This window comes from Bosea vaviloviae (assembly GCF_001741865.1).
Lineage (GTDB): Bacteria > Pseudomonadota > Alphaproteobacteria > Rhizobiales > Beijerinckiaceae > Allobosea > Allobosea vaviloviae.
In genome coordinates this window covers 339,430-451,222 of the sequence record NZ_CP017147.1, presented here as the reverse complement: position 1 = coordinate 451,222, position 111,793 = coordinate 339,430, and the positions used below count along the sequence as shown (strand labels likewise).

108 protein-coding genes and 1 pseudogene (2 of these 109 running past the window's edge) are annotated in these 111,793 nt (G+C 65.7%); 56 read left to right on the top strand and 53 right to left on the bottom strand.

All coding sequences use genetic code 11. The annotated features are described in order from the left end of the window. A protein-coding gene (locus BHK69_RS02135) for an Lrp/AsnC family transcriptional regulator (RefSeq protein WP_199579168.1) crosses the window boundary here: on the bottom strand, window positions 1–159 show its start. Its footprint begins 312 nt before the window's first position; 159 of the gene's 471 nt are visible here — the first part of the coding sequence; it begins with the start codon at window positions 157–159; its stop codon lies off the left edge, out of view. Between the two features lie 193 nt (window positions 160–352). Here BHK69_RS02135 and BHK69_RS02130 point away from each other — a divergent pair, with 193 nt between their 5' ends. Then, complete coding sequence (locus BHK69_RS02130; RefSeq protein WP_069688672.1) at window positions 353–874, top strand: cysteine dioxygenase; 522 nt, start codon at window positions 353–355, stop codon at window positions 872–874. A gap of 35 nt (window positions 875–909) precedes the next feature. On the opposite strand, the gene BHK69_RS02125 is transcribed toward BHK69_RS02130, so the two are convergent. The 5 genes from BHK69_RS02125 to BHK69_RS02105 all read right to left on the bottom strand — a co-directional run bounded on the left by BHK69_RS02125 (window position 910) and on the right by BHK69_RS02105 (window position 5,812). Continuing rightward, a complete protein-coding gene (locus BHK69_RS02125; protein ID WP_069688671.1) occupies window positions 910–2,214 on the bottom strand; it encodes an aminotransferase class V-fold PLP-dependent enzyme in 1,305 nt (434 codons plus the stop codon). Window positions 2,215–2,592: 378 nt separating this feature from the next. Next, window positions 2,593–3,747 carry a trans-sulfuration enzyme family protein gene (locus BHK69_RS02120; RefSeq protein WP_069688670.1) on the bottom strand — a complete coding sequence of 385 codons (1,155 nt, stop codon included), beginning with the start codon at window positions 3,745–3,747 and terminating at the stop codon, window positions 2,593–2,595. A gap of 85 nt (window positions 3,748–3,832) precedes the next feature. Then, complete coding sequence (locus BHK69_RS02115) at window positions 3,833–4,207, bottom strand: response regulator (protein ID WP_069688669.1); 375 nt, start codon at window positions 4,205–4,207, stop codon at window positions 3,833–3,835. A 3-nt stretch (window positions 4,208–4,210) separates the two neighbouring features. After that, complete coding sequence (gene hpt / locus BHK69_RS02110; protein ID WP_069688668.1) at window positions 4,211–4,771, bottom strand: hypoxanthine phosphoribosyltransferase; 561 nt, start codon at window positions 4,769–4,771, stop codon at window positions 4,211–4,213. 186 nt (window positions 4,772–4,957) lie between these two features. Beyond that, the gene (locus BHK69_RS02105) at window positions 4,958–5,812 is read right to left on the bottom strand and encodes a zinc-ribbon domain-containing protein (RefSeq protein WP_069688667.1); all 855 of its coding nucleotides are present in this window, start codon (window positions 5,810–5,812) and stop codon (window positions 4,958–4,960) included. Between the two features lie 219 nt (window positions 5,813–6,031). Between BHK69_RS02105 and BHK69_RS02100 the strand changes: the two genes are divergently transcribed. From BHK69_RS02100 to BHK69_RS02080, 5 genes are all read left to right on the top strand, one after another. Beyond that, on the top strand, window positions 6,032–6,655 hold the full coding sequence (locus BHK69_RS02100) for a cell division ATP-binding protein FtsE (RefSeq protein WP_244546561.1): 624 nt from the start codon (window positions 6,032–6,034) through the stop codon (window positions 6,653–6,655). Continuing rightward, entirely contained in the window at window positions 6,642–7,604 is a 963-nt protein-coding gene (locus BHK69_RS02095) for a cell division protein FtsX (RefSeq protein WP_244548377.1), read from the top strand. Before BHK69_RS02100 ends, BHK69_RS02095 begins: the two co-directional genes overlap by 14 nt. 211 nt (window positions 7,605–7,815) lie before the next feature. After that, a complete protein-coding gene (locus BHK69_RS02090; RefSeq protein WP_244548376.1) occupies window positions 7,816–8,496 on the top strand; it encodes a YdcF family protein in 681 nt (226 codons plus the stop codon). A gap of 50 nt (window positions 8,497–8,546) precedes the next feature. Next, window positions 8,547–9,311 carry a lysophospholipid acyltransferase family protein gene (locus BHK69_RS02085; RefSeq protein WP_069688665.1) on the top strand — a complete coding sequence of 255 codons (765 nt, stop codon included), beginning with the start codon at window positions 8,547–8,549 and terminating at the stop codon, window positions 9,309–9,311. A gap of 209 nt (window positions 9,312–9,520) precedes the next feature. After that, window positions 9,521–9,910 (top strand): hypothetical protein, encoded by a 390-nt coding sequence (locus BHK69_RS02080; RefSeq protein WP_083269070.1) that lies wholly within the window; start codon window positions 9,521–9,523, stop codon window positions 9,908–9,910. 7 nt (window positions 9,911–9,917) lie between these two features. Here BHK69_RS02080 and BHK69_RS02075 read toward each other — a convergent pair whose 3' ends face one another. Further along, complete coding sequence (locus BHK69_RS02075) at window positions 9,918–10,481, bottom strand: gamma-glutamylcyclotransferase (RefSeq protein ID WP_069693295.1); 564 nt, start codon at window positions 10,479–10,481, stop codon at window positions 9,918–9,920. A 107-nt stretch (window positions 10,482–10,588) separates the two neighbouring features. Between BHK69_RS02075 and BHK69_RS02070 the strand changes: the two genes are divergently transcribed. Beyond that, on the top strand, window positions 10,589–11,641 hold the full coding sequence (locus BHK69_RS02070; protein WP_158516145.1) for a DUF2125 domain-containing protein: 1,053 nt from the start codon (window positions 10,589–10,591) through the stop codon (window positions 11,639–11,641). A 58-nt stretch (window positions 11,642–11,699) separates the two neighbouring features. On the opposite strand, the gene rpoH is transcribed toward BHK69_RS02070, so the two are convergent. The 4 genes from rpoH to BHK69_RS02050 form a co-directional block, all read right to left on the bottom strand. Then, entirely contained in the window at window positions 11,700–12,596 is an 897-nt protein-coding gene (gene rpoH, locus BHK69_RS02065) for an RNA polymerase sigma factor RpoH (protein WP_069688663.1), read from the bottom strand. A 214-nt stretch (window positions 12,597–12,810) separates the two neighbouring features. Continuing rightward, complete coding sequence (locus BHK69_RS02060; RefSeq protein WP_069688662.1) at window positions 12,811–13,854, bottom strand: RluA family pseudouridine synthase; 1,044 nt, start codon at window positions 13,852–13,854, stop codon at window positions 12,811–12,813. Window positions 13,855–14,034: 180 nt separating this feature from the next. Then, window positions 14,035–15,714 (bottom strand): heme biosynthesis protein HemY, encoded by a 1,680-nt coding sequence (locus tag BHK69_RS02055; protein ID WP_069688661.1) that lies wholly within the window; start codon window positions 15,712–15,714, stop codon window positions 14,035–14,037. Window positions 15,715–15,729: 15 nt separating this feature from the next. Further along, window positions 15,730–17,790: a uroporphyrinogen-III synthase gene (locus BHK69_RS02050; RefSeq protein WP_069688660.1), complete on the bottom strand. Its 2,061-nt coding sequence runs from the start codon at window positions 17,788–17,790 to the stop codon at window positions 15,730–15,732. A 410-nt stretch (window positions 17,791–18,200) separates the two neighbouring features. On the opposite strand from BHK69_RS02050, the gene tsaD reads away from it, so the two are divergent. From tsaD to acs, 6 genes are all read left to right on the top strand, one after another. Beyond that, a complete protein-coding gene (gene tsaD, locus BHK69_RS02045) occupies window positions 18,201–19,289 on the top strand; it encodes a tRNA (adenosine(37)-N6)-threonylcarbamoyltransferase complex transferase subunit TsaD (RefSeq protein WP_069688659.1) in 1,089 nt (362 codons plus the stop codon). After that, on the top strand, window positions 19,286–20,284 hold the full coding sequence (locus BHK69_RS02040; protein WP_069688658.1) for an NAD(P)H-dependent glycerol-3-phosphate dehydrogenase: 999 nt from the start codon (window positions 19,286–19,288) through the stop codon (window positions 20,282–20,284). The genes tsaD and BHK69_RS02040 overlap by 4 nt, the downstream gene beginning before the upstream one ends. Before the next feature lie 13 nt (window positions 20,285–20,297). Then, window positions 20,298–20,828, top strand: a complete 531-nt coding sequence (locus tag BHK69_RS02035) for a L,D-transpeptidase family protein (RefSeq protein WP_069688657.1) — start codon at window positions 20,298–20,300, stop codon at window positions 20,826–20,828. Window positions 20,829–20,852: 24 nt separating this feature from the next. Next, a complete protein-coding gene (locus BHK69_RS02030; RefSeq protein ID WP_069688656.1) occupies window positions 20,853–21,185 on the top strand; it encodes a hypothetical protein in 333 nt (110 codons plus the stop codon). Between the two features lie 75 nt (window positions 21,186–21,260). After that, window positions 21,261–21,668 carry an EVE domain-containing protein gene (locus BHK69_RS02025; protein WP_069688655.1) on the top strand — a complete coding sequence of 136 codons (408 nt, stop codon included), beginning with the start codon at window positions 21,261–21,263 and terminating at the stop codon, window positions 21,666–21,668. 190 nt (window positions 21,669–21,858) lie between these two features. Beyond that, window positions 21,859–23,805, top strand: a complete 1,947-nt coding sequence (acs, locus tag BHK69_RS02020; RefSeq protein ID WP_069688654.1) for an acetate--CoA ligase — start codon at window positions 21,859–21,861, stop codon at window positions 23,803–23,805. A gap of 96 nt (window positions 23,806–23,901) precedes the next feature. Here the strand turns inward: acs and BHK69_RS02015 are convergent, their stop codons facing one another. Then, on the bottom strand, window positions 23,902–24,360 hold the full coding sequence (locus BHK69_RS02015) for a Fur family transcriptional regulator (protein WP_069688653.1): 459 nt from the start codon (window positions 24,358–24,360) through the stop codon (window positions 23,902–23,904). A gap of 129 nt (window positions 24,361–24,489) precedes the next feature. Between BHK69_RS02015 and BHK69_RS02010 the strand changes: the two genes are divergently transcribed. From BHK69_RS02010 to BHK69_RS01995, 4 genes are read left to right on the top strand one after another with little or no spacing between them, the layout of a single operon-like run. Then, the gene (locus BHK69_RS02010; protein WP_083269069.1) at window positions 24,490–25,425 is read left to right on the top strand and encodes a metal ABC transporter substrate-binding protein; all 936 of its coding nucleotides are present in this window, start codon (window positions 24,490–24,492) and stop codon (window positions 25,423–25,425) included. 23 nt (window positions 25,426–25,448) lie between these two features. After that, the gene (locus BHK69_RS02005) at window positions 25,449–26,375 is read left to right on the top strand and encodes a manganese/iron ABC transporter ATP-binding protein (protein ID WP_069693293.1); all 927 of its coding nucleotides are present in this window, start codon (window positions 25,449–25,451) and stop codon (window positions 26,373–26,375) included. After that, entirely contained in the window at window positions 26,372–27,232 is an 861-nt protein-coding gene (locus BHK69_RS02000; RefSeq protein WP_069688652.1) for a metal ABC transporter permease, read from the top strand. The genes BHK69_RS02005 and BHK69_RS02000 overlap by 4 nt, the downstream gene beginning before the upstream one ends. Then, on the top strand, window positions 27,229–28,125 hold the full coding sequence (locus BHK69_RS01995; protein WP_069688651.1) for a metal ABC transporter permease: 897 nt from the start codon (window positions 27,229–27,231) through the stop codon (window positions 28,123–28,125). The genes BHK69_RS02000 and BHK69_RS01995 overlap by 4 nt, the downstream gene beginning before the upstream one ends. A gap of 69 nt (window positions 28,126–28,194) precedes the next feature. Here the strand turns inward: BHK69_RS01995 and BHK69_RS01990 are convergent, their stop codons facing one another. From BHK69_RS01990 to BHK69_RS32525, 4 genes are all read right to left on the bottom strand, one after another. After that, a complete protein-coding gene (locus BHK69_RS01990; RefSeq protein WP_069688650.1) occupies window positions 28,195–29,001 on the bottom strand; it encodes a transglutaminase-like domain-containing protein in 807 nt (268 codons plus the stop codon). 74 nt (window positions 29,002–29,075) lie between these two features. After that, the gene (locus BHK69_RS01985; protein WP_069688649.1) at window positions 29,076–30,083 is read right to left on the bottom strand and encodes an LLM class flavin-dependent oxidoreductase; all 1,008 of its coding nucleotides are present in this window, start codon (window positions 30,081–30,083) and stop codon (window positions 29,076–29,078) included. 195 nt (window positions 30,084–30,278) lie between these two features. Beyond that, complete coding sequence (locus BHK69_RS01980) at window positions 30,279–31,049, bottom strand: SGNH/GDSL hydrolase family protein (protein ID WP_069688648.1); 771 nt, start codon at window positions 31,047–31,049, stop codon at window positions 30,279–30,281. Continuing rightward, window positions 31,046–31,357 carry a hypothetical protein gene (locus BHK69_RS32525; protein ID WP_158516144.1) on the bottom strand — a complete coding sequence of 104 codons (312 nt, stop codon included), beginning with the start codon at window positions 31,355–31,357 and terminating at the stop codon, window positions 31,046–31,048. Before BHK69_RS32525 ends, BHK69_RS01980 begins: the two co-directional genes overlap by 4 nt. Before the next feature lie 149 nt (window positions 31,358–31,506). Here BHK69_RS32525 and BHK69_RS01970 point away from each other — a divergent pair, with 149 nt between their 5' ends. The 3 genes from BHK69_RS01970 to BHK69_RS01960 all read left to right on the top strand — a co-directional run bounded on the left by BHK69_RS01970 (window position 31,507) and on the right by BHK69_RS01960 (window position 33,814). Further along, entirely contained in the window at window positions 31,507–32,223 is a 717-nt protein-coding gene (locus BHK69_RS01970) for a response regulator (protein WP_069688646.1), read from the top strand. Next, window positions 32,220–33,569: a sensor histidine kinase gene (locus tag BHK69_RS01965; protein WP_069688645.1), complete on the top strand. Its 1,350-nt coding sequence runs from the start codon at window positions 32,220–32,222 to the stop codon at window positions 33,567–33,569. The genes BHK69_RS01970 and BHK69_RS01965 overlap by 4 nt, the downstream gene beginning before the upstream one ends. A gap of 62 nt (window positions 33,570–33,631) precedes the next feature. Continuing rightward, complete coding sequence (locus tag BHK69_RS01960) at window positions 33,632–33,814, top strand: hypothetical protein (protein WP_069688644.1); 183 nt, start codon at window positions 33,632–33,634, stop codon at window positions 33,812–33,814. Window positions 33,815–33,821: 7 nt separating this feature from the next. Here the strand turns inward: BHK69_RS01960 and BHK69_RS01955 are convergent, their stop codons facing one another. Then, a complete protein-coding gene (locus BHK69_RS01955) occupies window positions 33,822–34,442 on the bottom strand; it encodes a HutD/Ves family protein (RefSeq protein ID WP_069688643.1) in 621 nt (206 codons plus the stop codon). A gap of 496 nt (window positions 34,443–34,938) precedes the next feature. Between BHK69_RS01955 and BHK69_RS01950 the strand changes: the two genes are divergently transcribed. Both BHK69_RS01950 and BHK69_RS01940 read left to right on the top strand, forming a co-directional pair. Then, on the top strand, window positions 34,939–36,513 hold the full coding sequence (locus BHK69_RS01950) for an ABC transporter substrate-binding protein (RefSeq protein ID WP_069688642.1): 1,575 nt from the start codon (window positions 34,939–34,941) through the stop codon (window positions 36,511–36,513). 25 nt (window positions 36,514–36,538) lie between these two features. Next, window positions 36,539–38,868, top strand: a pseudogene (locus tag BHK69_RS01940) (penicillin acylase family protein). Window positions 38,869–38,877: 9 nt separating this feature from the next. Here BHK69_RS01940 and BHK69_RS01935 read toward each other — a convergent pair. From BHK69_RS01935 to otnK, 3 genes are all read right to left on the bottom strand, one after another. Then, window positions 38,878–39,627: an SDR family NAD(P)-dependent oxidoreductase gene (locus BHK69_RS01935; protein ID WP_069693292.1), complete on the bottom strand. Its 750-nt coding sequence runs from the start codon at window positions 39,625–39,627 to the stop codon at window positions 38,878–38,880. 133 nt (window positions 39,628–39,760) lie between these two features. Beyond that, complete coding sequence (locus tag BHK69_RS01930) at window positions 39,761–40,420, bottom strand: class II aldolase/adducin family protein (protein WP_244548375.1); 660 nt, start codon at window positions 40,418–40,420, stop codon at window positions 39,761–39,763. Beyond that, window positions 40,417–41,688 (bottom strand): 3-oxo-tetronate kinase, encoded by a 1,272-nt coding sequence (gene otnK, locus BHK69_RS01925; RefSeq protein ID WP_069688639.1) that lies wholly within the window; start codon window positions 41,686–41,688, stop codon window positions 40,417–40,419. Before otnK ends, BHK69_RS01930 begins: the two co-directional genes overlap by 4 nt. A gap of 107 nt (window positions 41,689–41,795) precedes the next feature. On the opposite strand from otnK, the gene BHK69_RS01920 reads away from it, so the two are divergent. Beyond that, on the top strand, window positions 41,796–42,674 hold the full coding sequence (locus BHK69_RS01920) for a transketolase (RefSeq protein ID WP_069688638.1): 879 nt from the start codon (window positions 41,796–41,798) through the stop codon (window positions 42,672–42,674). Further along, entirely contained in the window at window positions 42,671–43,669 is a 999-nt protein-coding gene (locus BHK69_RS01915) for a transketolase family protein (protein ID WP_083269066.1), read from the top strand. Before BHK69_RS01920 ends, BHK69_RS01915 begins: the two co-directional genes overlap by 4 nt. Here the strand turns inward: BHK69_RS01915 and BHK69_RS01910 are convergent. Next, window positions 43,636–44,394 carry a GntR family transcriptional regulator gene (locus BHK69_RS01910; RefSeq protein WP_244548374.1) on the bottom strand — a complete coding sequence of 253 codons (759 nt, stop codon included), beginning with the start codon at window positions 44,392–44,394 and terminating at the stop codon, window positions 43,636–43,638. The two genes, BHK69_RS01915 and BHK69_RS01910, sit on opposite strands and share 34 nt — an antisense overlap. Window positions 44,395–44,574: 180 nt before the next feature. On the opposite strand from BHK69_RS01910, the gene BHK69_RS01905 reads away from it, so the two are divergent. From BHK69_RS01905 to BHK69_RS01880, 6 genes are all read left to right on the top strand, one after another. Continuing rightward, window positions 44,575–45,681: an ABC transporter ATP-binding protein gene (locus BHK69_RS01905; RefSeq protein WP_069688637.1), complete on the top strand. Its 1,107-nt coding sequence runs from the start codon at window positions 44,575–44,577 to the stop codon at window positions 45,679–45,681. Further along, the gene (locus BHK69_RS01900) at window positions 45,678–46,547 is read left to right on the top strand and encodes an ABC transporter permease (protein ID WP_083269065.1); all 870 of its coding nucleotides are present in this window, start codon (window positions 45,678–45,680) and stop codon (window positions 46,545–46,547) included. The genes BHK69_RS01905 and BHK69_RS01900 overlap by 4 nt, the downstream gene beginning before the upstream one ends. Beyond that, a complete protein-coding gene (locus tag BHK69_RS01895; RefSeq protein WP_069688636.1) occupies window positions 46,544–47,374 on the top strand; it encodes an ABC transporter permease in 831 nt (276 codons plus the stop codon). The genes BHK69_RS01900 and BHK69_RS01895 overlap by 4 nt, the downstream gene beginning before the upstream one ends. 51 nt (window positions 47,375–47,425) lie before the next feature. Beyond that, on the top strand, window positions 47,426–48,532 hold the full coding sequence (locus BHK69_RS01890) for an extracellular solute-binding protein (protein ID WP_158516143.1): 1,107 nt from the start codon (window positions 47,426–47,428) through the stop codon (window positions 48,530–48,532). Window positions 48,533–48,628: 96 nt separating this feature from the next. Next, window positions 48,629–48,955 carry a N,N-dimethylformamidase alpha subunit family protein gene (locus BHK69_RS01885; protein WP_069693286.1) on the top strand — a complete coding sequence of 109 codons (327 nt, stop codon included), beginning with the start codon at window positions 48,629–48,631 and terminating at the stop codon, window positions 48,953–48,955. A gap of 15 nt (window positions 48,956–48,970) precedes the next feature. After that, window positions 48,971–51,223, top strand: a complete 2,253-nt coding sequence (locus BHK69_RS01880) for a N,N-dimethylformamidase beta subunit family domain-containing protein (RefSeq protein WP_069688635.1) — start codon at window positions 48,971–48,973, stop codon at window positions 51,221–51,223. Between the two features lie 35 nt (window positions 51,224–51,258). Here BHK69_RS01880 and BHK69_RS01875 read toward each other — a convergent pair whose 3' ends face one another. Next, entirely contained in the window at window positions 51,259–52,053 is a 795-nt protein-coding gene (locus BHK69_RS01875; RefSeq protein WP_069688634.1) for a shikimate dehydrogenase family protein, read from the bottom strand. A 27-nt stretch (window positions 52,054–52,080) separates the two neighbouring features. Further along, window positions 52,081–53,322: an aminotransferase class III-fold pyridoxal phosphate-dependent enzyme gene (locus tag BHK69_RS01870; RefSeq protein ID WP_069688633.1), complete on the bottom strand. Its 1,242-nt coding sequence runs from the start codon at window positions 53,320–53,322 to the stop codon at window positions 52,081–52,083. 287 nt (window positions 53,323–53,609) lie between these two features. On the opposite strand from BHK69_RS01870, the gene BHK69_RS01865 reads away from it, so the two are divergent. The 9 genes from BHK69_RS01865 (at window position 53,610) to soxA (ending at window position 62,579) form a co-directional block, all read left to right on the top strand. Then, window positions 53,610–55,187 carry an ABC transporter substrate-binding protein gene (locus BHK69_RS01865; RefSeq protein WP_069688632.1) on the top strand — a complete coding sequence of 526 codons (1,578 nt, stop codon included), beginning with the start codon at window positions 53,610–53,612 and terminating at the stop codon, window positions 55,185–55,187. A 21-nt stretch (window positions 55,188–55,208) separates the two neighbouring features. Continuing rightward, on the top strand, window positions 55,209–56,225 hold the full coding sequence (locus tag BHK69_RS01860; RefSeq protein ID WP_069688631.1) for an ABC transporter permease: 1,017 nt from the start codon (window positions 55,209–55,211) through the stop codon (window positions 56,223–56,225). After that, window positions 56,222–57,106 carry an ABC transporter permease gene (locus BHK69_RS01855; protein WP_083269062.1) on the top strand — a complete coding sequence of 295 codons (885 nt, stop codon included), beginning with the start codon at window positions 56,222–56,224 and terminating at the stop codon, window positions 57,104–57,106. The genes BHK69_RS01860 and BHK69_RS01855 overlap by 4 nt, the downstream gene beginning before the upstream one ends. Before the next feature lie 681 nt (window positions 57,107–57,787). Beyond that, the gene (locus BHK69_RS01850; protein ID WP_069693284.1) at window positions 57,788–58,255 is read left to right on the top strand and encodes a (2Fe-2S)-binding protein; all 468 of its coding nucleotides are present in this window, start codon (window positions 57,788–57,790) and stop codon (window positions 58,253–58,255) included. Window positions 58,256–58,352: 97 nt separating this feature from the next. After that, entirely contained in the window at window positions 58,353–60,563 is a 2,211-nt protein-coding gene (locus tag BHK69_RS01845) for a xanthine dehydrogenase family protein molybdopterin-binding subunit (RefSeq protein ID WP_069688630.1), read from the top strand. A gap of 17 nt (window positions 60,564–60,580) precedes the next feature. Further along, window positions 60,581–61,015 carry a sulfur oxidation c-type cytochrome SoxX gene (gene soxX / locus BHK69_RS01840; RefSeq protein ID WP_069688629.1) on the top strand — a complete coding sequence of 145 codons (435 nt, stop codon included), beginning with the start codon at window positions 60,581–60,583 and terminating at the stop codon, window positions 61,013–61,015. Then, window positions 60,978–61,472, top strand: a complete 495-nt coding sequence (locus BHK69_RS01835; protein ID WP_069688628.1) for a thiosulfate oxidation carrier protein SoxY — start codon at window positions 60,978–60,980, stop codon at window positions 61,470–61,472. Before soxX ends, BHK69_RS01835 begins: the two co-directional genes overlap by 38 nt. A gap of 10 nt (window positions 61,473–61,482) precedes the next feature. Beyond that, complete coding sequence (locus BHK69_RS01830) at window positions 61,483–61,806, top strand: thiosulfate oxidation carrier complex protein SoxZ (protein ID WP_069688627.1); 324 nt, start codon at window positions 61,483–61,485, stop codon at window positions 61,804–61,806. A gap of 14 nt (window positions 61,807–61,820) precedes the next feature. After that, entirely contained in the window at window positions 61,821–62,579 is a 759-nt protein-coding gene (soxA, locus tag BHK69_RS01825) for a sulfur oxidation c-type cytochrome SoxA (RefSeq protein ID WP_199579023.1), read from the top strand. Between the two features lie 128 nt (window positions 62,580–62,707). Here the strand turns inward: soxA and BHK69_RS01820 are convergent, their stop codons facing one another. The 9 genes from BHK69_RS01820 to BHK69_RS01780 form a co-directional block, all read right to left on the bottom strand. Then, a complete protein-coding gene (locus BHK69_RS01820; protein WP_069693283.1) occupies window positions 62,708–63,100 on the bottom strand; it encodes a c-type cytochrome in 393 nt (130 codons plus the stop codon). A 101-nt stretch (window positions 63,101–63,201) separates the two neighbouring features. Continuing rightward, window positions 63,202–64,479, bottom strand: coding sequence for an NAD(P)/FAD-dependent oxidoreductase (locus BHK69_RS01815; protein ID WP_069688625.1), 1,278 nt, complete (start codon window positions 64,477–64,479; stop codon window positions 63,202–63,204). A 19-nt stretch (window positions 64,480–64,498) separates the two neighbouring features. Beyond that, window positions 64,499–64,849: a c-type cytochrome gene (locus tag BHK69_RS01810; protein WP_244548372.1), complete on the bottom strand. Its 351-nt coding sequence runs from the start codon at window positions 64,847–64,849 to the stop codon at window positions 64,499–64,501. Between the two features lie 468 nt (window positions 64,850–65,317). Continuing rightward, entirely contained in the window at window positions 65,318–66,124 is an 807-nt protein-coding gene (locus BHK69_RS01805; RefSeq protein ID WP_083269060.1) for an ABC transporter permease, read from the bottom strand. A 125-nt stretch (window positions 66,125–66,249) separates the two neighbouring features. Continuing rightward, window positions 66,250–67,182 (bottom strand): ABC transporter substrate-binding protein, encoded by a 933-nt coding sequence (locus tag BHK69_RS01800; RefSeq protein WP_244548574.1) that lies wholly within the window; start codon window positions 67,180–67,182, stop codon window positions 66,250–66,252. 147 nt (window positions 67,183–67,329) lie between these two features. After that, window positions 67,330–68,355 carry an ABC transporter substrate-binding protein gene (locus tag BHK69_RS01795; RefSeq protein ID WP_199579021.1) on the bottom strand — a complete coding sequence of 342 codons (1,026 nt, stop codon included), beginning with the start codon at window positions 68,353–68,355 and terminating at the stop codon, window positions 67,330–67,332. 89 nt (window positions 68,356–68,444) lie between these two features. Further along, window positions 68,445–69,437: a LysR family transcriptional regulator gene (locus BHK69_RS01790; protein WP_083269059.1), complete on the bottom strand. Its 993-nt coding sequence runs from the start codon at window positions 69,435–69,437 to the stop codon at window positions 68,445–68,447. A 46-nt stretch (window positions 69,438–69,483) separates the two neighbouring features. After that, entirely contained in the window at window positions 69,484–70,239 is a 756-nt protein-coding gene (locus BHK69_RS01785) for an ABC transporter permease (protein WP_069688623.1), read from the bottom strand. A gap of 3 nt (window positions 70,240–70,242) precedes the next feature. Beyond that, window positions 70,243–71,127, bottom strand: a complete 885-nt coding sequence (locus tag BHK69_RS01780; RefSeq protein ID WP_244548371.1) for an ABC transporter ATP-binding protein — start codon at window positions 71,125–71,127, stop codon at window positions 70,243–70,245. Window positions 71,128–71,428: 301 nt separating this feature from the next. Here BHK69_RS01780 and BHK69_RS01775 point away from each other — a divergent pair, with 301 nt between their 5' ends. After that, window positions 71,429–71,995 carry a MarR family winged helix-turn-helix transcriptional regulator gene (locus BHK69_RS01775; RefSeq protein ID WP_083269058.1) on the top strand — a complete coding sequence of 189 codons (567 nt, stop codon included), beginning with the start codon at window positions 71,429–71,431 and terminating at the stop codon, window positions 71,993–71,995. Here BHK69_RS01775 and BHK69_RS01770 read toward each other — a convergent pair whose 3' ends face one another. From BHK69_RS01770 to BHK69_RS01760, 3 genes are all read right to left on the bottom strand, one after another. Beyond that, a complete protein-coding gene (locus tag BHK69_RS01770) occupies window positions 71,996–73,783 on the bottom strand; it encodes a thiamine pyrophosphate-binding protein (RefSeq protein WP_069688620.1) in 1,788 nt (595 codons plus the stop codon). It abuts the gene before it with no gap. A gap of 172 nt (window positions 73,784–73,955) precedes the next feature. Then, window positions 73,956–75,428, bottom strand: a complete 1,473-nt coding sequence (locus BHK69_RS01765) for an aldehyde dehydrogenase family protein (RefSeq protein ID WP_069688619.1) — start codon at window positions 75,426–75,428, stop codon at window positions 73,956–73,958. 115 nt (window positions 75,429–75,543) lie between these two features. Beyond that, window positions 75,544–76,881 carry a Rieske 2Fe-2S domain-containing protein gene (locus BHK69_RS01760; RefSeq protein ID WP_069688618.1) on the bottom strand — a complete coding sequence of 446 codons (1,338 nt, stop codon included), beginning with the start codon at window positions 76,879–76,881 and terminating at the stop codon, window positions 75,544–75,546. A 114-nt stretch (window positions 76,882–76,995) separates the two neighbouring features. On the opposite strand from BHK69_RS01760, the gene BHK69_RS01755 reads away from it, so the two are divergent. Next, window positions 76,996–77,955 (top strand): PDR/VanB family oxidoreductase, encoded by a 960-nt coding sequence (locus tag BHK69_RS01755; protein ID WP_069688617.1) that lies wholly within the window; start codon window positions 76,996–76,998, stop codon window positions 77,953–77,955. Window positions 77,956–77,964: 9 nt separating this feature from the next. Continuing rightward, window positions 77,965–79,161, top strand: coding sequence for a Gfo/Idh/MocA family protein (locus BHK69_RS01750; RefSeq protein ID WP_069688616.1), 1,197 nt, complete (start codon window positions 77,965–77,967; stop codon window positions 79,159–79,161). 87 nt (window positions 79,162–79,248) lie between these two features. Here the strand turns inward: BHK69_RS01750 and BHK69_RS01745 are convergent, their stop codons facing one another. From BHK69_RS01745 to BHK69_RS01730, 4 genes are all read right to left on the bottom strand, one after another. Beyond that, window positions 79,249–79,455, bottom strand: coding sequence for a hypothetical protein (locus BHK69_RS01745; protein ID WP_069688615.1), 207 nt, complete (start codon window positions 79,453–79,455; stop codon window positions 79,249–79,251). 301 nt (window positions 79,456–79,756) lie between these two features. Further along, entirely contained in the window at window positions 79,757–80,863 is a 1,107-nt protein-coding gene (locus BHK69_RS31240; protein WP_083269057.1) for a TAXI family TRAP transporter solute-binding subunit, read from the bottom strand. 869 nt (window positions 80,864–81,732) lie between these two features. Next, window positions 81,733–82,680, bottom strand: a complete 948-nt coding sequence (locus BHK69_RS01735) for a site-specific tyrosine recombinase XerD (protein WP_069688613.1) — start codon at window positions 82,678–82,680, stop codon at window positions 81,733–81,735. Beyond that, a complete protein-coding gene (locus BHK69_RS01730) occupies window positions 82,677–82,823 on the bottom strand; it encodes a histidine kinase (protein ID WP_069688612.1) in 147 nt (48 codons plus the stop codon). Before BHK69_RS01730 ends, BHK69_RS01735 begins: the two co-directional genes overlap by 4 nt. 274 nt (window positions 82,824–83,097) lie before the next feature. On the opposite strand from BHK69_RS01730, the gene BHK69_RS01725 reads away from it, so the two are divergent. Beyond that, a complete protein-coding gene (locus tag BHK69_RS01725; RefSeq protein WP_244548573.1) occupies window positions 83,098–83,652 on the top strand; it encodes a shikimate kinase in 555 nt (184 codons plus the stop codon). Further along, window positions 83,649–84,803, top strand: a complete 1,155-nt coding sequence (aroB, locus tag BHK69_RS01720) for a 3-dehydroquinate synthase (RefSeq protein WP_069688611.1) — start codon at window positions 83,649–83,651, stop codon at window positions 84,801–84,803. The genes BHK69_RS01725 and aroB overlap by 4 nt, the downstream gene beginning before the upstream one ends. Before the next feature lie 105 nt (window positions 84,804–84,908). On the opposite strand, the gene BHK69_RS01715 is transcribed toward aroB, so the two are convergent. After that, on the bottom strand, window positions 84,909–85,565 hold the full coding sequence (locus BHK69_RS01715) for a winged helix-turn-helix transcriptional regulator (protein ID WP_069693277.1): 657 nt from the start codon (window positions 85,563–85,565) through the stop codon (window positions 84,909–84,911). A 268-nt stretch (window positions 85,566–85,833) separates the two neighbouring features. Between BHK69_RS01715 and BHK69_RS01710 the strand changes: the two genes are divergently transcribed. After that, window positions 85,834–86,991, top strand: coding sequence for an acyl-CoA dehydrogenase family protein (locus tag BHK69_RS01710; protein WP_069688610.1), 1,158 nt, complete (start codon window positions 85,834–85,836; stop codon window positions 86,989–86,991). Window positions 86,992–87,048: 57 nt separating this feature from the next. Here the strand turns inward: BHK69_RS01710 and BHK69_RS01705 are convergent, their stop codons facing one another. The 3 genes from BHK69_RS01705 to BHK69_RS01695 all read right to left on the bottom strand — a co-directional run bounded on the left by BHK69_RS01705 (window position 87,049) and on the right by BHK69_RS01695 (window position 90,576). Next, window positions 87,049–87,378 (bottom strand): DUF1330 domain-containing protein, encoded by a 330-nt coding sequence (locus BHK69_RS01705; protein ID WP_069688609.1) that lies wholly within the window; start codon window positions 87,376–87,378, stop codon window positions 87,049–87,051. 100 nt (window positions 87,379–87,478) lie between these two features. Continuing rightward, window positions 87,479–88,606: a calcium:cation antiporter gene (locus tag BHK69_RS01700; protein WP_069688608.1), complete on the bottom strand. Its 1,128-nt coding sequence runs from the start codon at window positions 88,604–88,606 to the stop codon at window positions 87,479–87,481. Window positions 88,607–88,761: 155 nt separating this feature from the next. Beyond that, on the bottom strand, window positions 88,762–90,576 hold the full coding sequence (locus BHK69_RS01695) for a glucan ABC transporter ATP-binding protein/ permease (protein WP_069688607.1): 1,815 nt from the start codon (window positions 90,574–90,576) through the stop codon (window positions 88,762–88,764). Window positions 90,577–90,717: 141 nt separating this feature from the next. Between BHK69_RS01695 and BHK69_RS01690 the strand changes: the two genes are divergently transcribed. The 3 genes from BHK69_RS01690 to BHK69_RS01680 all read left to right on the top strand — a co-directional run bounded on the left by BHK69_RS01690 (window position 90,718) and on the right by BHK69_RS01680 (window position 93,144). Next, on the top strand, window positions 90,718–91,488 hold the full coding sequence (locus BHK69_RS01690; protein ID WP_069688606.1) for a motility protein A: 771 nt from the start codon (window positions 90,718–90,720) through the stop codon (window positions 91,486–91,488). A 14-nt stretch (window positions 91,489–91,502) separates the two neighbouring features. Beyond that, window positions 91,503–92,327 carry an OmpA/MotB family protein gene (locus tag BHK69_RS01685; RefSeq protein WP_069688605.1) on the top strand — a complete coding sequence of 275 codons (825 nt, stop codon included), beginning with the start codon at window positions 91,503–91,505 and terminating at the stop codon, window positions 92,325–92,327. Between the two features lie 67 nt (window positions 92,328–92,394). Then, entirely contained in the window at window positions 92,395–93,144 is a 750-nt protein-coding gene (locus BHK69_RS01680; RefSeq protein WP_069688604.1) for a M15 family metallopeptidase, read from the top strand. 67 nt (window positions 93,145–93,211) lie between these two features. Here the strand turns inward: BHK69_RS01680 and BHK69_RS01675 are convergent, their stop codons facing one another. The 4 genes from BHK69_RS01675 to BHK69_RS01660 all read right to left on the bottom strand — a co-directional run bounded on the left by BHK69_RS01675 (window position 93,212) and on the right by BHK69_RS01660 (window position 98,352). Then, complete coding sequence (locus tag BHK69_RS01675) at window positions 93,212–93,736, bottom strand: CAP domain-containing protein (RefSeq protein ID WP_069688603.1); 525 nt, start codon at window positions 93,734–93,736, stop codon at window positions 93,212–93,214. Window positions 93,737–93,740: 4 nt separating this feature from the next. Beyond that, complete coding sequence (locus BHK69_RS01670; protein WP_083269055.1) at window positions 93,741–96,365, bottom strand: DUF3772 domain-containing protein; 2,625 nt, start codon at window positions 96,363–96,365, stop codon at window positions 93,741–93,743. A 529-nt stretch (window positions 96,366–96,894) separates the two neighbouring features. Continuing rightward, on the bottom strand, window positions 96,895–97,155 hold the full coding sequence (locus BHK69_RS01665) for a DUF6719 family protein (protein ID WP_244548369.1): 261 nt from the start codon (window positions 97,153–97,155) through the stop codon (window positions 96,895–96,897). A 117-nt stretch (window positions 97,156–97,272) separates the two neighbouring features. Then, window positions 97,273–98,352 carry an ROK family protein gene (locus tag BHK69_RS01660; protein ID WP_069688600.1) on the bottom strand — a complete coding sequence of 360 codons (1,080 nt, stop codon included), beginning with the start codon at window positions 98,350–98,352 and terminating at the stop codon, window positions 97,273–97,275. A 217-nt stretch (window positions 98,353–98,569) separates the two neighbouring features. On the opposite strand from BHK69_RS01660, the gene BHK69_RS01655 reads away from it, so the two are divergent. Beyond that, window positions 98,570–99,046 (top strand): DUF2938 domain-containing protein, encoded by a 477-nt coding sequence (locus tag BHK69_RS01655; RefSeq protein WP_069688599.1) that lies wholly within the window; start codon window positions 98,570–98,572, stop codon window positions 99,044–99,046. 53 nt (window positions 99,047–99,099) lie between these two features. On the opposite strand, the gene BHK69_RS01650 is transcribed toward BHK69_RS01655, so the two are convergent. From BHK69_RS01650 to gloB, 3 genes are read right to left on the bottom strand one after another with little or no spacing between them, the layout of a single operon-like run. Continuing rightward, on the bottom strand, window positions 99,100–99,861 hold the full coding sequence (locus BHK69_RS01650; protein ID WP_069688598.1) for a GNAT family N-acetyltransferase: 762 nt from the start codon (window positions 99,859–99,861) through the stop codon (window positions 99,100–99,102). After that, window positions 99,861–100,340 (bottom strand): cupin domain-containing protein, encoded by a 480-nt coding sequence (locus BHK69_RS01645; protein ID WP_069688597.1) that lies wholly within the window; start codon window positions 100,338–100,340, stop codon window positions 99,861–99,863. The genes BHK69_RS01650 and BHK69_RS01645 overlap by 1 nt, the downstream gene beginning before the upstream one ends. 11 nt (window positions 100,341–100,351) lie before the next feature. Further along, window positions 100,352–101,116: a hydroxyacylglutathione hydrolase gene (gene gloB / locus BHK69_RS01640; RefSeq protein ID WP_069688596.1), complete on the bottom strand. Its 765-nt coding sequence runs from the start codon at window positions 101,114–101,116 to the stop codon at window positions 100,352–100,354. 261 nt (window positions 101,117–101,377) lie between these two features. Between gloB and BHK69_RS01635 the strand changes: the two genes are divergently transcribed. From BHK69_RS01635 to BHK69_RS01620, 4 genes are all read left to right on the top strand, one after another. Then, window positions 101,378–102,145, top strand: coding sequence for a class I SAM-dependent methyltransferase (locus tag BHK69_RS01635; RefSeq protein WP_069693276.1), 768 nt, complete (start codon window positions 101,378–101,380; stop codon window positions 102,143–102,145). 103 nt (window positions 102,146–102,248) lie between these two features. Beyond that, on the top strand, window positions 102,249–103,202 hold the full coding sequence (locus tag BHK69_RS01630) for an acetyl-CoA carboxylase carboxyltransferase subunit alpha (RefSeq protein WP_069688595.1): 954 nt from the start codon (window positions 102,249–102,251) through the stop codon (window positions 103,200–103,202). Between the two features lie 196 nt (window positions 103,203–103,398). Beyond that, window positions 103,399–104,859, top strand: coding sequence for a L,D-transpeptidase family protein (locus tag BHK69_RS01625; RefSeq protein WP_069688594.1), 1,461 nt, complete (start codon window positions 103,399–103,401; stop codon window positions 104,857–104,859). Between the two features lie 234 nt (window positions 104,860–105,093). Then, window positions 105,094–106,017, top strand: a complete 924-nt coding sequence (locus BHK69_RS01620) for a TorF family putative porin (protein ID WP_158516142.1) — start codon at window positions 105,094–105,096, stop codon at window positions 106,015–106,017. Window positions 106,018–106,259: 242 nt separating this feature from the next. Here the strand turns inward: BHK69_RS01620 and BHK69_RS01615 are convergent, their stop codons facing one another. Beyond that, window positions 106,260–106,742 (bottom strand): MarR family winged helix-turn-helix transcriptional regulator, encoded by a 483-nt coding sequence (locus BHK69_RS01615; RefSeq protein WP_069688593.1) that lies wholly within the window; start codon window positions 106,740–106,742, stop codon window positions 106,260–106,262. A 45-nt stretch (window positions 106,743–106,787) separates the two neighbouring features. Between BHK69_RS01615 and BHK69_RS01610 the strand changes: the two genes are divergently transcribed. Beyond that, window positions 106,788–107,681 carry an alpha/beta fold hydrolase gene (locus BHK69_RS01610; RefSeq protein ID WP_069688592.1) on the top strand — a complete coding sequence of 298 codons (894 nt, stop codon included), beginning with the start codon at window positions 106,788–106,790 and terminating at the stop codon, window positions 107,679–107,681. Window positions 107,682–107,696: 15 nt separating this feature from the next. On the opposite strand, the gene hemH is transcribed toward BHK69_RS01610, so the two are convergent. Then, window positions 107,697–108,761, bottom strand: coding sequence for a ferrochelatase (hemH, locus tag BHK69_RS01605; RefSeq protein WP_069688591.1), 1,065 nt, complete (start codon window positions 108,759–108,761; stop codon window positions 107,697–107,699). A gap of 282 nt (window positions 108,762–109,043) precedes the next feature. Here hemH and BHK69_RS01600 point away from each other — a divergent pair, with 282 nt between their 5' ends. Then, window positions 109,044–110,558: a bifunctional metallophosphatase/5'-nucleotidase gene (locus tag BHK69_RS01600; protein WP_069688590.1), complete on the top strand. Its 1,515-nt coding sequence runs from the start codon at window positions 109,044–109,046 to the stop codon at window positions 110,556–110,558. Next, window positions 110,555–111,253: a uracil-DNA glycosylase gene (gene ung / locus BHK69_RS01595; RefSeq protein ID WP_069688589.1), complete on the top strand. Its 699-nt coding sequence runs from the start codon at window positions 110,555–110,557 to the stop codon at window positions 111,251–111,253. The genes BHK69_RS01600 and ung overlap by 4 nt, the downstream gene beginning before the upstream one ends. Window positions 111,254–111,489: 236 nt before the next feature. On the opposite strand, the gene BHK69_RS01590 is transcribed toward ung, so the two are convergent. Further along, window positions 111,490–111,793: the final stretch of a phenylacetate--CoA ligase family protein gene (locus BHK69_RS01590; protein WP_069688588.1), read on the bottom strand. It continues 929 nt past the right edge of the window; the window shows 304 of its 1,233 coding nt (coding positions 930–1,233); its start codon lies off the right edge, out of view; its stop codon occupies window positions 111,490–111,492.

Below are 111,793 nucleotides of genomic sequence, written 5' to 3'. Positions count from 1 at the left end.
CAACGCCACCCGCTTGCGGATATAGCCCGCCGCTTCCAGCTTCTGCACGCGCCGCCAGCACGGCGTCGACGACAACCCGACTGCTTCGGCGAGTTCCGCCAGCGGCAGGCTCGCATCCTCCTGCAGCCGCGCCAGGATGCGAAGGTCGAAGGCGTCCAACTTGGCCATGGAACTCCCAATGCGATACGGAACATAACGATCGCCTGCAATCATACGAGCACGATAATTTTCTAACTTTATCGCTAGACTTGGCAACGACTTTCACGAATCACCGGTCTCGCCGCAAGTTTGCAAACCCGTTTCACGCCGCTCCGCTATCCTTGTCTGGAGATTGGTCGAGGGGAGTCGCGGCATGCAGGGGTATCTGAACGAGGAGCGGCGCGGCGCCGTCTTGCGCAGCCTGCGGACGGACGAAGGCACGCTCTCGCGCGACTATCTCGCTGCCGCCCGCACTGTTCTGCGCGAACTCGTCGCGATGCCCGATCTTGTCCAGCGCCTGCCGCTCGAACGCAAAGCCGGCGGCTACACCCGAAACCTGCTCGCCGGCAACGAAGCGGTCAGCGTCTGGGCGATCGTCTGGGCGCAAGGCGCGACCACCTGCATCCACGACCATCACTGCTCCTGCTGCTTTGGCGTCGTCGCCGGTACGATCACCGAGACCTGGTATCGCGCCATCGACGTGGCCCGTGCCGTGCCGACCGAGGAGCAGGAGCGCCAGGCTGGCTATGTCGGCTGCATGCTACCCTCGGGTCCCAATATCCACCGCATGCGCAATCTCGGCGCTGGCGACGTCATCACGATCCACATCTACGGCTTCGATCACGAGGCGCACGCCTCCTCAATCGAGACCGAATACACCGCCGTCGGCGGCTGAACGCGCCCGACGGCGAGCCTGGCAGTCGCGGCGTCTCACCCCGCGCGATTGCCCGAGACCACCGCCAGCGCCGCGACGAAGCGGTCGAGATCGGCTTCCATGATGTAGGGCGCCGGCGAGATCCGGATCGTGTTGCCCTTGGCGACGCCGCCGCGCCGCACCGTCATCACCTTGTGCTGGTCGCGCAGCGCCGCGACGATCGCGTTCGTCTCGGCCGGCGAGCGCTTGTCGGTCAGCGCGAAGGAGGTGATGCCGGCGACCATGGTGGCATCGTCGGGCGTCTGGATCTCGACGCCCTTCAATTCGCGCGCCTTGTTGACCCAGTAGTTGCGCAGGTGGCGATAGCGCGCCTCCTTGGCCTGTGGACCGATCTCACGATGCAAGGCCAGCGCGGTCGGGACCGTGAGCTGGGCGGCGAAGTTCGGCGTGCCGGTATGGACGCGGGAACGGACATCGTCGGCCTTGAAATCCTCATCGGCCATATAGGGGTCGATGTCGGCCAGCCGCTCACGGGCGATGTAGAGCATGCCGACGCCGAGCGGCGCGCCGATCCATTTGTGCAGGTTGAAGCCGATGAAATCGATGCCGAGGTCCTTGGCCTGGAAGTCGATCTGGCCCCAGCTATGGGCGGCGTCGAGGATGACGTCGACGCCACGCGCCTTGGCCATGGCGGCGAGTTCCTTGACCGGCATCATCAGCCCGGTGCGATGGCTGATATGGGTCAGCAGGAGCAGCTTGGTCTTCGGATTGGCTTTCAGCGCGGCGTCATAAGCGTCGAGCACGGCCTGACGGGTGGCGGGCTCCGGGATGTCGAATTTGGCGACCGCGACCCCGCGCCGGTCCTTCAGCCAGTTCATGGCGTATTGCATCGAATCATAGTCGAGATCGGCATAGAGCACGGTGTCGCCGGGTTTCAGCTTATTGTAGCCCGAGATCAGCGCCTGGAGCGCCTCGGTTGCGCCGCGCGTCAACGCGATCTCTTCCCTGGCCACACCCAGGAAGGCGGAGAGCGGCGCGCGGACATCGTCGAGATCCTGCCCGATCTTGGTGCGGGCATAGACCGTGTTCTCGAAATTCACGAAGTCGGTCAGGCGCTTGTATTCGGCCTTCACCGGCTCGGCCATGATGCCCCAATAGCCGTTCTCGAGGTTCACCATGTCGGGGGTGACGCTGTAGAGGTCGCGCACCGCGCTCCAGTAGCCGGCGTCGCTGCCGAGATTGCTTGTGGGAAGCGTGGGCAGGTTGCGGGCGGCGGCCGGCAGGGCCTGCACTGCGAGTGCTGCGGCGCCGAGCCCGAGAAGGAGCGTCCGGCGGTTGGTCTCGAGCGTCTGGCCTTGCATGATCGTCGTCTCCTCGCTGGCGTTGCGGTGAGCTAGCGCTGCCCTGTTTCAGGGCTGTGACGGTCGCAGTGGAGAGGGGTAGGGGTGAGGTGTCGGCCCCTGGACCAGTGGCGTGAAAACCATTGTCGTCATTGCGAGCGCAGCGAAGCAATCCAGGAAGCCTCGCTCTACGTCCTCTGGATTGCTTCGCTGCGCTCGCAATGACGACGGGGCAGCGTGAGGTCACAGCCAAAGCATCAAGCGGCGGGCGCTCATCCCTGCCCTTCTCTCACCAATCTCAGGCTTGTCCGAGATTGGTGGCTAGTGACTCAAGTCGGAAACATCCGACTTGAGTTGGAGAGGGTTCCCCGCGCTATGTCCTGCAGCTTTCGGGGGCCGTCAGCTGTGCCCGGCCTTCAGGGCCTGGTCGAGATCGGCGTAGAGGTCCTCGACATCCTCGATGCCGGTCGAGAGTCTGAGCAGGTCGGTGGGGCAGGGCGAGCCCGCGCCCTCGATCGAGGCGCGATGCTCGATCAGGCTCTCGACGCCGCCGAGCGAGGTGGCGCGCTTATAGAGCTCGACATGAGCCGCCGCCTTGATCGCCGCAGCCTCGCCGCCCGTCACCTGCACCGAGAGCATGAAGCCGAAGCCGCCTTCCATCTGGCGGGCGGCGATGTCGTGGCCGGGGTGCTGCGGCAGGCCGGGATAGAGCACGCGCGCCACCAGCGGATGGGCCGAGAGCCTTTGCGCCAGCGCCATGGCGGAGGCGCTCTGGCGCTCCTGCCGGAGATGGAGCGTGCGCAGGCCGCGCATCAGCAAAAAGGCCTCGAAGGGGCCCAGAATCCCGCCTTGCCCCTTGCGTACGGTCTTGATGCGATTCCAGAACTCGTCGTCCTGCCGGGCGCAGAGCGCGCCGGCCACGACGTCGGAATGGCCGTTCAGCACCTTGGTGGCGGCATGCATGACGATGTCGGCGCCGAGCGTCAGCGGCCGCGTATGCACCGGCGAGGCGCAAGTCGAATCGACCGCGAGCTTGGCGCCGGCCTTGCGCGCGATCTCGGCCACGCCGGCGATGTCGGTGATGGTCCAGAGCGGGTTCGAGGGCGTCTCGGCCCAGATCAATTTGGTGACGCCAGGCTTCACGGCCGCCTTCAGGGCGGCGAGATCGTCCGTCTCGACAAAGTCGATGACCAGCCCCCAGCGCGTCGCCTCGGTCTGCAGCCAGGCGCGCAGCGCCCAGTACATCACCTTGGACGCGACGACATGGTCGCCCGGCGAGAGGGCCTGGAAGACGGCGGTCGCCGCTGCCATGCCGGAGCTGAAAAGCAGTGCGCCGGCCTTGGCTTCCTCCAGCATGGCGAGCACGCTCTCAGCCTCGCGGATCGTCTCGTTGTCGGGCCGGCCATAGATGAAGCCCGAGGAATAGGCATTGTCCTCGTCGCGGATATAGGTCGTGGCGATATGGATCGGGGTAACCACACCCTTGGTCTGCGGGTCGATCTTGCCCATGGCCTGCGCGGCGAGAGAGCGAGGGTGAAGCGGGCGCTGCGGCATGGGAGATCCGAACAAGTTCCGTGAGGGACTGGGAATGGCCATCTGGCGCAGGCCGGGTGGTTGGTGCAAGGGCCGGCGCTCGCGCTCAGCCGATCGAGCGCTCGATGACCTTCATCACGGTCGCGCGCAGATCGGCGATGGTGAACGGCTTTACCATGACCTCGGAGATGATCGCCTCCAGGCTCTTCGCCCGTTCGCGCTGCTCGGCATAACCCGTCATCAGCATGATGGTCAGTTCGGGGAATTCCTGCTTCGCGGCAAGGGCAAGCGCAATCCCGTCCATCAGCGGCATGCGGATATCGGTGAGCAGCAGGTCGAAGCGGCCCTTCTCGGCGATCAGGATATCGAGCGCCTCGGCACCGTCGGCCGCCATCAGGCAGGTATGCCCATCCATGGTGAGGCCGCGTGCCACGAGCGTGCGGAGGGGTTCCTCGTCATCGACGACCAGAATTCGCGACATCGTTCAGATCCCGGGCAGGCCAGCCTGATCGGCCGTCTCGATGACGCCGACATAGGGCAATTGCCGATAGGCGTGAGCAACGTCCATGCCATAGCCGACGACGAAATAGTCCGGGCATTCAAAGCCGATATAATCCGCCTTGATGTTGACCGCGCGCTTCCCCGGTTTTTCCAGCAACACGGCGCTCGAGACCTTGGCGGCTCCGCGCGCCGACAGCAGATCCTTGGCGAAGGCGAGCGTGCGCCCGGATTCAAGAATATCGTCGACCAGCAGCACCTCGCGGCCGCGAACGTCGCTTTGGACGTCGCGCAGGATCTCGACCTGGCCGGACGAGATCGCGGCGTTGCGATAGCTGGAGAGATGCACGAATTCGACCTGCGGGGTCATGCCGGCGCGATGCATGGCACGGATCAGGTCGGCGACGAACATGAAGCTGCCCTTCAGCACCGCCACCACGAGCAGATCCGGCGGCGAGTTTGCCGCGATCATCCGCGCCATTTCCTCGTTGCGATGCGCGATCTCGCCTTCGTCGTAGAGCACCCTGATGCGCCGGGCTTCAGCCATCGTCTCGTCGTCCTTTCGTGGCTGGCCGGGAACTGGCCAGCTTTTCGGCGCAGAATGTCGCGCGCTTCGTCTTTCAGGCAGGCTTATAGCATCCACCTGGATCGGCCAGAGGCTCTATTCGCCTAGAGCATGTAAGAAAAGTGGGCGCCGGTTTTTCGCAAGAGCCGTGCTTTCAAGAGCAGTGCTTTAATGCGCGTTGGCGAGGCCTGTCGCCTTGGCCGAGGTGAAGCGCACCAGCACGGATTTCCCGGCTTCGGGCGGGGAGGCGAGCCTGGCGCGGAAGCGGACGAGCTCGGCTGGTTCCAGGTTCGGTCGCGGCGGCTCGGTCGTCCATGTGTAAAGCGTCTGGCCGGCGGCATCCTTGACCGCGACCTCGATCGGCGGCATCGGCGCCCTGCCTTTGCTGATATTGGTCACGTCGCCCTCGACGACGAGGAAGCGATTCTGCCCGTCTTCGACCAGCCCGCTTTCGACAGCGCTCAAGCTGAGGCCGCGGACATTGATGGGAAGGCCGAGCTTCTCGAAGACGATGGCGAGCTGCGGCGCGCCGCGCACGGCGAGATTGCGCTGCCAGACGAGGAGGCCGAGCAGCGCTGCGCCGCCTAGGCCGAGCGCGACGAAGGCCGCAGCGTGGCGCGGGCGGGGTTGACCGATCCTGGCGTCCTTCGCCGGGGAGCGCTTGCCTTTGCCGCGCTTGCGCGGCTGCGGTGGGATGGCCTCGAGAGTGTCGGTGTGTTCGGAGGCGACGGCGCTGATCTGCGCGTCGATCTCGTTTGCGCGCTCGAGTTCCTCGTTCAGGAGGGCCTGCGTCTCCACCGCGCTGGGGGGCTCCGGAAAATCCTGCGCCGGGTCGACATGCCACAAGGTCTGGCAGGAGGCGCAGCGGACCTTGCGTCCCGTCGGGCCGAGCTTGGCCGCGTCGAGCTCATACCGGCTGGAGCAGGATGGACAGACGATCAGCATGGGCTTGCCAGGCTCGGCTCCTTGCCTCGGTTGAACAATCGTGGCCGGCGTCGCCAGGGAGCCTTCACCCTGCGTCATCGCGGTTCAAGCTCCGTTGCCCGCGATTGCGGGCCACCCTCTCCATTGGGCTGATTTATGGTTAACGCCTCGTGAAGAACCTGTGCGCCAAGGTGCCTGTCGCTCCGGTCGCATTCCGGGGCGGCGCGCTTGAGGTGTAGGATCGCAGCTGAGATTCGCAATGCGGCTCGAAGGGATGGCGGTTTGGTTCGGTTCGAGAATGTCGGTCTGCGATATGGCATGGGCCCGGAGGTGCTGAAGGACATCAACTTCAGCATCGCGCCGCGTTCGTTCCAGTATCTCACCGGCCCTTCGGGCGCCGGCAAGACCACGCTGATCCGTCTCGTCCTGATGGCGCTGAAGCCGACGCGGGGGCTGGTCAACCTGTTCGGGCAGGATGTTTCGCGCCTGGACGCGACGACGCTGACCGGCTTTCGCCGGCGCATGGGCGTGGTGTTCCAGGATTTCCGCCTGCTCGATCATCTCACGCTCTATGAGAATGTGGCGTTGCCCCTGCGCGTGCTTGGCAAGGAAGAGACGAGTTACCGTGCCGAGGTCGTCGAGCTTCTCCGCTGGGTTGGGCTGGGCGAGCGCATGCATGCGGTGCCGCCGGTCCTGTCGGGCGGCGAGAAGCAGCGCGCGGCGATCGCGCGTGCGCTGATCAGCCGGCCTGAATTGCTGCTGGCCGACGAGCCTACGGGCAATGTCGATCCAGGCCTGGGCCGGCGCCTGCTCCGGTTGTTCATGGAATTGCAGTCGCTGGGCACGGCGGTGGTGATCGCGACGCATGATCTTGCGCTGATGGAGCTCTACGACGCGCCGCGTCTTGTTCTCGTCGACGGGCATCTGCATGTCGATGCATGAAGCCGACAGCGATGAAGCCGAGCATGAGGGGCTGGCCTTGCCGCCGAACCTGCGGCGTGACCAGCCTCTGGTGCCGCTCGATTCGGTGGCGGGGCGGGCGCTGATGGCGGTCATCGCTATCCTGACCTTCCTGGCGGCGTTGAGCGCCGGTGCGGCCGTACTGGCGGCGCGCGCCTCGGAGCAGTGGCGTGGCGCGGTCGCCAATGAGATGACGATCCAGATCAGGCCGGATTCGCGCCGCGACATGGAGGCCGATCTTTCGCGCGCGGTGGCGATGGCGGCGGGCGTCGCCAGCATCGAGACGGTTCGCGTGGTGCCGAAGGCGGAATCGGACAAGCTGCTCGAGCCTTGGCTCGGCACGGGGCTCGATCTCGTCGAATTGCCGGTGCCCCGATTGATCGTGATCAAGCTGAGATCGAATGTCGGGCCGGATCTCTCGACTTTCAGCGCTGCGCTGCGCCACGAGGTTCCGAGCGCGATCCTCGACGATCATCGCCTCTGGGTGCGCCGGCTCTCGACCATGGCGAACACCATCATCCTGTCCGGCGCTGCCGTCGTGCTGCTGGTGCTGACGGCGGCTGCGCTCGCCGTCGCCTTCGCCACGCGTGGCGCCATGGCCGGCAGCCGCGACAGCGTCGAGGTGCTGCATCTCGTGGGAGCCGACGACGCCTTCATCGCGCGTGAATTCCAGAGCCGCTTCGTCAGGCTGGGCCTGAGGGGCGGCGCGATCGGTGGAGCGGGCGCGATTGTCGTGATCGCCCTGCTCGGTTTCGTGGCATCACGCCTGGGCGCGGCGCCCGAGGCAGAACAATTGCAGGCTTTATTCGGGGCTTTCGAGATCGGCTGGTCGGGCTATGTCGCGGTGATCATGGTGGCCGCGGTGGTGGCGGCGATCGCGGGGCTCGTCTCACGATTCACGGTGCGACATTATCTACGCGCGTTGGCTTAAAAACCCTTAACCCTTGTGGCGGCAGGAATGCCGAGCCCGCCGCCGTTATGCCCGATTGGCGGTTTAACCTAACCAAGACATGGTGATGATCGGAAGCAGTCACGAGCATCTGCTGGCAGGACGAAACGAGCGATCCATGACGCCCGGGCAGTCTCGCATGCATGCGGCCCGCTGGAGCTGGCCAAGGCGCCTGGGATGGCTCCTGGGCTGCATGCTGGTTGCAGCCTCAGTGGCGCTCGGGCTGGGCTATGCCGAATTCGCCTCCGGAATCGAGCCGCGGGAGCCTGTCGCCGTGCCGCGTACGGACGCGATCGTCGTCGTCACCGGTGGCTCGCAGCGTATCGGCGACGCTATCGGCCTGCTCGGCGCCGAGCGCGGCTCGCGTCTGCTGATCAGCGGCGTCAACGAGAAGACGAGTCGCGAGGAACTCGCCAAGCTCAACCCCTCGGCGCGCGAGCTTCTCGCCTGCTGCGTCGATCTCGACTACCGCGCCCGCAACACCATCGGCAACGCCATCGAGACCCGCCGCTGGGTGCGCCAGCATGAATTCCACTCACTTTTGGTCGTGACCTCAAACTACCACATGCCACGCGTGCTGGCCGAGTTCGCCCATGCGATGCCGGGCGTGCGCCTCGTGCCGCATCCGGTCGTGACCGACCAGATCGACACGACCGGCTGGTGGCGGAGTTGGAATGCAGTCCGGCTGCTTGGGCCCGAATACGGCAAATACCTCGTGGCGCGCCTGCGTAGCGCTTTCGAGGGGGATCCCGAGACGTCGCGGCTCTCGGTCATCATCGGCGGCCGCAAGCCGGTTTCGCCGAAACCCGCAGGGTTTCTCGGGCCAGACTATGAGAAGCGCACGCGCCTGCATGACCATCGCAACAACGCCTGATCCGCGTTCACGCGCTTGACGGCGGCGAGCTGACGGGCTCTTTGCGCGCCATGCTGATCCTGCGCTCCCTGCTCGCCAATGTCGTGTTCTACGTCAACCTGTCGCTCTGGCTGGTGTTCGCGGCATTTCCCGCCTTGCTGCTGCCCCGACGCTACCTGATGAAGGTCGCTGGCGGCTGGTCCCGCAGCGCGCTTTTCCTGTTGCGGGTGACGTCGGGCACGGGCTTTGAGATCAAGGGGCTCGAGAACGTCCCCAGCGGCGGGCTGATCGTTGCGTCCAAGCACCAGTCCCTCTGGGAGACCTTTGTCCTGATCGGGTTGTTTCCCGATCCGGTCTTCATCCTGAAGCGCGAACTGACCTGGATTCCGTTCTTCGGCTGGTGCCTGCTCAAGCTCAGGATGATTCCGGTCGATCGTGGCGGGCGGGCGCGGGCCCTGGCCCAGGTCACGCGGCGCTCGCGGATCGAGATGCGCGAGAACGGGCGCCAGCTCCTGATCTTCCCGGAAGGCACGCGCCGGCCGGCCGGGGCTCCGCCGGACTACAAATACGGCGTCGCGCATCTCTATGCCGATCTCAAGGTGCCTTGCGTGCCGGTCGCGCTGAATTCAGGTCTGTACTGGCCGCGCCGCAAGTTTCTGCGCCTGCCGGGTACGATCCGCCTGACATTCCTGCCGGCGATCCCGCCGGGGCTGAGCAAGACGGAGTTCCAGGCGCTGCTGCAGGACAGTATCGAGACGGAAAGCGACCGACTGCTGGCGCTGGGGCGTAGCGAACTGGCCAAGCTCGGTCTCGACCCGCTGGCGAAACACTCCTGACAGCAACTGTCAGCAAGGCCGGCTGCCTAGAGCATTGCGCGAAAAAGTGGATGCCGGTTTTTTCGCGTGAGCAATGCTCTAAACTCTAGGAATCGATCACGTTTTTCGCATTCGGACGTTCCCGTCCGAATGCGACGTGATCTAGGCCTGCTCCCCTTGACAGATAGCTTGTTCGTTCTCATTTTGTTCTGGAACAAAAGGAGGAACGGATGGCCGCTCTCGCCTATTCCCACGCCGATCTTTTCGCTGACGAGCCCGTGGTCTCGGCGCGCGAAATGCCGCTGCGCAGCACGGCGGGCCTGACAGAGCGTCGCTTCACCGCCTGGCGCGGACGTTCGGGCCGGCGCTACGTCGCCTCGGTCTTCACGGTCTCGGACGATCATGCGCTCGGCTTCACCGATGCGGTGCTGCTGGCGGTCTCGCCGGATCGCGAGATCCTCGCCGCGCGCGACAGCGGGCCGTTCGGGGTCGAGGCAGCGCTGACGCGCTGGCGGCAGGCGGTGACGCAAGCCGGCGCGCGCGAAATCCATGTCCATCTGCTGGCAGAGGACGGCATGAGCCGCCGCGCGGCGCTGCTCGACCTGATGCCGGAGGTCTGAGCCGATATTAGAGCGGCGGGCGCGGCTCGCCGAGGCCGGGGGCGAGTTTTTGCGCGAGCTCGGCGAGGACAGGGTCGAAGACGCCCATCTTGCGCAGATGTTCATGGGTCTGCAGCACATAGTCCGGGTTCTCGCCCGAGCCGCCGCGCCCGTTGCGTACCAGCTCCAGCACCTTGTCCGGCGGCAGCCGCCCGGCATATTGCAGGTGCTTGCGGTCGGCGACATAGACCAGCGCCTTGACGTTGCGCCCATCATCGAGCCGCACCGGCATATGGCGCTCGAGATAGACCGAAGTCGCCTGTTCGCGGGCGCGCAGATAGGTCACGGTCTCGGCCGCCTCGCCGGCTGCGACCCGGAAGGCAAGGCCGCGGCAGATGCCGCCGCGATCGAGGCCCAGTACGAGGCCGGGACGTTCGGGCGTGCCGCGATGGACATGCGAGAAGATGCAAAGTGAGCGGTGGTAGCCGTGCAGCCGCGCGACGACGCTTTCCTCAAAAGGAAAGCCAGGCCGCCAGATCAGCGAGCCATAGCCGAAGACCCAGAGATCGCTCGCACCGAGATCAGCTGTCATCGTCACCCCATAATTTTGCCGTGGCCGCCTGCTTGATGGGCGCACTGGCGTCCTTGCTCGGCGGCAGCTAACAATCCGCTCGCTTTTTCGCAATGGACTGCCGCCGTATGACCGATCTTCCTCCCACGCGTCGCCGCAGCCGGTTCTGGCTCTATGCGCCCTTCGTACTGCTCGCGTTGCTGGCCGCCGCCTGGAGCGGCTTCTGGTTCGTGGTGCGCGGGCGTGTCGCGGAGGCGGTCGACACGGCGCTGGTGCGCGAGGCCGGCCTCGGTCGCAGCTGGAGCTGCCTGGACCGTTCGATCAGCGGTTTTCCGTTTCGTGTCGAACTGCGTTGCGCGTCGCTGGAATTGACCTCTGTGCGCTGGGGCGATGCGGTGAAGCTGCAGACCGGGCCAAGCCTCGCGCTCGGGCAGATCTATTCGCCCGGGCTCGTCATTATGCAGATCACCGGCCCGCTGCAGGCCAGCCTGCCCGAAGGCCGCAAGCTCGATCTGGCCTGGGCTCGGCTCGAGGCAAGCCTGACGCATAACGGCACGGCGCCCCAGCAGGTCTCCCTGGTCATGACCGAGCCGAATGCGACCCTCGCCGCGCCCGGCCAGGCCAATGAAGGCTGGCGCGCGGCCAGCCTGGAGGTCCATCTGCGCCGCAATCCGACGCGCCCGGCAAGCGATCAGGCCACCGATCTCGCCATCAGCACCAAGGGCTCCGTCCTACCTGCGCTCGATGCGCTGCTCGGCACGAGCGAGGCCGGCGATGTCGACATCCAGGCGACCCTGACGCAGGCCGAGGCCTTCAAGCTCGGTTTCAATCCCGATGCGCTGGAGCGCTGGCGCAGCGCTGGCGGGCAGATCGAGTTGACGAAGCTGGTCTCAGTCAAGGGCCCGGCCCGCATCGAGGCGAGCGGCCTGTTGCTGCTCGACCAGACGCATCGTGTTTCCGGACAGATCCAGGCCTCGCTCGCGGGCATCAAGCAGATCGCCGGCGTTCCGGTCGGGGGGGGGCTCGGTGGCCTTGGGGGCCTGCTCGGGGGCCGGGCCAGCGCGCAGGCACCGGGTGCGGCGCCCGGCCTGACGGCGTTGCCGCCGGTGGTGCTGCGCGAGGGCCGCGTCTATCTCGGGCCGATCCGCCTGCCGGTCCAGCCGCTCCTGCCCTTGTACTGACCGCACATGAAAAAGGGGCGCATCGCGCCCCTTTTCTTTGCTGATGAACGGCCGCGGGTTAAGCCGCCGGCAGCGCCGCGCGCGGCGCCTCGATGCGGGTCAGGGCCTTCTTGACCGCATCCTGCACCTTCTCGAAGGCGCGCACCTCGATCTGGCGGACGCGTTCGCGCGAAACGTTGAACTCCTCGGAGAGCTCTTCCAGCGTGATCGGGTCCTCGGCCAGCCGGCGTGCCTCGAAGATGCGGCGCTCGCGCGGGTTCAGGACATCGAGCGCCTCGCGCAGGGCCGAGTGGCGGTTGTCGCTTTCCTGCGAGTCCGCATAGCGGCGTTCCTGGCTCTCGCTGTCGTCGACCAGCCAGTCCTGCCATTCACCGTCGCCATCCTCGCGCAGCGGCGTGTTCAGCGACGCATCGCCGCCGAGGCGGCGGTTCATGTCGATGACGTCCTGCTCGTTGACGCCGAGCTTGGTAGCGATGGTCTTGACCTGCTCGGGACGCAGATCGCCCTCGCCAAGCGCCGAGATCTTGCTCTTGGCTTTGCGCAGATTGAAGAACAGCTTCTTCTGGTTGGCCGTGGTGCCCATCTTCACCAGCGACCAGGAACGCAGGATGTATTCCTGGATCGAGGCCTTGATCCACCACATTGCATAGGTCGCGAGCCGGAAGCCCTTATCGGGCTCGAAGCGCTTGACCGCCTGCATCAGGCCGACATTGCCCTCGGACACGACCTCGCCGATCGGCAGGCCATAGCCGCGATAACCCATGGCGATCTTGGCCACGAGCCGCAGATGGGATGTGACGAGCCGGTGCGCCGCATCGCGGTCGCCGTGCTCGCGCCAGCGTTTCGCCAGCATGAATTCCTCGTTCGGTTCCAGCATCGGGAACTTACGAATCTCGTCGAGGTAACGTGACAGTCCGCCTTCCGCGGACATGACGGGCAGCGACGCAATCGCCATGCTCGTTCTCCTTCTTGGCCCCCGCTTCGCGGCAAACCAACCGCGCGATCAACCTTCGCGCAGGCTTTGGATGTCGTGAAAGATACAACGCCGGAACCGGCTAACGGTTCGGCGCTGTTTCAAGCCACGTGCGGCGCCCCTTAGCCATCCGCATCCAACGCGCACTCTATGCCATGACAGCTTGGCGGAAAATGGGCAGGATAGCGAGATTGCCTCACAGCCTCGCGAGTTCTGCTTGCAAATTTGCAAACTCAGACGGCGGGTCGGATTCGAAAAGCATCTCTTCGCCCGTGGCGGGATGGGCGAAACCCAGCAGCGCCGCATGCAGCGCCTGCCGCCCCAATTGCGTCAGCGCCAGACGGGCGGGCTCGGGCAGGCGGCTCGCCTTGGTCGCGAAACCGGAGCCGTAGAGCTGGTCGCCGAGCAGGGGGTGGCCGAGATGGCTCATATGGACGCGGATCTGATGCGTGCGCCCGGTCTCGAGCCGGCACTCCACCATGCTGGCGAGCGCCTCGGTCTCCTCCCTGCCCTTGAGCAAAGCGGGGTAGCGTTCCATCACGGTGAAATGGGTGATCGCCTCGCGCCCGCGCTCCTCGCCCACGACCATCATCTTTTCGCGGTTCTTGTTCGAGCGCTCGATATTGGCTTCGATCGTGCCGTGCGCCCGGCGTGGAAAGCCCCAGACAATGGCGAGATAGGCGCGCTGGAGGGGGCCGGTGCGACCATGGTCGGCGAACTGCTTCGCCAGGCCCTGATGGGCCTTGTCGTTCTTGGCGACGACGAGCAGCCCGCTGGTGTCCTTGTCGAGCCGGTGCACGATGCCCGGTCGCCTGACGCCGCCGATGCCCGAGAGGCTTTCGCCGCAATGAGCGATCAGGGCGTTGACCAGCGTGCCGTCCTCATGGCCGCCGGCAGGATGCACGACGAGGCCGGCGGGCTTGTCGATGACGATCAGGTGCTCGTCCTCGAACACCACGGTGAGCGGGATGTCCTGCCCCGCCGGTGCCGGGGGCTTGGCCTCGGGCATGATCAGCGTCAAGGCGTCGCCCTCGACGACCTTGCGGCTGCCATCGGTCGTGACCGCGCCGTTCAGGCTGACGCCACCATCCTTGACGATCTGCTGCAGGCGGGCGCGCGAGATCTCGCCGGCCAGCAAGGCGAGCGCCTTGTCGAGGCGCGCGCCGGCCTGTTCGGCCGTCACATGCAAGGTCACGCCCGCAGGCGGTGCGGTCTCAAATTGGCTTGGCTGTGATGTCATGACCGACGCTATAAGCGCCCGGGCCGAAAGCCGCACTTCTTTTCGCACGCGCCTGCGTCGTGCGATGAAGCTTGCCCCAGCCGGAGATCCCCAGCCGGAGATCCTGCCTCAGCCCAAAATCTTGCCTCAGCCCAAAATCTTGCCTCAGCCCAAAATCTTGCCTCAGCCCAAAATCTTGCCTCAGCCGAAGATGCGGAACTTCGCCTTCTTCTCCTCGAGGATCTGGGCGTCTTCCGGCCCGGGATCGTCGGGTGCATGCGAGACGGGAAAGATCACGGGCGTGGCGCGCGCTTCGCCCTTCGCTGATGCGGCCTCGGGCTTGGCCGCGGCCGGTTTTGGTTCCACGACAGGCTTCGGCTCCACGACAGGCTTCGGCTCCGCGGCAGATTTGGCCTCCTCGGGCGGCTTGGGTGCAGGCTCGACGATGGCTGCCGGCGGCGGCTCGCTCGGCTTCGGCGGTGGCATGGCGGGGATGCTTGCGGGGGCGGTCGTCACGGTTTCGGCGCGGGCCTCGATCAGAGGCGCGGAATCGTCGAGATCGGCCAGGACGTCGTCGAGCGCCGGAGCATGGCTGCCGAGTGTGGCGGGCGGGACCGTCCAGACGAAGGCGTCGAGCCGACCCGAGATCGGCGAGACCGGCAGCCATTGATCAGAGACCAGCCCGTCGGCGACCCAGGCGGCGTCGCGCGGCGCACGCGTTGCCCGTGCGAGCCATTCGCGCACCCGGCCGGCCGCGCCGTGCTCGGCTTCCTCGAGCTCCGCCATCAGCAGGCAGGCGCGCACCGAGGCGCCGCCGGCGAGCAGCGGCTTCAAGGTCGTGCGGGCCTTGGCGAAATCGCGGGCGTGGATGGCGGCGCCAGCGAGCGCCAGCACGCCTTCAGGGTCGGCCGGGCGCAATTTCGCCAGCGTGGTTGCGCGGTTGAGCCGGTCCTGGGCGCTGTCGCCGGAGCGGACATCGAGATAGGCGGCGGCGATGTCGGGATGGGAGACCTCCTTCCAGGCGGCCTCCAGGATCTTGGAAGCTTTGCGGATGTCGCCGCGCTCGGCCAGCATGCGGCCGGCCAGCACCGCGGCCGGCGTCAGGCTGGGCGCGAGCTTGGTCGCCTCCAGCGCGGCGGCGAGCGCCTTTTCCGGCTCTCCGTCACGAGCCTGCAGGGCCTCGGCTGCGAGTAGCACGGCGCGCTGGCGCTTGGCCTCGGCCTTCTCGGCCAGCCTCAGGGCGGCGCGGCGCTCGACGGCGGTGCGCGCCGCCTGCCAGTCGCCGGCGCTGGTATGGAAGTCGAGCAAGGCGTCATTGGCCCAGGCGAGGGAGGGCGAACGGCGCACGGCGTCGTCGGCGAAGGCGCGTGCGGCGGTCATGTCGCCGCGACGCCTGGCCTCGACGAAGAGGCCGCGCAGGCCGAGCACGCGGGTCTCGGGCTTGTCGAGCATGGTCTTGAAGGCGGCCTCGGCCCGGCCGCGATCGCCGGAGAGCTGGGCGGCTTGCGCCTCCAGCAGCAGGGTCAGGGGCTCGTTGCCGGAGAAGCGGCGGGCATCGACGGCGTGGCGGCCGGCGGCGATGGGATCTCCCGCACCGATCGCGACCATGCCGCGCGAGACGGCCTCAAAGCCGCGGGCGCGGCGGCGTGCCCGCGAGGCGAAGCTGAAGGCCGAGGGCAGGCCGAGCACGAAGCGCGCAAGCGCCCAGGCCAGCATCGCCAGCATCGCCAGCACGACGACGCCGATGGCGGCGATCGCGACGCTGGTTTCGATGCGGTAGCCCTGCCACAGAATCGAAACATCGCCGGGACGATCGGCGAGCCAGACGGCGCCGACCGCGAGGCAGGCGAAGACGAGGAGATAGAGCAGAACCCGAACCATGAACTCTATCCTCCGTCAGCCCGCCGCGCCGAGCGCGGCGACGGCATCCTGTGCGATTTTTGCAATCGCGGCATCTGCCTGGGCCCGTTTTTGCAAAGCTGCGCCGAAATCGACGCTGCCGAGCCGCGCCGGCTCGGGCAGCTGGTTCCAGAGGCCGGCCGCCACGACGATATTCCCGCTCGCCAGCGCGTTTTCCAGCCGGATCAGCAAGGTGGCGGGATCGTTGGAGCCGGTGTCGCCCACGGGGCGGATCGTGACGATGCGGCTGGCGAGCCCGAGCACGCGGTCCTGCCAACTGGCGGTTGCCGGCGTCATTTCCCTGGCGAACATCGCTCGATGCGTGCGGAACTGCGTAAGCAGCGTGTCACGGGTCGGGGCGCCGGTCGTCGCGACCGCGCTCAGCGCCGCGATCTGCTCGGGCGCGCCGCCGCCCTTGGCGAGCGCTGCGACATCGCCGGCGAAGGGCTGGCCTGAGGCGATGGCGCTCTGGATGCGCTCGGCCAGGACGATGCGTGCCGCGGCAAGGGCCTGCGGGCTGGGTGCGGAGGCTGTCTTGGCGAGGGTCTCGACCGTGCCGAGCCGCTGGCCGAGCGCGTTGGCGGCGGCTTCGGCGCGCTGGGCCTGGGCACTCAAACTTGCGATGGCACCGGCATCGGCACTCTGGGTGCCTTGCGCCTTCGCCTGTTCGCCAAACCGGGTCGCGGCGGCCTGCGCCTCCGTTCCGGCCTTGACGGCGGCATCCGCCTTGCGGTCGAGCGCGGCGGTGGCGCCTTGCAGGCTGTCGAGCCGGGCGCGGAGTTCGGCGATCTGCGTAACGTCGACGGCAGGCGTCGCGCGGCTCCAGGCCAGCATGGTAAGCCCGGCGCCAACCACGCCGCCGACGATGCCGGCAAGCGCCAGGGCCGGCCAGGGCAGGCGCGATTTCGTCTCCGGAAGAGAGGGTGTTTGGGCAGCGCCCGCGCGGTGCGATCCTTCATCGTCCGGGCCGGCACGCCCGGTCGAAGGCTTGGTCTCGGGCGCGGTGAAATCGGGCGCGACGAATTCCTGGGGCAGCGCCTCGGTCGGCAGCACGGCCTCGGACGCGGCTGCGCTTGCGGACGCCGTGTCCGTTCCGGCTGGCTGGGCGTCTTGCGCCCTCGACGTGTCTTGCGCCCTCGACGTGTCTTGCGCCCTCGACGTGTCTTGCGCCTTTGACGTGTCCTGTGCCTTCAAATCGATGGTCGGCGGCGTGCGCCGGGCGCGGCCACGCTTCATCATTTCAGCATGGGGCTCGGCTTCAGCATCGGGCTCGGTCATCGGGCCTGTCTCCGTCTCGACGCCTGTCGTCGCAGCCGGTTCGTCTCTAACATCGTCGCGCAGGCGATTGCGAGCGGACACTTGATCGAGGGCGGCGAGCAGACCGGCCTCTTCCGGATGTTCGGCGACCAGCACCGTGCTGGCTCCGGCCGTGATCAATGGCGCCGCGACATCTGCCGAGAGCGTGACATGGGTCAGCGCCAAAGCAGGCTCGGCGAGGCCGGCCTCCCGCGCCAGCGCCAGGAAGGTTCGGGCGCCGCGCGGGGAATAATGCAGGGCGGCATCGACCTTGCCGTCGCGCAGGGCTTCAGTCGCATTCGCCGGGAGCGCGGTCACGGCCTCGGCTGCATACGCCGTCCATATCGTCACGTCGTAACCGGCGTCCCGCAGGCGCTGCGGGACATCCTCATGGTTGTCCCGGCCGGCGATCAGGAGCAGCCGCGACGGCGGCGGCAGATTGCGGCTGATCAGATCGATCAGGTCATGGCGATTGCCGTCGGCGCTGCGGGCATCGGCATAACCGGCCTCGCGGGCCTTGCCGGCGGTGCGCGCGCCGACGCTGAAGACGGGCAGGTCGCGCCAGCCCAGGGGAGCCTCAGTGAGCGCGCTCACCGCATTGCCGCTGGTCAGGACGAGCGCGGAGAAATCTCCGGCCGGCGCCGGCTCGGGCAGGCGCACGACCGTGAACAGCGGCGCGATCAACGGCTCGCAGCCGCGCGCGGCGACCGCGCGGGCGCTACGCTCGGCATCGGCCTGCGGCCTCAGGACGAGTATGCGCATGCGGTCTCCTTTCGCGCCGGGTATCATCAGACAGAGCTCCCATCTGAAGCATGAACACGCAATCCGCGCCCGCCTTCACCGTCGAATTGGTTAGCGATCGCGGCTGAGCCGTCATTGGGACCAGCGGCGACGCAGTCCGGGGTTTTGTCGCGGAGCGGGGTTGCGATTCCGGCCATGCCTTAGGTCCCCCTCAAATGGCCGCTCTGCCGGCGGCTCCGGATGCGTCGTCCCAGACCGGCATCCCAGACTTGGTATTCCAAGCTCGGCGCCCGGGCCGCATAACGGCCTCTTGGCCTTATGCTCGCTCGCGCACTATACGGGGGAATTCCCGGCGCGAAACTGCCGGTTCTTCACGACCGAATTCCTGCGCCCGTCTATTCCATCACAGCTGCGAGACCAATCGGCCGATCATGCGAGTTTTGGGCATAGAGACGACTTGTGACGAGACCGCGGCTGCGATCGTCGAGGTCACGCGCTCCGGCGAAGCGAAAATCCTGTCGAACGAGGTGCTGAGTCAGATCGCCGCACATGCGGCCTTTGGCGGCGTCGTGCCGGAGATCGCGGCGCGTGCCCATGTCGAGGCGATCGACCGTATCGTCGGCAGTGCCTTCGAGAGAGCGGGGCTCAAGCCTGCCGATATCGATGCGGTTGCTGCCGCTGCCGGTCCAGGGCTGGTCGGGGGCGTCATGGTTGGGCTGACCACGGGAAAAGCCATTGCGCTGGTGACGGGCAAGCCCTTCATCGCGATCAACCATCTTGAGGCCCATGCGCTGACGGCGCGACTGACCGACGATCTCGCCTTTCCCTATCTGCTGCTGCTCGTTTCGGGCGGGCACACGCAATTGCTCGCCGTGCGCGGCGTCGGCGACTATCTCAAGCTCGGCGGCACGATCGACGACGCCGTCGGCGAGGCCTTCGACAAGATCGCCAAGATGCTGGGCCTGGCCTATCCGGGCGGCCCTTCGGTGGAGCGCGAGGCGGAGAAGGGCGATCCCGAGCGCTTCGACTTTCCCCGTCCGATGAGCGGCCGGCCGAATCCGGATTTCTCGCTGTCTGGCCTCAAGACGGCGGTGCGTCTCGTCGCCGAGCGGATCGCGCCCTTGTCGGATCGCGATGTCGCCGATCTCTGCGCCTCCTTCCAGGCGGCGGTCGTCGATGTGATGGTCGACCGGACACGGGCTGGCCTGCGCGCCTGCCGCGCCGCCGGCATCACGCCATCGGCGCTGGTCGTGGCGGGCGGCGTCGCCGCCAATCAACCGATCCGGCGCGGGCTGACGCGGCTTGCGACCGAGGCCGGCCTGCCGATGGTGGCACCGCCGGTCGCGCTCTGCGGCGACAATGGCGCGATGATCGCCTGGGCCGGGTTGGAGCGGCTGCGCCTGGGGCTGATCGACGATATGAGCGCGGTTGCGCGCCCGCGCTGGCCGCTGGACGAGCTCAGGCCGCAAGATCTCGTACCGCAAGATCTTGCGCCACGCGATGCCAAGGCCGGGGAATGAGCGGGCTCACCGCCTCTTCCGTCATTGGCATTGTCGGTGGTGGCGCCTATGGCACGGCCTTGGCGCTGGCCGCTGCGCGGGCGGGGCGCGAGGTTCTGTTCTGGGCTCGCGACGCGGCGATAGTCACGGCGATCCGGGAGACCCGCCAAACGCCGCATCTGCCGGGCGTGATCTTGCCGGAGGCGATCTCCGCGACATCCTCACTCGCGGCGTTGAGCGCTGTTGGCGCCTTCGTGGTCGCGGTGCCGACGCAGAGCCTGAGGCAGGTCTGCGAGGGGCTGGCGCAGGCGCTGTCGGCCGGCCGGCCGGTGATCTCGGCCGCCAAGGGTATCGAGCAGGCGACCGGCCTGTTCACCACGCAAGTGATCGCGCAGGCCTGGCCCGGCTCACCGGCTGCGATCCTGTCGGGACCGAGCTTCGCCGCCGATATCGGACGCGGCCTGCCCACGGCGGTGACGCTGGCCGCGCAGGACGCAAATCTGGCGCGGGCCCTGGCGGAGGCGCTGAGCTCATCGGCCTTTCGCATCTATCACAGCGCCGATCCGCGCGGCGTCGAGGTCGGCGGGGCGGCCAAGAACGTGCTCGCCATCGCAGCAGGGATCGCGATTGGCCTCGGCTATGGCGAGAGCGCTCGGGCGGCGCTGGTGGCGCGCGGTTTCTCCGAATTACGCCGCTTCGGCGAGGTTTTTGGCGCGCAAGGCGAAACGCTGATGGGGCTGTCGGGGCTGGGCGATGTCGTGCTGAGTTGCGCCTCGCCGCAATCGCGCAACTTCGCCTTCGGCCTGGCGCTGGGGCAGGGGCGACCGATTGCGGACGCTTCGGGCGGCAAGCTGGCGGAGGGAGCGTTCACCGCTTCGGTGCTGGCGCGGATCGCGCGTGAGCACAAAGTCGAGATGCCGATCGCGGACGCGGTCGCGGCGATCATCGCAGGCGAGATCGGCGTGCGCGAGGCGGTGGCCGGGCTTCTGGCACGACCGATCCGCGCCGAGAATTGAGGCGGGCCGGAGCATGCTGAAGCGAGCTGCGATCTTGCTCTCCGTCGGGCTCGCCCTTGCCTTGGGCTTGGAGTTTTCGCAGTTCTTGCGGGTAACGCCGGCGCTTGCAGCTCAAAACGAGCAGGCGACGCGCATCCTGATCGAGAAGGGCGCGCGGCAGCTAACCTTGGAGCGGGATGGTCAAGTGCTGGCGCGCTATGCGGTGGCCCTCGGCTCCGATCCCATTGGCCAAAAGCAGGGGGAAGGTGACGGCCGGACTCCGGAAGGTGTCTATGCCGTCGACTTCAAGCATCCGCGCAGCCGCTATCACCTGGCCTTGCGCATCTCCTATCCGGATCGGCAGGCGCGCGAGACAGCGCTGCGGGCCGGCGTTTCGCCCGGCGGCGACATCATGATCCATGGTATCCGCAATGGCCTCGGCTGGCTCGCTGGGCTGCATCGCAACCGCGACTGGACGGATGGCTGCATTGCGGTCACCAATGCCGAGATTCGCGAGATTTGGTCGCGTGTTCCGTACGGGACGCGCGTGGAGATCCGGCCATGAGGCGTCGGGGCGAGGGAGGTGGCAATGGCCAATGACTGGTCCGACCTGACGAAGCGCGTGGCGCGCGGCATCGCTGAAGTCCGCAAGACGACGGGCTCCGAGCTCGTCGCCGAGAGCCTGCCGGTGGCGCTGGCGGGCCGTGTGCCGGCTGGCCCGGTGATCCAGCATCGCCGCCGCCGCGCCGAGGATACGCATCGCTTCGTGCTGATCCTGCCCTTCGGCGAGGGTGAGGTCCGGGTCGAGCTTGATCCGCAGGATTATGCCGCCCTGACGCGCGAGATGGTGCGGTTCTGGAACGAGCAGGGGCAGGCGGCCTCGAAACCGCCGAGCCCGGACACCGAAGCGAGTGGCGAATAGCGAGTGGAGTGCGTCTTGCTTTTCCATTCGCCATTCGCCACTCGCTATTAGCTTCTCCATCCTTGCGAGCATCTCATGGCACATTGGCTGATCAAATCCGAACCGGTGAAGTGGTCCTGGGACCAGCAGGTCGCGGCCGGCGCCAAGGGCACGCATTGGGACGGCGTCAAGAACCACACCGCCAAGCTCAACCTGATGGCGATGAAGCAGGGCGATCAAGTCTTCTTCTATCACTCCAATGAGGGGCTCGAGGTCGTCGGCATCGTCGAGGTGATCAAGGAGGCCTATATCTGGATTCCGGGCGAGCCCTGGGTGCTGGTCGATTTCAAGGCGGTGAAGCCGTTACCGAAGCCTGTGACGCTGGCGCAGGTCAAGGCGGAACCGAAGCTCGCCAAGATGGCGCTCGTCACCTCGTTTCGCCTCTCGGTGCAGCCGGTGACCGACGAGGAATGGGCGCTGGTCTGCAAGATGGGTGGGCTCTGAACTCCGGCGCGGCAGCCGAAAGTCTTTGAAACGAAAGTGCGAGGTCGCCCAGCTTGCCGCCTTGGCTGCCGGGACTATGATGCAGCGCATTCAAACCAAGCGGACGAGGCGAATCCCGCGATGCGCCCCCGAAGCCGCAATTCAGACGGCCCAAGTATTCAGACGGCCCAGGTCTGGGGAGACGCCTATAATGTCCGAGACGATCTATGATGTGCCCGCCGCCTGGGCCAAGAAAGCGCATCTGAACGACGCCAAATACAAGAAGATGTATGCGGCCTCGATCAAGGATCCGGACAAGTTCTGGGGCGAGCAGGGCAAGCGGATCGACTGGTTCAAGCCCTACACCAAGGTCCGCAACGCCAGCTACAAGCCCGGTAAGGTCTCGATCAAATGGTATGAGGACGGCACCACCAACGTCGCCTATAACTGCGTCGATCGGCATCTGGCGACGCGGGCCAAGCAGACCGCGATCATCTGGGAGGGCGACGACCCCTCAGAGTCGAAGAAGATCACCTACGGTCAGCTCTATACCGAGGTCTGCAAGTTCGCGAACGTGCTGAAGGCCAACGGCGTCAAGAAGGGCGACCGGGTCACCATCTACATGCCGATGATCCCGGAAGCGGCCTATGCGATGCTGGCCTGCGCCCGCATCGGGGCGGTGCATTCGATCGTGTTCGGCGGATTCTCGCCGGATTCGCTGTCGGGCCGTATCGAGGGCGCGACCTCCGATGTCGTTATCACTGCCGATGAGGGCCTTCGCGGCGGCCGCAAGGTGCCGCTCAAGGTCAATGTCGATGCAGCGGCCGAGAAGGTGCCGGTCAAGACCGTGATCGTGGTCAAGCGCACCGGCGGCGACGTGGCGATGAAAGAGGGTCGCGACGTCTGGTATCACGAGGAAGCGGCGAAGGTCTCAGGGCATTGCCCGCCAGCCGAGATGAAGGCGGAGGACCCCCTCTTCATCCTTTACACCTCCGGCTCCACGGGTAAGCCCAAGGGTGTGCTGCATACGACTGGCGGCTATCTCGTCTATGCCGCGATCACGCATCAATACGTCTTCGATTATCATGATGGCGACATCTACTGGTGCACGGCCGATGTCGGCTGGGTGACCGGCCACAGCTATATCGTCTACGGTCCGCTGGCGAACGGCGCGACGACGCTGATGTTCGAGGGTATCCCGACTTACCCTTCGATCTCGCGCTTCTGGGATGTCGTCGACAAGCATAAGGTCAACACCTTCTACACCGCGCCGACCGCGATCCGCTCATTGATGGGCGCGGGCGAGGAGCCGGTGAAGCGGACCAAGCGCAAGTCGCTGCGCCTGCTCGGCTCGGTCGGCGAGCCGATCAATCCGGAGGCCTGGGAGTGGTATCACCGCGTCGTCGGCGACCGCCGCTGCCCGATCGTCGACACCTGGTGGCAGACCGAGACCGGCGGCATCCTGATCACGCCCTTGCCCGGCGCAACCAAGCTCAAGCCCGGCTCGGCGACGCGGCCTTTCTTCGGGGTCAAGCCGGAGATCGTCGACGCCGAGGGCAAGGTGCTGGAGGGCGCGACCGAGGGCAATCTCGTGCTGGCCGAGAGCTGGCCCGGCCAGATGCGCACGGTCTATGGCGACCATAAGCGCTTCGAGGAAACCTATTTCGCCACCTATCCGAACAAGTATTTCACCGGCGATGGCTGCCGGCGCGATGCCGACGGCTATTACTGGATCACCGGCCGCGTCGACGATGTCATCAATGTCTCGGGCCACCGCATGGGCACGGCCGAGGTCGAATCGGCGCTGGTGGCGCACCCCAAGGTCTCGGAGGCCGCTGTCGTCGGTTATCCCCACGACATCAAGGGGCAGGGCATCTACGCCTATGTCACGCTGATGTCGGGCGAGATGCCGAGCGAGGCCTTGCGCAAGGAACTCGTCGGCCATGTCCGCAAGGAAATCGGCCCGATCGCCTCGCCGGACCTGATCCAGTTCTCGCCCGGCCTGCCCAAGACCCGCTCGGGCAAGATCATGCGCCGCATCCTGCGCAAGATCGCCGAGGACGAGTTCGGCGCGCTCGGCGACACCTCGACCCTGGCCGATCCGGCGGTGGTCGAGGACCTGATCGCCAACCGGCAGAACAAGCGCAAGGCGGGGTAAGCGAATCGTCGCACGTCATGGCCGGGCTTGTCCCGGCCATCTCGGGGGGCTCTGGTCATGAGATGCTCGGGGCAGGCCCGAGCATGACGGCGCGTGTCAAACGTCTTTTTTGACGCGCTTCCGCCCGGCCTTGGGCAGCTTGCGCGCATAGAGCTCGAGCCGGTGGCGGACGATCTCGTAGCCCAGCTCGGCTGCGATCTTCGCCTGCAGCGCCTCGATCTCCGGCGATGAGAACTCCACCACCTGGCCGGTCTCGACATCGATCAGATGGTCGTGATGCTGCTGGTCGGCATGCTCGTAGCGCGAGACGCCGTCCTCGAAGGCGTGGCGCTCGATCGCGCCCTGCGATTCCAGCAGCTTCATGGTCCGGTAGACCGTCGAGAGCGACAAGGTCGGGTCGTGCTCGAAGGCGCGGGTGAAGATGCCCTTGGCGTCGGGGTGGTCATGCGCCTCGGCGAGAATGCGCAGGATCAGCCGGCGCTGCTGCGTCATCCGCAAGCCCGCCTGCTTCAACTGGCCCTCGAAAATGGCCACGCGCTGCTCGGTTCCGATCATTATCCGCAGATAGCAAGGCTGCGACGCATTTGCAAAACAGAGATAATGCAAATCATTTGCAATTGCATTGACAGATGCAATTCGTTTGCAATAGCTATTGAAGGGATTTGATAGCCAGCAGGAGAGAGCATGCATTCGCGTCGTCATTTCATGGGTCTGTATTTCTTGGGCCTCTGGTCGGCCCTCGCTGTCGTGGGTGGTCTTTGCGCTGCGGCAGTTCCGGCGCTGGCGCAGCCGGCGCCGGGCAAGCCGCTGCGGGTGGTCACGACCTTCACCATCATTCAGGACATGGCGCAGAACGTCGCCGGCAATGTCGCGATCGTCGAGTCGATCACCAAGCCCGGCGCCGAGATCCATGATTACCAGCCGACGCCGCTCGACGTGGTGAAGGCGCAATCGGCCGATCTGGTGCTGTGGAACGGGCTCAACCTGGAGCGCTGGTTCGAAAAATTCTTCGAGAACGTCAAGAATGTGCCGAGCGCGGTGCTGACCGACGGCATCGAGCCGATGGGCATCAAGGAAGGTCCTTATCAGGACAAGCCGAATCCGCATGCCTGGATGTCGACCAAAAACGCGCTGATCTATATCGAGAACATCAGGAAGGCGCTGGCCAAGGCCGATCCCGCCAACGCTGCGACCTACGCCAAGAATGCCGCCGCCTATGCCGACGAGATCAAGGCGATGGACGTGCCGCTGCGCGCCCGGCTCGACAAGGTGCCGGCCGACAGGCGCTGGCTCGTCTCCAGCGAGGGTGCCTTCAGCTATCTCACTCGCGATTATGGCTGGCGCGAAGCCTATCTCTGGCCGATCAACGCCGACGAGCAAGGCACGCCGCAGCAGGTCCGCAAGCTGATCGACCTCGTGCGCAAGAGCAAGATTCCGGCCGTGTTCAGCGAAAGCACGATCTCGGACAAGCCGGCCAAGCAGGTCGCGCGCGAGACCGGCGCGAAATATGGCGGGGTGCTCTATGTCGACTCGCTCTCTGCCGCAAACGGGCCGGTGCCGACCTTCGCCAAATTGCTGGAGGTGACCGTGGAGACGATCGCCAAGGGGTTCGGCCAGTGAAGACGTCTGAGCTGAGCTCGAGCATGGCCGCCGGCCCGACCCCCTCGATCGTCGTCGCCGGGGTCACGGTTCGCTACGGCAACGGCGTCACGGCGGTGCACGACGCCTCGTTCGCGCTCGGGCCGGGCACGATCTGCGCGCTCGTCGGCATCAACGGCTCCGGCAAATCGACCCTCTTCAAGACCTTGATGGGGTTTCTGAAGCCGGCAAAGGGTATGGTCTCGATCGCCGGAATGGAGGTTCGCCAGGCGCTGAAGCGCGGTCTCGTCGCCTATGTGCCGCAGGCGGAAGAGGTCGATTGGAGCTTCCCGGTACTGGTCGACGATGTCGTGATGATGGGCCGCTACGGGCATATGGGTTTCCTGCGCATCGCCGGCAAAGCCGATCGTGATGCCGTCGACGACGCCCTGGCGCGGGTCAACATGCTGGAGTTTCGCCGCCGGCAGATCGGCGAGCTCAGCGGCGGCCAGCGCAAGCGCGTCTTCCTGGCTCGCGCCCTGGCGCAGGGCGGGCGGATCATCCTGCTCGACGAGCCCTTCACCGGCGTCGACGTCAAAACCGAGGACCAGATCGTCGACCTGATGCGGGAGTTGCGCGCTGAGGGCCGGCTGATGCTGGTCTCGACGCATAATCTCGGCTCCATCCCCGATTTCTGCGATCAGGTCGTGCTGGTCAACAAGACGGTGCTGGCCGCCGGGCCGACCGACACAACCTTCACGCATGCCAATCTGCAGCGCGCCTTCGGTGGTGCGCTCAGGCATTTCCGGTTGGAAGGGCACGCCTTGCATGAGGATGCGGATGCGCGCCGCGTTACCGTCATCAGCGACGATGAGCGGCCGTTGGTGCTCTATGGCGAGCGCGACCATGAGAAGCTGGCCGATGGCGGCAAGGCCAATCGCGGCAAGGCGAATGGCGAGAGGGCGACCGGCGAGGAGGGGAGTTCGTCGTGATCGAGCTGCTTCTGGAGCCCTTCGGCTACCAATACATGGTCAAGGCCATCTGGGTCTCGGCTCTCGTGGGCGGCGTCTGCGCCTTCCTGTCCTGTTATCTGATGCTGAAGGGCTGGTCGCTGATGGGGGATGCGCTGGCGCATGCGATCGTGCCGGGCGTCGCCTTCGCCTATCTGCTGAAAGTTCCCTACGCCGCCGGCGCCTTCTTCTCGGGCCTCCTGGCCGCGCTCGCCATGGCGCTGGTCAGGGTGCGCACGCAATTGCGCGAGGATGCGGTCATCGGCATCGTCTTCACCACCTTCTTCGCGGTGGGCCTGCTGATCGTCTCGATCAATCCGACCTCGGTCAATGTCCAGTCGATCGTGCTCGGCAACATCCTTGGCATCTCGGATGAGGACGTTCTCCAGGTCGCAATCATCGCCGCGATCTCGCTCGCCATCCTGATCGCGCGCTGGAAGGATCTGATGCTGGTCTTCTTCGACGAGAATCAGGCGCGCGCCGTCGGCCTTTCGCCGACGCGGTTGAAGATCCTGTTCTTCGTCCTGCTCAGCGCCTGCACGGTCGCGGCGCTGCAGACGGTCGGCGCCTGTCTCGTCATCGCCATGGTGGTGACCCCGGGCGCGACCGCCTATCTTCTGACCGATCGTTTCGGGCGGCTCATCATCATCGCGGTCGCGATGGGGGTGACGACGAGCGCGGTCGGAGCCTATGCGAGCTATTTCCTCGACGGCTCGACCGGCGGCCTGATCGTCGTCTTCCAGACCATCCTGTTCCTGGCTGCCTTCCTGTTCGCGCCCAAGCATGGCCGGCTCGCGGCGCGCCGGGCCGCGCGCAGTGTCGTGGAGCCCATGACATGAGTTTGATCGACATCTGGCTGATCACGCCCCTGTCGCATGAATTCATGCTGCGCGGGCTCATCGTGGCGGCGCTCGTCGGCGTGGTCTGCGCCGTCCTGTCCTGCTTCCTGGTGCTGAAGGGCTGGTCGCTGATGGGTGACGCCGTCTCGCATGCGGTGCTGCCCGGCATCGTGCTCGCCGCCATGACGGGGCTGCCATTGGCGCTGGGAGCTTTCGCCGCCGGCCTCAGCTGCGCGCTCGGCATCGGCTATCTCAAGGAGAACAGCCGGGTGAAGGAGGACACGGTGATGGGCATCGTGTTTTCCGGCATGTTCGCGCTCGGTCTCGTGCTCTTCGTCAAGGTCGATAGCGACCAGCACCTGATGCATATCCTGTTCGGCAACATGCTCGGCGTACGCTGGGCCGATATCGCAGAGACCGCCATCATCGCGGTTCCGACCATCGCGATCATGCTGGCCAAGCGCCGGGATTTCCTGCTGCACGCCTTCGATCCGGCTCACGCCCGCGCTATCGGCCTGAATGTCCGGATGCTGCATTTCGGCCTGCTGATGCTGCTGGCGCTGACCATCGTCGCGGCGTTGAAGGCGGTCGGTATCATCCTGGTGGTGGCGATGTTGGTCGCGCCCGGCGCCATCGGCTATCTGACGACACGGCAGTTCGATCGGATGCTGCTGGTCGCTGTCGGCGTTGCGACGCTGTCGAGCGTATTCGGCACCATCCTGAGCTTCCATCTCGATGCCGCCACCGGCCCCTGCATCGTGGTGGTACAGGCCGCGTTCTTCCTGATGGCGCTGGCCGGCAATCTGATGCGCGCCTCGCGGCGGACGAGAGCGTTTTCGAGCGAAGTGGACACCGGTTCGCGTGGAGAAAACGCGTTAAAACAAAGAGCATAGCTAGAGCTGTTGAACGATCCAATGGGATCGGAAACGGCTCGAGCGCGGTTCAGCCGCCGGGCTGATCTGTCAGGCGGCCTGCTGGTCGGCCTCGTCGTATAGGCGCACCACCGTGATGCTCTGGTTCAGGCATTGGCAGTTGTACTCGCTGGTCAGGAAAGCGATGTCGGCGGCGTCGCGCCCACTTGCGATCCTGACCAGCCCTTCGACGGGAGCGAGCCGGGTCGGGTCGACAAGCCACCAGCGCCCGTCGAGAAACACCTCGTAGACGGCGTGGAAATCCGGTGGGTCGAGGTCGAGCGCATAGGCGCTGACCGCGCGCGCCGGGATGTTCAGGGCCCGGGTCAAAGCGATGCCGAGATGGGTGAAGTCGCGGCAGACGCCGGCCCGGTCGATGAAGGTCTGCTCGGCGGTGGTCAGTGCGTGGCTGACGCCATGGACATAGTCGAGATGGGTATGGAGCCAGTCGAGGACGCTGAGAACGCGCGCGCCACCGCCCTGGACCATGCGGAATTCTCGCTGGGCGAAGCGCATGAATTCGTCTGAGGGGCAGAAACGGCTGGGCAGCAGGTAAGGCAACACGTCGCGGGGCAGTTCCGACCAGTCGTGCTGGCGGGCGCTGGATGAGAGCGGCGCCCGCATGCCGTTATCGACGATGGCATTGTAGCGGATCTCGACCTGGCCGGAGAGCGCCGCGCGAAAGCGCCTCTCGCCGGTAGCGGGGTCCTCGTCGTGGATCAGCGCGGCTCCCGGCGCGATGCTGAGCTCTTCCGAGAGGATCGCCTGGTCGGGCGAGCGCGCGGCTTCGATCGCGGCGATGATTTGTGTCGCGCCGCCAAAACCATAGGTCAGCGTCGCCGCGATCGAGAGCTTCATGAAATTCCCCGGGGGCATGCGTGTGAGAACGTGACGGTCAAATGCCGTCCCGGGATTGAAGTTCCGTCGCGGCGTCAGGCTGCCGAGCGTGCCAGACCGATCTCCGGGGCGATCTGCGCCAGGATCTCGTAGGACCGCTTGCGCGCCGCTTGGTCGTGAATCGGCGCGGTGACCATGATCTCATCGGCGGATGTCGCTGCGATGAAGGCGCTAAGCTCCCGCTTGATCGTCTCGGGAGAGCCGATGAAGGCGTAGCGCAGCATCTGCGAGACATGCGCCTTCTCGGCCGGCGACCAGTATTGCTCGATATCGGCGATCGGCGGCTGGAGCTTGCCGCGCGCACCGCGGACCATGCCGACGAAGCGCTGCTGCAGGGAGGTCGCGAGATAGCGCGCTTCAGTGTCGGTCTCGGCGGCGACGACGTTGATGCCGGGCATGGCGTAGGGCTTTGCCGCCTGCTCCGACGGCTTGAAGCGTTCGCGATAGATCGCCAGGGCCTGGATCAGTGCATCCGGAGCGAAATGCGAGGCGAAGGCGTAGGGCAGGCCGAGTTCGGCTGCGAGCTGCGCGCCGAACAGGCTCGATCCGAGGATCCAGAGCGGCACGCGCAGGCCCGCGCCCGGCACCGCCTGGACCGCCTGGTTCGGCCCGGCCGGCTCGAAAAAGGCCTGCACCTCGAGCACGTCTTGCGGAAACTGGTCCGAGGCCATCGGGTCGCGCCGCAGCGCCCGCAATGTACGCTGATCAGTCCCCGGCGCGCGGCCGAGGCCGAGATCGATGCGGCCGGGAAAAAGCGCTTCCAGCGTACCGAACTGTTCGGCGATGACCAGCGGGGCGTGGTTGGGCAGCATCACGCCGCCGGCGCCGACGCGGATCGTGCTGGTCGCTCCGGCGAGCGCGCCGATCACCACGGCGGTCGCAGCGCTGGCGATGCCGGTCATGTTGTGGTGCTCGGCGACCCAGTAGCGCCGATAGCCCAGGGTTTCGGCATGGCGGATGAGCTCGATCGAGTTCCGGAGCGCGTCACCCGGCTCCTGGCCTTCGATGACGGGAACGAGGTCGAGAACGGAAATGGCGACCATGGCGGCCTCTGTTCTGGCGCGTCGGCGGGAAACCACGGCTGTGCCGCAGGCCGAGGCGCGAATCCTGAAAGGACCATGCAGATGGGTGTGGCGGCCAGGCAATCCAATGCGTGGCCGTGCGTGTCATGGCGCGTCTGCGTCAGCTTCATGGCGCGGCGGCCGACCGCACCGTCTTTATGATCCTGCTGCCTCGGTTCATCTCGAGCGGGCTGTGACGGCGTGCTCCCGTTCGAGCGCGGTGCAGAGCGCAGGGCCGATCCGGCGATAGACAGCGGCGTAATCCCTGTAGTGGACGCCGTCGACCATGGGCAGGCCGGGTGTGAAGGGGTTGGCGACCAGGCAGCCATTTGTTGCCTTGCAGGTGCTTTCCGCCAGCGCCCCGATACGTTCGGCCGCTTCCGCAGAGAAGCCCTCGGCCCTGGCTGTGTCGATGGGCGGGACGCCGGTGACGAGCACGATGTGGGATGCGCGTTGCAAGGTTCCGAGCAGCGGCTCGAAGCTCGCCTCGAAACGCATCGCCGCCTCGTATGCGTCGCTGAAACGCTTGGCGTTGGCGTCATTGGTGCCGATGGTCAAGATCACGGCGCGCGGTGGATGCGGCAGCGGTAGTTCCGCGAGAAAATCGGCATAGGCGCCGGCGGTCGCTCCGGAAACCCCGGCATTGACGAGCGGCAGGCCGCAGAGCTTGCGCGTGGGCCAGCGCTCGATATGGGAATCGCCGGCGGCCAGCAGGTAATCGCCCTCGATCCGGCCGAGATCGGCAGTGACGGCCTGAAGCCGGGTGGCGCGATAGGGCGGCGCCGAGCCGGCACGACCGAACCCGTAGCCCGCGAGCGAGCCGAGCAGCAAGGCGAGGGGCAGGACGATGAGCGCCAAAGTGAGGGGATGGCGCAGCACGATCTTGCCGAGACCTTCGAGCACGGGTGGCAAACGCAAGGCGCCGTCCAACAGGCGGCGAGGGATCATCGGGCGCGTCCCCGTGGCGAGAGGGGGCAGCCATCGGCATCGGCCGGCCCCGCTGGTGCGGCGGAGAGCTGCACCGGTCGGCCGGTCACTGGATCGCGAAAGCCACGCCGACCGCAACCGTTCTCGCCCGCGGACAAGCCGTCGGAGGCCATGAGGGCTGGCAGCATCATCAGCCAGAGCGAGGCGCCGGCGAACAGCAGCAGCTGGATGGCGGCGCGCCGAAGCCATCGATGCGGCTTGACGGGCAGGATCTTGCCGGAAAGGCTGCCGGTGCAGACAGGATTCGATATGATCTGGATCGAGGTCATCATTCGAGCCGGATTGTCGGCGCTGTATTTTGCGAAATGACGTCCGGGATTCGGGTATCTGGTATCGGTGCTTTTCCAGGAGCTCGTATAGAAACAACTGGAAACAATTCCGTCGCGACCGTGCTGCGTGCTGGGTTTAAGGCCGCCCGATGAACCGAACCGCACATATCCTGATCGTCGAGGACGACCGCGAAATCGCGACGCTCGTCTCGCGCTTCCTTCGTAACAATGACTTCCGCGTCAAGACCGTGGCGAACGGGCGCGAGATGGATGTCGCGCTACGCGACGGCCGTTTCGACCTGATCGTGCTCGACCTGATGCTCCCGGGCGAAGACGGGCTGAGCCTGTGCCGGCGGCTGCGGTCGGACGGTGCGATGCCGATCATCATGCTCACGGCCAAGGCCGAGGAGATCGACCGCATCCTCGGCCTCGAAATGGGGGCCGACGACTATCTTGTGAAGCCCTTCAACCCGCGCGAATTGCTCGCCCGCATCCGCGCCGTGCTCAGGCGGGCCTCCGCCCAGGGGCAACCCGAGATCGGCGAGAGCGTTTTCCTCAGCTTTGCCGGCTGGAAGCTCGACAAGGCGGTCCGGCGGCTGTTCAACCCCGCAGGGGAGCGCGTGGCGCTGACCGGAGCAGAGCTCGATCTGCTGCTCGCCTTCTGCGAGCGGCCGCGCCGGGTGCTTTCGCGCGACCAGCTGCTCGACCTCACGCAAGGCCGCGCGGCTGCGCCGTTCGAGCGCTCGATCGACGTGCTCGTCAGCCGCCTCAGGCAGAAGATGGAGAGCAATCCGCGCGAACCGGAGATGATCCAGACCATCCGGTCGGGCGGCTACATGTTCTCGCCGGAGATCGAGGCGGGATGAAGCGTTTCCTGCTGCGCCTGCTGCCGGCCCGGGCTGCCGCGCAGATCGCGGTCATCGTCGTTGGTTCGCTGATCCTCGCCAATCTCGTCACGGTGGCCGTGCTGCTGACGCTTCTGCCCGCGGAGCTGCGCCGGGTTCCGCGCTTCTCCTATGTGACCGAGCTGGTCTCGCTGGCCCAGTTGCACAACGCAGCGGCGACGCCGGAATTGAAGGCCGCCATCATCGAGGCCGCCACCAGGGCAAATCCGCGACTGTCGCGGCTGCAGCCGGGGCAGGGCACGCCCCTGCGCAACCCGAACAGGCATGACGAGGCCTTGCTGGAGCTGCTCGAACAGGACCTTTCCGGCCTCGGGCAGGCGCAACTGCTTGAGACCGGTGCGCAGTCCAGGCGGGAGCTGCCGCCCGCCGCGGCCTTGCGCTTTACCGACGGAACCGGGTTGATGGTCGAGCCGCCCGCCATGACGCCGCCGCCGCGCGGCACGGCCTTCATTTTCTACCTGATCACGACGCTGGCTTCGCTTGCCATGCTGATCGGGCTTTTGTCGCTCTGGGCGACGCGAGCGGTGGTCTCGCCGCTGTCGCAACTGGCGACGGCCGCCGACCGCTTTGATCCCGATCGCGATGAGGCGGTCTCGCTCGAGCATGGCCCTGTCGAGGTCAAGCGGCTCGCCGCCGCCTTCGGGGCGATGGCGGCGCGCATCCGGCGGCTCGTCGATGAGCGGACGCGGATGCTGGCAGCCGTCAGCCATGATCTGCGCACGCCAATCACGCGGCTGCGCTTACGCGCCGAGGAGATCGGCGATGACGGCAAGCGCCGCGCCATCCTTGCGGATCTGGCGTTGATGGAGCGTATGGTCAGCGGCGCCTTGTCCTATCTGCGCGAGGGGCGTGCCTCGGGCAGCATGGTCGCGACCGATGTTCCGGCTTTGCTTCAGACAGTTTGCGATGATTTCGCTGATCTCGGCCATATCGTCGTCTATGAAGGGCCGATCCGCGCCTCGGCCTTGTGCGATGCCGACCAGATGACGCGCGCCGTCACCAACCTCGTCGACAATGCGATCAAGTTCGGCGGCAAGGCCGTGGTGCGGCTCGAGGATGGCGAGGCCGAGACTATCGCCATCGTGGTCGAGGATGATGGACCGGGCATTGCGCCTGAGCATCGCGAGAAGGTGTTCGAGCCGTTCTACCGGGCCGATCTCGCCCGCACCCTGCGCGAGAGCAGCGGTTTCGGTCTGGGGCTCGCCATCGTGCGCGCTATTGCCGAGGCGCATCGCGGTGGTTTGACGCTGTCCGAGCGGCCGGGCGGTGGGCTCGTGGCGCGGATCGCCTGGCCACGGCACTGGTGAGCCTGCTGCCGTGGAACGCGCATAGGTTTTGCGCGTTCACCCCTCAGAAGAGGAGATTTCACATGGCGACCGTCAATCGGGCCAAGGAAAGCCTACGCAAGGAACAGCAGGAGCAGCGGCAGGCCAGTCGCGGCAAGGGCCGGGATGCCGAGCTGGATGAGGCGCTGAAGGGGACATTCCCCGCGAGCGATCCCGTCGCGTCGCAGACCGCGACCAAGCCTGGCGCGAAGAAGCGCGCGCATTGAGGCGGCGTCAGGCCGCGGGAGACCGTTGGGCGATGGTCGCAACGAGGGCGAGCCCTGTCGCGGCCTGGAGCGATACGGCAATCCTGGCTTCGATCAGGAGTGCGTGCCCTGGCTCGATCCGGACAGGCTTTCCATCGCAGGAGCCCGTGAAGGCATTCTCCGGCGCGTAGATGACGTGGTTTCCCGCGCTCAGCACGGCGTTCTGACCCGTCGTTGCGACGATGAGGTCGATCTCGCAGAGCGCTCTGTCGGCGATCAGGTTCACCACTTCGACCGGGCCGTTCTCGAGGCGGCTGACGATCGGTGTGCCGCCATCATAGCGGACGGGTTTGAAGGGTTTGCGCAGGTCGATCTCGCTTGCCGGTATTTCGAGGCTTGCCGGCGTTTCGAGGACGAGGCCGCTCCCGGCGATGACGAGTTGCAGGCGCTCATAGCCGGTCAGATCGGAGAACGGCCCGGGCGCGACGATGCTGGTGCGGCCGAAGCGCCAGATCATGCCCTCCCAGCTGCCCGGCGCCGCACCCTCGCGATAGGCGTCGGCGATGTCGATGGTGACACCGCCGCCATTCTTCCAGGGCGTGCGCCGGAAGCTCTCGGGCGGAAGCGGGGTGAAGTTCGCATCGCTCATCGTGCAACCCTGGCCTTTGTTTTAACGCGTTTTCTTCACCAACTGCCGGACGTCGCTGCGCCGTATGCGCGCCAGACCTGACGTGTGGCGGAATGTTCGGGCAACGGCAGGTAGAAGGGCAGATTAATGGGCGCCGAATTCCTGAGGGCTCGCATGCTCCCTCTCTCCACCGGGTTGCTCACCACACAAGTGAGGCAGACCCAGTTAACTTGAGAATGATGATCGCGCCATTATCGGACTAGATGTCTATTCCTCATGCCTGCCCGCCATTCTCATCATTAAACATATGCCGAAAGCCTGACCGTCCCGGCCTGGCCGGTGAGCTTGGTGGGTAACAATAGCGACACCACCAGCAGAGCCACGACCCGACCTGGCCACAACTTCGGCTTTCTTGGTCGCCCTGATCGACGCTGCGCATAGGCTTGACACTGTGAGTTCGATATATCGTATATTTATCGCGCGCCTTTCACGCGATCTCGCAGCCAAAGGGTAAGCCATGTTGCGACGGGACCTGAGCAAACGCGGTGTTCTCCTGGGCGGCGCGGCGGCGCTGGTGAGCGTCGCTGTTCCCACAGCCTCCCGGGCGGCGCCGAAGTCGATGATCGCCGTGCTCGAATCCGAGGTGGTGATCCTCGATCCGCATGCCACGACGGCCGCGATCACGCGCACCTTCGCCTATCACGTCTTCGATACGCTGTTTTCGATGGACATGGCGGGAACGATCCACCCCCAGATGGTGGACACGTTCTCGACCGCGTCCGATGGCCTGAGTTGGCAGTTCAAGCTGCGCGACGGTCTCGCCTGGCATGATGGCGCGCCGGTCAAGGCCTCGGACTGCGTGGCCTCGCTCAAGCGCTGGGCCCGCGGCGATGCGCTCGGCAAGATGCTCATGGCCGCTGTGACCGGGATCGAGGCGGTGGACGAGCGCAGCTTCAGGATCGTGTTGCGCGAACCCTTTCCACTGATGCTCGACGTGCTGGGCAAGCCCAATGCGCCGGTGCCGGCGATGATGCCCGAGCGCATCCTCCCGCCTGGTGACGAGCGCATCAAGGAGATCATCGGATCGGGGCCGTTCAAGTTCAAGGCCAGCGCCTGGCGCCCGGGCGACCGCGCCGTTCTGGAGCGCTTCGAGCAGTACAAGCCGCGCTCCGAGAAGCCCGACTTCCTGGCCGGTGCGAAGGTGGTCAAAGTCGACGAGGTGGTCTTGCGCGTCATGCCCGACGACGCGACAGCGGCGACCGCGCTGATCGCCGGCGAGATCGATTACATGCAGTATCTGCCCTTCGACTGGCTCGACAAGCTTGAGAAGGCGTCGAACGTGAACGTCATGGCCCTGACCGGCCTCGACATGTTCCAGGGCAATTTCCGTCTCAATCACGCGACCGGTCCCTTCGCCGACAGGGCGGTCCGCGAAGTGCTCTGGAAACTGGTCGACCAAGGCGAGGTCCTGCAGGCGATCGGCATCCCCGATCGCTATCTGGTCAAGAACTGCCCGTCCTTCTTCATGTGCGATGCACCTCTCAGCAGCTCGGAGGGCGCGGGTACCGCAAGGCTCGCTATCGACGAGGCACGCGCCGCCCTCAAGAAGACCTCCTACAAGGGTGAGCCCATCGTCTTCTTGACGGTCGCGGGCTCGATCTCGCAGACGGCTGGCGCCGTGCTGGCGGACAACATGCGCAAGGCCGGTTTCACCGTCGATGAGCAGGTGATGGACTGGGGTACGGTTCTCGCGCGCCGGGCCAAGAAGGACGGCTGGGGCATCTTCCCGGTCTATGCCAACGACATCGACATGATGTCGCCGCTGACACATTTCTACATTGGCAACAACTGCGCCAACTATGCCGGCTGGAGCTGCGACGCGGCCATCAGCGAGAAGCTCACAGCCTATGCCAAGGCGCCCGACCCCGTCATGCGCAAGCGCATCGCGGCCGAGATCCAGGTCGAGGCTTACAAGGACACGCCCTCGGTTATGTGGGGCCAGTTCAGCCGACCGGCGGGCTATCGCTCGCGCGTCAAGTCGATCGTGCAGTCCAGCTTCCCGATGTTCTGGCAGCTCACCCTCGACGCCTGAACCGCCAAAACGCGCCTGACGAGAGATGCCTATGACGACCGATGCCGATCGCGACGCCCTCGAGGCGGCCCTGCCGCCGCTGTCAGGCTCCTTGTCCCTGCCTGGTCTGGAGGCTTCCGTTTCCGTCCGGCGCGATGCCTGGGGCATCCCGCATATCAAGGCGGTGGGCGAGGCGGATGCCTACAGGGCGCTCGGTTTCGTGCATGCGCAAGACCGCCTCTTCCAGATGGAGCTGACGCGCCGCAAGGCGCTGGGCCGCGCTGCCGAATGGCTCGGGGCCGAGGCGGCCGAGGCCGACATCCTGGTGCGGCGGCTGGGCCTGGAGCAGGCCTGCCGGCGCGACTACGAGGCACTTGCCGGTGAGGCGAAGGATATGCTGAAGGCATACGCCTCCGGCGTGAATGCGTTCCTGGAGTCCGGTGCGGCGCACCCTTGCGAATACGCGCTCCTTGGCGCAACGCCGGAACCCTGGGAGCCCTGGCACAGCATTGCGGTGATGCGGCGGCTTGGCCTGCTGATGGGCTCGATCTGGTTCAAGCTCTGGCGGATGCTGGCGCTGCCGGTCGTGGGCGCGCAGAACGCGCTGAAGCTGCGCTACGATGATGGCGGACGCGACCTGCTCTGCATTCCCCCTGGTGCCCAGGCCGACCGCTTCGAAGCCGATCTGGCGGCGCTGGCCCCATTCGTCGACCACCTGCTCAAGGCCATGGGCGGCGATGCCTCGGATGCGGCCGGAGGCGGCAGCAACAACTGGGCGGTCGGTCCGGGTCGGACGGCGACGGGGCGGCCCATTCTCGCGGGCGATCCCCATGCCTCTTCGAGATCCCCGGCATGTATGCGCAGCACCATCTCGCCTGCGATCGCTTCGACATGATCGGCCTCACCGTGCCGGGCGTGCCGGGCTTCCCGCATTTCGCCCATAACGGCAGCGTCGCCTATTGCGTCACCCATGCCTTCATGGACATCCACGACCTTTATCTCGAACAGTTCATTGACGAGGGCATGGCGGTGCGCTTCGGCGAGGGCTTCGAGCCCGTCATCCATCGGCGCGACCGGATCGCCGTCAGGGGCGGGGTCGACCGGGAGTTCGATATCTTCGAGACGCGCCATGGTCCTGTGATAGCGGGCGATCCGCGCGAGGGGGTCGGCCTGTCCCTGCGCTCCGTCCAGTTCGCCGAGACCGACCTCTCCTTCGATTGCCTGACGCGGATGCCTGCGGCCTCGACCGTCTTGGAACTCTATGAGGCGACGCGGGGCTGGGGCCTGATCGACCATAATCTCGTGGCCGGCGACACGGCCGGCGCGATCGGCCATCTGGTGCGCGCCCGCGTGCCGGTGCGCTCGCGCGACAATGGCTGGCTACCCGTGCCTGGCTGGACCGGCGAACATGAATGGCAGGGCTGGTTCGCGCATGAGGCGATGCCCTGCGTCATCGACCCGCCCGGCGGCCTGATCGTCACCGCCAATAACCGGGTCGTGGCGGATGATCATCCCGATTATCTCTCCACCGATTGCCACCCGCCCTATCGCGCCGAACGCATCCTGCAGCGACTGGAGTCGGGTGCGCCCTTCGCTGTTGCCGATGCGGCGGCTATCCATGCCGATACGCAATCCCCGCATCTCGAGCTGTTCCGCACTCGTCTCGCGGCGCTGGGCCAGCGCGAGCAGGCCGGTGCGGAGCGGCTGCGGCAGGATCTGATGGCCTGGAACGGTCGCATGGACGCGGATTCGACCGCGGCTGCCGCCTATAATGCCTTCCGGCGAGCCCTGACGCGGATCGTCACCCTGCGCAGCAGGCTGGAGCGGGCCACAATGCATCGCTTCGCCGCGGTGGCGCCCGGCGTCTCGCCGCAGGGCCAGGTCTGGTGGGCGGTGCCGACATTGCTGCGCGACGACGATGCCGGGATGCTCAACGGCTCGACCTGGGACGACGTGCTGTCGGAGGCGCTGTCGGAAGCGGCGGCGACCCTGACCGGCCGGAGTTGGGGCGAGGAGCATCGGCCGCGCTTTGCCCATCCGCTCTCGCCGCAGTTCCCTGACTGGGCGCAGCGGCTCGATCCGCCTTCCCTGCCGGTCGGCGGAGACGGCGACACCGTGCTCGCGAATGGGATCGTGCCCTCAGTCGGCCCAGTGGCGACCTATGGCGCGCTGTCGCGCTATGTCTTCGATGTCGGCAACTGGGACAACAGCCGCTGGGTCGTCTTCCACGGCACTTCCGGACATCCGGCAAGCCCACATTACGCCGACCAGAATACGCCCTGGAGTGCCTGCGAGATGGTGCCGATGCTCTATGACTGGGGGCGTATCGCGGCGGAGGCCAGGACGGTGCAGGAGCTTGTGCCGGACCGCGATTGACGCGGCGGCTCAGCCCGCGACAAATCCTTCCGGCAGGCGCGGCGTCCGCAACCCGGCCGTCTCGCCGCCATCGACGGTCAATACGGCGCCGTTGACATAGCTCGCCTTGTCCGAGAGTAGCCATTCGACGACGTCGGCGACCTCGCCGGGGTCGCCGAGGCGGCCGGCGGGAATGCGCAGTTCGAGCTGCCGCAGCCGCAGCGGATCGGCCAGCACCTTCGACATCATGCGGGTCGCGATCTGTCCGGGGCAGATCGCGTTGAAGCGCACCTCCTCGCCGAATTCGAGCGCCAGCGCCTGCGTCATCGCGATCACGGCGGCCTTGGAGGCGCAATAGACCGCCAGCCCCTCCTCGCCGAACTTGCCCGCGACGGAGGCGACATTGACGACCGCACCCTTGCCCGCGCGCAGGCCCGCCAGCGCATGACGCGTGAACAGGAAGGCGCTGCGGGCATTGGCGTTCATCACGGCGTCCCAATCCTCGAGGGTCGCCTCGGCGAAGACCATGCGCCGTCCCAGCCCGGCATTGTTGACCAGGCCCGCAAGGCGGCCGCCGCCACGGTCGAGGGCGGCCTCGACGACGCGCCGACAATCCTGCTCGCTCGTCACATCGCCGGCGACGAAATGCGCGCCCGGCACCTGCGCTGCCAGCTCTTCGCCAGCCGCGACGTCGCGGCCGATGAAGACGACGCCGCGTGGCCCCAGGCGCTCCACGCAGGCCCGGCCGATGCCATGGGTGCCGCCCGTGACGATGATCATCTCATCCCTCCAGATATCGGTGAAACCGCGCATTTTCGAGTGAAGTGGATACCGGTTCACGTGAAGAAAATGCGATAAATCAAAGGCCTAGAGCCCTTCTGCGGTTCGGAGGAACGCGGAAGGGCTCCAGCGTTCAGCCGCTCGACAGGCGGCCGCGACCGTATTCGGCATAGCGTCCGAGTACCGTATTCATCTCGTCTTGGGTGAGATGGACGATCTCGCCGGCCTGGCGCGCGAGCAGCAGCTGCCGCGCCAGCATTTCGAGCTTGACCGTGCGCGCAAAGGCTTGCGCCAGTGTGGAGCCGATGCAGACCATGCCGTGATTGGCCATCAGGCAGGCGCTGTGACCCGCCAGCGCCGCCACGACGCCTTCGGCGAGCGCCGTCGTGCCGAAGGGCGCATAGGGTGCGCAGGGGATCTCGTGCCCGCCGAAGGCCGCTACCATATAGTGGAACGGCGGCATCGGGCGGCGCAGGCAGGACAGCGCGACGCAACAATCGGGATGGGCATGGATCACAGCCTGAGCGAGCCCCGCCGCGTAGACTCCACCATGGATCGCCCATTCGCTGGACGGTGTGCCGGGTGATAGCGCCGTGCCGTCAAAGCGCGTCAGCACGAAATCTTCCGGCGCCACGGTCGCCCCGTCGGCGCCGGTCGGGCTGATCAGCATGGCCTCATTCAGGCGCAGGCTGATATTGCCGGCATTGCCGAGGCTCAGGCCCGAACCCTCGATCTTCCGGTAGATATTGCACAGCTCAGCGCGGGCATCGGCTTCCGATATCGCGGCGGTCACGGCTGCTCTCCTTGTTCCATACTTGCGAGCATCGGCAGCAACATGTCCTCGGGGCCAAGCTTGCCCGATTTGAGGCAGAAGGCCAGCGGCGTCGCCCCCTCCGACAGGGCCTGCGAGACGCCCGGCGCGCGGTAAGCGCCGGCCCGCAGCGAGTGGATCGCAAGGCGATCCAGCACGGCGCCCGAGGTCTCGCCGCCGGCGATCAGGAAACGCCGCACGCCGCTTATCCGCAGCGCCTGCGCCAGCTTCGACAGGATCTCCTCGGCGAGCGTGGCGGCGCGACGCTGGCCGAGCTTGACTTGCACGGCCGCGACCGCGTCGGGATCGGCCGAGGTGGCGATCGCGACGGGGCCGTCGGCAAGGCGGGGCAGGGCCCAGTCGAGCGCCGCCGTGACGGCCGCATCGGCGTCGCTGACGGCGGCGAGGTCGAGCATCAGCACCGGGCGATCGCGGGCGAAGACTTCGAGCTGCCGCATGGTCTTCTCCGCGCAACTGCCGGCGAGCACGACGCCCGGACCTCGGACCGGGGGCAGGCGGGTCACGCTATCATTGGCATCGACGAGCCCGCGCTCGCGCCACAGCGCCGGATAATAGGCGGCGATCGAGGAGTTGCCGGTCATCAGCGGCCAGGAGACGGTCAGCGCCGCCAGTGCAGCGAGATCGTCGGGCACCGCGGCGTCAGTGAGCGCAAAGCCGATGCCGTCGGCGATCAGGCGCTCGCAATGCTGCGTCATGGCCCCCAGTCCGGCGCGCACGATCTGCTGCGGAATCAATCCGACCGGCGTCGCCGTCTGCTGCTGCAGCACGCGCACGAGGTCGGGATCGGTCATCGGCGTCAGTGGATCGTATCGCTTCGGCGACTCCGAGATCAGCCTGTCGTCGGCGAAGAGGTGGCCCTGGAAGACACGCCGTCCGGCCTCGGGGAATGACGGGCAGAACGCCGCGAGCCGGCTGCCGGTCAGTTGGCGCAGCACGTCGGCGCAGTTGCCGATATTGCCATGCGGCGTCGAATCGAAGGTCGCGCAGTATTTGAAGAAGAGCTGGCGCGCTCCGCGTTCGATCAGCCAGGCGCCGACGCGGCCGATATCCGCCACAGCCAGAGCGGGCTCGGCGACGCGCGTGCGCCGTGCCACCACGATCGCCGGATCGCTCACGGAATCCGGCAGTTCGGTGACGAAAGCACATGGCACGCCGCCGGCCCGGATCATCGCGGCCAATTCGAGACCGCCGGTCAAGTCGTCGGCGACCGCACCAAATACGAGACTCATCGCCTTCTCTCCCTAGACGGGGTTTGAATATATCATATACTCGCAACGGTCCATGGGCTGGCACAAGCCCTGACCGGGAGAGACGCGATGCGCCAGGCGAAGACACCATGAGCGGCGGCGCCGAGCGGCAGCCGGCGCTGCGCGTCCGCGATCCCCAGGAACTCACCGAGATCGCCTTGCAGCTGCGGCGCAAGGTGATCGAATTGGTGGCACCGACCGGGCAGGGCTATGTCCAGCAGGGCCTGGGCGCGGCCGATCTTTTCGCGGTGCTCTATTTTGCCGAATTGCGGCTCGACCCGGCCGATCCCGACTGGCCGGCGCGCGACCGGCTCCTGCTTTCGACCGCGCACAACACGGCGATCTTCTATGCGACGTTGGCGCAGCGCGGGCTCGTGCCGGCGGCCGAAATCAGCGATTATTGCAAGGACGGCTCGCCTTTCGAGGTGAATGCGTCGGAGCGGGTCGGGACCGTCGTCGAGGCGACCTGCGGCTCGCTGGGGCAGGGCCTGTCGGTGGCTATCGGCATGGCGCTGGCGGCCCGTCGGCGCGCGGATGCCAGCCGTGTCTATGTCATCCTGGGCGATGGCGAGCTTCAGGAAGGGCAGGTCTGGGAGGCGGCGCTGCTTGCCGGCAGCCTCGGCCTCGACAATCTCTGCCTGCTCATCGACGACAACCGCATGCAGGTCGAAGGCCATGTCGACGGCGTGGTGAAGCTCGAGCCCATCGCCGGCAAGTTCGCGAGCTTCGGCTGGGCGCAGGAGGTGGTGGACGGTCACGACATCCCTGGCCTGCTCGGCGCGCTCGACCGGGCCCGCGCGACACCCGCCCGCCCGACGCCTGCCCGTCCGACTTGCCTCGTCGTGCGCACCCTGGCCGGCAAGGGCGTGCCGATGCTCGAAGGCATTCTGGCGCATAATCTGAAGCTGCCCGCCGATGTCGCCGCGGCTGCGATGGCGGCCTTGTCCAACGCGGAGGACGCGCCATGACGTCCGTGACGCCCGATACGCTGACGGTTCAGGATTTCAACCAGCGCGGTGCGGCCGTCGCACCCAGCCGCAAGTTCTATGGCGAGACGCTGCTCGAACTGGCGCGGCAGGACCCGCGCATCGTCTGCCTGACCGCCGACCTCACACTGCCGACCGAGACGGATCTATTCCGCGACGCCCTGCCGGAACGCTTCCTGCAGGTCGGCATCGCCGAGGCCAACATGATCGGCATCGCCGGGGGCATGGCCCGAAGCGGCGAGATCCCCTTCGTCCATTCCTTCTGCGTCTTTGCCACGCGCCGCTGCTACGATCAGATCGCCATGCAGGTCGCCTATCCCCGCCTCAACGTAAAGATCGTCGGCGTCATCCCGGGGCTGACGACGCTGCTGGGCGTCTCGCACCAGGCGATCGACGACATCGCGCTGATGCGGGCGCTGCCCAACATGACCGTGATCGAGCCCAGCGGCCCCGCCGCGGTTCCCGCCGCCGTCCGGGCCGCCGCCGCCCATGACGGCCCGGTCTATCTCCGGTTGAAGCGCGCGGACGGCACCGAGACCGCGTTGGGCCCCGACGAATGGTCGCTCCCGATCGGCGTGGCCCGCATGCTGCGCCCGCCGGGGGAGGGGCTGCTCCTCGCCTGTGGGATGATGGTCGAGCAGGCGCTGCGGGCGGCCGATCTCCTGGCCGCGGAGGGCATCGCGGTCGGCGTCGTCGACGTGCCGACGCTGAAGCCGCTCGACCCGCGCATCGCGACGATGGCGCAGGGCATGCGGGCGGTCGTGACCTGCGAGAACCATTCGATCATCGGTGGTCTGGGCAGCGCGGTTGCCGAGCAGCTTATGGAGGCGGGCGTCCGCACGGGCTTTGGCCGCATCGGCGTGCGCGACGTCTTCGCCGAGGGCGGCACGACGCCTTATCTGTTCGCGCGCTATGGGCTGGACGCCGAGGCGATCGCGCAGGCCTACCGCGAGGCGCGCGGGCGCGGCTCGGTCTGAGGGCCGGCCTCGCGGGCGAGATTGCGCGTATCGCCGCCCGATTCCAGCAGCTTGACCAGTTTCTCGCCGCCCTGGATCATGTCGGTCTGCACGGCCTCGCGCACGCCTTCGCCGTTGCGGGCGCGCAGGCGCTCGAGGATGCGTAAGTGCTCATGCGGCCCCGGATAGGTCGGCCGCGCATGGGGATAATGGTAGTTCAGCAGCGGGCCGTTGCGCATCCAGATGTCGTCGAGGAGCGCGAGCAGCTCCGGCATGTCGGCGGCTTCATAGAGCCGATGATGGAAGCGCCAATTCGCGCGCACGGCGTCCGACCAGCGGCCCTCGTCCTCGGCCGCGGCAAGTTCGGCGTGCAGGGCGGTCATCTGGGCGATGCCCTCGTCGTCGATCCTGGCGGTCGCGCGCTCGGCTGCCAACCCTTCGAGGAACAGCCTGATCGTCCTCAGCTCGAGATACTGGGCGAGCGACATATGGGCGACGATGATCGAGCGGCCGTCGATCAGTTCGAGCGCGCGCGCCCGCACCAGCTGCATCAACGCCTCGCGAATCGGCGTCTCGGAGACGTGCATCGAAGCTGCGAGTTCGCGGATCTTGAAGCGGTGGCCCGGCCAGAACCGGCCCTCCATCAAAGCGAGGCGCAGATTGTTGTAGACGATGCGCGTCAGGCTATCGCGCGCGACCGGCCCTATCGCGCCACCCTGCAGGAAGTTGTCGTCGGCGCTCGCCACTTTTATCACGTCTCCCGAGGGCTTTCGCCGATCGCTGCAGCCTTAAAGCAAATCGGCGCGGTTCGAAACGCGCAAAACGTGCCGGGGCAGGGTGCGGTCGCCGACCGGTGCCATCACGGTCCTAAACCTGCTTGCCAAGACGGATATATCAAATATTCTATGCGGCAATAAGGGGAACGCATGGTGCAGCCGGTCGAGCTATCCAGCCGATCCGTGGGGATCGGGATCCGCGGAATCGTCAAGCGATTCGGAGCGGTGACGGCTGTCGACGGGGTCTCGCTTGCGGTCGAGCCGGGCGAATTCCTGGCGTTGCTGGGCCCGTCCGGCTCCGGCAAGACGACCATCCTGATGGCGATCGCCGGCTTCGAATATCCCGATGAGGGTCAGATTCTGGTCGGTGGCGAGGACGTGACGTGGACGCCGCCCTACCAGCGCAATCTCGGCATGGTCTTCCAGAAATACACTTTGTTTCCGCATATGAGCGTGCTGGAGAACATCGCCTTCCCGCTCAAAATGCGCGGCGTCGGCCGGGCCGAGCGCGAGGAGCGGGCGCGGACCGCGCTCGCCACCGTCCGGCTCGACGGCTTTGGCGATCGCAAGCCGTCCCAGCTTTCGGGCGGCCAGCAGCAGCGCGTCGCGATCGCCCGCGCCATCGTCTACAAGCCGCGCGTGCTGCTGATGGACGAGCCGCTCTCGGCGCTCGACAAGAACCTCCGCGAGGAGATGCAGATCGAGACCAAGCAATTGCAGCGCGAGATCGGCGTCACCGTCGTCTTCGTGACGCATGACCAGACCGAGGCCCTGACCATGGCCGATCGCGTCGCGGTGCTCGACCATGGCCGACTGCAGCAGATCGGCACGCCCCACGATCTCTATGAGGCGCCGAAGAGCGCCTTCGTCGCCGGTTTTATAGGCGAGACCAATTTCTGGCAGGGCGTGGCGCGCGGCGCGGCAGCGGCGGGCGGCTCCGTGTCGGTCGAACTCGCTGAGGGCACCGTGGTCGAGGCGACAGCCGTCGATGCCGTGACTGAGCGGGCAAAACTCCGCGTCGCGATCAGGCCGGAGCGCCTGACCCTGACGGCACCCGAGCAGGGGCTGCTCACGGCGCGCGTGCAGCAGGAGATCTACGCTGGCAACGCGACGACGCTGCTCCTGGGCACGGCGAGCGGGCAGGGCCTGAAGCTGCGCCTGCCGGCCGGCAGCGTATCGCGGGGGCCAGCGATCGGCGACCTCGTCGGCTTGCGCTGGGCGCCGCAGGACGCGCGCGCTTTTGGGTCCGCCGCATGAGCGCGCGGCCGCATCGCTGGCTGCTCGGCGGGCGCCATTACAGCAGCGCCGCCAGCCTGGCGCTGGCGGCGCCGTTCCTCGTTCTCGCCTTCGTGACCTTCCTGCTGCCGCTGGGCTCGCTGCTGCATGAGAGCCTGTTCCTGCCGACGCCGACGCTGGCGCATTACGAGCGCGCGGTCACGGCGCCGGTTTATCTGCGCGTCATGCTGCGCACCCTGCGCATCGCGGCGATCGTGACCGTGCTGGCGTTGCTGCTGGCCTGGCCGCTGGCCCTGGTGATGGCGCGCAGCACAGGGCTCAAGCTCGCGATCCTCGTCGCCTCGGTTCTGCTGCCGCTCTGGACCTCGGTCTTGGTGCGGACCTATGCCTGGATGGTGCTGCTGCAGAAGAACGGCGTCATCAACCAGATGCTGATGGCTTCGGGCCTCGTCGATGAGCCGCTCAAGCTGCTCTACACCGAGACGGCGGTGGTGATCGCGATGAGCCATGTCCTGCTGCCCTTCATGGTGCTGCCGATCTATTCGGCGCTGCGCGGCATTCCGGATGATTACAGCCGGGCGGCGCAGATGCTCGGCGCCTCGGAATGGGCGACGTTCAGGGAGGTGATCTTCCCGCTCTCGTTGCCGGGCGTGACCTCGGGCTGCCTGATGGTTTTCCTGCTGGCGCTGGGCTTCTTCGTCACCCCGGCGCTCATCGGCGGGCCGCAGCAGATGATGATCGCGACGCTGGTCTCCCAGCAGGTCCGCGAGATGCTCGACTGGTCCTTCGCTGGCGCGCTGGTCGGGGTGATGCTCGCCTTCGTGCTGCTGCTCGCATTGATCTTCAAGCGCGCCGTGCGGCTTGACCGCTTCGTGGGGTCGGCATGAGCGCGCCCCGGCGAGCCGGCTCTCCGCGCCATGCAGGCCGCGCCATGCTCGGTGCGACGGCCTATGCCGTGACGATCTTCCTGCTGCTGCCGACGCTCGTGATCGCGCCGATGTCGGTTGGTCCCGAGCGCTATCTGCGCTTTCCGCCAAACGGCTTTTCGCTGCGCTGGTATGCCGAGTATTTCGCCGATTCCGACTGGGTGAACGCGACGCTGTTCAGCCTGGAGGCGGGCGTCATCGCGACGTTGGCGGCGACGGTGATCGGCACGATGCTGGCGCTGGCGCTCGTCCGCGGCCGCCTGCCCGGCAAGGGGCTGATCGAGCTCTTGGTGATCGGGCCCGTCATCGTGCCGCATATCGCGCTGGCCGTGGCGATGTTCCTCGTCTTCGAGCAGTTGCGCCTGACCGGTACGCTGCTCGGCTTCGCGATGGCGCATACCATCCTGGCGCTGCCCTTCGTCGTTTTCACCGTGCTGGCGGCGCTCTACCGTTTCGATGCCGATCTAGAACGCGCCGCTGTGTCATGCGGGGCAAGTCCGCTGCGCACCTTCCGCCATGTCACGCTGCCGTTGATCGCGCCGGGCGTCGTCTCGGCGGCACTGTTTGCCTTCATCATCTCCTTCGACGAGGCGGTGGTGTCGTTCTTCATTTCGAACCTCGACCGCAAGACGCTGCCGCGCAAGATGTTCGAGGACATCGACTACAACATCTCGCCGACGCTGGCGGCGGTCGCGACCATGCTGACGCTCCTGACCGTCGCCGCGCTGGTCGGCAGCCACCTCGTCAGAAGTCGTCTCGACGCGCGCACGCGATCGGCCGAGCCCTGAGCCATGACAGCCGTCCCATTGGTCCAAACGCAACAGAAGGGGAGCCTCGCGATGAGCATCGACAGCAAGACTTCGACGACGACACGACGCCAGACGTCGCGACGCCAAGCGACTCGGCGCGACGTGCTCGCGGGAGCACTGGGGGCGGCGACCTTCGCGATCGGAGGCCGCGCCTTGGCCCAATCGAAGGAGGTCATCATTGCCACGACCGGCGGCCTGATGGAGCGCAGCCTGCAGGAGCATTTCTACAAGCGCTTCGAGACCGAGACCGGCATCAAAGTGCGCTCGGTTCCGATCGAACTCCCCGACCAGTGGGCCCGGGCGCGCGCCGGGCAGCGCAGCGGCAACATTCCCTTCGACGTCGTCACAGCGACGCCGCCGGACCTGATCCAGCACGCTGATTTGCTCGCGCCGATCGACTGTGCCGGCCTGCCGGGCATCGCGGCCCATGCGCTACCCAATGGCTGCTTCCCGAGCGGCATCATCCGGACCGCCGGCGGCATGGCACTGACCTGGAGCAAGAAGGCGTTCCCCAATGGCGGACCGCAATCCTGGGCCGATTTCTTCGACGTCGCGAAGTTTCCGGGTCCGCGTTCGCTGCCCGATACGGGCGACCGCGAATGGTGGGTGCCGCTGGCCGCGCTGCTGGCCGACGGCGTTGCGCCCGACAAGGCGTTCCCGATGGATGTCGACCGCGCCTACAAGAAGCTCGACGCGCTCAAGCCCCATATCGCGGCCTGGTGGAAGAGCGGCGACAACGCGATGCAGATCATGCGCGGCGGCGATGCCGTGATGATGATGGTCTATTCGAGCCGCTCGGTCCCGCTCGCCAAGAGCGGCGAGTTTGATTTCACCTGGAACCAGGCCATCCGCGATGTTGGCAACTGGGCCGTGCTCAAGGGCAGTCCCAATGTCCAGAACGGCGTGAAGTTCCTCGATTTCTTCGTGCAGAACGGCAAGGAGCACGTCGCCTTCAGCGAGAAGGTCTCGTTCGATTCCAACAACCGCGAGGCGCCCGGTCTGGTGCCGCCGGAGGAACGGCGGTTCCGGCCGTCCTGGCCCGACAATTGGTCGAAACTCGTCATCGCCGATTACGAGTGGATTGCCGTCAACCGCAACGCCCTGCGCGAGCGCTGGGTCACCTGGCTGACGAAATAGGCCCGGTCGCCCATCAATCGCCCCTTGGCCAGCGCCGCCCAAGCGGCGCCGGCTATCTCGTTCGGCAGGATCTCGTTGCGCAGGAATGAAGCCCGCATGCTCGTCAATTATCCCGAGGCCGCGCATTGGCAGGTCGACCCGTCGCGGCAGGACCTGGTCGACGAGATGCGCGCCCGCCCGCGCGGCCCCCACAGCCATGACCTGCAGCGGCTGCTGCACCGCATGCGCTGGACCGGCGTCGGCAAGCGCCACGTCCTGATCACGCTCGATCCCGGGCGGCGCTGGATGCTGGCCCGCCTGCCGGGGCAGCGCGGCGCTCCGGTCGAGACCTTCCCCAACCGCGTGTTCACGAGCCTCATTGAGGCCGAATGGACCGTCTTCGCCATGCGCTGGGAAGCGCTGACGGGACAGAAGCTCGACTGAAGGACTGCCCGCATCATGAGAGATACCACCGCCGTCCTCGGCTATGCCTGGCCGCTCGTCGTCTCGCCGGGCGAGACCGTGAGCTTTCACCTGTCCAGCCCGACGCTCGATGCGGCCCAAGTCCGCATCGTCCGGGTGCGCTGCGCCGATCCCGATCCGGACGGCCCGGGCCTGAAGCTGAGTGAGCCCGGCAGCGCCATCGACGGCCGTGTCGCGCTGCGCGACCAGCCGGTCCATCCCGGCTCCGCCGCGATCATCGCCGACAGGCCGGCGTTGAACGCGCCGAGCCTGGCGGCCGGCTGCTTCATCTACCCGACGGCCCCGCTTGCCGGCCCGCAGACCGTGATGTCGCGCTGGCGCGCCGATCTCGGCCAGGGCTGGCGCCTGGGGCTCGACCAGGCGGGGCATCTCGTCTTCGAGGTCGCCGGTGCCGCAGGCGCTGCGACCCTCACATCCGCCAGGCCGGTGCTCGAGCGCGAATGGGTGTTCGTCGGCGCCAGCTATGACGCCGCCAGCGGCGCGATCACGCTGATCCAGCGCAGCCTGGACAGGTTGGGCGGGCGCGACAGCAGCAGCCTCACGACGGGCCAGGCACCCGCCAGCCTGGCCTGGCCCACTGAGACCGCGCTCGTCTTCGCCGCCCACGCCTTTGAAAGTGGCGCGGACCCGCTCACTTCAGGCCATTTCGACGGCAAGATCGATCGGCCGCGCCTGTTTCGCGAGCCCTTGTCCGAAGAGACCCTGCGGCGGGCCTGCGAGATGCTGGCGCCCTCGCCCGCCGATCCCGCTCTGGTCGGCGCCTGGGATTTTTCGCAGGAGATGGCCAGCGACAAGGTGCGCGACCTCTCGACGAACCGGCTCGACGGCCAGCTCAGGCACATGCCCATGCGCGCCATCGCCGGCGCCAACTGGGACGGCTCGGTGGTGCAATGGACGGAACGGCCAGAGCTCTATGGCGCGATTCATTTCCACAGCGACGACATGGCCGATTGCGGCTGGCAGCCCGATCTGGCGCTTAAGATTCCAGCCGACTGGCGCAGCGGCTTCTACGCGCTGAAGCTGACCGCCCGCGAGAGCAGCGACGATCCCGTCGAAAGCTATGTCTCCTTCTTCGTGCGGGCTCCGCTCGGTCAGGCCAAGGCCAAGCTCGCTCTGGTGGCGACGACGGCGACCTTCCTCGCCTATGCCAACAGCGCGCTGCGGCTCGACCAAGTCCATGCCGAGGCCATGCTGGAGGGCGTCATCGCGCTCTCGCGCGACGACGTCTATATCCAGGAGCATCGCGAACTCGGGCTCTCGACCTACGACACCCACAGCGACGGCAGCGGCTGGTGCTACTCGACGGCCAAACGCCCGATCCTCAACATGCGGCCGCTCGGCAACACCTTCAACTACGTCAACGACACGCACATCATCGACTGGCTGGAGGAGCTCGGCTTCGACTACGACGTCATCACCGATTGCGACATCGACCGGCACGGCGCGCAGCTGCTGGAGGCCTATGACTGCGTGATCACGCCGTCACATCCCGAGTACTACAGCCGCAACATGATCGACGCCTTCGACGCCTATCAGCGCGGCGGCGGCCGGCACATCTATCTCGGCGGCAACGGCTTCTACTGGCGCATCGCCTGGCACCCCACGCAGCCCTTCCAGATGGAGATCCGCCGCGGCATGAGTGGCTTGCGCACCTGGGAGGGCGAACCCGGCGAGAACGGCCTGTCCTTCAATGGCGAGCCCTCGGGCCTCTGGCGCACCCATGGGCGCCCGCCGCAGCGCCTGGTCGGCGTCGGCTTCGACGCCCAGGTCTTCACGCGCTCCTATCCCTATGAGTGGCTGGAGGATGCGCGCGACCCGCGCGTGTCCTGGCTGGTCGAAGGCATCGACCTGGCAAAACCGCTCGGCGATTTCGGACTACGCGGCGGCGGGGCGGCCGGGCTCGAGGTCGACCGCGTCGAGCCGACCTTGGGTTCGCCGCCGCATCTCCTGCGCCTGGCGACGGCCGACCGGCTCGACTATGGCGGCGTACCGACGCTGGAGGAGCTGCGCACCCTGCATCGCGGCACGATGGGCGATCAGAACGCGCTGGTGCGCGCCGATATCGCCTTCTTTCCGACCGCAGCCGGCGGCGCGGTGTTCGCGACCGGCTCGATCGCCTGGTGCTGCGCGCTGACCTGCAACGGCTATGACAACTCGGTCAGCCGCGTGACAGGCAATGTCCTGCGTCGCTTCCTCGATCCCGCGCCTTTCGAGGGCTTTGACGATTGAACTTGCGGCGGCTGGGATCCCGGCTGCTCGCTGGCTCAGGCAAGGCCGACGAGATCGGATGCCGCACGCAACTGCGCCAGGAGCATCGCCTTGCCCGGAACCGTCTTGCAACCGCGTGCTGCCGCGGCGGCAAGAAACGGCGTGACCTCCGGTGTCATGACGACTTCGGCCGCGACCGCGCCGGGAGCAAGGCGAGACGCATCCAGCGGCAGCGCATCGCCGTCTTTCATGCCGAGCGAGGTGGTGTTGATCGCGATGTCGCAGGCGGCGGTATCGGGCTCGCCGCCATCGGTGCGGCAGGTGGGATAGGCACGGCCGACCGCGGCAGCGAGTTCGCGCGCCTTGTCGGCAGACCGATTCATGATGGTCAATTCCGCCGCGCCTGCCTCCGCCATCGCGAAAGCGATAGCGCGGCCTGCGCCGCCGGCCCCAACCTGCAGCACCCGGGCGCCCCGGATCTCCACGCCGGCCGCGATCAGTCCGCCGACGAAGCCGAGGCCGTCGACATTGTCGCCGTGCAGGCTGCCGTCAGGGTGGCGGCGCACGAAATTGACCGCGCCCACCAGCCGCCCACGCTCACCGACCGAATCGAGTAGGTCGAGGACGGCGATCTTGTGCGGGATCGTGACGCCGAACCCGGCGACGTTGCGCAGGATCCGCAGCGTCGCGAGAACCTTGGGCAGGTCAACTGGGGCGACGTGGAGAGGGGAGACGGCCGCATCGATGCCGCGCCCGGCGAAATGCTCGTTGAGCAGTGTCGAGCCGATGATATGCGCGACTGGTTCGCCCAGAATGAACAGGATCCGCGTCTTGCCGGTGATGCGGGTCATGGCACGGTCTCGGACAAGCGATCGGGTTCAGGCGGCGGTGCGGCTGCCCGCAGCGACCGCCGCCAGGGCGGTATCCGCGGCGGCAATCGCCTCGTCGATCTCGGCCTCGCCATGTGCGGCGGACAGGAACATGTTGTGGCGCGGGTGGAAGTAGACCCCGCGCGCCAATGCTGTCTGGCAAAACAGATTGCCCTTGGCGAAATCGGCGTCGTCCTCGAACAGGATCAAAGGCATCTGCACCGGGCCGCTTTGGCGCAGGGCGACCCCGTGGCGTGCGGCCGATGCATCGATCGCGTCGCGCAGGCGCGTTCCCATCGCCTCCAGCCGCGCGACGATGTTGTCGCGGCGCAGCACGGTGAGCGTTGCCACGGCGGCCGCCATCGGGACCGCTGCGCACCAGAACGAGCCTGTCACGAAGACCTGCGAGGCCGCCTGGCGCAGCCAGTCCCGGCCGGTGACGGCGGCAAGCGCGTGGCCATTGGCAATGGACTTGCTCCAGGCCGCGAGATCGGGCCTGACACCGAAGCGCTCCCAACTGCCGGCGAGGTCGAGCCGGAAGCCCGCCCGGACCTCATCGAGGATGAGCGCGGCGCCCGTCTCGTCGCAGATCGCGCGCGCGGCGGTGGCGAAACCTTGCGTCGGCAATTCCTGGTCGCGCGCGAGGTCATGGCGATAGGCCGAGACGATGATGCCGGCCAGGTCGTCGCCAGCCTCAGTGGCGGCCGCGCGCAGGCTCTCGGCATCGTTGAAATCGTAATAGAGGATATGGGCGCGATCCTCCGAGGTCACGCCGACGACCGAGGGCGAGCACCACGGCACGGCGCCATGATAGGCGCCGCGTGCCGCCAGCAGCTTGCGCCGCCCGGTGCCGGCGCGCGCAATGGTCGCGCAGCTCGTGGTGGCGTCGGTGCCGTTCTTTTGGAATTGCGTCCAGTCGGCATGCGCCACCGTATCGACAAGGAGTTCGGCGAGTTCGACCATCACCTCGGCAGGCCCGTTCATGCAGTCGCCCAGGCGGGCCTGGCGCTCGGCCGCAGCCTCGACCTCGGGATGATGATGGCCGAGAAGATTGGGGCCCCAGCTGCACATGAAGTCCAGATAGGAGCGCCCGTCCACGTCCCAGAGCCGGCAGCCCTCGGCGCGCGCAAAGAACTGCGGGTAGCCTTCCGGCAGCCTGTTGGCGTGGAGATGCCCCCACATGCCGCCTGGAACCACACGCAGCGCCCGATCCCGCAGCGCCGCATCGACGGAATTCTTGACCTCGGACATGGCTTTCCTCCGATTTCGATATATCATATAGTACTCTTGGCTTGGCAAGCGGGTTTTGCGCAGGAGGGGACGGTCTCCGCAATGATGGCGAAAAAGGCCACGCTCCCGAGGCCGGCACGACTGCAGCACGCCAGAACAGCGGCGTGGCAAACGACATGCCGAGCACGGGCCCCTGCGCACAGCGCCGGAGCCTGAGCAATCAACCGAAGCTTGAGCAATCAATAAGGAGAGGGGATCACATCATGCGGGCAGGACACATACGGGCAGGACACTTGCGGGCAGGACAGATGAAGGCGGCCTTGGTGCTCGGCATTGCCGTATCGCTGGCGGGACTGGCAGCGCCGACGCGGGCGGCCGATACGCGCCCGCTCGTCGTGGCGCGGAACATGGACATCACCTCGCTCGATCCGGCGCGATCGTTCTGCGACACCTGTCAGATCTACCTCTCGGCGGTCTACCAGACGCTGGTCACGCTGGCCGCCGACAACAGGACGCTTGCGCCCAACCTTGCCACCTCCTGGGAGGTCAGCCCCGACCAGACGCGCTTCGTCTTCAAGCTGGCGCCGGGCGCTGTCTTCTCCGATGGTGCGCCCGTCACCTCGGCCGATGTCGCCTGGTCGCTGACGCGGCTGAAGAACATGAAGTCGGATGCGTCATTCCTGATGGAGGCCCTGACGGCCGTCGAGACGCCCGACGAGAAGACCGTCGTGCTGCGCACGGCGCAGTCCAATTCCGAGTTCCTAAACATGCTGGCTTCGTCCTATGCCGGCATCATCAACCGCAAGGTCGCGGAGGCCAACGGCGCGGCGGGCGGCGAGAATGCCAGCACGGCCGACCAGGCCGACAACTGGTTCTTCGCCAATTCGGCCGGCAGCGGCCCCTACAAGCTCGCGCTCTATCGCAATGGCGACCAGCTGCGCCTGGTCTCGAACGACAAGTTCTGGGGCGCGGCGCCGAAGGTCGCCGAGGTCATCATCAAGCAGGTGCCCGACGCAGTGGCGCAGCTGCAGATGCTGCAGACGGGCGGCGCCGATGTGGCGATGCAGATCGATCCCGATACGGCCGCCTCGGCCAAGGATCAGAACCTCGTGCTCGATACGGTGCCGAGCTATAATTTCATCTATCTGGCGCTGGGCGTTGGCTCCAAGGCCAACACGGTTCCGCTGACCAGGCCTGTCCGCGAGGCGATCGCGGCGGCGATCGACTATCAGGGGCTGATCGACTTCACGGTGGGCGGCAAGGGCCGGCCGCAGCCGGTTGCGATCCCCAACGGCTTCCCCGGTACGACCGACCTGCCGATGCCCAAGCAGGATCTCGCTTTGGCGCGCGCCAAGCTGGCCGAGGCCGGGCAGCCCAACGGCTTCACGATGAAATCGGCCTATCCGGCGGTCAATTCCTACGGCGTCGATCTCTCGCTGATGATGCAGAAGCTGCAGCAGGATCTCGGCCGCGTCGGCATCAAGCTCGAGCTCGAGCCGGTGACCTTCGCGGTCTGGCGCGAGCGCGTCGCCAAGGACGGTATCCCGATCACCGCGTCCTATTATGCACCCGACTATTTCGGCACGGTGCAATATGTCCAGTTCTTCTCGATGATGAGCTCGAGTTCCTGGGTCAAGCGCTCCCATGCCGACAAGGTGCAGGGTGTCGTCAACGAAAAGGAAGGCGAGCTCCTCAAGCAGGCGCTGGCCGCCACGCCGACTGAGGCCGACCGCATCTATCGCGAGATCGCGCTTGAGATGATCGGCGACAAGGTCATCATTCCCGTCGTCAGCCCGGATCTGATCCTGGCCTCGCGCAAGGGCGTGACCGGCGTGCGCTACAGCGCCTGCTGCAATCTCGCGCTCAGTCAGGTCGGGCGGCAATAGCGCGCCTGACCGGCAGAGCCGATGCTCAAGGTCGCGCTGCAACGACTGGCGATGATGCCGTTTCTTCTGCTCGGCATCGTCACCGTCGCCTTTTTCCTCTCGCAGTTCACCAAGGGCGACCCGCTGGTCGCCCTGATCGGCGAGCGGCAGATGAACAATCCTGTCGTGGTCGCCGCCGCCAAGGAGCGCTGGGGCCTCGATCGGCCGCTGGCCGAGCGCTACGTCGTCTATGTCCGCAACCTGCTGCATGGCGACATGGGCACCTCGTTCCGCACGCGCCAGCCCGTGGCGAGCGATCTGGCCCAGCGGCTGCCGGCGACGCTGGAACTCGTCGTCGCCTCGGTCCTGCTCGGCGGCAGCGTCGGCGTCATCCTCGGCATCCTGGCGGCGAAATTCCGCGACGGGCCGGGCGACACGGCTATCCGCATTTTTGCGCTCGTCGGCTCGTCGGTGCCGATGTTCTGGCTCGGGCTGATCGCGCTCTTCATCTTCTTCGCCACGCTGGGCTGGTCGCCAGGGCCCGGCCGGCTCGACACGCGCTCCCTGCCACCGCCCTTCGTGACCGGCTTCTTCACGATCGACGCGGCGCTCGCCGGCGAAGGGCGCATATTGCGCGAGGCGCTGTCCCATCTCGTGCTGCCGGCCCTGATACTGGGCTGGACGGTGGTGGGCATCGTCGCCCGTCTGGTGCGCGCAAGCATGATCGAGGTGCTGTCGCAGGATTACATTCTGGTCGCGCGCGCCAAGGGGGCGGGCGAGGGCCGTGTCCTGCTGACGCACGCGTTGCGCAACGCGCTGATGCCGACCTTGACGATCCTGGGCTTCACCTTCGCCTATCTGATCACCGGGGCCGTCCTGACCGAGACGATCTTCTCATGGCCCGGTATCGGCTCCTACGCGGTCGAGGCCGCGCGCCAGCTCGATTATCCCGCCATCATCGGCGTGACGATCATCGGTGGCGCCGCCTTCCTGCTGACCAACCTCGTGACCGACATCGCCTATGCCTTCGTCGATCCGCGCCTGAGGGACCGCAGATGAGCGCAGCCCTTCCCGAAGCGGCGGCGGTTGCGCGCCCCGGCCGCCTGCGCCGGCTCGCCGCGCTGCTCGATCCGCGCGCGCGCCCCGCGCGCTGGCCGATCCTGATTGCGCTCGCGACGATCCTCGGCTGGGTCGTCGTCGGCGCGACCATCGACCTGTGGGCGCCCTACGATCCGGTCGCCCTGGCCGGCCGCCGCCTGCAGCCGCCGAGCGCCGCCCACTGGCTCGGCACCGACGCGCTGGGGCGCGACGTGCTGGTGCGCACGCTCTACGGCGTGCGCTTCTCCCTGCCGATCGCGGTCGGTGTCCTGGTCACGGCGGTCGCGATCGGGTGCTTCCTGGGCGCGCTGGCGGGCTATTTCGGCGGGCTTCTGGATGGCGCGCTGATGCGGCTCGCCGATGTGACGCTGTCCTTCCCGCCCATGCTGCTGGCCATGGCGATCGCCGCCTCGCTCGGGCCGGGACTGTTCAATGCCGGCTTGGCGATGGTCATCGTCTGGTGGCCGATCTATGCCCGGCTGATGCGGGCGCAGGTGCTCTCGGTCCGCTCGCTGGAGCATGTCGACGCGGCCGTGGCGATGGGCGCCTCATCCCCGCGCATCCTCGTCCGGCACGTGCTGCCGCTGTGCTGGACGCCGATCCTGGTCAACGCCACGGTCGATATCAGCCAGGTCATACTGCTCGTCGCGGGGCTGAGCTTCATCGGCCTCGGCGCGCGCCCGCCGACCCCGGAATGGGGCCAGATGATCGCCGAGGGCGCCACGAACTTCTACAACTGGTGGATCGCCACAGGGCCGGGCCTTGCGATCCTCTCGCTCGCGCTCGCCTTCAGCTTCATCGGCGACGGCCTTCGTGACATGCTTGATCCGCGCTCTCGATAAGGAGTTGTGCGCCGTACATAAATCGCACTCGGTCCAGGCTCAAACTCCGTGCCTCCACGAGCCTGGCGGGTTCACTCTTACGAGCTTTGAGCCTGGGGTCGAGATTTCTCACGGAATGTGAGTATCGATTACCGCCGCGCGGCACGGAATTTAAACCTATCGCAAGCGTATGATTTTTCTTGCCAATTACGTCCGTTGTCGCTTCCGTGTCTGGGCAGGACGTAATTTCTGGATTTGGCCCTCTTGTAGGGCTGTTAGACCAAAGCCGTTATTGAGGTGCCTTGGTCGAGGTGGCGTGAGAGATTGCCTGCAATGTTGTAGAGGACCCGGCAAGCCGAGGCGTCGGCCATCGAAAAGCAGCCGAAAGGGTCGCTCCGGCTAAGGCCTTATCACGTTGCCGTGATAGCCCTCCTGCATCTCATCTCGCCATGATCGGGGGCCGCTGCGCTCGAACACGGCGGCTGGGCGGCCAAATCGGCTGTTCTGGCCCAGGAACCCTCGTCTCCGGCGGCCGATCACGCGGCGTGATCAGCCGATCATCGGGCATTGGCTGATCCGCATATCTGAGTTTCAATCAGTTCCAATTCAATTCTGACCGGCACGCCGCGCGGCGTGCCGGCCTTGCGGCGAGGCGCGTTGGCCCTCTCGCCGTCCTTCTTGATCGAAACCGGGAGGTTTGCGGTGGCGAAGCTTAATGTGAACGGCAAGATGCTCGATGTCGAAGCGGCCGGCGATACGCCGCTGCTCTGGGTCATCCGCGAGCAGATCGGCCTGACCGGCACGAAATATGGCTGCGGCGTCGCCCAATGCGGCGCCTGCACCGTCCATATTGACGGCGTCGCGACGCGCTCCTGCTCGCTGCCGCTCGAGGCTGTGACGGCGGACCAGAAGATCGTCACGATCGAGGGGCTTTCGCCCAACGGCACGCATCCGGTCCAGCAGGCCTGGATCAAGCACGACGTGCCGCAATGCGGCTTCTGCCAGAGCGGCATGATCATGGCGACAGCAGCCCTGCTGCAGGCCAACCCCAAGGCGACCGAGGCCGACATCGCTGCTGAGATCACCAATATCTGCCGCTGCGGCACCTATGCGCGGGTCAAGACCGCGATCCTCGACGTCGTCGCCGGCGGTACGCTCGGCCGCGGCTGAGCCTTCGCCTGTTTCATATTCCCCAGCGCGGGGTCGAACGCGGCAGGTCCTTGAGGACCGCCGCATCCCTCGCGTCCATGCAGATTCGGAGGACGACATGACATCCGCCTCGACCGCTTCTTCCAAGACCCCTTCGTCGAAGACCAGCCTGTCCCGTCGCGGCCTGCTCGCAGGCTCGGCCGCTGCGGCCGGCGCCTTCAGCTTCGGCTTCACGATCCCGTTCGGGAGCGAAGCGCAGGCGCAAGGCGCTGTCCCTGAGATCAACGCCTGGGTCGTGGTCCATCCCGACGACAAGGTGGTGATCCGCATCGCCCGCTCCGAGATGGGGCAGGGTACGCTGACCGGCCTCGCCCAGCTCGTCGCCGAGGAGCTGAACTGCGACTGGACCAAGGTCACGACCGAATATCCGACGCCGGGCCAGAGCGTGGCGCGCAACCGAGTCTGGGGCAATTTCTCGACCGGCGGCAGTCGCGGCATCCGCGAATCGCATGAGTATGTCCGCAAGGGCGGTGCGGCGGCGCGGATGATGCTGATCCAGGCGGCGGCGAACGAATGGAAGGTGCCTGCCGCCGAATGCGCGGCCGAGAAGAGCGTGATCACGCACAAGGCCTCGGGCCGCTCGCTGCGCTACGGCCAGGTCGCCGCCGCCGCCGCCAAGATCGAGGCGCCCAAGGATGTCCCGCTGAAGGACCCGAAGGACTGGATCATTGCCGGCAAGCCGCTGCCGCGCCTCGACACGGTCGACAAGACCAACGGCAAGAAGATCTACGGCATGGATCTGACCATGCCCGGCCTGCTCAATGCCGCGATCAAGGATTGTCCGGTCTTCGGTGGCAAGGTGAAGAGCTTCGACGCCGCCGCGATCAAGGCCATGCCGGGCGTCAAGCATGTGCTGCCGGTCGGAGACAGCGCCGTTACCGTCGTCGCCGACACCTGGTGGCAGGCCAAGACGGCGCTCGATGCGCTGCCGATCGTCTGGGACGAAGGCGAGCATGCCAAGGTGTCCAGCGAAAGCCTGGCGGCCTGGCTCAAGGAAGGGCTCGACGCGCCCAACGCCGTCGTCGGCAACCAGAACGGTGACGTCAAGGCGGCGATCGCCAACGCCGCCCGCACCATCGAGGCGGTCTATTCCTATCCGTTCCAGAACCATGCCTGCATGGAAACGATGAACGCGACGGCGCTCTACACGCCGGAGAAATGCGAGGTCTGGACGCCGACGCAGAATGGCGAGGCGGCACTTGCCGCCGCGGCCGAAGCGTCGGGCCTGCCGATCGCCAAATGCGAGGCTTACAAGATCGACCTTGGCGGCGGCTTCGGCCGGCGTGGCGCGGTGCATGACTGGGTCCGCCAGGTCGTCGCGATTGCCAAGCAGATCCCTGGCACGCCGGTCAAGCTGATCTGGTCGCGCGAGGAGGACATGCTGCATGGCCGCTTCCACCCGCTGACGCAGTGCAAGCTGACCGGTGCCCTCGACAAGGACGGCAACCTGACCGGGCTGCACATGCGCATCTCCGGCCAATCGATTGTCGCCGGCATCTTCCCGCAGAACATCCAGAACGGGCGCGATCCGGTGGTCTTCCAGGGTCTCAACCCGCCGGGACCGGAAGCCTCGATCGGCTATTCGGTGCCCAACCTGCTGATCGACCACGCCATGCGCAACCCGCATGTGCCACCCGGCTTCTGGCGCGGGGTCAACCTGAACCAGAACGCGATCTATCTCGAATCCTTCATGGACGAACTGGCCCATGCCGCGGGCAAGGACCCGCTGGAGTTCCGCCGCGCCCTGATGAAGAACCATCCCAAGCATCTGGCCGTGCTCAATGCCGCCGCCGAGAAGGCGGAATGGGGCAAGCCGCTGCCGGCGGGTGTTTTCCGCGGCATCTGCCAGACCATGGGGTTCGGCTCCTATGTCGCGGCCGTCGCCGAGGTCTCGGTCAGCGCTGACGGCAAGCTCAAGATCCACCGTATCGTTGCTGCGACCGACCCCGGCCATGCGGTCAACCCGGCGCAGATCGCGCGCCAGGTCGAGGGCTCCTTCGTCTATGGCCTCTCGGCCTCGCTTTATGGCGAGATCACCATCAAGGACGGCCGTGTCGAGCAGGAGAATTTCGACACCTATGAGGTGATGCGGCTGGAGGCGATGCCGGCAGTCGAGACGGTCCTGGTGCCGTCGGGCGGCTTCTGGGGCGGTGTCGGCGAGCCGACGATCGCGGTCGCGGCGCCGGCCGTGCTGAACGCGATCTTCGCCGCGACGGGCAAGCGCATCCGCAACCTGCCGATCAAGAACGCCGATCTCAGGAAGGCGTGAGAGCGACGGCCGGAGTGATGTTGCGTCGGGCGTTCGTCGGTGCCGTTCTGGCATCCGGCGGCGCCTCGGCGCTCGAAACCTACACGGTTGTAGGCGACGCCATTCCGCGTCCCCTCGGCGGGCTTGCCGGCAACCCGGCGCGCGGCGCGGCGCTGGTGCGCGACCGCGAACGCGGCAACTGCCTGATCTGCCACCAGGGCACGGATGCCACCGAGCCCTTCCAAGGCACGATCGGCCCGCCGCTTGCCGGCGTCGGAGCCCGCCTCGATGCAGGCCAGATCCGGTTGCGGCTGGTCGATGCCTCCGTGCTCAACCCGCAAACCGTGATGCCGCCCTATTTTCGGACGGAAAACCTGCATGATGTCGCCCCGCCATACCGGGGCAAGCCGGCCCTCTCGGCCCAGGAGATCGAGGATGTCGTCAGTTATCTCGCCTCGCTCAAGACGTTCTGAAGCCGGCCACGACCGGCGCAGCCTGCTCGCAGGCGCAGCGGCGGGTTTGGTGGTTGCGGCTCTGCCAGCGCGTGCGGCCACCGACATCTCGCCCGAGCGCGCGCAACTGATCGCGCGCATCACCGAGGGCGCGCTGCCGGAGCGCGGCCGCATCACGCTCGACGTCCCTGCTCTGGTCGAGAACGGCAATTCGGTCGACACCCGGATCGTGGTCGAAAGCCCGATGACGGATGCCGATCATGTCCGCTGGATCCACCTGATCGCCGAGAAGAACCCGTTTCCGGACATGGCACGGTTCCATCTCGGCCCCCGCGCCGGCCGCGCCGAGGTTGCGACCACCTTGCGGCTGTCGCAGTCGCAGACGGTCACGGCTGTCGCGGCGCTGAGCGGCGGCGGCTTCGTCATGGCCGATGCCGACATCGTGGTGACGCTGAGCGCCTGCATCGACGGCGGTTGAGGAGAGTAAGATGAGCTTCAACGCCCGCATCACCATGCCCACGGACGTCCGTGCCGGCGAGATCGTCGAGATCAAGGTGCTGACCCGCCATCCGATGGATCGCGGCGGTCAGTCCGACGGCCGGGGCGGCACCGTGCCGCGCAAGATCCTGAACCGCCTGACCGCGACCTATGCCGGCGAGCCGATCTTCCGGTTCGACATGCATACGGGCGTCGCCGCCAATCCCTTCGTCTCTTTCACGACACGGGCGGTCGCGACCGGCGACATCGTCTTCGAATGGCGCGAGGACGGCGGCGCGACCTACACGCGAACCGCAAGGCTGACCGTGACGTGAGTGGGCGACGACGCTTGACCCAAGGAGCCGTTGCGCTCGCGCTGGCCGCGTTTGCCGCCGTCCCGGCCCTGTCGGAGATCAAGTCCGGCACGGAGTTCCTCTCACCCGACATGCGCCGGCAGCAGGCGGACGAGACCCGCAATCCGGCCTTCTTCTGGGTCGAGCAGGGCCGCGAGCTGTTCAGCCGCAAGCCGACGCCCGACGGGCAGGCCTGCGTCTCCTGCCATGCCGACCCGCAGCAGAGCCTGCGCGGCGCCGCGACGCATTATCCGCAGGTCGATGCGGCGACGGCCAAGCTGCTCAACCTCGAAGGTCGGATCGAGCAATGCCGCGTCGAGCGGCAGGGGCAGCCGGCCTTCGGCTACGAGAGCCCCGAACTTCTGGCGATGACCGCCTATCTCGGCTCGCTTTCACGCGGCCTGCCGGTCGAGGTGAAGACCGATGGCGCGGCCAGGCCCTATTACGAGGCGGGCAAGGCTTTCTTCGAGCGCCGGCAGGGCCAGCTCAACCTGTCCTGCCAGCAATGCCATGACGGCCTCGTCGGCCAGAAGCTGCGCGGCGATACCGTCAGCCATGGCGCGGGCACGGGCTACCCGGCCTATCGCCTCGAATGGAACGATGTCGGCTCGCTGCACCGGCGCCTGCGCGCCTGCTCGCTCGGCGTCCGCGCGACGCAGTTCGACTACGGTTCGCCGGAATACCTTGCGCTGGAGCTTTACCTGGCCGGGCGGGCCAAGGGCCTGCCCGTGGAGACGCCGGGCATGCGGCGCTGATGGCATCCGCCTTCGTGGTGCGAACGCCTCCGTCATTGCGAGCGCAGCGAAGCAATCCAGAGCCGCGCGCTCGACGTCCCTGGATTGCTTCGCTACGCTCGCAATGACGGTGAGGCCTGAATGCGGCCTCAGAGCTTCTTGCCGTCCTTGTCGAACTGCTTGAGATAGGCGGTGAGGTCCTTGATCTCCTGCTCGTTCTTGATGCCGACGAAGATCATCTTGGTGCCGGGCATCTTCGCCTTCGGGTCCTTGATGTAGTCGGCAAAGACCGCGTCGTCCCAGGTCAGGCCGGCAGCCTTGTTGGCCGGGGAATAGCTGTAGCCCTCGACCGAGCCGGAGGACCGGCCGAACAACCCATTCAGCACCGGGCCGATCGTGGTCTTCGCGGTTTCGCCGAGCTGGTGACAGGCGCGGCACTTGTTGAACGAGCGCTCGCCGGCCGAGACGTCCTGGGCATGGGCGGAAGTCCCGAGCAGCAGCGCTGCGGCAAGGATCGGGGCGCTGGCAAGCATGGATTTCATCATCGTCATCATCTGTTCCTTGTCGGCGGTATGGAGCCGCAAAAAGCGGCGTGGCAGTCGATCGGCTTTGAATGCGGGGTCTGGGCCTCGCAGGGCGGCCGTCACGTGAACATGTCGGCGCAGATGGCGTCGTACCAGGCGATGTTCTCGGCCTGGGTCTGCCGGCGGATCTCGGCACTTTCGCCCGGCTGCGAGATGAAGGTCTCGACCGCGGCAATGCGGCCGTCCTTGGGCTCGTAGCGGCCGCCGACCTTGATGGCGTCGTCGGTGTCGACGAGACTCCAGCAGGTGTTGAGATAGCGCGCCGGAAAGGTCGGGGCGTCAACGAGTTCGCCGCGCAGGATCATTGCCGCGACCTTGGCCTGGTTGTTGGCGGAGAAGGCCGATTTCGGCATGTCGCCGGCATTGCAGGCATCGCCGAGCACGACGATGTTGGCATCCGCCACGGACTTCATCGTCGCGGGATCGATGGCGCAATAGCCCCCGGCCGGGGCGAGCCCGGCATCGCGCGCGATCGCGCCGGCCATCTGGGCCGGAATGACGTTGACGAAGGCGCAGTTCTCGTAGGTCTCGAAGCCGGTGACGACGGTTCCGGTCTTCGGATCGACCGATTTGATGCCGTCATGCACCTTGGGCCCGAGCCATTCGATCATTGTGCCATAGCGCTTCTCCCAGTCGGGCATGAACACGCCCTGCTTGGAGAAGCTCTCCTTGGGATCGAGGATGACGATGCGGGCCTTGCTGCGACCTGTCCCCATCAGCACATGCGCGAACATCGAGGCGCGCTCATAGGGGCCGGGCGGGCAGCGATAAGGGTTCGGCGGTGCGATCATCACGATGGTGCCGCCATCGGGCACAGCGTCGAGCCTCTCGCGGATCAACTGCGTCTGCCGGCCGGGCTTCCAGCCATGCGGCATGACCTCCTCGGCCTCCTTCGACCAGCCGGGCACGGAATCGTATTTCAGGTCGATGCCGGGCGAGAGCACCAGCCGGTCATAGGGCAGGCGCCGGCCATCGGCGAGCACCACCTCCTTGCGGTCCCGGTCGATCTGCGTGGCGCGGCTGCGGACGAGCGCGATGCCATAGGCCCGGGCCAGCGCGTCATAGCGATGGACGATCGCGTCATAGCTCTTGAAGCCGCCGATATAGAGGTTGGAGTGGAAACAGGTCTGGTAGGTCTCGTTCTCCTCGACCAGCGTCACCGCGATCGCGCCGTTGCTGTCCCTGGCGAGGTATTTTGCCGCCGTGGCGCCTCCAGGACCGCCACCGACAACGACGACGCGCGCCTTGGCCTGGCCAAGGACTGCGGGTGCACCGATCGTGCTCGCGGCCAGCAGGGCGATCGGGCCGGCTGTCACATCACGTCGCGTGAGTTTCATCAGCACATTCTCCACTGGTTCAGGGCTTCGACGTCAGCGAGGCGAAATAAGTGGCAAGCGCTGTCACGTCGTCGCGGCTCAGGCGCGCGGCAATGGCCTGCATCGTCTGGTTGTCCCGCTCCTTGCGGGCATAGGCGTTGAGCACTGCGACGAACTGCTCCTCCGGCCAGCCGACGATCGGCGGAATGCCGCCGGGACTGCGGCCCGAGAGCTGGTGGCACGAGGTGCATTCAGAGGCGAGGTATTCGCCCAATGCTCGATCCCCTGCCGCCCGGGCCGGTACCGCTGCGAAAAGCAAGCCGAGGGCTCCCAGCAGGGCAAAACCCGCAGGACTTTGCGCCTGACGCAGCTTTATCCCGTCCCGACCCAAGCCAGACTCCTGTCACAGTCTTCAGTCTGCCGCCCCACAGCCGCAGCTTGAGAGCAACAAACCCGCAAGGCGGGATCATGGTGATAATCTCTTTTTTGGAAGAGTTCGAAGGTCTCGTCTTTCACGATCGTGTCAGACCGTCGCGAGCAAGGTTGGCGGCGCAGTCCTTCGCAACACAGTTGACGAGCCTAAAGGCTGACGCTGATTTCCGAGGTTGTGCGATGAAGCCGTCGCCAATCACATCCGTCTGATGTAGCGAGGGATTTTCCGACCATCCTGCGCCTGGCGGCCGGACGAAACGAGCAGCCGCGTGCGGCCATCATCGACAACCGCACATTGCGGCCGACGCCGGAAAGCGGGACCGGAGCCGCCGATGATGGGGCCAAACGCAAGAAGGCCAGGACGTAGGCTGCTCTGGCGGAGCATCCGGCCGAAATCCTGAGCCCGCCATGCTCTGAAGCCTATCGCCTATCTGAAAGCGCGGGTCGCGCGCAATTCCGTATAGCGACCCAGGACCGTGTTGACACCGACGGCGAGTAAAAAGACGACCGTTAACAGGGCATACATGCGAGGCATATTGAAGGTCGCGTAAGTCTGGATCACCGCATAGCCCAGACCCTGATTGGCGAGTTTGGTCTCGGCCAGCAGCGTGCCGATGATAGCGACCCCGAGCCCGATCCGGATCCCATTGATGACGGGTGCCCGCATCGCCGGCAGGTAGATCTTGCGGATCATCTGCGCGTTGTTCAGGCGGAAGCTCAAGCCGACCCGGATCAGCACGGTGTCGATCTCGCGCATCGCCGCAGCGATGCTGATGGCCACCGGGAAAAACGACGACAGCGCCCCCATCGCGACCTTCGAGCCGGGCCCCACTCCGAACCACATGATCATGATCGGGAAGAAAATGATCTTCGGCGTCGGCCCGAGATAGTGCAGCAGCGGCTCATAGGCGCGTTGCAGGAACTTGTTGCGGCCCAGAATGATCCCGACGCCGATGCCCGCCCCGCCGCCGATCGCGATCGCCAGGAGCACTTCGCCGGCCGTAACGCCGAGATTGTCATAGAAAGTTCGGTCGATCAGAAGGCGGCCGAGTTCGCCGACAATCAGCACAAGGGATGGAACGACGTCCCGGTAGAGCAGCCCCGAGCGGGCCAGCAGTTCCCAGCACAGCAGGATTGCTGCAATGATCCCGAGCCGCGTCAGCAGCACAGCGCGATCTTCGTCCCTCTTGGCAGGGCGAACTCGCGCCCGACCCGATACGGCGGTCGTCGTCATCGAAACAACACTCCTGCTCGGCACGGATGCCTTCGGATGGAATTGCGACCGCTTCCATCCAACCCGTCGATCAATCGCTCGTCGATGGGTTAAGACACCAACGAAACCGGTTCAGCTTATCGCGCTCATTTGCGCGGCGGGATCTGGATCAGTTCGGCGAGCTGTTCTTTGGTCAGAGGTTGCGCGGTATATTTCAAGGTCACGGCGTCCGGGACGATCGTCTCCAAGCCGACAACCTTATCTGGATCCAGTGCTGCCTTCGGGAAGAAGTCGTCCCGCGTCCGCCTCGCGATTCTCTCGGAAATCCCGACGAATGACGCATAGGCTTTGATCGCCTCGTCGCTGGAATACATCGCATCGACGGTTTCGCGATATGCCTGCATGAAGCGCTCGACCAGAGGCTTCTTGTTCTGAAGAACGCTGGTGTTCGTGATCAAGAGGCGAACGGTCTGACTCTTGAACGCCTGCGTGTCATTGCCCGTGGCGATGATGCGAATCTCATTGCGATCGAGTTGATCAAGCCCGAATGGCGGCGCGGCCCAGCCTACATCGATCTGACCGGACATCACCTGCGTCAACGTTTGCGCCGGACCTCCGGTCGCCGTGAGCTTCGCCTTCAAGCCGTTCTCCTTGACGAAGGCGTTGACAACGCCATGGGTCGAGGAGCCGTTCGTCGAATATGCCACCGTTTTGCCGTCAAAATCTTTCAGCGCTTTAATCGGCGATTCCGCCTTCACGTACCAGAAGAGGTCCTGACCGCCGGTCGTCTCCGCGCCCATGATGCGAATTGGCGCGCCTTTCGAGAACGCCGACATCGCGCCCATGATGCCGCCGGCAACGCCGATGTCGACGCTATTGGAGAGGACAGCCTGTTGCGTCTCGCCGCCGCCCTGGGTGTAGAGCATCTCGAGTTCGAGATTGTGCTTCTTGAAGATGCCAAGACGGGTGCCGATTTCCGCTACCGACGTATCCCAGTTTCCTCGCTGCCCGACGGCCAGCTTGAGCTTGTCTTGAGCCAGCGCTGCCTGCGCCAGGGTCATGGCGAGGCCCACTGCCACCAGGGCCAATCCAATAGTCCTCGATCTTGTCATCGTGTCCTCCCGTAGCGCGCCGTTCAGGCGGGTTCTTATTGTGGCGGCTGGCTCGCTTCTTCCGGCGAACTCCATATCTTCCTCTGGAAGCTAGATCTGGTCTTCCCCTGGAAGCTAAATCTTGAACGCTTCCAGCGTCGACGAATGGAACAGCTCCTCGACCTTGAGCTGCCGCGAGGACAGGCCCTGGCGGTGGTGAGCCTTCAAGAACGCGTCGAGCACATGCCGATTGGGGCCCACGCCATAAGACCAGAAGTCGGAGCCCATCAACTCGCGAGCAGCTTGAAGCTGCTCTTCTATGAAGGGAAGCGTAACCTTGGTCGCCGAGGTATCGCCGAGCTTGGCGAGAGCCAACGCCTTCGACTGCTCAAATGCCTTCAGCAAAGCCGCCGGCAGCCAAGGCTGCTGTTCGACAATGGACTGACGAACACCGAGCACATGCATGATCGGGAAAATTTTGGTTCGCTGATAGTAGTCCGATGCAGCGGCTGTGGGCTCCGGGAACAGTCTCGCAACTTTTGGATGCCCGGCATCGAACGAGGACGGGGAGCGGGGCCCGATAAAGCCATCAATGTCGCCATCGACCAGCATCTGATTGAGTGAGCGATCGGCTGGCGCCTGCTCCAGTCGAATCTCCGCCGGGAGCGCGACGCTGATCTTCTCGGCGCGTCCAGCTTGCTCGATGCCGCCCCGCACCCAGGTCACGTCTGAGGGCTTCACGCCGTAATCGTCCTCGAGCATCGCACGGATCCAGACGCAGGCCGTGAGCTGGTATTCGGGGCAGCCGATGCGCTTGCCCCTCAAATCCTCCGGCCGCGCGATACCGCGGTCGTTGCGGATGAAGATGCCGGTGTGCCGGAAAGCGCGCGACAAGAACGCTGGAACGCCGACATAGGGGTTCGTGCCTTGCGCCGTCTTGACGGTGAAGCTCGACAGTGACGCTTCGCAGACGTCGAATTCGGCATGACGGAAGGCCCGGAAGAAAATCTCTTCCGGGACAAGCTTCATGAAGACCGGATCAACGCCGTCGATCTGGACGGCACCGTCGATGAGCGGTCGATTGCGATCATAGTCGCCGATGGCGATGGAAAGGCGCAGATTGGACAATCGATCCTCCCGGCTGGCGACGATGAGCGCCATGCGATTTTCCGGAATGATGACGCCCTGTGACTGCTAGGACAAAGACTTCCACGAAATGAGAGTGAGACAGGAGCTGTATGGCGACGCGCTCATGAGCCGATGCGGTGCGCGAGTGACCCCAGTGATTCAAGGAGGCGCTCTGTCACCGTAGCGAGAAACCGGTCGATCGCTTCCTGCTGCCTAAACGCGGGAAAATTGCTTGGCTTTATGAGATAGAGGGTGCGCTTCAGCGGCAAATCCGAGACCCGCTGAGAGACCAACTTCCCGGCTCGAAGCGCTTCAATTGCCGTGCCGTACGGCATAAAACTCGCGGCAGCACCACGAACGACCAGCGTTCGCATGGCAGGGATCGACTGCGCTTCATAAACAACGCGCAATGGCATCGAAAACTTCTCCGCCGCGGTTTTCAAAAGCTTTTGAACCATATCCCGCTCGCCTGCCTGTACGAGATCGTGGCTGAGAGCCTCCGCCAAGGTGATCGTGGCTGGGAGCTCTTCTTCCGCCACTGGCCTGACGAAAAGCAGCTCTTCCTCGAAGAGCGCCTGCCGATCTATGCTTGGGCGCGGTTCATCGACGCCATACGCAAATGCGGCATGCACCTCGCCCCGCTCAAGCGCCAGGACGAGACCATTGCTCAGCTCCTCGACAAGGCTGAGTGAGACGCTCGGTATGAAGGTCTTCGCATCAAGCAGCAGGTCAGGGCCGATCTGGAGCATGATGCTGGGTGTAAGACCCAGAGACAGGATCTCTTGATCGGACCCGGACATCGCTTGGATGTCACGCTTCGTATCCTCGACATCCTGCAGGATACGGTTCGCCCGATCCAGCAAGAGGCGACCAGCCGTCGTCAGCATGACGCCACGGGAGTGGCGCAGAAGCAATTCCGTGCCGAGCTCCTGTTCGAGCTGGCGAATCTGGAGACCGAGAGCGGGCTGCGCGACGTTTAGCTGTTCTGCCGCCCGGGTAATATTGCCGACTTCGGCGATCTTGGCGAAATAGCGAAGTTGCCGGAGATTGATCGCAGCCTCCTGGGCGCCTTTTTCATTGCGTGCGACAATGCCGTGCTGCCGGGCACACAGCAAGGTTTAGATATCGAATCGTACGGCAAAAGGGATCCTTCATCGCGATCTAGTGAGCCGGACGGAACCATCGCTCCATTCGCTCGAGCACCACGAAGATCACCACGCTGACGAGCACCACGAAAATGATGGTCGCGAACATACCGGGCAGGTCGTAGCGCTCGGCGAGGTCGTTGATGAGCTGCCCAAGCCCGCCGAAATTGATCAGGAACTCGACGCCAATCAGGTTGATCAGCGCGAAGATCAGGCCCAAGCGGACGCCGACGAAGATGGTTGGGACCGCCGCGGGCAGCAGAATTTTCCAGAAGAGCTGAGCTTCTGTGAGATTATAGCTGAGACCAACGTTGATCAGGCTCTTTTTAACGCCGTTGAGGCCTTCGAGGGTCTTCAAGATCACAGGGCCAAGCCCCGCAGCGAAACCCATAGCGACGATCGTCGCGGCACTGCGGCCGAACACGACAAGGAAGAGCGGATAGGCCAACACGATTGGCGCCGCTGCGACGGCCGCAACCCAAGGCTCTACCGCAAGGCGCAGAATTCGAAACTTGTAGAGCGCCACCCCGATGGCTATGCCGCAGATGGAGACGAGAAAGCTTGCCGCGAGAGCTTCGGCTCCCGTCAGCATGAGACGGTCGAACAGATGCTCTTCCTCGAAGAGCCTGCGGAAACTCGCGAACACAGCCGATGGCTGCGGGATGACGAACTGGTTCAGCAGGCCGATCAGCAGAAGCACTTCGACAACGCCAAGGAACAGCGCGACAGTCGCCAATCCGACGAATAGCGGCGGGATATTGAAGCCTTTCATGCCTTAGCTCCGGCCTTTTCGGGCGCCGGCCTCGGATTCGGCCATACCGCGAGAGGCCTCCTCTCGCAGGTCGTTCCAGATCTCTGCGACATAGCGACCGAAAGCATCGCTGCCGACAACGTCGCCCTGGCGCGGACGTGGCAAGCGAATATTGACGATGCGCTTCACCTTTCCCGGCCGGAAGGTCATGATCACGACCCGGTCAGAGAGTTGAACCGCTTCAGTGATATTGTGTGTGATGAGGAGCGTGGTTTGCTTCAGCTCCTGTTGAATGGCCAAAACCTTGTCGCCCAGGAGAACGCGCGTCTGCTCATCCAAGGCGGCGAACGGCTCATCCATCAGCAGGATCTTCGGCTCGAACACCAGCGTGCGCGCGATGGCAACGCGCTGGCGCATGCCGCCGGAGAGTTCCGCAGGATAGCGCTGCTCGAAGCCGGCCAACCCCACCATATCGATGAACTTACGTGCAACGTCATAACGCTCGGCCTTGGCAACGCCTTTCACCTCGAGCGGAAACGCGACATTGTCGATGACCGTGCGCCACGGGAATGTCGACTCCTCCTGGAAAACCATGCCGATCGATGGATGAGGGCCAGTAATCGTCTCTCCGCTGACGCTGACTTTCCCTTCATAGCCCCCGACCAGGCCGCCGAGAATATTGAACACCGTCGACTTGCCGCAACCAGATGGCCCGATGATCGAGACGAACTCGCCGCGCTCGACGGAAAACGACATTCCGTCGACGGCCGTGACCCTGCCCTCGCGCGTATCGAAATGCATGGAGACGTTATCGACAACGAGATCGGTCTCGCTGGCGGCGGATGCAGCCAGGCGCAGTTTAGCGGTTGCAGCGGCCATATTGCTTTCGTCCTCTGGCTTATCGGTCATCAGAACCTGCGCACCGCCGAGACACGGCTGGAGGCCACGCGTGATCGCGCGCGAGACTGAGGGTCCTTTGGATATGGCGGCATTCCCATCATCCCCAAACGCGGCCCTTCTTCTTCTGTGCAGCGGCCTGCTTGGTTGCGAAACTAATGATCGGACACCGCCAAGGTCCAAGATTTTCTCGCTTGGCCTCTCAAACTTTTCGAGATGGGTACTCGCCGAACCGGCTCAGACTACAGCACAATCAAAGGCCGGCAGCCGTCGAGGCAATCGGCCCTCGGGCCGCGGCACATAAACGGCATGGATGCGCCGAGCCATCAGCGTCTATACTGGCGCCTTCGCAACGATCAGCCGAATCGAAAACGGGATGCCCGGGACAAGCAAGGCTGCCGCTGCAATCCAGACCGAGCCGAAGCCCGAGCTGCCATTCGAGAGCAGCGTAGGGTACCAGCTTCGCATGGCGAACCGCGCGACGCAGCGCTACCTCCAGGCCAAAATCGAGCCGCACGGTGTCAGCCCGGGGATGTGGTATTTCCTGCGCGCGCTCTGGCAGGAGGACGGCCTGACGCAGCGCGAACTCTCGCGCCGCATCGGGACGATGGAGCCCACGACCCTGACGGCCCTGGCTTCGATGGAGCGCGCCGGGCTTATCACACGAGAACGGGACGACACGGATCGGCGGAAGCTCAATGTCCTTTTGACCGCGAAGGGCCGGGCGCTCGAAAGCGTGCTCATGCCCTTTGCGGCGGAGGTCGTGCAGCAGGCCACGGCTGGCTTCAGCGTCGAGGACCGCGCCAGATTCCTCGGTTACCTCGCGGCAGTTCAGCGGAACCTAGGCACCCTTGCGCCGGACGCCGACCTGGAGGGCTGATCAGTCCTTCGCGGCTTCTCCGCCATGCCGGGTCATCCCCGCGGCCATGGCCGGATTGTAGCCGGGCAAAACCCTGGCATCGATCACAACCGAGGCGCCGGCCTTGGCCGCCTTGACCGCCTCGCCGACAGCCTCGGTCAGCGCCTTGGTGGTCAGGACCGGACCAATCCCGACCAGTCCCTGCGCCCGCGCGATCGCGGCAATGTCGATGTCTGGCTCGTCAATCCGCTGGCCGATCCACTTGTTCTCGACCGGCCGCTGGCGCTGCTTCGCCACGCGCTCCTGGTGGATCTCGTCATTGAAGAACGATCGATTATTGGAAACGATGGCTACGAACGGAAGTTTGTAGTGAGCGGCGGTCCAGAGCGCCGACACACCCATCATCGTATCGCCATCGCCCAGGACCGCGACCGGAAGTCTACCCGAGCCTTTCAGCGCCAGTGCGGCGCCCACAAGCATTCCGGGACCGGACGCGATACCCGCGCCGCCATCCGAACCGAGATAGTCGAGCGGGTGCCGGAAATGCCAGGAATCGCCGGCCCAGCCGAGCGGCAGCCGCACGAGACTGATGACTTCATCACGCAGCACCGCCCCGATCGCGGCGGCCAGCGACACGACGTCGAGCGGCTGATCGGCTTCCAGCCGAAGGGTCGGCTGTGCGGTCAGCACGTCCGGCTCTTTCCCCGGCCCTACGCCAAGCGCGTCCGCGATCAGATGCAGTGCAAGATCGGGCTCGCTTGCCAGATGGAGATCGGCCGGAACCAGGGCCTGATGATCCATGCTCCAGCCATTATGCAGATGGTGATCGAGCGAGATGTTGATCACGGTCGCAGTCGGCGGCCCGCCGGTCTGGCGGCAGGTGCCGCCCAGATCGACCCAGTCGAAGGCAACGATCACGTCGGCGGCCCGGATCGCATCGGCGGCGGTCTCGTCGAGGAAATAGCCCGGCTTGGCGGCATGGAGCGCGTGATCCGTCGGGAACGCCGCACCCGTTTTGATGTCGGTCAGTACGGCGGCCTGGAGCCGCTCGGCCAGCGCCACCCGGCGCGCCCAGTCGCGCGTGCTGCGCGAAACCCGGCCGAGCAGCAGGAGCGGGCTCTTCGCAGCGCGCAGGAGCGCGGCCACCTTCTCGATATCGGCCGCCGCCGGGATCGAGGCGGAGACCGCAGCGAAGCGCGCGGGATCGGGAAGAGCGGGCATCTCGTCGAGCCGGGTCTCCTGCATCGAGACGTCGAGGCAGACATAGGTCGGCGCCTTCGGTGTCATTCGGGTCAGGTTCGCGGCGCGGATGAACGAGTCGATCATCGCTGGCACCGAGACCGGCTGATCGTCCCATTTTACATAAGGACGGATCAGCGCACCCTGGTCCTTGGCGGTATGGAGCCAGTCGATCCAGGGCCGGCGCTCGGCCGCGTCGACCGGTCCGGTCGCGCCCATGATCAGCATCGGCACGCGGTCGCACCAGGCATTGTAGATCGCCATCGTTCCATGCATCAGCCCGACATTGCTGTGCAGGATGACGCCCATCGGCCGCTCGGTTACCTTGGCATAGCCATGGGCGACAGCAACCGCGTGCTCCTCGTGTAGGCAAAGCAGCATCTGCGGACGTTCGTTGCCGAGATGGTTGACGAGGCTGTCATGCAGGCCGCGGAAGCTCGAGCCGGGATTCAGCGCCACATACGGAATGTCGAGCCTACGCAGCATCTGCGCGACCACGTCGCTTCCCCAGACCCCATTATCGGCGGAGGGAATCGGTGCGTCGATTCCAGATAGCACAGTCTCGGTCATCGGTTTCCTCACTGGCACGGTCTTCTATCGCCACCGCATCACGCGGCGCGTTGGCTGAACCAGTATTCCCATGGGCGGAAGAGCGCCGGTACGCCGAGATTCGGTTTGGCTGCAAGCTCGATTGCTTTGGGCGCCGTAGCGAGAGGACGCCTGCCGGGCAGACGGATTGCGCCTAGTTGGGCGCGCCACCTGTCAGGCTGATATGGATGTTCTTCTCCTGCGTGAAGGAGATGAGTTCGCCGAGACATTCCTCCCGCCCGATGCCCGACTGCTTCCAGCCGCCGAAAGGCGCTCCCAGGAAATGCTTCGAGACCTCGTTGATCCAGACGAACCCGGCCTCGACCTCCATGGCAGTGCGATGCGCCCTGGTCAGGTCGTTGGTCCAGATCGAACAGGTCAAGCCGTATTCGACACTGTTCACCTGCTCTAGCATGGCAGCCTCGTCCGCCCAGGGGGCGACCGCGAGCACGGGCCCAAAAATCTCGTCGCGTGCGATCCGCATGGTTGGGGCGACATCGGCAAAGATCGTCGGCTCGATGTAAAAGCCCTTGCGGAGACGCGGATCAGACGGCGTCGCGCCGCCACAGATCAGGCGCGCACCCTCATCTTTCGCCGATGTGATGAAACCCATGATCCGCTCGTGCTGCACACCGCTGATGATGGCGCCCATTGTGGTCGCATCATCTGTCGGGATGCCGGGCACGAAGCGCGCGACTTTCCGAGGCAGCCGCTTGAGCACCTGCTCGTAGATGTCCTTGTGTACGAAGGCCCGGCTCGTCGAGCCGCAGGACTGGCCGCACCAGGTGAAGTTCATGCCTGCGACCATCGCGTCGGCGACCTTGTCGGGATCGGCGTCACCGAAGGCGATCAGCGCGTTTTTACCGCCAAGCTCCAGCAGCACGGGCTTGATCGTGTCGCTCGCCGCCTTCATCACAGCGCGGCCGGCGCCGACGCTGCCGATGATTGCGACCTTGTCGACGCCGGGGTGGGAAGCCAGGGCCGCGCCGGCTTCGCGCCCGCCCGGCACCACGCTGAAGACGCCTTCGGGCAGCAGCCCTTCGACGAGCTCGGCCAGCCGCAACGATGACAGCGGCGCCTGCTCCGGCGGCTTGATGATGATCGCGTTGCCTGCCGCCAGCGGAGCCGCCATCTTTCCCGCGCAAAACATGAAGGGGTGGTTGAATGCGAGAATGCGCGCCACCACTCCGAGCGGCTGGCGGACCGTCAGGTTCAGCGCGTCCGGCCCCATCGGGATCGTATCGCCCTTCATCTCTGTGACGAGCCCGCCGAAGAAGTCGAGCTGCGCGGCCGCGATCGCTGCGTCGCCGACCATCTCCTTGATGGGATTGCCGCAATTCGCAGCGTCGAGCGCGGCAAGCTCACGTGCATTCTTGCGGACGATTTCGGCAATAGCCTTGAGAATCCGGCCCCGTTCCAGCGGCACGACCTTGCGCCAGAGTTTGAAGCCTGCCCGCGCTGCGGCGACGACCGCATCGACATCCGCCGCATCCGCTTCCGCCACCGCGCAGATCGGCTCGTTCAGGCCGGGATTACGGGTCTCGACATAGCGACCAGCGCGCGGATGATGCCAGCCACCGCCATAGTACAGGCTCCTCCCGGCCAGGACGACGAGAGTGTCTTGCATGGGTAGGAACCTCGCGGCAGCTTCTGAAAGACGCGCGCGATTTTCCCCCGCGCGAGCCGACAGCTCCAAGACTTTTAGGCTTTGGCAGCCAAACCCGAATGGCGGTGACAGCCGCTCAGCCGCCGGCGGCAGCCGCCATCTCGGCCTCGGTCTCGTCCTGCTCCATGCCGTCGAGCAGCGCGACCTCCTCGTTCGAGGCGCCAAGCTTTCGCCAGTCCTCGCTCTTGGGCACGATCCCCTGATAGGAGCGCAGTTTCGCCTGCGGCAGATGCGGCTCGATCAGCCCGATCGCCTCGCCGCCCTCGGCGTGCTTGCGGGCAGCGTCGATCATCACACGGCGGAACTGCACGATTGCGATGTCGCTGGCACCGAGCCGCTCGCTGGTGCGGTCGGCGATCGGCCCCATCGACTCCCACATCATGATGTCCTGGTTGGGAATCCCGGGCACGCCGGTGAAATCGCCGAGCTTCATCGCCTTGCGATCCTGCAGATAGTTGTTGGCCTTGTTCCGGATCATCGGCTTGTAGGTCTTGTCGAGGTCGATGCCGACCTGCGCGACGCAGAACTTGCGCCAGCTCTCCTGGTCGATGCAGTCGTCATTCCCCCAGGCGATAAAGTGGAAATAGCTCGAAACATCGTCCTTGGGCACGATCACGGTCGCGACATTGTAGGACGCGTTGGGCGGGATCAGCGCCGCGAAGGGCGCGACGAAGACGGTCAGGCGGATATAGTCATGCGTCTGCGCATTGGTGATCGGCCGGCGTATCGCGGCGTATCGGAAGCCGTAATTCGTGAGCTGCACCTGGATGCGCGGGTTCTTGTCGGTCGAGGGTCGTGTCCAATGCGTCGCCGTCGCGCCGGCCGTGGCGACGCGCGCCGGCTTCATGTCGGAGGAGTGCAGGCTGGATGAATGGGCGGAATCGATCTGCCCTTCCATGATCTGCGCCCAGTTGACGGGCAGGTCGATCTTGACGATCGAGACCTTGGCCTCCGGCGTCGGCGCCCAGGCCGGAGCCTCGAATTCCGGCATCAGCTCCTTCGGGCCCATATAGACCCAGATATAGCCGCCGGCCTCCTGCGTCGGATAGGCCTTGTGCTGGACCTTGTCCGCGAACCCGCTTTCGGCCGGTTCGGAGACCATTTCCAGCACCTTGCCGTCCACGTCGAACTTCCAGCCGTGATAGAGGCAACGCAGGCCGCATTCCTCGTTGCGGCCGAAGAACAGCGATGCTTTCCGGTGCGGGCAATACTCTCCCAGAACACCGATACGGCCGTCCGTATCGCGGAAAGCAACAAGATCCTCGCCAAACAAGCGGACCCTGACCGGCGCGCCGTCGATCTCGACCAGCTGCTCCGAGAGCAGCGCCGGCACCCAATGGCGGCGCATCAGCTGTCCCATCGGGGCGTCGCCTTCGACGCGGCAGAGCAGCTCGTTTTCCTCGTGGTTCAGCATAATCGGTTCCTCCAGTTCACGGCCGGGGCTAGCCAGCAGTATATTACTTAGATATCTAAGTATGAGATTAGTCCGGTTTGAAACGCTTGTCGAGGGAGGCGGGCGGAGGTGGAAATGGCAGAAGAAACAGAGACCATCCGGCTCAGGATCACCGAGAAAAGACCGGTCGCGGAAGATATCTGCCTGTTCGAGCTGCGCCTGCCGGACGGCGGGCCGCTGGCGCCCTTCACGCCGGGCGCGCATCTCGGTGTGCGCGTTCCGAACGGAGAAATGCGGAAATATTCGCTCTGCAACAGCCCGGACGAGACGGACCGCTATGTCATCGCCGTCAAGAAAGAGCATGGCGGGCGCGGCGGATCGATCAGCCTGATCGAGCAGGCGAATGAAGGTGACGAGATCGCGATTGCGCCGCCTCGCAACGATTTCGAGCTCAAGTCCGGCCCGGCTAGCTACATCTTCATCGCCGGCGGCATCGGCATCACCCCGATCCGCGCCATGATCCGGCACCTCATGGCCACCAAGGCAAAGCCGTTCAAGCTCTACTATTTCACCCGCACCCCAGAGATGATGGCCTTCCGCGACGAATTCTCCGGACCGGAATTCCGCGGCAAGGTCGTGATCCATCACGATGGCGGCGACCCCGACAAAGCCTATGATCTCTGGTCCGTGCTGGAGGAGCCGAAAGGCGCGCATCTCTATTGCTGCGGCCCGCGCGGGCTGATGGAGGCGGTCCGCGACATGACCGGGCACTGGTCGTCCGCCGCCGTGCATTTCGAGGATTTCGGCGCGGCCAGGGTCCGCGCGGAGGACAATGTTCCGTTTTCCGTCCGCCTCGCCAATAGCGGCGAGACCTATGCCGTGCCGGCGGACAAATCGATCCTGGAGGTCCTGCGCGCGGCCGGCAAGGTGCTGCCGAGCTCTTGCGAGAGCGGCACCTGTGGCACTTGCCGGACGAAGCTCGTCGCCGGCGAAGCCGATCACCGCGACCTGGCCCTGGCCGAGCACGAGCGTGCCCGCAACATCATGATCTGCGTCTCCAGGGCGAAATCCCGGGAACTGGTGCTGGACCTGTAGGAGCCCGCCGTGAACACCCCCTTGCGACTTGGCGTGGTTGGCCTCGGCCGCGCCTTCATGCTGATGCTGCCGACTTTGGCGCAACACCCCCGCGCCCGGCTGGTCGCCGCGGCTGACCCGCGAGCGGAAGCGCGCCGGCAGTTCGAGCAGGATTTCTCGACCCCGGATGCGGCCGCGCGGACTTATGCCGATGCCGAGATGCTCTGCGCCGACCCGGGCGTCGAGGCGCTCTACATCGCCTCGCCGCATCAGTTCCATGTCGAGCATGTCCGCCTGGCGGCGAAGCACCGCAAGCACATCCTGGTCGAGAAGCCGATGGCACTGACGCTCGCGGATTGCCAGGCAATGATCGAAGCGGCGCGCCTGGGCGGCATCCATCTCATGGTCGGCCATAGCCACTCGTTCGACGCGCCCTATCTGCGCGCGGCCGAGCTGATCCGCTCCGGTCGCTTCGGCGCCCCGCGGATGATCGTCGCCATGAACTACACCGATTTTCTCTACCGGCCGCGCCGTCCCGAAGAGCTCGACACGTCGCTGGGCGGCGGCGTCGTCTTCAGCCAGGCCGCGCACCAGGTCGACGTGGTGCGCCTGCTGGCGGGCGGGTTGGTCTCGACCGTCCGCGCCACCACCGGCCGGTTCGATCCCGCGCGTCCGACGGAAGGCGCCTATCAGGCCTTTCTCACCTTCGCTGACGGCGTCAGCGCGACCCTGACCTATAGCGGCTATGGCCGCTATGACAGCGACGAGCAGCTCGGCTGGTTCGGAGAACTCGGCCAGAAGCGCGATCCCGAAAGCTATGGCGCAGCGCGCCGCGGGCTCGCCGGCGTCGCGACCCCGGAAGAGGAAGCAGCGCTCAAGAATACTCGCGCGTATGGCATCGCCAAGAGCACGGCGGGGACACGGGCCGCTCCGGCGGCGCACAACCACTTCGGCCATATCGTCGTGTCATGCGAAAAGGCCGACCTGCGGCCAATGGCCGATGGCGTCATGATCTATGGCGATGACCGGCGTTGGCTCGAAGCCTTGCCGGCGCCGCAGGTTCCCCGTGCCGAGGTGCTCGACGAACTCCATGCCGCGGTCAGGCGAAATGTTGCGCCCCGGCATTCCGGCGAATGGGGCATGGCGACGCTGGAAGTCTGCCTCGCCATTCTCGAATCGGCCGGCTCGGGACGCGAAGTGTCCGTCGGATATCAGGTCGAGCCGTGACTGACATTCGGTCAGGATCGGCTCTCATCTATAGAGTGAGAGCAGGGTCTATGCGAAAAACCGGTTCCCACTTTTTCGCATCCTACTTTAGCGCCGGTTGGCCGGCTCCTCGGGCGGCGGGTTGTTCGCGGCGGCCGACAGGATCGCAATCGTGTCCTGCTCGGCAGCAGCTGCGCTCTTGTAACGCGGCGCCGTGGTCACGAGCGGCCGCTCGGCATCGGCCGGATAGTAGATCTCGATCGCATAGCGCCCCGTCAGGCGGTCCTCGACCGGCTCAACACGGATCAGCGGCATTGTTTCCTCCCGAAGCTTGGCCGAAGGCCAGCTTTTCTCATGGTGGGGAGTAGATCGCGCGGCGAAGGCCCGGTCCAAGACAAAAAGGCTCTGCCTGCCAAGCCGTTCCGGATTCGGGGACGCTTGGTCCGGAGCCGGATCGGCCGCGAACGGCTCGCCCGGATCCGGACGTCCTGGCTTATGCGGCCTTCCTGGCCGCTGGCCTGCGATGCTCCTGTGGAGCGTTGTCGAGCAATGGCTCGTTACCCGTCTCGCGCTCTTGACCAGCATCCCTCCAGCGACAGCCGAAAGGGATGCCAAGTCACGCAACCGTCAGGGCATCAGCCCCCGTTTCTTTGTAGTATCGCTCCGCGCCGGGGTGGAGTGGCACGCCGATATTCTTCCACATGAGCTTCGGATCGGCATTGAGATTGCCCAATTCTCCCGATTCCTCAGGCTTGATGGACGGGTCTTGTCGGTTAAAAGCAGCTGCGTTCTCGGCCGCTCCCTTGACGATCTTGTAGGCGAGATCGTCAGACATGGCGGCGTCCCCGACGATGACCCAATCCGAATAATCGATGGTCACGACATCATCGATCACGCCGGGATAGGAGCCTTTCGCAATGATCTTGTCGTATTTCCGAAAGCCGAACTTGGCCATTGCATCGATAACGTCCTGCCTGATCGAAAAAACCCGCATAGGCTTCTGTTCATTGAGGCGCTTCCAGAGTGGGTTGGCGATTACAGTGGCCTCGTGAAAGATCGAATCTGCCTTTCCGGCCAGCATGCCCCGCAGCGCCGGGCCGGCCCATGCGTAGGGCTCGATCTTGGCCCCCCATGACCGCATCTCGGCAAGCGAGACACCATAGGCCTTCATCACCTCCTCGAAGAGGAAGCCGGTGGTATCATCATCGTCTTGATGTCCGGTGGCGATCTTGAGTGGAATTTTGCGTTTGATCAGTTCTTCGACAGAATTCACGCCCCATTCCGCTGGTACGGCGAATGTAATCGGGTCGCGTTGGCCAATTCTGAAGAGTCCGCGAACATTTGGATTAGCTTGCTTGAACACTCCGACGCCGTGGTAGCTCATATAGGGAGTGGCCGATGGGGTCGTGATGGCGACCTGCGCTATTTTTCGCTGAAGATTCTTGAGTTCTATGCCGTAGCCGCTGCCGGTGAAGAGGACTTCACCGGAAAACTCGGCTTCGGGAAACTGATCGTTGACGGCAGTCAGCATCCAGGCGGCAATTCTTGGAAAGTTTGCCCGCCCGGCTGAGATGACAAGATGTGTTTTCGCCTGCCACTGCGACCACCGATCCGCATGTGAAACCGATTGGGCATACGCATCGAACGCGCTCACGTTCAATAGGAGCGCTATAGAGATCGCAAAAAGACCGGAAATTCGTGGCCTGACGCCTTTCAAAAGCATAACTTACCTCCCTTGGGCGAGTATGGTCAGGAGCATCGGACGCCCCTCGCCCTAGGCGTGCCGCTATCTCGTCCGCAACCGAGCCGAGCTCGACCGCCTGCAGACGGCAAATGCCATCACAGCGTGTGCGAGCACGGCGGGTTGAAAGTCGTATGCCCGGGATAACCGTCTAACTGGGCTGTTGCTCCGCAAGCTTCATTGCGCAACGCGCGTGCGAGCTCTCGCGGGTCTTTAATTGTGCGGGAACACCGAGGTCGGCGTCCGACGCGATCTCCTGGCAAACGTTACTTCGCACGCGTGTACGCTTATGCTGTTCGCCGTTGGGGCCGGCTCGCCCTATGGCCGTTTCACGCGAAGCCGCGCCCGGCCACACCGCGCGAACAGTGATCGCATTCGTGGTTGCAAGATCGGTCCGGGCATTCGATCGCTCCCTCGGCGCGGTCCTGTTTTTGGAATTTCCCGCTTGTGAGCGAAGCTATGGTCGTCGGTAATCGACGTCCAAGATTATCTCGCTTGGCCTCTCAAACATTTACCCGTAGGCCCACCTGAGGTTTTGCCTGCGAGGCGGTCGAAGAGCTGCGCAAGATTTACGCGGAGGCCGGCATCGACGGCTCCAAGCCGGTGATCGCCTCCTGTCGCATCGGCTCGGCTACACATGGGCTACTCTCACTACGTCGCCAAATACATTGTGAAACGCAGTCGGCCCCAACAAGAGGGCCAAATCCAGAAATCACGTCCTGCCCAGACGCGGAAGCGACATCGGGCGAACGTAATTGGCAAGAAAAATTAAATACTTGCGATAGGTTTGGATTCCGCGTCGCGCGGCGGTGATCGAAACTCACATTCCATGGGAAATCTCACCCCCAGGCTCAAACTTCGTGAGATTTGACATTCTCGTCGGCGAGCGGGTGCAGGTCGCGGACCATGCTTTTCAGCCGCTCGTCGAGGACATGGGTGTAGATCTGGGTGGTGGCGATATCGGCATGGCCGAGCAATTCCTGCACGACGCGCAGATCGGCGCCGTTCTGCAGGAGGTGGCTGGCGAAGGCGTGGCGCAGCACATGCGGGCTCAGGGCGGCGGGTGAAAGCCCTGCCGCCGCAGTCAGCGATTTGAGGTCGCGGGCGAAGGCCTGGCGGGTCAGATGCCCGCTTTCGCCATCGGAGGGAAAGAGCCAGCGGCTGTCGGCCCCGCCCGCCTGACGCAGCGCCTCGAGATAAGCGAGCCCCGCCTCGCGCGCGGCCTCGTTCAAGGGCACCAGCCGGTCCTTGTCGCCCTTGCCGCGCACCACCAGGAAGCGTTCGCGCGTGGTCGCAGCCGAGAGCGGCAGCGCGATCAGTTCCGAGACGCGCAGGCCCGTGGCGTAGAGCAATTCGATCAGGCAGCGCATGCGCAGCGCCTTCAGCCGGGCGGGCTTCGACAAGCCGTCTCGCTCGCTCGCCAGGCGCGCCGTTTCGATCAGCCGGTCGACATCGGCGACGGAGACCACTTTCGGCAGGGGACGGCCCTGCCTTGGGCCCTCGATGGCGGCCGAAGGGTCGTTGGGCAGGAGACCCTCGGTGTAGAGAAAGCGATGGAACTGGCGCACGGCCGAGAGCTTGCGCGCAGCCGAGGACGCCTTGAGGCCGCGCGCGGCGATGTCGCCGAGCCAGCCGCGGATATCGTCCGCCGCAAGATCGCCCAATGCCTTGCCGCCGAGCCATTCCAGGTAGTCGTCGATGTCGCGCTCATAGGCTTCCAGCGTATTGCGGGCCGCGCCGCGCTCGGCCGCCAGCATGTCGAGGAAGGCCTTCAGCCTTGCGCGCGCCTCGCGGCTCATCGCGGTTGCAGCTTGGCTGGCGGCACGATCTCGATGATCTCGCGCGGTTCGGGCTGGACGAACGTCACCAGCGCGACCATGCCGCCGAAGACCAGCCCGCCGAGAATGGCGAGAAAGGCGACGAATCTGAACAGCGTCGGCACGGCGTGGCGACCCCCAGAAGTTCTGGCCCGGAATCGGGACTTGTCGGTTATTCCCGAAGCGGCCCGGACGGCGCAAGGGCCGGCGCGAGACTGCGGGGAAGGCAAGGTTTCGTGAGGGCATGACGGCGCGTGATCGCTCATGCTAAACGGGCGTTGAGGAAATGCCACAATGATGATTGTCGAGACGCTCGACCAACGAGATAGCAAGGGTCTACGTGTGGATCGCGAAGATTTGCGTGCGGCATTGGGCCAGCGCGCGATCGTGCTCGTCGGCATGATGGGCTCGGGCAAGAGCGCGGTCGGCCGCAAGCTGGCGACCCGGCTCGGTTTGCCCTTCGTCGATGCCGATACCGAGATCGAAACGGCGGCGGGCATGAGCATCCCCGAGATCTTCGCCCAGCGCGGCGAAAGCGAGTTCCGCGACGGCGAGCGGCGGGTGATCGGCCGCATCCTGACCACGCGCGCGCCGCTCGTGCTGGCAACGGGCGGCGGCGCCTATATGAATGCCGAGACGCGCGAGCGCATCGCTCAGCTTGGCATCTCGGTCTGGCTCAAGGCCGAGCCCGAGGTGCTGATGCGCCGGGTCCGCAAGCGCTCGAACCGACCGCTGCTGCAGACCGCCGATCCCGACGCGACGCTGCGCCGGATGCTGACCGAGCGCGAGCCGGTCTATGCGCTGGCCGACCTCACCTTGATCTCGCGCGACGATCCCCTGGACGTCGTGGTCGAGGATGTCGTGGTGGCGCTCGGTCAGCATCTGCGGCCGCCGCCTTCTGGGTCGCAAGAATCCTGTGGGTCGCAAAAATCCTGTGGGTCGCAAGAGTCATGACTATTCCAGCTCACGAAAACCCGGGCGGGCGGATCATCGTCCCGGTCGCGCTCGAAGGCCGCTCCTACGATATCCATATCGGCCGCCACCAGCTTTGCGAGGCGGCGGCCCTGATCGCGCGACTCGCGCCCGGCGCAAAGGCGGCGCTGGTGACCGACGCGCATGTCGCGGCATTGCATGCCCCGGCCTTCGAGGCCTGCCTGCACCAGGAGGGGATCGCGGCGACCCGCATCGTGATCCCGCCGGGCGAAGCCTCGAAATCCTATGCGAGGCTGATCGAGCTCTGCGACGCGCTGCTGGCGGCCAAGATCGAGCGCCAGGATCTCGTCATCGCGCTTGGCGGTGGCGTCGTCGGCGATCTCACCGGCTTTGCGGCCGCGGTGCTGCGGCGCGGCGTGCGCTTCATTCAGATTCCGACGAGCCTCCTGGCCCAGGTCGATTCCTCCGTCGGCGGCAAGACCGGGATCAACTCCACCCATGGCAAGAACCTGATCGGTGCCTTCCACCAGCCTGCGCTGGTCATCGCCGACACCGCATTGCTCGACACGCTGAGCGAGCGCGAGTTCAAGGCCGGCTATGCCGAGGTGGTGAAATACGGGCTGATCGACGATGCCGGCTTCTTCGACTGGTGCGAGATCAATTGGAGCCGGATCATCACCGGCGGGCCCGAGCGCGATCATGCGGTGGCGGTCGCCTGTCGGGCCAAGGCCGCGATCGTCGCGCGTGACGAGCGCGAGGAGGGGGACCGGGCGCTGCTCAATCTCGGCCATACCTTCGCACATGCGCTGGAGCGATTGACGAACTACGATTCGACGCGTCTCGTCCATGGCGAGGCGGTTGCGATCGGGCTTGCGCTCGCCTTCCGCTTCTCGCAGCGCCTGGGGCTGTGCTCGGGTCAGGACGCGGTCCGCGTCGCCCGCCATCTCGACCACGTCGGGCTCCCGAGCCGGCTCCATCAGGTGCCGGGCGGAGCTGGCAGCGCCGACGAGATCGTCGCGGCGATGGCGCAGGACAAGAAGGTCAAGCGCGGCGCCATGACGTTCATCCTGGCGCATGGCATCGGCAAAAGCTTCATCGCGCCGGGCGTTGCGGCTGCGGAGGTCAAGGCGTTCATCGAGACCGAGCTCTCGGTGAACGGCAAGGCGGCCTGAACCCGCTCGCTCAGCCCGGATCGAGGGGACGCGAATTCGCCGCCATCCGGCTCCCGGCCTTGCCCCCGCTGGTTGCGGGACTGGGCCGCGCCGTTTTGAACGACCTCAGTTCTTGACGGCGCGCTCCGCCTTGGCGAAGGGCGACAGGGCGAGCCACTGATGGATCGACCGGGCAATCGCCTTGTCGCCGGTCAACTGGATGTTGCCGGCCTCGACCTCGGTGCTCAGCTGCGAGATGCCCATCCAGACGGCCGTCATCGTCCGCAGCGAGCTGCGCACGTAAAGATCGATCTCGTAGCCTGGATCGGTGAGGCACAGATCGACCTTCTCGCCATTGACCACCAGCCACCACGACCTGCGATCGGCGCTCAACTCCGGGTAGATGAAGTTGATGGTGCAGCGTCGCGGCGGCAGCGGCGATGGCTCAAGGCCACGCCGCATGTCCCACATCAGAAGCGACGGATCGAGGTTCTTCAGTGACATGGACGACTCGACCCAGCGTTGTCCCCAAAAGCCGAGCGACATGATCACGCCGCGCAAATCCTCACCGGCCTCCGTCAGCCTGTAGTTCATCGCACCGGGTTGGCCGGATGGCGTTGCCGCGATCACGCCCGCATCCTCCAGCTCCTTTAATCGCTTCGACAGCAGCGAAGGCGACATGCGCGGCACGCCGCGTCGTAGATCGTTGAAGCGGGTCGTGCCGCACAGGAGTTCGCGCACCACGAGGGCGGTCCAGCGACTGCAGACGATCTCCGCCGCCATCGAGACGGGGCAGAATTGCCCATAACTTCCGCGATCGGCTTTGTCGGGCAACTGAGCCGCCCTCCGGAGATAGCTGCGCGCAAAGAGCGTATCGATAGTGAGGCAGCGGGTTGTCACCTTACCATACCGCAACGGAAATCTCAGAAATTTCGGCTGCGATCAAGATTTCGCCGCGGGCAAGATGCGCCAGTACAGTTCGTGAACTGGATCGCCATTCGCGGTCCAAATACGCTCCTTCGCATCGACTTTCCTACGAGGGAGGAACGTGATGAGCACGAACGCGCCATTGAGGATGGATATCGGAAAACGGCGCGACATCGCCGATATCGCAAGCGAACTGGGGGCGATCTTCGGAAAGCGGGCCGATCAGGCCGTCGACGAGGACAGTTTCGTCGCCGACAACTTCGCGCTGTTGAAATCGTCGGGATTGGTCGAGGCAGGCGTGCCGGTCGAGCTTGGCGGCGGCGGCGCCAATGTCGATGAACTGGCCGAAATGCTACGGACGCTGGCCTATCATTGCGGCTCGACCGCGCTCGCCTTTTCGATGCACACGCATCAGGTCGCTATCCCGGCCTGGCGGTGGAGCCATCTGAAGGTCATGGCTGTCGAGCCGCTGCTGAAGCGCGTTGCGCAGGAGCGTATCATCCTGTTGTCGAGCGGCGGCTCCGATTGGATTGGTGGGTCGGGCAAGGCCGAGAAAGTGGATGGCGGCTACCGCATTTCGGCGCGTAAGATTTTTACGTCAGGCTCGCCTGCCGGCGATCTCCTGATGACCAGCGCGGTTCTCGAGGCGGAGGGCGAGCCATCGACGGTTCTCCATTTTGGCGTTCCGATGAACTCTCCAAACGTGAAAGTGCTCGACAACTGGCGCGTGCTCGGCATGTGCGGCACCGGCTCGAACGACGTTCTGATCGAAGGCCACATCGTGCCCGAAGCCGCAGTCGCGGTCCGGCGCAAGGCAGGCGAATGGCATCCCTTGTTCCACATCATCGCGACGATCGCGTTTCCCTTGATTTACTCGGTCTATCTCGGCGTCGCCGAGAGCGCGCGCGACATCGCGATTGCTGCGACCAAGCGAAAGCAGCCGGGCCAGCACGCGATTCAGCTTGCAGGGCGCATGGATACCGAACTCGCCGCGGCGCGGCTGGCGCGCGACTGGATGCTCGCCTCGGTGCGCCTCAACGCGCCCTCCGCCACGACCATCAACGACGTGATGATGGGCCGACAGCTTGTCGCCCGTCACGCGATCGCCACGGTCGAGCTCGCGATGGAACTGGCCGGAGGCGCCGGCTTCTTCAGGGCAACCGGGCTGGAGCGGCGTTTCCGCGACATCCAGGCTGCGCGCTATCATCCGCTGCAATCGGGGCCGCAGGCGCAATATGCGGGTTCGATGGCGCTGGGGCTTCCGGTCGAGGGGATCTACTGAGCGCCGGCCATCGCGGCTGGACCGAGGTCGAACGGCAAGGCGACCTGAGCGGCCGGTTCAGCCGAGCTTGGCCAGCACCTGCGTCGCCTTGTAGCCCTCGGGCACACCGTCGACCAACATGGTGACGCTTGTCGAATTCCTCGTCCTCAACGGCAGGATCTCCCGGTAGGCGGGCGAAGCGTACCAGCCGCGCGCTGCCTCCATGTCGGGAAAGGCGATCATGACGAGATCGCCCGGCCATGGCCCTTCCACGACCTCCGGCGTCGCCCCATGAACCAGGAAGCGGCCGCCGAACGGGATGAGGGTCGCGTCGATCGTGCTGATGTAGCTCAAAATCTCCGGCCCGAGATCGACGTCCTGCAGATGGGCAATGGCGTAGGCGGTCATAGCGGTCTCTCTCGCGGGGGTCTGTTGCCGTGCTTCGCGGAGACCTTGGAGACATTCGGGGCGGAGGTCGATTACCTCTGGGGTGATGTCAGCGGCGCCCTTACGGGCTGAAAACCAGCACTAAAAACACGAAGAACACCGCGAGATGCACCGCGCCCTCCAGCATCGTCGTGCGCGTGCCGGTGAAGGTCAGCGTCGAGAGCAGCAGCGTCATCGCCAGGATGACCATATTGGTTCCCGACAAGCCGAGCACGACCTCCTGCCCCGTCAACAGGCCGATCGCGAGCACGGCCGGCACGGTCAGGCCGAGCGTCGAGGCCGCCGCGCCGAGGCACAGATTGATCGCGCGTTGGAGCTGGTTGGCGCTGATCGCCCGCAGCGCCGCGATGCATTCCGGCGTGAACACCACCATGGCGATCAGGATACCGCCGAGCGCGACGGGAGCACCGAGTTTGATGATGCCGAAATCCAGCACCGCCGCGAGGCTCTTCGCCAGGATGACGATCGGCAGGATGTTGGCGAGCAGCAGGACGACATGCGTCGCGGTCGCGCCGCCTGGATCGTCATGGCCGCGGTCGTTCTCGCTGGGCTCGTCATCGCCGGGCATGGCGGTACGAGGCAGCGGCGCCTGCTCGCGCGTCGGCTCCTGGAAAAAAGAGCGGTGGCGCCCGGTCTGGAGCACGAGGAAGGCACCGTAGAGCGTGATGGTGAACAGCGAGAAAGAGACCGATTGCAGCGTCGTCAGCGTGCCGTTGCTGGTCGATGTCGTGAAATTCGGCAGCACAAGCGGGATCACGGTCAGGGGAATGATCACCGCGAGATAAGAAGACGCGCCTTTCAGATTGTAGCTCTGCGCGAAATGGCGTCGGCCGCCCACCAGCAGGCCGATGCCGACCACACCGTTGAGCACGATCATCAGCACCGCGAACATGGTGTCGCGCCCCAGCGTCGGCGCGCCCTTGGCCCCAAGCATCACAGCCGAGATCAGCGCCACCTCGATGATCACGATCGAGAGCGTCAGGATCAGCGTCCCGAAAGGCTCGCCGAGCCGACCGGCCAGGATCTCCGCCTCATGAACCACACCGAACGCCGCCCAGATGATGATCCCCAGCAGCCACAGGAAGATCGCTGCAGACGCCAGCGGCGCGCCGAGCTGGCCGAGCAGGCCGCTTCCGAAGAGCAGGAAAGCGGCAACGGTTGCCCAGGCGCAGGCGAGGCGGAGGATCATGGTGTTCAAGGGGCCGTCCCGAAATGATTGGTTTGAAAAGGGCATGCGGAAACTGCCGCCAGGGCAACCTGCCTCAGCTTACCGCATTAGGATGGCGTTTTGCTCGCCTGTTTGCTGCACCGAGAACGATGCAAGATCGAGGCGAGGCGTTCGCCTCAATCAAATGTGATCTTGGCCGCCAGCGGGCTCGTAGCCTCCTCTGCCAGTGCCGCCGGCTTGTCGGTGACAAGATATTGGGCCCGCGCCAACGCGGCGAAACGCCCGCCCTTGGCGACGAGCTCCTCGAAGGAGCCCATCTCGATGACCTGACCCTGCTCGAAGACCAGGATGCGGTCGGCATTGCGGATGGTCGCGAGGCGGTGGGCGATGACGAAGGTGGTGCGCCCCTTCATCACCTCTTCCAGCGCCTTCTGCAGCTTGACCTCGGTGGCGGCGTCGAGCGCCGAGGTCGCCTCGTCGAGGATCAGGATCGGTGGGTTCTTGAGCAAGGCGCGTGCGATCGAGAGGCGCTGGCGCTCGCCGCCCGAGAGGGTCCGCCCGCGCTCGCCGACGAGGGTGTCGAGCCCGTCGGTCTGGCGCGCCATCACCTCGGTGGCCTGTGCGCGGTCGAGCGCCTCCATCATCTCGGCGTCGGTCGCGTCGGGCTTGCCGACGGTGAGGTTCTCGCGGATCGAGCGTGCGAACAGCATCGGCTCCTGGAAGACGACGCCGATATTGCGGCGCAGGGACAAAAGCGAGATGTCGCGGATGTCGAGACCATCGACGGTGATGCGGCCCGATTGCGGGTCGAAGGCCCTGTGCAGCAGGCCGAGCGTGGTCGATTTGCCCGAGCCGGTCGAGCCGACGATGGCGATGGTCTCGCCCGGCTTCACCGCAAAGGAGACGTCCTGTACGGCGGCGCGTTTGCCGTCATAGGAGAAGGACACGTCCTCGAAGGCGACCGCGCCCGACAAGCGCCCGGCATCCTTGGCGCTGGGCAGGTCGCGCACGGCGGGCAGCGTGTCCAGCACCTCGAAGAATTCGCGCATCTTCGGCGCCTGCATGAAGATGAAGTTCACGAAGGCGACGATCTGCTCGAGGCGGCCGACCAGCATGGTGGCAAAGCCCATGAAGGTGACGATCTCGCCGACGGTCGTGAGACCCTGCATCAAGAGCCAGGCGCCGACGACGAAGATCGCGAGCACGGTCAGCGTCGCCGAGGCGCGCGTCGCCACTGTCGCGATGGCCCACCAGGACAGGACCGGGAGCTGCGCTTCCAGCAGGCTCGCGATGGTCGAGCGCAGGCCGCGCACCTCGGCCTCGATGCGGGTGAAGCTCTGGATCACCGGCACATTGCCGAGCGCGTCCGAGGCCCGTTCAGCGAGGTTTGAGTGATAGGCCTCGACATTGCTCTGCAATTTGTCGGTCTTGCGCAGCACATAGGCAGTCAGCGCGCCGAAGAGCACGACGAGCGATATCAGCAGCAGGCCGAGCTGCCAGTTCTTCCACAGCGTGAAGGGCAGCAGGATGAAAAGCGCGACGAGGCTGGCGCAATGCTCGCGGAAGAAGGACAGCCAGAGCGCCCACATGCCGCTGGTGCCGTCGAGCATCACCTTGAGCACGCGGCCGGAATGGGTCTGGGTGTGGTAGGCGAGCGGCAGTGTCAGCGCGTGCTCGAAATAGTTCGCCATCACGGCGAGCCGGCGGCGATGGGCGAGCCGGTCGGAATGCAGCGAGACGAAAACGCTGGCCGCGATGGTGAACAGGCCGAAGCCGACCCAGGCCAGGATCAAGGCGTTGAGATCGCTCCAGGCGAGACGCTGGCCGGCGCCCTGCACGGCTGAGAGCTTGTCGATCAGCGCGCCAAACAGCATCGGCTCGGCGAAAGCCGCCGCTGCGAGCAGGATATTGGCGAGCGCCAGGATCAGGCCGAGCCGCTTTTCGGGACCGAGCTCGCCGAGCACACGAGTATAGATTGCAAACAGAGACATGCTCAGAGCTTTAACTGACATCCAGATGTGAGCAAGGCCTCAACCTTAACGCTTCGTTCAATGGGCGCCTTCTAAGGTTTTTGCGCTGCAGAAGCGGGGCCGCTTCGGGCGGCGCGCATCGGCCGGATCGAGGTGGTTTCCATGGATATCGCAACTGGCGTCGGCATTCTCGCCGGTATCGCCACGATCTGCTCGCTGATCATCATCGATGGCGGCAATTTCGCCGCTTATTACGACAAGCACGCGATCATCATCATCTTCGGCGGCGCCACCGCCGCCACCATGGTGCGGTTCCCGTTCTCGGTGATCGCGCATGGCCTGCCGATGGGCCTGCGCTTCGCCTTCACCCTGCGTTCGGTCAATCCGCGCGAGCTGATCGAGGAGATCACCCGCGTTGCCGAGATCGCCCGCAAGAGCGGGCCGGTGGCTCTGGAAAGCGTCGAGGTTTCCGACACGTTCCTGGCGCAGGGGCTGCGCTATATCGCCGACGGCTATGACAAGGATTTCATCCGCGACACGATGGAGCGCGACCGCGACAACTTCCTGCAGCGGCTCGATGAAGGCTCGAAGGTCTATCGCGCTATCGGCGACTGCGCCCCGGCCTGGGGCATGGTCGGCACCATCATCGGCATGGTCTCGATGTTCGCCAATATGAGCGATCCGTCCAAGCTTGGCCCGGCCATGGCGACAGCCTTGCTCGCCACGCTCTACGGCGCGCTGGTCGCCAACATGATCACCCTGCCGATTGCCGACAAGCTGCATATCAAGCTCGAGGAGGAGGAGATCTCGCGCACGCTGATCATCGACGGCGTGCTCCAGATGCGCGACGCCAAGAGCGCAACGCTGGTGCGCGAAATGCTGCTTGCCTATCTGCCCGACCATCATCGGGCGGAGATGGCGGAAGCGGCATGAACGGGACCTGAGCGGTGGCGAAGAAGAAGCGCGGAGCTCATGGCGGTCACGGCTGGTTCGTGACCTTCGCCGATCTGATGGCGCTGCTGATGGCGTTCTTCGTCATGGTCGCGGCCTATTCGAGCCAGGACAAGAACAAGATGCAGATCGTCGCGGGCTCGATGCGCGAGGCCTTCGGCACACAGAAGGACATGCGGCTGGCCGGCATCGTCGAGGTCGACGGCATCCCGACCAAGACCCATATCAAGAACGCCTATATCCGGCCGCTGGAGGACGCCTCCGACACGACCGCGCCCAACCACAACAACCAGAAGGAAGACGGGCTGATCGCGGCGACGCATGATCGCGGTTTCGCGCTCGCCGCTGCCTCGCTGCGCCAAGCCCTGCGCGAGATGCCGGAGATCGCGGAAGTTTCGCGCAACATCCTGGTCGAGGTCTCGGAATCGGGCATCGACATCCAGCTCGTTGATCAGGACGGCCGCGCCATGTTCGCGGAGGGCTCGAGCCAGCCCAATGAACGCATGCGCAAGGTGCTCGCGGCGGTGGCGCCTTCGCTGAGGCGCATGCCCAACAAGATCACGCTGACCGGGCATACGGCGACGCCGCGTCCGGGCCAGTCGCCGGAGGGCGATCCATGGACCTTGTCGGTCGGCCGCGCGGCGGCGGTGCGCGAGATCCTGGCCAATGCCGGCGTGCCCAATGAGCGCTTCGCCTCGGTCACCGGCAAGGGCGACACCGACCCACTGATCAAGGACAACCCTTACCTCGCCTTCAACCGCCGCGTCGGCATCGTGCTGAAGGCCGAGGCGCCGCCCTTGCCGTTCGGGGCGAAGCCTTAAAGGCCGCCCCCGTCGGCTTCCGCGAAAGGGGCTCGCGCGCAGTTGGCGCGCGGGCCATGATGGGGCGATGAACCTGTCCTGGCGGCTTGGTTGGATCTGCTGTCTGCTCCTGACCATGCCCGCGCCAGCCAAGGCCGGCGAGGCGCTGCCGGACGGCTTCATCCGCCTGCGCGAGATCGCTGTCGCGATACGCCAGGACATCCGCTACGCATCCGCCTTCAATTTCACCGGCGCAGCTGTCGCCGGCTATGGCCGTGCCGATTGCGTGCTGACGCAGGCGGCGGGGCAGGCCCTGATCCGCGTGGAGGCGCGGCTGGGCACGTCCGGCTATGCACTGAAACTGTTCGATTGCTACCGACCGGCGCGGGCGGTCCGGGCCTTTCTGGCCTGGGCGCAGGATGGGAAGGCGAGCGATTTCGGACGGGGCTTCCATCCCGATATTGCCAAGGACATGCTGGTCGCGCGCGGCTTCATCGCCTCGGTGTCGAGCCATTCGCGCGGATCGACCGTCGATGTCGGTCTTATCCGCCGCAACGAGCCCGGCTTGCCGACGCCCGCAACTGGCGGGCGTTGCGATGGTCCCCTCCAGCAGCGCCCGCAGGAAACGAGCCTCGATCTTGGCACGAGCTTCGACTGCTTTTCGGCAAAAAGCGCCGGCCGTGATCCGTCGGTCGGCCCAGACGCGCTCAGGTACAGAACGATCCTGCGAGACGCGATGAAGGCCGAGGGGTTTCGCGGCTATAGCCGCGAATGGTGGCACTTCACCCTGGCGAGCGAGCCCTTTCCGAAGACGATCTTCGATTTCGCGATCGAATGATGAGAGCCGGATACGAAAAACCGGTTCCCACTTTTTCGTATCCTGCTCGAGGTGCGCTGCGTCTCGCTCAAGGCGCGAGGATCAGCGCCCAGTAGACCTGATATTTCGAGCCCGGCGCATAGGCCGTCGCCAAGCCCATGCGGGTCGCGCCCGGCGTCTTCATGACGCGGTCGTGCTGGGGCGAATCGCGCCAGCCGGAGAAGGCTTCTGCCAACCGGCGATAGCCGGCCGAGAGATTGGCTTCCGCCCCCTGCTGTCCGGCACGGGCGAGGCGCGCCTTCACGGCTTCCGCCTGGGCCGGCTTGTCGGCCGCCGCCATGGCGCTCGCCTCTTCCTGGGCCGCGGCGTTGAGGGCCGGGTCGAGCGTCAGCGCGTTCAGCCCGGCATTCATCCGATAGGCCGAGATCATGGCGCGCGCCTCGCCAGCATCGACGCGGGCCGAGGCCGAGCCGAGATCGCGGTAGAAGGCCGGCTGACCGGTGCGGGGGGCTTCCGTACAGCCGGCGAGGTTCAGGATAGCGAGCGCGCCGGCGAGCAAGGCAGGGCAGGTCACGGCAAGAGCTTTCCGCTCGCCGCGTGGGAAACAAAACATCGCATCATTCCTTGCTGTCGTCTTTCGCGAAATCCCTGACCGGTTCGGGCGAGGGCTGCGGCTCCGGAGGCGCCTCCTCCGTGGATTCGTCTTCGATCTTGTGTTGTCGCGCGCGACGGATCGGCGCGACGGGTTTGGCCGGCTTGCGCGCCTCGATCTCGCGCCCGACCGCCTTGGCGATGCCGGCGAGCGATTGCTCGATGCCTTCCAGTCCCTTGACCGCGAGTTCGGGGACAGGCGGAGCGACCTCCATCTCGGCCAGGCGCTTGTGGATGACGTAGTTGAGGTCGCTGGTCACACGGCCGACGATATCGACCTCGGCGACGACGCAGATCAGGTCGAAATCCATCGTCGTGGTGCCGAGCTTCTTGAACAGCACGTTCGGCGGCGGTTTCTGCAGCACATCGCCATGGGCGGTGGCGGCCTCCGACAGCATGGTGCGGACCTCGGCGGGATCATAGCTGCGCGGCACCGAAATCGAGATCAGCACGCGCCCGGTCCGGTCGTTGCGGACCCGGTTGCGGACGACGCCCGAGATCAGGTTCGAATTGGGCACGATCACCGATGAGCGGTCGAAGGTCGCGATCTCGGTCGAGCGCACATTGATCTTTTTGACGATACCTTCCGCGTCGCCGACGACCACCTGATCGCCGACGCGGATCGGCCGCTCCCACAGCAGGATCAGGCCGGAGACGAAATTCGACACCACCGATTGCAGGCCGAAACCGATACCGACCGAGAGCGCGCTGGCAACCAAGGTCAGTCGTTCGAGACTGAGGCCCAGCGACGAGAAGGCGAGCGCCACCGCCGCCGCGTAGCCGAGATAGCCGGCGGCGGTGGTGATCGAATTGCGCAGTCCGGTGTCGAGCTTCGTGGTCGGCAGGAATTTGCCGTCGAGCCAGCCCTGCATCGAGCGCGTCGCCATCAGGCCGAGCGCAAAGAGGAAGGCGGCGATGATGATCGAGGACAGCGAGACAGTGACGCCGCCGACCTGGAAGCCGAAGAAGGCGGCGCGCAGCGAGGAGAAGAAATCGGCCGATTCCAGCCCCCAGGGCGCCAGCGCCAGCATGATCGTGATGATGATCACGATCAGCTTGAGAAGACCGGTGCCGACCACCGCGATCTTCTGCAGCGTCGCCTCGCGAATGCCGATGCCGGCTTTCAGCGTCAGGGCGAAGCGGCCCTTGCCGGTCAGGGTCCGGGCGATACCGAGTTCGAGGAACTGATAAATCAGCATGAACAGGCAGGCGAGGACGCCGATCCAGAGCACCTGCTCGGTCAGGAAGGTCGCGAAGACGACATAGCCGCTGAGCGCCGCCAGCACGATGACGAGGCCGACGACCCAGCCCAGGATCCGCACAGGGCCGAGGCTGGCGCCATCGACGGGCACATAGGGGCCCAGGCAAGCCTCTTCCTCGACCTCGTCGTCATCGCGCAATCGATACAGGCCCGCGATCAGGGTCAGCGCGAAGATGATGGCGAGGGTGCCCTTGATCAGGATCGAGACCGCGAGCCCGGCCGCGATCGCCTGCAGCCAGGCTTCCATCACCTTGCCGATCGCCATCACCAGTGCGAGCGAGCTTGCGATCCAGACGACGGTGCGCGCGGTCGAATCCATCACGCTGACGAGGCGGCGCTGCGGCGTGCCGGGTGCGAAGAGAGAGTCGGCCAGTGCCTGGATGAAGGCGAAGCTGGCGAGCCCTATCACCACGGCCCAGACCACGGGCTGGATGCGCGGTGGCAGCAATCCGGTGGTGTTGAGCGCGGAATAGATCAGCCAGCTCGCCAAAGCGGGAGGGGCGGCGCCGGCGACGAGATGGGTGAGCGCGACATAAAGACAATGCAGGCTGCCGGGGGCCTCCGTCGTGCCGACATGCGCCTTGAAGCGCGGCAGGTAGCGGGCGCGGGCGACGTAGAGCAGGATCGCGCCGATGAAGGAGACCGCGACAAACAGACCGCGCGCGCCTGACAAGGCATCGCCGAAGACCGACAGCCAGCCGCCGAAGATATAGCCGGAGGCGCGCAGATCCTCCGGCAAGGTGGTCAGCGCATTGCTCCAGAGTTCCGGGCTGAGGATCGACGGGCCCGGCGCGAAGAGCGCCTTGGCGAAGAGATCGCGGCGCTTGTCGCTGATGCCGGTCTGGAGCTGCTCGGCCTGGAGCTGCGCCGCGCGGGCGATCTTCATCGTCTCGTCGGCATCGGCGAAGGCCTTGGTGCGGGCGTCGCGTTCGCGCGCGACTTCGGCGCTTTCAGGCGGCGCGCTGGCGTCGGGCTTGGCGCCGAGCTGGTCGAGCCGCAATTTGGCCTGGTCGACGCGAGGGCCCTGCTCCTCGACTATCCCGCGCAATTGCTCCAGGAGCGGTTGCAAGCGCAGCCTCTGGCGCTGCAGGTCGGCGTCGCTCGGGCTCGGGGCCGCCAGCGTCGTCTCGATCTGGTTCAGCTCGAGGCGCGCGGCATCGAGTTTTGCCCGGCCGGGATTGGCGTCGGGCGTTTGGGCAAGCGCCTGAAACGAGCCGAACAGGAGGGCAAACAGCGCAGCCGCCAGCAAGGCCGTGAGCCTGCGCCCGGCAGGCACGGCGCGGCCATGGTTTCGGGTGGGAGAGGGGGCTTGCCCCGCCTGCGCAGGCATTCCGGTCGGGCCTCGCTGAGACTGATTCGCTGTTGGGCCAACCCTCGCCTTGCGAGCGTCTTCAAGGCAAGGCAGTGAGGAGAAATGCGTGACGGCCGGCAATGGGAGGACCTTGTTGCGCAGATGGGGCTGTTGGCGAAGAAAGCGTCACATGGCCGTGATGCCTGCGACCGGCGGGCCGATGGCTCGCGGACGTCATTGACGACAAACAGGACATGAAGATGGCGTCGAAGCGGGAAGTCCGGCGCGTTTCGGCATTTGGTTGAGCCAAAACGCGTTTCGCCTGGTTTCTGCAGCGCTGCCACCGCCGCGAAGCCGGGTTCTAGAGCAATTTCCGATCAATTTGGATCGTTCAATTGCTCCAGCCATTTGTTTTAAAGCGTTTTCTCCGCGCAAACGCTTCGCGTTTGTCGCGGGGGAACCGGTATCCACTTCGCTCGAAAACGCGCTCATCAAAGAGTTAGAGCAGGATCAACGCGAAAAACCGGTTCCCACTTTTTCGCATCCTGCTCCAGGACGGACCCTGTCCTCAGCGCGGTCGCTGGACGCAGCGGCGCGAGCGAGATGAGCCAGAGGTCGCCGAAGCCAGAGAGTCGCGGGTCTTCTGCTGTCTCGCCCCGGTCACCTCGCGGACCTGTCCCTGCGGGCAGCGTCCGTCATCGACCAAAATCACCTCGCCGGCCTTGAGCTGGCCGGCTGGCGGTTCCCTGCGCAGCACCTGCTGGGACATCGCCGGCACGGCGAGAACGACGCTGCCCAGCATTGCGGCCATTACCAGCGACCATCGCATCGCAAACCTCATTGCGCCCGCTGCGCCCGGAGAGGCGCGACACCACGTCACGACACGAGCTTAGCCCGACCCCGCGCTCCACGCACCTCTCGGACATGTCAGGCCTTGTCGGACATGTCAGGTCTTGTCCTTCCGTTTCGGCTTGGTCCGGTTCCGGTAGCTCGCATTGCCGAGCCCGGTGCCGATCGTCAGCACGGCCCAGTGTTCGACATCCTGCATCCCCGGCATTTCGCTCAAGCCCTGGATGACGGCGTCGTTGTGCATCACGATCTGCGTTTCATGCTCGCCGATCTCGGGCACCATCTCGCGGATGCTGTCGACGAGGTTGAAGCGGCTGCTCTCCCAATTGCCCGGCAGGTTCTGCGCACCGCGGTCGATCGACCCGTTGGGCTCGATCAGGCCGGGACAGCCGAGGCCGATGAAGGGCGCGACGCGCAGTCCAGCCTTGCGGGCCTGCCGGATCTGGCCGTTCAGCATCTCGCCGAGGCGCTTGATCGCTGCGTCACGGCTGGGTTCCTCGTCGATATGGCGCCAGAGCTCCGATTCCCAGACGCGGGCCTTGCTCAGATCCGGCGCCTTGTCCTGGCGCAGCTCGACGATGCCGGCGCGGATGTTCGAGCCGCCGATATCGACCGCGACGAGGCTGTCATAGGCCTCGAAGATCCATGACGGTGCGAGATGGGCGCTGCCGACAAGTCCGGCCTCATCGGGGTGATGGCGGATCGGCCTGAGGTCGATCTCGCGTCCCTCGGTGTGGAGGATGATGCCGGCGCGGCCGATGGCGAGCTCGCCGATCCGGCTTTCGCGAAAGCCGCCGCCGATGGCGATGCGCTCGACGGGCGCCCAGGATTTGAGCTTGATGAAGCGGCGGATGACGAAGGCGAGCGACTGGGCAAAGCTTTCGATCGCACTCAGCACGAGCGCGGCCTCATGCGGTTCGCCCTTGAGCAGCAGCTCATCCAGGTCCTTCTTGCTGATCGCGGCGGTGTCGCCGGCGAGCGGATCGTCGCCGGTCTTGCGCAAATGCCGGCGCAGCGCATCGAGGTGCTCGACGAAGGCGCCGCGGCTTGCCTTGTCGCCGACGAAGCCGTCCTGATCGCGGATTTCGAGGTTGTAGCTGGTCAGATGGACGGAGGGCAGTTCCGCCGAGCCATGGGTTCCGTGATTGCTCGTCGTGTCGGCCGTGGCGGCGCCCATGCGAATATCCCTTGTCCTGTGGTTCAGTCAGGCAACCCGGGGCGGCTCGCAGGGTTCCCCGGGGAGGCGCGATCGGAGCCGTCCTTGCATGTCCCGCATGAGCGCAGGGCGCTTGACCGGCCGCGCCGATATCCGCTCCATGGCGACGAGGTGGCCGAAAGACGCGGTGGGAACGATCCCCGCAGCGCCGACCATCTAGCTCTGGGGGGCGACGACGATGGAATTCCTGATCCGCGCGATTGTGATCGGCGCTGGCGCCACCTTGCTGCTCGATATCTGGGCGCAAGTGCTGCAACGCGTGGCCGGCTGGCCCGCGCCGAACTGGGCGATGCCGGGACGCTGGTTCGCGCATCTGCTGCGCGGACAGTTCGCGCATGAGGACATCGGGCGGGCGCAACCTGTCGCAAACGAACTCGCGATCGGCTGGGTGTTCCATTACGCCGTCGGCATTCTCTTCGCCGCCGTTCTCCTGGCGCTTTGGGGGCTCGGCTGGTCGCGCAGCCCGACTTTCGGACCCGCGTTGATCGTTGGTCTCGTCACTGTCGGCTGCGGCTGGTTCATCCTGCAGCCGGGCATGGGAGCCGGCGTCGCTGCTTCCAAGAAGCCCAATGCCTGGACAATCCGGGCGCTCAACATCGTCGGCCACATCGTCTTCGCGATCGGGCTTTACGGCACCGCGCTGCTGACCCGCTGAGCGACGGCCTCCTGGCAGGTCAATCCAGCTGGCAAGTCAATCTAGCTGGCAGGTCAATCCAGGATGCGCGTCTCGTAAGCGTAGAGCCGGCGGAAGCCGAGACGGTCGTAGAGGCTGATCGCGACCTCGTTGGTCTGGTCCACCTGGAGATAGGCGCTGCCGCAGTCCATGAGGCGCGCCCAGGACATCAATCCGGAGACGATGCGCCGACCCAAACCATGGCCGCGATGGTTGGCGTCGACCACGATCGTGCCGATCTCGGCCATGCCGCGCTCGGCGACGCCCATGCCGTAGGCGACGGGCTCGCCCGCGATCAGCAAGGTCGCGAAGGCAGCCGGCATCCTGATCTTCTCGACGATGGCGGCGAGGTTGCCGGCATGGGTCTTCACGCCGGCCTGGCGCGCGGCGACGCCGGCGATCCAGTCGGCGCTCGGGCGCGCCTCGATCTGGAGCTCGGGGTCGATCTCGGGCGTGATGCCGTCGAGTTTCGCGATCATGCCGAAGGACGCGTCCTTGAGGCGATAGCCGCGCGCGATCACTTCGGCGCGCGTCGCCTCACCGATTAGTGGTGTCAGGCGCACGGAAGGTGGCAATCCGTCGGCCCGGTAGAGCCCCTCGATCATCGCCAGCGTCGCCTCGTCGAGCTCCGCGCCGGGCTTCAGCGGCGTGGCGGCGTTGGCCCGGCCGGAATAGCCATTGGCGAAGCGCACGACCCAATCGTCGATCAGCAGGGTCGCGGGCGCAGGCCAGGCATTGACGATGCGCCGCTCGCATTCGAGCGCCAGCGCGAGGTCGTCGGCATCGTCGGATATCATCAGGCTCCCCAGGGCTTGCGCGGCGTCGGACGCCAGTCCGGCGGCGCCATCTCGAAACCGGAAAAGGCGAAGCCAGGCGCGACCGTGCAGCCGACCAGCGTCCAGGCGCCCAGCGAGGTGGCGCTCTGCCAGGTGCCCGCCGGCACCACGAATTGCGGCCGCTGCCCGGCTCTCAGATCGGGACCGAGATGATGCGCCGAGGCGTCATGGCCATTGGGCGAGATGCTGATCACCAGCGGCGCGCCGGCATAATGATGCCAGATCTCGGCGGCATCGACCCGGTGCCATTCCGAGGTCTCGCCGGTGTCGAGCAGGTAGTAGATCGCGGTCGAGAAGCCGCGCCCTTCCGGGCCGGCCTCGTCGCGGAAGGTCTCGCGGTAATGGCCGCCTTCCGGATGGGGCTTGAGGTCGAGCAGGCGGATGACCTCGGCCGCGCCGAGGCCGTCGATTGAGGAATCGCCGTCGAGCGAGGAGTTCATGCCGACTGTCCTCAGAATGCGTTCTTGGCTTCGCGCAGCGCCGCAAAAACCTCGCCGGGGGCGCCGCCGGCCTTGCCGACTGCCGCTGCAAGCGCAGCCTCTCCGGCGCGGAAGAAGGGGTTGGTCGCCTTCTCCTCGCCGATCGTGGTCAGCGCCCAGAAGCGGCCTTCCGCCTTGGCGGCTTCGGCCTCGGCGTAACGGGCCTTGAGCGCTGCGTTGGCCGGGTCCATCGCGATGGCGAAACGGGCATTGGACAGCGTGTAGTCATGGCCGGTGATCAGGCGGACATCGTCGGGCAGTGCCATGATGCGATCGAGCGAGGTCCACATCGCCCCCATCTGGCCGGGCTGGACCCGCCCGCAGCCCATGACGAAGACGACATCGCCGACGAGCGCCAGCTTGGCCCCGATGCTGGCGAAGGTCAGGTGGCCGTTGGAATGGCCCGGCGTGTGCCAGATCTCGAAGCTGTCATTGCCGAGCTCGACGCGGTCGCCCTCGCCCAGGATGCGGTCGAGCGGGGCGGAATCGGCGGCGTCGGCCGGCCCGCAGACGAAAGCTCCGGTCGCCTCCTTCAACTCGGCCACGCCCTGCGTGTGGTCGTGATGGGCGTGGGTGACGAAGATGTCGCTGATCGTCCAGCCCTTGGCCTTGGCGGCGGCGAGGACGGGAGCGGCATCAGGCACGTCGACAGCCGCGCAGGCCTTCGTCACTGGGTCGAAGATCAACGCGCCGGCATTGTCGCTGAGGGTGCGGAAGATATGGAGATCGAGGGACATGCGAGGCTCCGGCACGGGCGGGCAGGACAGGGTGCCGCCCTGAATGCGCCATGGCCCGGCTTCTATCAAGTCGAGTGGCTTGCTAGCCGCAGGCGCTTGCAAGCCACTCGAGTTGAGGCGCCAGGTTCAAGCCTCCCCAGAGCAGGCGGGGGAAGGGGCCGTTCAGCCGAGCCTTCACTTGCGGCCTTCAGTTGCAGCCTTCCGTTGCAGCGTTCACTTGCAGCCCTTGCTTTGGCTGCGCCGCCGTTCCATCTCAGGCTCATGCCACTCGACGTCGTCGATCTTCGCGCCTTCTACGCCAGCCCGCTCGGCCATGTCGCGCGGCGGTTCATTGGCCGGGCGATGCTGCGCTTCTGGCCCGACTGCTCGCGGCAGCGCGTGCTGGGGCTCGGTTTCTCCACACCTTATCTCTCCGTGCTCGGCCTTGGCGCCGAACGGGTGCTTGCCTTCATGCCGGCGGCGCAAGGTGTGGTGAACTGGCCCTCCGAAGGCATGTCGGCCTCCGCGCTGGTCGAGCCGACCTTGCTGCCCTTGCCCACGGCCTCGGTCGACAGGGTGGTGCTGGTGCATGCGCTGGAGGAGACCGAGAGCCCCGACGATCTGCTGGAAGAGGTTGGACGCGTGCTCTCGCCGGGCGGACGGATGATCGTCGTCGTGCCCAATCGCCGCGGACTCTGGGCGCGGATGGACGGCACGCCCTTCGGCCATGGCCGCCCGTTCAGCCGCTCGCAGCTCCAGGCGCTGATGCGCGCCGCCGAATTCTCGCCCGAGAACTGGGCCGAGGCGCTCTACGTTCCGCCGCTGAAGCGGCATCTGCTGATGCGTTCGGCACCCGCCTGGGAGCGGGCCGGCGCAGGGTTGTCCCTGCCCTTCGCCGGTGTCCATGTCATCGATGCGACCAAGCAGTTCTATCGCCGCGTGCCCTTGCGCGCGACGCGGCGCAGCTTTGCCTTCCGGCCGATCCTGCTGCCGCGACCGACCCCGACCCAGCGCGCGGCAAACCCGCCTGGAGACGGCGCAGCGGGTTGACAACGGCCGTGACGCGCGGCCAAGGTCCGCCGCTTTTCGCGAACCCGGTTCCGCCCATGCGCTACGCGCGGACCTGCCGACGCGGAACCTGAACTGGATCACGATGCGAAGCTATTTGGATTTCGAGAAACCGGTCGCCGAACTCGAGGCGAAGGCGGATGAATTGCGCGCCCTTGAGGCGAAGGGCGAAGGCTATGCGCTCTCCGAGGAGATCGGCAAGCTCGACGCCAAGGCCAATCAGGCGTTGAAGGAGATCTATGCCGCGCTGACGCCCTGGCAGAAGACGCTGGTCGCGCGCCATCCGCAGCGCCCGCACTTCAAGGATTACTGCGCGGCGCTGTTCAGCGAGTTCACGCCGCTCGCGGGCGACCGGGCTTTCGGCGAGGATGAGGCGATCATGGGCGGTTTCGGCCGCTTTCGCGGCGAAGCCGTCTGCATTGTCGGGCAGGAGAAGGGCGATTCGACCGAGACCCGTATCCGGCACAATTTCGGCATGCCCAAGCCCGAGGGCTATCGCAAGGCGGTGCGCCTGATGGAGATGGCCGGCCGCTTCGGGCTGCCGGTCCTGAGCTTCATCGACACGGCCGGCGCCTATCCCGGCATCGAGGCGGAGGAGCGCGGCCAGGCCGAGGCGATCGCGCGCTCGACCGAAGCTTGCCTGGGATTGCGCACGCCGAGCGTGGCGCTGGTGATCGGCGAGGGCGGTTCGGGCGGCGCGATTGCGATCGCCGCCGCCAGCCGCGTGCTGATGCTGGAGCATGCGATCTATTCGGTAATCTCGCCGGAAGGTGCGGCCTCGATCCTCTGGCGCGATACCAAGCGCGCGCAGGACGCTGCGACCGGCATGAAGATCACCGCGCAGGACCTGCTGAAATTCGGCGTCATCGATCGCATCATCAGCGAGCCGGCGGGCGGCGCGCATCGCGATCCTCAGATGGCGATGGTGCGGGCGGGCGATGCAATCGCCTCGGCGCTGTCGGATTTCTCAGGCGTGGGCGCCGACGACATCGTCAGCCGCAGGGCGGAAAAATTCCTCGCCATCGGGCGGGCGATCTGACGTTGGGTGAAGCTTTTTTGCGGTGTGTCGGCTGCCGCCGCCGTTAGGAAGGCGTTGACCATATGGCTATGACGGAGCAGCCTGTGGTAAGGAACCCTCAAGGCTAACGCTTCTACAACTGGGCAGCCGGCACAATTTGGCCGTGTTGCATAGTCAGTGGTCGTGCTTCCGCCGGCCGTTCGATGGGATTGACGACGTGGCATTCAAGCACTTCGCGCTCGTGGCTTTCGTTGCATTGTCGCTGGGCGCTTGCGAGGAGGACCGCTATCGCGGCTCCGCCAGGCACAATATCCCGATTCCGTCGGCGACCTATACGCTCATGTCTGAGAAGGGCATGAGCAAGGATCAGCCGATCCTGATCCGCTCCTACAAGAAGGAGTCGGAGCTCGAGATCTGGAAGCGCAAGGCCGACGGGCAATATGCGCTGCTCAAGACCTTCCCGATGTGCCGCTGGTCCGGCCAGCTCGGCCCGAAGGTCCGTGAAGGCGACCGCATGGCGCCGGAAGGCTTCTACGCCATCACGCCGGCGCAGATGAACCCGAACTCGGCCTATTATGTCTCCTTCAACATGGGCTACCCCAACGCCTATGACCGCTCCTATGGCCGCACCGGCGCGCATCTGATGGTGCATGGCGCCTGCTCCTCGGCCGGCTGCTATTCGATGACCGACGATCAGATCGGCGAGATCTACGCGCTTGTCCGCGAGGCCCAGAATGCCGGCCAGAAGGCGGTGCAGATGCAGGCGCTGCCCTTCCGCATGACGCCGGAGAATCTGGCCAAGCACCGGCTCGATTCCAACATCGCCTTCTGGAAGAACCTGAAGGAAGGCACCGACTATTTCGAGGTGACGAAGGACGAGCCGCCGGTCTCGGTGGCGGGCGGCCGTTATGTCTTCAGCAACGGCTCGGATTCCTCCGTCGTCCAGGCCGTGCAGCAGAAGCGCCAGCAGGACGAGGTTCAGGTCGCTGCGCTCGTCGCCAAGGGCACGCCTGCGATCAAGCTGATCTATGACGATGGCGACTCGCACTCCTCCTTCAAGCGCACACTCGTGGCCGGCGGCTCCGATTCGCTGAACCGCACGGCGAGCTGGGCCTCGCGCGATGTCGGGGTCAGCCGACCCGACGCCATCAGCGGCGGTCCGCGCGTGCTCGTGCTCGACAATCTGGGCAAGCCGAAAGCCGAGGTTCGGGCGGCGTCGGCCGATAATGACGCCGTGCTCGCCGCGGTCGCTGCTGCGCCCGACGTGAATCCGGCCGAGACTGCCAGCATCGCCAAGCCGAGCGTGGCCAAGGTCGAGGCGCAGCCAAGAGCCGTGACTGGTAAGCCGGCATCGGCTGCCGCAACGCAGGTCGCCAAGGCCACTGCAGGTGCTGCAGCCGCACCTGTGGCGATCGATGCGCCGTCTGCCCTTGCCGCGACCCCCGCCGCGCCTGCCGCCGTGCCCTTCTATCAGCGGGCTCTCAGCTTCGTTCCGTTGATCGGCGGCTCGCAGCAGCAGCCGGAACAGGCGCGGGAAACCACGCCGGTGGCGTCGGTCGTGCCGGATTCGCCGACCAATATCCGGGCCCCCCTGCCGCCTCGGCGCGCCACGGGCCTGCGCACCTCGCGGCTGGATCAGTCGGACGCGGCCTATTCCAGTCAGCCCGTGACACGCTGATGGGTTGCAGCCGGGCGCTTGCGCCCGGTATGCGTGACGGAAATATCACAGCATTCCGCTTTGTCGGCGAAGCACGTTTTGAATGCATCAAAACGTGACTCTGACCGAGATATTGCCCGCTTCATGGGCAAGCTGCCGAAAAGCTCGGCTTGCTGAATCAGGCGATCCATTGGCTTCATAATGGCGAAAGCGCGGCACGTTGCGCGTGCATTTCGACATTTGACGGAGCTGATGATGGCTTTCGATTTCTTCCGGTCTTCCGTGGCGGGTGCAGCGTTCTCTCTGGCGATGCTGTCGGGTGCCGCGCATGCGTCGGATCTTCCGAGCAAGAAGGGCGCCCCGGCTGCCCCGGTGCCTCCGGCGATCACTTGGTTCGATATCGCCGTCACCATCAAGGCGACGAGCGACTATAATTTCCGCGGTATCTCCCAGTCGGATCGCAAGCCCGCCATCCAGGGCGGCGCGGAACTGCAGATTTACGACAATCTGTTCTATGTCGGCGTCTGGGCCTCGAGCGTCGATCTCGTCACCAACCCGCCGGCGGAAATCGATTTCACCGCCGGTATCCGCCCGAAATTCGGCCCGGTCACCTTCGATCTGGGTGTAATCCAGTATTACTACCCGGATGAGAGCCGCTATATCGACAATCTCGGCACGATCTGGACGCCGAAGAACACCGATTTCATGGAAATCGCCGGCAAGGTCTCCTATAACTGGGAGGACAAGGTCACGATCGGCGCCAACGTCTTCTATGCCTGGAACTGGCTCGGCACCGGCGCGAGTGGCACCTACGCCTCCGGCACCGCCAAGTACAACCTGCCCTTCCTCGAAGGCCTCTCGGTCTCGGGTGAGTTCGGCCGCTACTGGCTTGGCACGACCAACACCAACATCGCCTTCCCCGTCGCGATCCGCCTGCCCGACTATAATTACTGGAATGTCGGCCTTTCCTACACCTGGAAGAACCTGACGGCGGATATCCGCTATCACGATACCAACCTGTCGAAGTCCAAGTGCTTCACGCTGACCTCCGATCCGAGCGGCATCACGCGCGGCAATGCCGGTGGGGCCTACGGCTCGAAATGGTGCAACCCGACCGTGGTCGGCTCACTCTCCTTCGACATCACGGCGAGCAGCCTCGGCGTCTTCGCGCCGAAGTAACAGCTCCCATCAGGGATGAATCACAGAAGGCCGCTCGCGAGAGCGGCCTTTTTCATTGGCCGGAGCAGGGCGCATTCAGGTCGAAGTAAAAGGTTGGTCATCCCGGGTCTGCGCGGAGCGTGTGCCTGGGCCGGCCGAAGGCCGGAACCGGGGGCTTCGCTCGGTATGACCGAGCGGTTTCTACCTCAAGGCGAGACGCTCCTGAGCCGCCGCCTTGGCGCCGCCAACTGGAATGGAGCGCTTCAGGATTCCAGCGCCTTGGCGACACGGCGCATCATCTCGCCAACCGCGTCGCATTCGGCATCGCTGAGCACCGTCATCATCGCCTCGATGCGTGCGACATGGATCGCCATGGCCTTGCGCGTCAGGGCCTCGCCCGTCGGCGTCAGCCAGAGCCTGCGGACGCGGCGGTCGGTTTCGTCGCCGCGCCGCTCGACGAGTTCGCGCCGCTCCAGCTCGGGCAGTAGCATGCTCATGGCGCTGCGGCCGACGAGGAGCTTTTCGGCAAGCGCCTGCTGCGTCAGCCCTGGCGTGTGGAAGATGTTGGCAAGCACGTCATAATGGGCGACCTGAATGCCGAGCGGGCCAAGCGCTTCGCTGAAGACCTTCTTCCAGAGCGCGTGGATGCGCGCCACCGCGATCCAGTTGCGAAAGCGCGGCAGATCCCAGGGCAGGGTCTGGGTCTCGACGAAGCTTGTCTCGGCAGCCTCTTGCTTTTTGTTCATGGGTGAACATAATAGTTCAGCGCTGAACTAATATGGATATGAGCCATGGCTGACATTGCACTCCGTCTGTTGCGGCCGTTGATCCGGGTCTCGAGCTTCCTTGCTCCCAAGACCAGTGGCCGCCTCGCATTCAAAGCCTTTTGTACCCCGCCGCGTCGCCCACAGGGAAATGCCAATCGCAAGGGGGCGGTCAAACCCGCGACCACGCGGCTGCAAGCGAGCGAAGCGGTCTCGATACCGTTCCCATGCGGCTCGGTGGCGGCCTATGTCTTCGATCCGCCTGGCGCCGATCCGGTGGAGCAACGCCCGACCGTGATCCTGGTTCATGGCTGGACGGGCGCCGCCGTCTTCATGACCGCTTTCGTCGCTCCTCTGCTGGCGGCGGGTTTTCGCGTCGTGGCCTATGATCTGCCGGCCCATGGCGCCTCGACAGGCAGCGAGCTCAACATTCCGCTCGGGGTTGCGAGTCTGGCCGCGGTCGCGCGCGCCTTCGCCCCGGTGCATGCCATCGTCACGCATTCCTTTGGCGGTGCGATCGCGCTGGCGGCTCTGGCCGGAACCGTTCCCGGCCAGCCGGTGGTCGAGGCGAAGCGCCTGGCGATGATCGCCGCCCCCTCATCGATGACGCTGGTGACGCGGCGCTTCGGCGCGACGATCGGCCTTGGCGCGCGTGGGCAGGCGGCGCTGGAGCGGCGTATCCATATCGTCGCCGGCGCGCCGGTCACGGCTTTCGAAGGGGCGGGCCAACTGGCTTCGGTCGGCTTGCCGGCGCTGATCGTGCATTGCCGCGACGACAAGGAGCTCGGCTTCCATCATGCGGAAGCGCTGGCGACGGCGGGGCCCTTCGCCAGGCTCGTGCCGATGAGCGGGCTCGGGCATCGCCGCATCCTGCAGGCGAAACCGGTGGTGGAGGCGGTGACGGGCTTCGTGACGGCTTGACCGGCGGCCTGACGCTCAGAGCCAACCCATCAATTCGCGCCGGACCAGGGCCTCGAGCACGTCGATGCTTTCAGCGGAGTCGTTCAGGCAAGGCAGATAGGCGAAGCGCTTGCCGCCATTGTGCATGAAGATCTCGCGGTTCTCGACATCGAGCTCCTCGAGCGTCTCCAGGCAATCGGCCGAGAAGCCTGGCGCGACGATGGCGAGCGATGTGGTGCCCGCCTGTGCCAGCGCTTTGACTGTCTCGTCGGTATAAGGCTGCAGCCATTCATCGGGCCCGAAGCGCGACTGGAAGGTCAGCCTGAAGCGCTCTGCCGGCAGCCCGAGCTCCTCGCGCAGCAGGCGCCAGGTCTTGACGCATTGGCAGTAATAGGGGTCGCCCTTGAGCAGATATTCCTTGGGCATGCCATGGAAGGAGCAGAGGATGATCTCGGGATCGAAATCGAGCTTCGCCAGCGAACTGCGCATCGAGGCGGCCAGCGCTTTGATATAGGTCGGGTCGTCATGATAGGGCGGGGCAACGCGTACCGCCGGTTGCCAGCGCATCTCCATCAAGGCCCGAAAGGCCTGGTCGCAGGCCGTAGCCGAGGTCGGCGCGGCATATTGCGGGTAGAGCGGCACCAGCAGGATACGGTCGCAGCCCTGATCCTGCAGCGCCTTGATCCTGCTCTTCACATCGGGAAAGCCGTAGCGCATCGCCCAATCGAAGATGACGCGCTCGCCGGCCATGGGCTTCAGGCGCTTGGCGACTTGTTCGGTCTGCGAGCGCGTGATCGTCTTGAGTGGCCCCTCATTGCGCTCATTGTTCCAGATCGAGGCGTAGTCCTTGCCCTTGCGGCCCGGCCGCGTGGTCAGGATGATCAGATTGAGGATCGGCCACCATTTCCAGCGCGGTTCCTCGATCACCCGCCGGTCGGAGAGGAACTCCTTGAGATAGGCCCGCATCGGCCGGTAGCTCGTGCCTTCCGGCGTGCCGAGATTCATCAGCAGGACGCCGATGCGGCCGGCCGCGATCTTGGGGTGATCGGAGGGCAGGCTGACGACCGGCATCGCGGCGGCTGGACTGGTCTCGGCTGTCATGGCGCAGACTTTCCTTTGCCCGTGATTTAGACGAGTTCCGGTTTTCGTCCAGTCGCGAAGCGCGCCAGGCAGGGGGGTGCGACACTAGAGCCGGATGATTCCAGATCGGATCCGATCTGAAATCTGAATCCGTCTCTTATCAAAGAGTTAGAGCAGGACCAATGCGAAAAACCGGTTCCCACTTTTTCGCGCCCTGCTCTAGCGAACGGGCCTGCGCCGGCACTGGTCAATGCGGCCCGGGCTTTGCTAGTTTGCGCCGGTTCTCAAGCAGAGGCTCCCACCATGTCCGCACTGACTCGCCGCAAGGCGCTCGGCGTCATCGCCGCCCCGGCGGCGCTCGCCGCGACCGGCACCATGGCGCAGGTGCCGGCTCCCGCCTTCACGCTGCTTCTGGTCAACGACATCTACAAGATGAGTGACGACAAGGGCAAAGGCGGTTTCGCGCGGGCTGCCGGCATCGCCCGGGCCGAGCGGGCCAAGGGCGTGCCGGTGCTGTTCTGCCATGCCGGCGACTGCTACTCGCCCTCGCTGATGTCGGGCTTCGACCAGGGCGCCCATATCGTGGCGATGCAGAACAAGATGGGGCTCGACGTCTTCGTGCCGGGCAATCACGAATTCGATTTCGGCAAGGAGAACTACCTCAAGCTCGTCGCCGCCCAGACCTATCCGACCTTCGCCGCCAATCTGCGCGACGCGAGCGGCAATGTCTTGCCCGGCCACAGGGATTCGCAGATCTTCGAGCTCGGCGGCGTCAAGGTCGGCGTCATCGGCACGACTTATGATCCGACGCCGCAGCTCTCCAACCCCGGCGATCTGAAATTCTCCTCGACCATGGAGGCGCTCCAGCGCGAGGCGCGGACCTTGAAGGCGCAGGGCGCCGACATCCTCGTCGCCGTCGTTCATGCCGAGCGCCGCACCGATCTCGAAATCGTCCGCTCGCGCGTCGTCGACATCGTACTGACCGGCCACGACCATGACCTTGCCATCGCCTATGACGGCAAGGTCGTGATGGTGGAGTCGAATGAAGAGGGCAATTACGTCACCGCGATCGACATCGCGGTGAGCATCACCGGCGAGGGCGCGGCCCGCCAGGTTTCCTGGTCGCCGACCTTCCGGGTCAACGACAGCCGCGCCGCCACGCCCGACCCCGAGGTCGCCGCGATCGTGAAAGGTTACGAGACCGAGCTCTCGAAGGAGCTCGACATCGAGATCGCGACCCTCGCCGCCCCGCTCGATTCCCGCACCGGCGTCATCCGCACGCAGGAGACGGCGATCGGCAATCTGATCTCCGACGCCATCCGCGCCTCGACCGGCGCGCAGCTCGCCATCACCAATGCCGGCGGCATCCGCGCCAACAAGCAATATGCGGCCGGCTACAAGCTGACGCGGCGCGATGTGCTGAGCGAACTGCCCTTCGGCAACGCCACGATCATGGTCCAGATCACCGGCAAGGATGTGAAGGACGCGATCGAGAATGGCCTGGGCCCGGCCCCGCAGGGCTCGGGCCGCTTTCCGCAGGTCTCCGGGCTGACCTTCGAGGCCGATATCAAGCGCCCGGTCGGCCAGCGCGTCGTTTCGATCACTGTCGAGGGCAAGCCGATCGACGAGGCGGCGAACTACACCGTCGCCTCCAACAACTTCATGCTTGCGGGCGGCGACGGTTACACCTCGCTGGCGCGCGGCAGGACGCTGATCGGCCTGACCGACGGCAAGCTGATGGCCAATGAGGTGATGGTCTATCTGCGCCGGCTCGGCACGGTCGACGCCAAGGTCGAGGGCAGGGCAATTCTCAAGTGAGCAGCTATGAGGCGGCGCTCGCCGCGTTCCTGGCGACGCCGGCTTCCGAAGGGTGGCGCGATCTCGTCGTGTTCCGCGACGGGGCGGCGGCGCGAGCTTGCGTCCGGGCCGATGCGGAGGTTGCGGCCGGCCATGTCGTCGCGCCCGCACCGGGGCGGGTCCTTGCAGCGTTGGCGACGACGCCTTTCACTGAGGTCCGCATCGTCATCCTGGGCCAGGATCCCTATCCGACGCCGGGCGATGCCAATGGGCTTGCCTTCTCCTATGTCGGTCCGCCGCCTTTGCCGCGCTCGCTGGTCAATATCCATCGTGAATTGCAGGACGATCTCGGCGCGGCGGGGCCTGCGAGCGGCGATCTGACGGCGTGGGCGCGGCAAGGCGTGCTCTTGCTCAACACCGCGCTTACCGTGCGCGAGGGGGCCAGCAAGGCGGGCTCGCATCTGGCGCTCGGCTGGGGCGCCGTCACCGACGCGGTCATCGCCAGCGTCTCGGCCCGCCGGCCCCATGTCGTCTTCCTGCTCTGGGGCAACCCCGCCCAGGCCAAGCGCGGATTGATCGATGAGGCGCGCCATCTGGTGCTGGCGAGCGCGCATCCCTCGCCGCTCTCGGCGCGGCGCGGGTTTTTCGGGTCAAAGCCGTTTTCGCGTACGAATGCGTGGCTGGAGGCGAAGGGGGAGAAGGCGATCGATTGGTGAGGGGCGGGGGTGAGGTGTAGGCCGTTCGACCAGTTGCGTGACGACCTTTCCGTCATTGCGAGCGCAGCGAAGCAATCCAGAAGACGTAGAGCGAGCCCTCCTGGATTGCTTCGCTGCGCTCGCAATGACGAGGGAGCAGCGGTCAGGTCGCGGCCAAAACGTCAAACGGCCGACCCCTCACCCTGCCCTCTCCCTGCGGGAGAGGGTTCCCCGCGCCCTTTCGGCAATGAAGCGCGCTACCCCACCGGCCGCTCGTCCGCGATCACCTTGCCATCGTTCGGCAAGGCCCCGAGCGGAAGGATCTCGACGGCGCCTTTCAGCTTGGTGACCTGCTGCAGGGTCGAGGAGACGGCATCGATCAACCCTGCGGGTTCGGCATAGATCTCAGCCTTCAGCGTCATCGTGTCGACCTCGTTGGCGCGGCCGACGACGAGGCGCAGCTTGGCGATCTCGGCATGGCGCTTGGCGATCTCGGCGACCTGCTCGGGGCGCACGAACATGCCCTTGACCTTGGCGGTCTGGTCGGCGCGGCCCATCCAG

Bases quoted from the DNA above. Each gene is read 5' to 3' on its own strand.
- BHK69_RS02070 (WP_158516145.1), top strand. From the start codon at position 10,589: ATGACCGATCTTCCTCCCACGCGTCGCCGCAGCCGGTTCTGGCTCTAT.
- BHK69_RS01745 (WP_069688615.1), bottom strand. From the start codon at position 79,455: ATGCCGCTGATCCGTGTTGAGCCGGTCGAGGACCGCCTGACGGGGCGC.
- BHK69_RS02095 (WP_244548377.1), top strand. From the start codon at position 6,642: ATGTCGATGCATGAAGCCGACAGCGATGAAGCCGAGCATGAGGGGCTG.
- BHK69_RS01710 (WP_069688610.1), top strand. From the start codon at position 85,834: ATGAGCACGAACGCGCCATTGAGGATGGATATCGGAAAACGGCGCGAC.
- BHK69_RS01735 (WP_069688613.1), bottom strand. From the start codon at position 82,680: ATGAGCCGCGAGGCGCGCGCAAGGCTGAAGGCCTTCCTCGACATGCTG.
- otnK (WP_069688639.1), bottom strand. From the start codon at position 41,688: ATGAGTCTCGTATTTGGTGCGGTCGCCGACGACTTGACCGGCGGTCTC.
- soxX (WP_069688629.1), top strand. From the start codon at position 60,581: ATGTTGCGTCGGGCGTTCGTCGGTGCCGTTCTGGCATCCGGCGGCGCC.
- BHK69_RS01610 (WP_069688592.1), top strand. From the start codon at position 106,788: ATGGCTGACATTGCACTCCGTCTGTTGCGGCCGTTGATCCGGGTCTCG.
- BHK69_RS01665 (WP_244548369.1), bottom strand. From the start codon at position 97,155: ATGCGATGGTCGCTGGTAATGGCCGCAATGCTGGGCAGCGTCGTTCTC.
- BHK69_RS31240 (WP_083269057.1), bottom strand. From the start codon at position 80,863: ATGCTTTTGAAAGGCGTCAGGCCACGAATTTCCGGTCTTTTTGCGATC.
- BHK69_RS01760 (WP_069688618.1), bottom strand. From the start codon at position 76,881: ATGCTGAACCACGAGGAAAACGAGCTGCTCTGCCGCGTCGAAGGCGAC.
- BHK69_RS02025 (WP_069688655.1), top strand. From the start codon at position 21,261: ATGGCACATTGGCTGATCAAATCCGAACCGGTGAAGTGGTCCTGGGAC.
- BHK69_RS01935 (WP_069693292.1), bottom strand. From the start codon at position 39,627: ATGATCATCGTCACGGGCGGCACCCATGGCATCGGCCGGGCCTGCGTG.
- BHK69_RS01960 (WP_069688644.1), top strand. From the start codon at position 33,632: ATGGCGACCGTCAATCGGGCCAAGGAAAGCCTACGCAAGGAACAGCAG.
- BHK69_RS01995 (WP_069688651.1), top strand. From the start codon at position 27,229: ATGAGTTTGATCGACATCTGGCTGATCACGCCCCTGTCGCATGAATTC.
- BHK69_RS02050 (WP_069688660.1), bottom strand. From the start codon at position 17,790: ATGCGCATACTCGTCCTGAGGCCGCAGGCCGATGCCGAGCGTAGCGCC.
- BHK69_RS02055 (WP_069688661.1), bottom strand. From the start codon at position 15,714: ATGGTTCGGGTTCTGCTCTATCTCCTCGTCTTCGCCTGCCTCGCGGTC.
- BHK69_RS01680 (WP_069688604.1), top strand. From the start codon at position 92,395: ATGAACCTGTCCTGGCGGCTTGGTTGGATCTGCTGTCTGCTCCTGACC.
- BHK69_RS01615 (WP_069688593.1), bottom strand. From the start codon at position 106,742: ATGAACAAAAAGCAAGAGGCTGCCGAGACAAGCTTCGTCGAGACCCAG.
- BHK69_RS02125 (WP_069688671.1), bottom strand. From the start codon at position 2,214: ATGCAAGGCCAGACGCTCGAGACCAACCGCCGGACGCTCCTTCTCGGG.
- BHK69_RS01900 (WP_083269065.1), top strand. From the start codon at position 45,678: ATGAGCGCGCGGCCGCATCGCTGGCTGCTCGGCGGGCGCCATTACAGC.
- BHK69_RS01765 (WP_069688619.1), bottom strand. From the start codon at position 75,428: ATGCAAGACACTCTCGTCGTCCTGGCCGGGAGGAGCCTGTACTATGGC.
- BHK69_RS01705 (WP_069688609.1), bottom strand. From the start codon at position 87,378: ATGACCGCCTACGCCATTGCCCATCTGCAGGACGTCGATCTCGGGCCG.
- BHK69_RS02035 (WP_069688657.1), top strand. From the start codon at position 20,298: ATGCTGAAGCGAGCTGCGATCTTGCTCTCCGTCGGGCTCGCCCTTGCC.
- BHK69_RS01835 (WP_069688628.1), top strand. From the start codon at position 60,978: ATGTCGTCAGTTATCTCGCCTCGCTCAAGACGTTCTGAAGCCGGCCAC.
- BHK69_RS01650 (WP_069688598.1), bottom strand. From the start codon at position 99,861: ATGATATCCGACGATGCCGACGACCTCGCGCTGGCGCTCGAATGCGAG.
- BHK69_RS01875 (WP_069688634.1), bottom strand. From the start codon at position 52,053: ATGACCCGCATCACCGGCAAGACGCGGATCCTGTTCATTCTGGGCGAA.
- BHK69_RS01785 (WP_069688623.1), bottom strand. From the start codon at position 70,239: ATGAAAGGCTTCAATATCCCGCCGCTATTCGTCGGATTGGCGACTGTC.
- BHK69_RS01780 (WP_244548371.1), bottom strand. From the start codon at position 71,127: ATGACCGATAAGCCAGAGGACGAAAGCAATATGGCCGCTGCAACCGCT.
- BHK69_RS01830 (WP_069688627.1), top strand. From the start codon at position 61,483: ATGAGCTTCAACGCCCGCATCACCATGCCCACGGACGTCCGTGCCGGC.
- BHK69_RS01805 (WP_083269060.1), bottom strand. From the start codon at position 66,124: ATGACGACGACCGCCGTATCGGGTCGGGCGCGAGTTCGCCCTGCCAAG.
- BHK69_RS02105 (WP_069688667.1), bottom strand. From the start codon at position 5,812: ATGACGCAGGGTGAAGGCTCCCTGGCGACGCCGGCCACGATTGTTCAA.
- BHK69_RS02120 (WP_069688670.1), bottom strand. From the start codon at position 3,747: ATGCCGCAGCGCCCGCTTCACCCTCGCTCTCTCGCCGCGCAGGCCATG.
- BHK69_RS01620 (WP_158516142.1), top strand. From the start codon at position 105,094: ATGGCTTTCGATTTCTTCCGGTCTTCCGTGGCGGGTGCAGCGTTCTCT.
- BHK69_RS01695 (WP_069688607.1), bottom strand. From the start codon at position 90,576: ATGTCTCTGTTTGCAATCTATACTCGTGTGCTCGGCGAGCTCGGTCCC.
- BHK69_RS01865 (WP_069688632.1), top strand. From the start codon at position 53,610: ATGAAGGCGGCCTTGGTGCTCGGCATTGCCGTATCGCTGGCGGGACTG.
- BHK69_RS01755 (WP_069688617.1), top strand. From the start codon at position 76,996: ATGGCAGAAGAAACAGAGACCATCCGGCTCAGGATCACCGAGAAAAGA.
- BHK69_RS01635 (WP_069693276.1), top strand. From the start codon at position 101,378: ATGCCACTCGACGTCGTCGATCTTCGCGCCTTCTACGCCAGCCCGCTC.
- BHK69_RS01980 (WP_069688648.1), bottom strand. From the start codon at position 31,049: ATGATCCCTCGCCGCCTGTTGGACGGCGCCTTGCGTTTGCCACCCGTG.
- BHK69_RS02100 (WP_244546561.1), top strand. From the start codon at position 6,032: ATGGGCCCGGAGGTGCTGAAGGACATCAACTTCAGCATCGCGCCGCGT.
- BHK69_RS01645 (WP_069688597.1), bottom strand. From the start codon at position 100,340: ATGAACTCCTCGCTCGACGGCGATTCCTCAATCGACGGCCTCGGCGCG.
- BHK69_RS01715 (WP_069693277.1), bottom strand. From the start codon at position 85,565: ATGGCGGCGGAGATCGTCTGCAGTCGCTGGACCGCCCTCGTGGTGCGC.
- BHK69_RS01670 (WP_083269055.1), bottom strand. From the start codon at position 96,365: ATGCCTGCGCAGGCGGGGCAAGCCCCCTCTCCCACCCGAAACCATGGC.
- tsaD (WP_069688659.1), top strand. From the start codon at position 18,201: ATGCGAGTTTTGGGCATAGAGACGACTTGTGACGAGACCGCGGCTGCG.
- hpt (WP_069688668.1), bottom strand. From the start codon at position 4,771: ATGGCTGAAGCCCGGCGCATCAGGGTGCTCTACGACGAAGGCGAGATC.
- BHK69_RS01630 (WP_069688595.1), top strand. From the start codon at position 102,249: ATGCGAAGCTATTTGGATTTCGAGAAACCGGTCGCCGAACTCGAGGCG.
- hemH (WP_069688591.1), bottom strand. From the start codon at position 108,761: ATGACAGCCGAGACCAGTCCAGCCGCCGCGATGCCGGTCGTCAGCCTG.
- BHK69_RS01955 (WP_069688643.1), bottom strand. From the start codon at position 34,442: ATGAGCGATGCGAACTTCACCCCGCTTCCGCCCGAGAGCTTCCGGCGC.
- BHK69_RS02005 (WP_069693293.1), top strand. From the start codon at position 25,449: ATGGCCGCCGGCCCGACCCCCTCGATCGTCGTCGCCGGGGTCACGGTT.
- BHK69_RS01815 (WP_069688625.1), bottom strand. From the start codon at position 64,479: ATGAAACTCACGCGACGTGATGTGACAGCCGGCCCGATCGCCCTGCTG.
- BHK69_RS01890 (WP_158516143.1), top strand. From the start codon at position 47,426: ATGAGCATCGACAGCAAGACTTCGACGACGACACGACGCCAGACGTCG.
- BHK69_RS01860 (WP_069688631.1), top strand. From the start codon at position 55,209: ATGCTCAAGGTCGCGCTGCAACGACTGGCGATGATGCCGTTTCTTCTG.
- acs (WP_069688654.1), top strand. From the start codon at position 21,859: ATGTCCGAGACGATCTATGATGTGCCCGCCGCCTGGGCCAAGAAAGCG.
- BHK69_RS02115 (WP_069688669.1), bottom strand. From the start codon at position 4,207: ATGTCGCGAATTCTGGTCGTCGATGACGAGGAACCCCTCCGCACGCTC.
- BHK69_RS02075 (WP_069693295.1), bottom strand. From the start codon at position 10,481: ATGACAGCTGATCTCGGTGCGAGCGATCTCTGGGTCTTCGGCTATGGC.
- BHK69_RS01675 (WP_069688603.1), bottom strand. From the start codon at position 93,736: ATGTTTTGTTTCCCACGCGGCGAGCGGAAAGCTCTTGCCGTGACCTGC.
- BHK69_RS01820 (WP_069693283.1), bottom strand. From the start codon at position 63,100: ATGAAATCCATGCTTGCCAGCGCCCCGATCCTTGCCGCAGCGCTGCTG.
- BHK69_RS02040 (WP_069688658.1), top strand. From the start codon at position 19,286: ATGAGCGGGCTCACCGCCTCTTCCGTCATTGGCATTGTCGGTGGTGGC.
- BHK69_RS01950 (WP_069688642.1), top strand. From the start codon at position 34,939: ATGTTGCGACGGGACCTGAGCAAACGCGGTGTTCTCCTGGGCGGCGCG.
- BHK69_RS01700 (WP_069688608.1), bottom strand. From the start codon at position 88,606: ATGATCCTCCGCCTCGCCTGCGCCTGGGCAACCGTTGCCGCTTTCCTG.
- BHK69_RS01655 (WP_069688599.1), top strand. From the start codon at position 98,570: ATGGAATTCCTGATCCGCGCGATTGTGATCGGCGCTGGCGCCACCTTG.
- BHK69_RS01855 (WP_083269062.1), top strand. From the start codon at position 56,222: ATGAGCGCAGCCCTTCCCGAAGCGGCGGCGGTTGCGCGCCCCGGCCGC.
- BHK69_RS01600 (WP_069688590.1), top strand. From the start codon at position 109,044: ATGTCCGCACTGACTCGCCGCAAGGCGCTCGGCGTCATCGCCGCCCCG.
- BHK69_RS01845 (WP_069688630.1), top strand. From the start codon at position 58,353: ATGACATCCGCCTCGACCGCTTCTTCCAAGACCCCTTCGTCGAAGACC.
- BHK69_RS02010 (WP_083269069.1), top strand. From the start codon at position 24,490: ATGCATTCGCGTCGTCATTTCATGGGTCTGTATTTCTTGGGCCTCTGG.
- BHK69_RS02130 (WP_069688672.1), top strand. From the start codon at position 353: ATGCAGGGGTATCTGAACGAGGAGCGGCGCGGCGCCGTCTTGCGCAGC.
- BHK69_RS01885 (WP_069693286.1), top strand. From the start codon at position 48,629: ATGCTCGTCAATTATCCCGAGGCCGCGCATTGGCAGGTCGACCCGTCG.
- BHK69_RS01690 (WP_069688606.1), top strand. From the start codon at position 90,718: ATGGATATCGCAACTGGCGTCGGCATTCTCGCCGGTATCGCCACGATC.
- gloB (WP_069688596.1), bottom strand. From the start codon at position 101,116: ATGTCCCTCGATCTCCATATCTTCCGCACCCTCAGCGACAATGCCGGC.
- BHK69_RS01795 (WP_199579021.1), bottom strand. From the start codon at position 68,355: ATGGCGCTCATCGTCGCCAGCCGGGAGGATCGATTGTCCAATCTGCGC.
- aroB (WP_069688611.1), top strand. From the start codon at position 83,649: ATGACTATTCCAGCTCACGAAAACCCGGGCGGGCGGATCATCGTCCCG.
- BHK69_RS01870 (WP_069688633.1), bottom strand. From the start codon at position 53,322: ATGTCCGAGGTCAAGAATTCCGTCGATGCGGCGCTGCGGGATCGGGCG.
- BHK69_RS01905 (WP_069688637.1), top strand. From the start codon at position 44,575: ATGGTGCAGCCGGTCGAGCTATCCAGCCGATCCGTGGGGATCGGGATC.
- BHK69_RS01725 (WP_244548573.1), top strand. From the start codon at position 83,098: ATGATGGGCTCGGGCAAGAGCGCGGTCGGCCGCAAGCTGGCGACCCGG.
- BHK69_RS01970 (WP_069688646.1), top strand. From the start codon at position 31,507: ATGAACCGAACCGCACATATCCTGATCGTCGAGGACGACCGCGAAATC.
- BHK69_RS02015 (WP_069688653.1), bottom strand. From the start codon at position 24,360: ATGATCGGAACCGAGCAGCGCGTGGCCATTTTCGAGGGCCAGTTGAAG.
- BHK69_RS32525 (WP_158516144.1), bottom strand. From the start codon at position 31,357: ATGACCTCGATCCAGATCATATCGAATCCTGTCTGCACCGGCAGCCTT.
- BHK69_RS01770 (WP_069688620.1), bottom strand. From the start codon at position 73,783: ATGACCGAGACTGTGCTATCTGGAATCGACGCACCGATTCCCTCCGCC.
- BHK69_RS01965 (WP_069688645.1), top strand. From the start codon at position 32,220: ATGAAGCGTTTCCTGCTGCGCCTGCTGCCGGCCCGGGCTGCCGCGCAG.
- BHK69_RS01915 (WP_083269066.1), top strand. From the start codon at position 42,671: ATGACGTCCGTGACGCCCGATACGCTGACGGTTCAGGATTTCAACCAG.
- BHK69_RS01920 (WP_069688638.1), top strand. From the start codon at position 41,796: ATGAGCGGCGGCGCCGAGCGGCAGCCGGCGCTGCGCGTCCGCGATCCC.
- BHK69_RS02085 (WP_069688665.1), top strand. From the start codon at position 8,547: ATGCTGATCCTGCGCTCCCTGCTCGCCAATGTCGTGTTCTACGTCAAC.
- BHK69_RS02090 (WP_244548376.1), top strand. From the start codon at position 7,816: ATGCTGGTTGCAGCCTCAGTGGCGCTCGGGCTGGGCTATGCCGAATTC.
- BHK69_RS01880 (WP_069688635.1), top strand. From the start codon at position 48,971: ATGAGAGATACCACCGCCGTCCTCGGCTATGCCTGGCCGCTCGTCGTC.
- BHK69_RS01660 (WP_069688600.1), bottom strand. From the start codon at position 98,352: ATGGGCGCCGCCACGGCCGACACGACGAGCAATCACGGAACCCATGGC.
- BHK69_RS02080 (WP_083269070.1), top strand. From the start codon at position 9,521: ATGGCCGCTCTCGCCTATTCCCACGCCGATCTTTTCGCTGACGAGCCC.
- BHK69_RS02060 (WP_069688662.1), bottom strand. From the start codon at position 13,854: ATGACATCACAGCCAAGCCAATTTGAGACCGCACCGCCTGCGGGCGTG.
- rpoH (WP_069688663.1), bottom strand. From the start codon at position 12,596: ATGGCGATTGCGTCGCTGCCCGTCATGTCCGCGGAAGGCGGACTGTCA.
- BHK69_RS01985 (WP_069688649.1), bottom strand. From the start codon at position 30,083: ATGGTCGCCATTTCCGTTCTCGACCTCGTTCCCGTCATCGAAGGCCAG.
- BHK69_RS01775 (WP_083269058.1), top strand. From the start codon at position 71,429: ATGCGCCGAGCCATCAGCGTCTATACTGGCGCCTTCGCAACGATCAGC.
- BHK69_RS01895 (WP_069688636.1), top strand. From the start codon at position 46,544: ATGAGCGCGCCCCGGCGAGCCGGCTCTCCGCGCCATGCAGGCCGCGCC.
- BHK69_RS01990 (WP_069688650.1), bottom strand. From the start codon at position 29,001: ATGAAGCTCTCGATCGCGGCGACGCTGACCTATGGTTTTGGCGGCGCG.
- BHK69_RS02030 (WP_069688656.1), top strand. From the start codon at position 20,853: ATGGCCAATGACTGGTCCGACCTGACGAAGCGCGTGGCGCGCGGCATC.